This window comes from Cyanobium sp. NS01 (genome assembly GCF_014280235.1).
In the GTDB taxonomy this organism is placed as follows: domain Bacteria; phylum Cyanobacteriota; class Cyanobacteriia; order PCC-6307; family Cyanobiaceae; genus NIES-981.
This window is the reverse complement of the sequence record NZ_CP047940.1, coordinates 2,244,373-2,351,056: the sequence shown is the minus strand read 5'-3', so window position 1 is coordinate 2,351,056 and position 106,684 is coordinate 2,244,373. Positions and strand designations below refer to the sequence as shown.

The window sequence follows — 106,684 nt, the reverse complement described above, 5'->3', positions numbered from 1 at the left end:
AGTCGACGTCGTGATAGGAGCCATCCACCATGGTGACCCTCACGTCGATCATCGGGTAGCCCGCGATCACGCCGGATTCGCAGGTTTCCTTCATGCCGGATTCAGCCGGGCCGATGTACTCCTTGGGCACAATGCCGCCAACAATCTTGTTGACGAACTCGAACCCTGTGCCCGGCTCGCCCGGCTCCATCTCGATCACGACGTGACCATATTGGCCCTTGCCGCCCGTTTGCCGGGCGAATTTGCCTTCGCCCTTGGCCTTGGCACGGATCGTTTCCCGGTAAGACACCTGGGGAGCGCCGATGTTGGCCTCCACTTTGAACTCACGCAGCATCCGATCCACCAGAATCTCCAGGTGGAGTTCACCCATGCCGGCGATCACGGTCTGGTTGGTTTCCGGGTCAGTGGACACCCTGAAGGTGGGATCCTCTTCCGACAACGACTGCAGGGCCTTGGACAGTTTGTCCATGTCACCTTTGGTCTTGGGCTCCACGGCCACCGATATCACGGGCTCGGGGATGTAAAGCGATTCGAGAATGATCGGATCGCTTTCTACGCAGAGGGTATCTCCAGTGGTGGTGTCCTTGAGGCCGAGGACGGCGCCAAGATCGCCAGCGCGAAGTTCATCCACCTCTTCTCGATCATCGGCTTTGAGGATGATCAGGCGTGAGATGCGTTCCTTCTTGTCTTTCGTTGAGTTCAGCACATAGCTGCCCTTCTTAAGCGCACCGGAGTAAATCCGCACAAAAGTGAGCTTGCCGAAGGGATCGGCCATCACCTTGAAGGCCAGGGCGCTGAAGGGGGCACCATCCTCTGCAGGCCGGAGGGCCTCCGTGCCATCGGGCAGCAGGCCCTGGATCGGCGGCACGTCAATCGGGGCGGGGAGGTAGTCGACCACCGCATCCAGCAACAGCTGCACGCCTTTGTTCTTGAAGGCCGAGCCACACAGCATGGGCACCAGGCCGTGCTTGAGCACGCCGGTGCGGATGCCCTGGCGCAGCTGCTCATCACTGAGCTCGCCGGTTTCGAGGAACACCTCCACCAGGTCTTCGTCGGTTTCAGCGACCGACTCCATCAGCTTGTTGCGCCAGTGGGCGGCTTCCTCGGCCATGGAGGCGGGGATGTCGGTCTCCTCGATGTCCTTGCCGAGCTCATCCTTGTAGATGAAAGCCCGGTTCTTGACCAGATCCACGATGCCGCTCAGTTCGCCCTCGGCGCCGATCGGCAATTGGATCGGGGCTGCGCTGGCCTTGAGGCGATCCTTGATCTGCTCGTAGACCTTGAGGAAGTCGGCCCCGGTGCGGTCCATCTTGTTGACGAACACCATGCGGGGCACTTTGTAGCGATCCGCCTGGCGCCACACGGTTTCGGACTGGGGCTGCACGCCGCCCACGGCACAGAAGACGGCGATCACGCCGTCAAGCACCCGCATCGAACGCTCCACCTCAATGGTGAAGTCGACGTGACCAGGGGTGTCGATGATGTTGATGCGGTGGTCTTTCCAGCTGGTGGAAATGGCCGCTGCCGTGATCGTGATGCCCCGCTCGCGCTCCTGGGCCATCCAGTCGGTGACGGCGGCGCCGTCATGCACCTCGCCGATCTTGTGGACCACCCCGGAATAGAACAGGATCCGCTCGGTGGTGGTTGTCTTGCCCGCGTCGATATGGGCGGCAATGCCGATATTTCTGACGCGTTCCAGTGGAAAGGCGCGAGCCACGAGGAATGTCTCCGAAGGGTCTACAAAAAACGGTTGGTATCCTACTGATCAGCCTGCAGGCCCCGAGGCCACACCACGCTGTCGCGATCAGTAGCGGTAGTGGGCGAAGGCCTTGTTGGCCTCGGCCATCTTGTGGGTCTCTTCGCGCTTGCGCACGGCACTGCCGGCCTCGTTGGCGGCATCCATCAGCTCACCGGCGAGCTTCTGGGCCATGCTGCGGCCGTTGCGGGCCCGGGAGAAGTTGACCAGCCAGCGCAGGGCCATGGCGGTGCCCCGCTCCTGCCGCACTTCCATCGGCACCTGATAGGTGGCACCACCCACGCGGCGGGCCCGCACCTCCACCAGCGGGGTGGCGTTGCGAACGGCGGTTTCAAACAGCTCGAGGGGATCGGAGCCGGTGCGCTCGTTGATCATCGAGAACGCATCGGAGAGGATGCGCTGGGCCGTGGACTTCTTGCCGTGCTTCATCAGACGGGCCACGATCATCGAGGCCAGTCGGCTGTTGAACTGGGGATCGGGCAGGATCGGTCGCTTTTCGGCGGCGTTACGGCGGGACATCGGGATTGCGAGGTGCTGAGAGAATCAAGGGGAGCCTTCAGGAGGCAGCGGCCCTGGGCCGAGCCTGCCGCCTGCTGGGGTCAGGTCACGACTTCGGCGTCTTGGCGCCGTACTTGGAGCGAGACTGACGCCGGTCCTTGACACCGGCGGTGTCCAGCGTGCCGCGGATGATGTGGTAGCGGACACCGGGCAGGTCTTTCACCCGGCCGCCGCGGATCAGCACCACGGAGTGCTCCTGGAGGTTGTGGCCGATGCCGGGGATGTAGGCCGTCACCTCAAACCCGGAGGTGAGCCGCACGCGGGCCACCTTACGGAGCGCCGAGTTCGGCTTCTTGGGGGTGGACGTGTACACGCGGGTGCACACCCCACGGCGTTCCGGGCAGGAGCGCAGGGCGGGTGACTTCGTCTTGCGGGTCAGACGCTGCCGTTCAGTGCGGATCAGTTGCTGGATAGTGGGCATCGAGGGCCGGAGAACACAGGTCGGACGTCCGACCGATTGCGACAATCCGCCACCTTACTGGGTCGTCCGTCACCGCTCCGGTGAGCGGCTGAAGGCGGCTCCGCAGGCGCAGCTCGCCACCCCGTCGCCGGGGCGCACCAGGAAGCCGCCGCCGCTGAGGTCGCCGCGGTAATCGAGGGTGAGGCCGGTGAGCAGCTCCTGCTGCTCGGCCGGCGCGTAGAGGGTCACCCCGTCGGCCCGGGCAATCGGCACACCCGCCAGGTGGCCAGGGCGCACCCGGATCGTCCAGCGGGCGCAGCCGCCCTCCACCAGATCCAGATGGATCAGGCCGGGGGTGCCGGCCACGGCCGCCTGGCGCCCGAGCTCGGCGGCGGCCCTGGCCGAAAGGCGCAGGCTGTGGCCCTTGGGCATCGGAGCGGTTGAGGCGATCACAGCCACTCTGACAGGGGTGGATCCCGGTTTCAGCGCACCAGGCCCACGCCGTTGTGCACCGAACCGGCCACGCCGCGGCCCTTCACCTGGTGGCTGCCGCCCAGCACCAGGCCGGTGGAGCTGCCGCCGTCGAGGTTGAGGGCGTCGCGCAGGCCCAGGCCCAGCAGCAGCTGGGCGGCCTTGGCCAGGGTGGGGCCACTGTCATTCACCCCTTCCAGGGTGATCAGCCACACCTCGCGGCCATCGCTGCCCAGCACCGTGCGGGGTGCCCCCTGGCGCAGAAAGCTGGCACTGAAGGTCTCGGCCGCCCCATTCAGCACCACCCGCCCGCCCTGCAGCAGCAGCGGCCCCCCACCCACCACCTGGGGCTTGGCGCCCAGGGCCGCGCTGGGGCGGCTGCTGAGCGCCAGGCGGCTGCCGGGGGCCCAGGGCAGGGTCACGCCGCCGCGCCCCACCAGCAGGGTCTCGCCCGGCCGGATCGCCACGCCCCGGGCCAGTTCAGGGCTGTCGATCCGCCGCAGCACCTGGTTGTCAGCCCCGAGCAGCAGGGCGGTCTCCGAGCCGCTCAGCGCCCGGTAAACCGGGCCCCAGTCGGCCGTGTAGCGGCTGACGCCGCGCTGCACGAAGCCGCTGTTCACCACCACGATCGGCAGGCGCGGACCACCGGAGCCGCTCACCCACTCCTCCAGCCTCAGGCGGCCGAAGCTGGGCAGCTCCCGGCCGCTCCAGGCGGCGACGCCGCGGCCGAGGATCGGCCCGGAAAGCCAGCGGCCATCGCGCTTGAGGGCCCCCAGGGGCAGGCGCCGCACCCGGTTGAAATAGCCGCCATTGATGGCCACCACCGCCTGGGTCTGCCCGGCCAGCTGGGTCAGGGAACTCAGCCCCTCCATCGGGCCGGGGCGCACCAGCGGCCGCAGCTGCAGGGGGGCCGTGCGCGGATCGATCCGCACCGCATTGATGCGCACGCCATTCCGCACCAGCCGATCCCAGCGCAGGCTGCGCCCCACCATCGCCAGCACCTGCGGGTCGATTGGCGCGGGCGGCGCGGCGCCGCTGCCCGCCGTGCCGCTGGCGGGAATGTCGATCACCAGGCGGTTGGGTTCGCCAAGGCTGAAGGTTCGGTTCACGGAGCCGCTGCGGGGCCGCACGGCCACGCCACGGCCAGCACGCCGCACCACGACACCGAGGTTCTGGAGTTCGCGCAGCTGGCTCGGGCCCAGGTCCACATCCAGCAGCAGCTCGGCACCGCTGCTGCGCACCAGCGCCGGTCCGCCCAGATCCAGCACCAGCCGCCGCACACCGGGCTGGCTGCCGCCGCGCACGCGCAGCACCTGGGCCGCCGGCAAGGTGAGGGACAGCTGGCCCCGCTGCAGGGCCACCCCGACTCCGACGGCCCGCAGCAGGGGCATGGCATCCACGGCCACTTCGTCCTCGAGGCTGCGCTGCTGGGCGGGGGGCACCAGCAGCGGCTGGCCGAACCACTCCAGGTCCAGGCTGCCGTCCGGGCGGCTGCGGCTGCTCACCCCCAGCTGGTTCTCCAGCACCTCCAGGGGAATCCAGAGCTGCTGCGGCGGGCCGGCCTCGGCCCCGAGCCAGCGCCAGAGGGCCTGCTGGGGCCGGCCATTGATGCTGATGCTCCTGCCCTCACGCTCAGCACCCGTGGCTGGCGCGGGGCGGGCGGCCGGAGCCTTGGGCAGGGGCGGCGGGGGCTGGCGCGGGGCGGCCTGCGCGGCTGGGCTTCCCGCCGCGATGGGGGGCAGCAGCAGGGCGCCCGCAGCGATGGCGCCGCAGCAGGCTCCCGCCAGGCGGGAGACCTCGGCCCACGCCGCGGCCTGTTCCGCCCCCCGGGGGCGGCGCGCGGGTTGCTGGGGCGGCCGGCTCGCTCTGACGGAATCCATCCAGGCCGTGCATGCCAGCCGAAGCTAGCCCTGCCGCCCAACTGTGCTGCCTCAACCTTTCTGGAGGACAGGGATCCCTAAGATCAAAGACTCTGCTGTCAAGGCTCGGTTGCCGCACGTTCCCTCACGGGGGACGTTGGCCCACCGGTTGGCCGGCTGACACCCCATTCCAGAAGCCCTGGGCTATGCCACGACTGACCCGCCCTGTTTGGCCCCACTGCGACAGCCCCGCTCCGGCGGCCGTGGCCGGTGAAAAGGACGCCTGCGGGGTGGGTTTCCTGGCCGCGTTGAACGGCCAGACGTCCCATTGGGTGCTGCAGCAGGCCCTGCGGGGACTGGGCTGCATGGAGCACCGCGGCGGCTGCGGCGGGGACGGTGACTCGGGCGATGGCGCTGGCGTGCTCTGCGGCATCCCCTGGACCTATCTGGAGGCCGTCTGGCCTGCGGCGGCGGCAGCCGCAGGCCAGCCCCGCGGACTGGGCATGGTGTTCCTGCCCGCCGACCCTGCGCGCCGCGACCAGGCCCGCGCCTTCTGTGAGGCGGAGGCGGCCAGCCTGGGACTCCGCTCCCTTGGCTGGCGAGCCGTGCCCGTGGATCCCGCCGTGCTGGGCCCGATGGCCCGCTCCACGGCGCCGCTGATCGAGCAGTGGCTGCTGGCTGCCGATGTGGATGGTGACGGGCTGGAGGGGCTGCTGTTCCGCCTGCGGCGCCGCTGCGGCGACCGGGCCCGCGAGGCCTGGGGCCCCGGTCCGCACGACCTCTACTTCGCCTCCCTCAGCAACCGCACAGTTGTGTACAAGGGCATGGTGCGCTCGGAGGTGCTGGCCGCCTTCTACGCCGACCTGCGCGATCCCCGTTTTGCGGTGAGTTTTGCGGTGTATCACCGCCGCTTCAGCACCAACACCCTGCCCCGCTGGCCCCTGGCCCAGCCGATGCGCCTGCTGGGTCACAACGGCGAGATCAACACCCTGCTCGGCAACATCAACTGGGCCAAGGCCTCCGAGGTGAACCTCGAGGCGGTGTGGGGCCATGCCGCGGCCGACCTGCGCCCGGTGGTGAACCCCGCCTTCAGCGACTCGGCCAATCTCGACGCCACCCTGGAGCTGCTGGTGCGCAGCGGCAGGCCGATCACCGAGAGCCTGCTCACCCTGGTGCCCGAGGCCTTCCGCGATCAGCCCGAGCTGGCCGACCGGCCTGACATCCAGGCGTTTTATGAGTATTCCGCCTGCACCCAGGAGCCCTGGGACGGCCCGGCCCTGCTGGTGTTCGCCGATGGCCGCAGCGTGGGCGCCACCCTCGATCGCAACGGCCTGCGCCCGGCCCGCTACTGCATCACCAGCGACGGCTTTGTGGTGATGGGCTCCGAGACCGGCGTGGTGGATGTGCAGGAGAGCAGCATCGTGGAGAAGGGCCGGCTCGGGCCCGGCCAGATGCTCGCCGTGGATCTGGAGAACGGGCGGCTGCTGCGCAACTGGGATGTGAAGCAGGAGGTGGCCGAGCGCCATCCCTACGCCGTGTGGCTGGCGGAGCATCGTCGCAGCCTGCTGGGCCAGCCCTGGCAGGAGCAGCGCCAGCTGAGTGACCTCGACCTGCTCCAGCAGCAGACCGCCTTCGGCTTCACCGCCGAAGACTTCGATCTGGTGATCGAGGACATGGCCAGTGCGGCCAAGGAGCCCACCTACTGCATGGGAGATGACATCCCCCTGGCGGTGCTCTCCAGCAAGCCACACCTGCTCTACGACTACTTCAAGCAGCGCTTCGCCCAGGTCACCAACCCGCCGATCGACCCGCTGCGCGAAAAGCTGGTGATGAGCCTGGAGATGCACCTGGGCAAGCGCGGTTCCCCGCTGCGGCCGGATCCCGCCTCGGCGGCGGTGCTGCATCTGGGCAGTCCGGTGCTGAATGAGGCCGAACTCCAGGCCCTGGGCCAGCAGGGCCTGCCCACAAGCACCCTCAGTACCTTGCTGGCGATCGACGACGGTCCGGCCGGTTTCGAGAGTGCCATCCAGCATCTCTGCCGCGAAGCCGAGGCGGCCGTGCGCACCGGCAGCCAGATCCTGGTGCTCTCGGATCGCACCGACCGGGACGGACAGACCGGCGCCCCCACCGCCACCACCACCTACATCCCGCCCCTGCTGGCGGTGGGCGCGGTGCACCATCACCTGCTGCGCCAAGGGCTGCGGCTGCAGACCTCCCTGGTGGTGGAAACAGCCCAGTGCTGGAGCACCCACCACCTGGCCTGCCTGATCGGCTTTGGCGCCAGCGCCGTCTGCCCCTGGCTCACCTGGGAGACCTCCCGCCACTGGCTGGCCCACCCAAAGACCCAGAAGCTGATCGAGCGGGGCAAGCTGCCGGCCCTCACGCCATCCCAGGTGCAGGCCAACGTGCGCAAGGCCCTCGAAGACGGCCTGCGCAAGATTCTCTCCAAGATCGGCATCTCGCTGCTGGCCAGCTATCACGGCGCCCAGATCTTCGAGGCGATCGGCATCGGTGCCGATCTGATCGAGCTGGCCTTCACGGGCACCACCAGCCGGGTGGCTGGCCTGAGCCTGGCTGACCTGGCCAGCGAGACCCTCAGTTTCCACGCCAAGGCCTTCCCCGAGCTGAACCGCAGCAAGCTGGAGTTCATGGGCTTCGTGCAGTACCGCACCGGCGGCGAGTTCCACCTCAACAGCCCGGACATGGCCAAGGCCCTGCACGCCGCCGTGGCCGAGGGGCCCGGCTACGACCACTTCGCCACCTACAAGACCCTGCTTGAGAACCGGCCGGTCACCGCCCTGCGCGACCTGCTGGAGCTCAGGCCCGCCCCGGCCCCCCTGCCCCTGGATCAGGTGGAGAGCGTGGAGAGCATCTGCAGCCGCTTCTGCACCGGTGGCATGAGCCTGGGCGCCCTGTCCCGCGAGGCCCACGAGGTGCTGGCGGTGGCGATGAACCGCATCGGTGGCAAGAGCAACAGCGGTGAGGGAGGCGAGGATCCGGCCCGCTACCACCCGCTCCCGGATGTGGATGGTGAGGGCCGCTCGGCCACCCTGCCCGGAATCCGCGGGCTGCGCCCTGGCGACAGCGCCTGCTCCGCCATCAAACAGATCGCCTCAGGCCGCTTCGGGGTGACACCGGAATACCTGCGCAGCGGCCAGCAGATCGAGATCAAGGTGGCCCAGGGCGCCAAGCCCGGTGAAGGCGGCCAGCTGCCCGGCCCCAAGGTGGATCCCTACATCGCCTGGCTGCGCAACAGCAAGGCCGGAGTGGCCCTGATCTCGCCGCCACCCCACCACGACATCTATTCGATCGAGGATCTGGCCCAGCTGATCCATGATCTGCACCAGGTGCATCCCGCGGCGAAGGTGAGCGTGAAGCTGGTGGCCGAGATCGGCATCGGCACGATCGCCGCCGGGGTGGCCAAGGCCAATGCCGATGTGATCCAGATCTCCGGCCACGACGGCGGCACCGGCGCCTCGCCGCTGAGCTCGATCAAACACGCCGGCACCCCCTGGGAGCTGGGCCTGAGCGAGGTGCATCGCTCCCTGCTGGGCAACGGCCTGCGCGATCGCGTGCTGCTGCGAGCCGATGGCGGCCTCAAGACCGGCTGGGACGTGCTGATCGCGGCCCTGCTGGGGGCCGAGGAGTATGGCTTCGGCTCGGTTGCGATGATCGCCGAGGGCTGCATCATGGCCCGCGTCTGCCACACCAACAACTGCCCGGTGGGGGTGGCCACCCAGAAGGAAGCCCTGCGCCAGCGCTTCACCGGTCTGCCGGAGCACGTGGTGAACTTCTTCCTGTTCGTGGCCGAGGAGGTGCGCCAGCTGCTGAGCGTGCTCGGCGTGGCCCGCCTCGAAGACCTGATCGGCCGCACGGAACTGCTGCAGGCCCGCGAGGTGCCGCTCACCAAGACGAGCTGCCTGGATCTCTCCTGCCTGATCGACCCCCTGGCCGAGGCGGCGGAGCGCTCCTGGCTGCGCCATGACCCCCAGGCCCACGGCAACGGCCCGATCCTGGAAGACGCCTTGCTGCAGGATCCCGAGCTGATGGCTGCCATCGAGGGCCACGGTGCCATCAACCGCAGCCTGGCGATCGTCAACACCGACCGCAGCGTGGGCGCGCGCCTGGCCGGCGAAATCGCGGCCCGCCATGGCAACCGCGGCTTCCTGGGCCAGCTCAACCTCAGCTTCACCGGAGCCGCCGGCCAGAGCTTCGGGGCCTTCCTGCTGCAGGGCATGGCCGTGCACCTCGAAGGTGACGCCAACGACTATGTGGGCAAGGGCATGAACGGCGGGAGCATCACCGTGGTGCCCCATCCCGGCGGGATCGACCCCGGCAGCCAGGTGATCCTGGGCAACACCTGCCTCTATGGCGCCACCGGCGGCGAACTGTTCGCCCTCGGGCGTGCCGGCGAGCGCTTCGCCGTGCGCAACAGCGGCGCCGTGGCGGTGGTGGAGGGCGCTGGCGACCACTGCTGCGAGTACATGACCGGTGGCGTGGTGGTGGTGCTGGGCCCCACGGGCCGCAATGTGGCGGCGGGCATGACCGGTGGTGTGGCCTTCCTGCTCGATGAGGCCGGTGGCCTGGCTGATCGCCTCAACTACGAGACGGTGGCGCTGTGTGATCTCACCACGCCGGAGCAGGAGGGGCTGCTGCGGCCTCTGCTTGAGGCGCACCTGGAGACCACTGGCAGCAGCCAGGCGGCCCGAATCCTGGCGGACTGGAGCAACTGGAAGGGCCGGTTCAAGGTGCTGGTGCCCCCCAGCGAGAAGGAGGCGTTGGGGCTGTTGGAGCGGGAGGTGGTGACGGCGCTCTGATTGAGTGAGCAGTCCTGCAGCGGCCTGGGCTCAGCGGGGGTGACGCACCATCAGAGCCCTCACCTCCCCGGCGTGGTAGCTGCTTCGCGTCAGAGGTGTGCTCACCACCTGGAGAAAGCCCAGAGACGCTTCGCCGTGGAGCTGATACGTCTTGAATTGCTCAGGGGTCACGAAACGATCCACCGGTAGGTGCTTCGGTCCTGGGGAGAGGTACTGGCCAATCGTCACGATGTCGACGGCGTTGGCCCGCAGATCACCCAGCACCTCCAGCACTTCGGCATCGGTCTCGCCCAGCCCCACCATCAGCCCCGACTTGGAGTAAGTGCGGGGCCAACCTTGCCTCACCCGCTGCAGCAGCTCCAGGGACCTGCCGTACAGCCCTTGGGGTCGCACCGTCCTGTAAAGGCGAGGCACCGTTTCGATGTTGTGGTTCAGCACATCAGGTGCCGCGTCCATCACCGTCGCCAGGGCCTGCCAGTTGCCGCAGAAATCCGGGATCAGCAGTTCGATCGTGGTGCGGGGTGAGCGCTTGCGCACCTCGGCCATGCAGGCGACAAACTGGCTTGCCCCGCCGTCTGCCAGGTCGTCGCGGTTCACCGAGGTGATCACCACGTGGCTGAGGCCCAGCCGGTGCACCGCCTCGCCCAGTCGCTCCGGCTCGCTGGGGTCGAGGGCCCGCACGCTCTTGTCGAAGTCGATGTCGCAGTAGGGGCAGGCCCTGGTGCAGCCCGGGCCCATGATCAAGAAGGTGGCGGTTCCCCCGGCGAAGCATTCGCCGATGTTCGGGCAGCTGGCCTCCTGGCAGACCGTGTTGAGCTTCAGATCCAGCAGCAGTTCCGCCACCTCGCCAATGCGCTCCCGCTGGGGGGCCTTCACGCGCAGCCACTCGGGTTTCAGCAAGGGGGCAGACCGGCCCGGAGCAGACCGCAGCGGAGGGATCTCACTGTAGAAAGTCAGGCCGCCTTTCAGGTCAGCCTGCCGCTGTCGGCACCCCGCCGCCAACTGCTGCGCCGGCGGCGCTCCTCCATCGGCGGTCCTCTAAAGTCCAGACCATCGGGATGTAGCGCAGCTTGGTAGCGCACTTCGTTCGGGACGAAGGGGCCGCAGGTTCGAATCCTGTCATCCCGACTTTGGCTCAGCTCAGCTCGGCGCCCGGGTAGCCCCTGGGGGTCACCATGCGGCCATCACGGCAGTAGCTGGTGCTGTTCCCCACCAGCACCAGGGTCAGCATGTCCACAGTCTCGATCGGCAGCTCGCCGAGGCTGTGCAGGCTCACCTGCTCATCCACACGCCCCAGCTGCCGGGCGATCACCACCGGGGTGCTGGCGGGCCTGGCGGCCAGCAGGATCGCCCTGGCCTGCCCCAGCTGCCAGTCGCGGTCCCGGGAGCGGGGGTTGTAGAGCGCCACCACGAAATCCCCTGCGGCCGCGCTCCGCAGGCGCTGTTCAATCACCGGCCATGGGGTGAGCCGGTCGCTGAGGCTCACGGTGCAGAAATCGTGCATCAAGGGGGCTCCCGCCCGGGCCGCCGCCAGCTGGAGTGCCGAGATTCCAGGGTGCACCGTGAACGACGGGCGGGCGTCGTCCGGTTGGGCCAGCCACAGCTCCAGGGCCAGGCCGGCCATGGCATAGATGCCGCTGTCGCCCGAGGACACCAGGGCCACGCTCACCCCCTGGTTGGCCAGGTCCAGGGCCAGGCGGCAGCGCTGGCGCTCCTCCGTGAGGCGGCCATCGAGGCGCAGCTGATCGGGCCGGCGCAGCGGTTCAAGCAGATCGAGGTAGAGCCCGTAGCCCACCCACACGCTGGCCTCGGCCAGGGCACGGCGCCCATCCGGGGTGAGCAGATCCAGCCGCCCCGGACCGCTGCCCACCAGGTGCAGCTGGCCTCGCTGGGGAGCCCACTGCTCCTTGGCCAGGGCAATGGCCAGGGTGGCGGCACCCTGTTCCCCCGGGTTGGCCCGTTCGATCACTTTGGCCTGCAGCAGCTGGGCGCCGGGCCCCGCGGCCAGCAGGGCAGCGGCTTCGGCCACGCTGGCGGTGCCCATCTCAGCGGCCACCACTGCCGATGGGGTGGGCACCGCTACGGCGCTCAGGGCCGCGGCAGACAGCCAGCGCAGCGGCCAGTGGCGTTGGCGGGCCAGCTCCAGAAGGGCCGGTTCATCGGCCTTGCGGTCGATGCTGGCCAGCCCGGCGATGGCCTCCTCCGCCAGGTTGAGGCCCTGCAGCTGCTGGTTCACCAGTCGCTCCAGCAGGGCCAGGCTGGTGTGGCGTTCGCAGCCGATCCCGAGCCACAGCCCCGGTGGATGCCAGCGACAGCCTGGGCCGCGCTGCACGGTGATCAGCAGCTGGGTCGCCGGATCAGCGTCGCTGGGGGCCAAGGCTTGAACGGGCGGCAGCCTGCGGCTGGCCTCGAGCTCCAGCCAGCAGCGACTGCCCTGCTTCTGCTGCAGCACCAGCTGGCCAGAATCCCTGGCCGCTTGTTGCATCAGCGCGCTCCAATCCCCCCCCGGGCCGCGCCGCCAGCCCCATCGCGTCCCGAACTGGTCCAGGGCCAGGCTTCCCGTGCCGCTGCTGCTGCCCGTGCGCACCACCTGGCCTCCGAGCAGGGCGGCGACCCGCTCGGCCAGGGCTTCGGCTCCGGCTGCGTGGGCTCCCAGCAGGGGAATGGCGAACTGGCCCCGCGGATCGAGCACCACCACGGCGGGATCGTGCTGTTTGTCCACCAGCAGGGGCGCTACCAGCCGCAACACCAGGCCACAGGCCCCCACCACCACAAAGCCGCGGGCCTGCGGCCACTGCTGCTGCAGGCAGGCCCGCGGGCCGCCGGCGTCGCTGCTGCCCACGCGATGGGCAATCAGGCCCGCCGCCAGCAGCTGATCCAGCAGCCCATCCCCGTCCTGGCTGAAGCTCAGCCCCCAGACCCCTTCAGGGGCTGCAACGACCACCGGTGGAGCCGCGATCAACGGGTCCCTGCCTGGTGTGCTCACGGGGCCCACCGTTGGCGCAACCCGGCCAGGGGCCCCTGCCTCTCAGGTGTGGCCTGGCTGGCGTCGGCCTGGCTCGCCTGGCGGCTGGACGCACCGGTCGGCCTGCTGTCCATCGGAGCGCTGCCCAGCTCAGGCTCCACTGCTGCCGGCTGCGGCTCTTGCTGCGCCGCTGGCTGGGCATCCGGTTCGGGCTGCTCGCTCTGCTCTGGCTGCCTGCTCTGTTCTGAGTGGCTGGCTCGCTCAGGCTGGCCAGCGGTCTCAGTGTCATCCGGGAGGGCCGGTTCGGCGGGGTTCTGCTGAGCGGGCGTGGGCTCAGACCCAGGCATCGCCGTCAGGCCCGCGTCGTCGCCTTCGGGTTCGCCCCTCTGCTGGTCGCCGCTCTCCTCAGCGTTGCCGGAGGCTGGCTCAACGGGCTGCTCCCCCAGGAGCTGGGCCAGTTGCTGGGCGCTCAGGGATGGAGCTTCCCAGGCGGCGGCTGGAGCCAGCGGGTCGATCCACACCTCGCGCACGAGGCTGTTGAAGGGTGGATTCAGGGGCGCCCCCTGGCCATCCACCAGCTCCAGCAACACAGCGTTGGAGCCAGTGCGCCAGCCCCTGAGCCAGAGGGGGGTGCTGTCGTCCACCAGAAAGCTGTCACCATTCACTGTGATGCGCAGCCGCCAGCTGCCATCGCCCGGCCGCAGCCCCTGCAGCGGGGCATCCCGCAGCAGCCAGTCCACCAGCACCGGTTGGTGCCGGGCGCCCTCCAGGCTGGCCGAGGGAATCAGCTGGGGGCTGCCTGGGGCCGGCTGGCTCAGGGGGTTGGTGTTGACGCGGGCCAGCCGGATCTGGTCGAAGGCGCCGGGATCCTTCACGGCCTCGCCCCAGGGCCGGGCGGCATAGGCACTCACACGGTGGCTGCCGGCGCCCAGCTCCGGCAGCTCGAGCCGCAGGCTGGTGGCCCCTGGGGCTGGACCCTGGCTGAGCCGGATCGGAGCCTGGTCGTCGATCTGCACCACCAGATGGGCACCCAGCCCCAGCTCGCCCGCATCGGCCAGGGGCCAGTCGCGAACGGCCAGCTCAAGGGTCCAGGGCCCGGCCTTCAGCAGGCTGTTGTCGGCAGGGGCCTGAATCCTCACCCCGGGGTGGTGACTCGCCAGGGCCTTCTGCAACTGGGCCACGGCCCCCGGAGGCGGCACCTCCTGCAGCCGTCCCGCGGGGGCCACCGGGCTGATCGGCCCAGCGGGATCCGTCTGGTTCGGGCCGGCCCGCAGGGCACGGCTGCCACAGGCTGTGGTCAGCAGGACAACCAGCAGCAGAGCAGCCGTCAACGGACCCAACCGCTGCCTGATCCTGGCCAGACCCCTTGCGGCTGGTCTGGGCTGCGCCTCTGCGCTCAGCTGCGCCCTCACCCTGTCTGGTCCCCGCAAGCTTGCCTGCATTCTGCTGGCAGGCAGGCGATGGAGACCCGCCTGTGTCACCGACAGACTTCTTTCCAGGCTGACGATGTAACAAAGCAGATGGAAAGTATTGGAATGGCGTATCTCTAACTGCCCAGCAGACCCCAGTGCTGGCCTGGGAAGGCGCCGGATTGAACCTTTGTAACTGGGCGCCCAAGGGGCATGGATTTGACCCTTATAGTGCCGCCAGCGGTCCCCTACCTGGGGCCCAAAGCCCCAGCCATGGCAACGGATCTCGCCACTTCGCGAGGCCCCTGCCGGCTGGAGCCCATGACAGGCCCGGCTCCGGCAGGTCCGTTCATGGGGCCCATCAGTCATCCGTCTCCGCCTCGCGCGGATGCGATGGCTTCCAGGGGTGGATCACCACCTCGACCCCGTCCCTCGAGGAACGTCTCGATGACCATCAGCCCACCAGAGCGTGGGGAAAAGGCCAAGGCCATGGTCGACCGGAACCCCGTTCCGGCCACGTTCGAGCTTTTTGAAAAGCCCGGACACTTCGACAGAACCTTGGCCAAAGGTCCCAAAACCACCACCTGGGTTTGGAACCTCCACGCCAACGCTCACGATTTCGACAGCCACACGAGCGACCTCGAAGAGGTCTCTCGCAAGATCTTCTCTGCTCACTTCGGCCATCTGGCCGTCATTTTCATCTGGTTGAGCGGCGCCTTCTTCCACGGAGCCCGCTTCTCCAACTACACCGGCTGGCTGGCTGACCCTCTGCACGTCAAGCCTTCAGCCCAGGTGGTCTGGCCCATTTTTGGCCAGGAAATTCTCAATGGTGATGTGGGTGCCGGCTTCCACGGCATTCAGATCACCTCCGGACTCTTCCACGTGTGGAGGGCCTGGGGCTTCACCAATGAGTTCCAATTGCTCTGCACGGCAATCGGCGCTCTGGTGATGGCCGGCCTGATGCTCAACGCGGGCGTCTTCCACTACCACAAAGCAGCCCCCAAGCTCGAGTGGTTCCAGAACGTTGAGTCGATGCTCAACCACCATCTGGCTGGACTGCTTGGCCTGGGCTCCCTGTCCTGGACAGGGCACCTCCTGCACGTGTCCCTGCCCACCACGGCTCTGATGGATGCCATTGATGCCGGCCAGCCGCTGGCGATCAATGGCAAGACCATCGCCTCCTATGCCGACATCCCGCTGCCCCACGAGTTCATCAACCAGGATGTTATCTCGCAGCTCTACCCCGGATTCGGTGCTGGCATCTCCGCCTTCTTCACCGGTAACTGGGCGGCCTACAGCGATTTCCTCACCTTCAAGGGTGGTTTGAATCCTGTGACGGGCAGCCTCTGGATGACAGACATTGCGCATCACCATCTGGCGATCGCCGTGCTGTTCATTGTGGCGGGCCACATGTACCGCACCAACTGGGGCATCGGCCACAGCATCAAGGAAATCCTGGAAGGTCAGAAGGGCGACCCCCTGCTGTTCCCGGCTCCCAAGGGCCACGATGGTCTGTTCGAGTTCATGACCACCAGCTGGCATGCCCAGCTCGGCGTGAACCTGGCCTTGTTCGGCTCGCTGACCATCATCGTGGCGCATCACATGTATGCGATGCCTCCCTATCCCTACATCGGGATTGATTACGCCACTCAGCTTTCACTCTTCACCCACCACATGTGGATTGGAGGCTTCCTGATCGTTGGTGCCGGTGCCCACGCTGCCATTGCCATGGTGCGTGACTACGACCCCGCCAAGCACATCGATAACGTGCTGGATCGCGTCCTCAAGGCCCGCGATGCCCTGATCAGCCACCTGAACTGGGTGTGCATCTGGCTCGGCTTCCACAGCTTCGGCCTCTACATCCACAACGACACCATGCGTGCCCTGGGCCGTCCCCAGGACATGTTCAGCGACTCCGCCATTGCTCTGAAGCCCATCTTCGCGCAGTGGATCCAGGGTCTGCACGCCGCTGCAGCCGGCAGCACCGCTCCCAACGCCCTCGCCGGCGTGAGTGAAGTGTTCAATGGCGCCGTGGTGGCGGTGGGTGGCAAGGTCGCCGCTGCTCCGATCCCCCTGGGCACGGCGGACTTCATGGTCCACCACATCCACGCCTTCACGATCCACGTCACCGTGCTGATCCTGCTGAAGGGTGTGCTCTACAGCCGCAGCTCCCGCCTCGTTCCCGACAAGGCGAACCTCGGTTTCCGCTTCCCCTGCGACGGCCCCGGTCGTGGCGGTACCTGCCAGGTGTCGGCTTGGGACCACGTGTTCCTCGGCCTGTTCTGGATGTACAACTCCCTGTCAATCGTGATCTTCCACTTCTCCTGGAAGATGCAGAGCGACGTGTGGGGCACCGTCAATGCTGACGGCAGCGTCCAGCACATCACCAACGGCAATTTTGCCCAGAGCGCCATCACCATCAATGGTTGGCTGCGTGACTTCCTGTGGGCCCAGGCCGCACAGGTGATCAACAGCTATGGCTCGAGCTCCAGTGCCTACGGCCTGATGTTCCTGGGTGCCCACTTCATCTGGGCCTTCAGCCTCATGTTCCTGTTCAGTGGCCGCGGCTACTGGCAAGAGCTGATTGAGTCCATCGTCTGGGCTCATAACAAGCTGAAGGTGGCGCCGGCCATTCAGCCCCGCGCCCTTTCCATCACCCAGGGCCGTGCCGTGGGTGTCGCCCATTACCTGCTGGGCGGCATCGCGACCACTTGGTCCTTCTTCCTGGCCCGCATGATTGCGGTCGGCTGACCTTTCCTGACCTTTCCCAATGGCAACGAAATTTCCTTCGTTCAGCCAGGGTCTGGCACAGGACCCGACAACCCGCCGTATTTGGTACGGCATTGCCACGGCTCACGACTTCGAGAGCCACGACGGCATGACCGAGGAGCGGCTTTACCAAAAGCTGTTCTCCACCCACTTCGGTCACCTGGCCATCATCGGCCTCTGGGTTTCGGGCAACCTGTTCCATATCGCCTGGCAGGGCAACTTTGAGCAGTGGGTCACCGATCCTCTGCATGTCCGTCCCATCGCTCACGCGATCTGGGATCCCCACTTCGGTGAAGGCGCCATCGCTGCCTTCACCCAGGCGGGCGCTTCTTCTCCGGTGAACATCGCCTATTCCGGTCTGTACCACTGGTGGTACACGATCGGGATGCGCTCCAACGCCGAGCTCTATCAAGGGGCCATCTTCATGATGATCCTCTCGGCCTGGGCTCTGTTCGCCGGCTGGCTTCACCTTCAACCCAAGTTCAGGCCTTCCCTGGCCTGGTTCAAGAACGCTGAATCCCGGCTCAACCACCACCTGGCTGTGCTGTTCGGCTTCAGTTCGATCGCCTGGACCGGACACCTGGTTCACGTGGCCATTCCTGAATCCCGTGGTCAGCACGTCGGTTGGGACAACTTCCTCTCCGTGTCGCCTCACCCGGCAGGTCTGGGTCCCTTCTTCACTGGTAACTGGGGCGTTTACGCCCAGAACCCCGACACCGCTTACCAGGTGTTCGGCACCGCTGAAGGCGCGGGCACCGCGATCCTCACCTTCCTGGGTGGTTTCCACCCCCAGAGCGAGGCTCTCTGGCTTACGGATATTGCCCATCACCACCTGGCGATTGGCTGTATTTTTGTGATCGCTGGCCACATGTACCGGACGAACTTCGGTATCGGTCACTCGATCAGGGAGATCCTTGAGGCTCACAACCCACCCAAGGGCACCCCTGGTGACCTCGGCGCTGGCCACAAGGGTCTGTACGACACCATCAACAACTCGCTCCACTTCCAGCTGGGTCTGGCCCTGGCCAGCCTCGGTGTGGTGACGAGCCTGGTGGCTCAGCACATGTATGCCCTGCCGTCCTACGCGTTCATCGCCAAGGACTACACAACGCAGGCTGCTCTTTACACCCACCACCAGTACATCGCCATCTTCCTGATGTGCGGTGCCTTCGCTCACGGTGCGATCTTCTTCATCCGTGACTACGACCCCGAGGCCAACAGGAACAACGTTCTTGCTCGGATGTTGGAGCACAAGGAAGCGATCATCAGCCACCTGAGCTGGGTCTCTCTGTTCCTCGGTTTCCACACCCTGGGTCTCTACGTCCACAACGACGTGGTCGTGGCCTTCGGCACTCCCGAGAAGCAGATCCTGATTGAGCCGGTGTTCGCCCAGTTCGTGCAGGCTTCCTCCGGTAAGGCCCTCTACGGCATGGACATTCTGCTCTCCAATTCCGAGAGCATTGCGTCCACCGCCTGGCCCAACTACGGCGCCGTCTGGCTGCCTGGTTGGCTGGACAGCCTCAACTCCGGCACCAACTCCCTGTTCCTCCAGATCGGTCCTGGTGACTTCCTGGTGCACCATGCCATCGCGCTTGGTCTCCACACCACCACCTTGATCCTGGTGAAGGGCGCCCTGGATGCCCGGGGTTCCAAGCTGATGCCCGACAAGAAGGACTTCGGTTATTCCTTCCCCTGCGACGGCCCCGGCCGTGGCGGCACCTGCGACATCAGCGCCTGGGACGCCTTCTATCTGGCTGTCTTCTGGGCCCTGAACACTGTGGGTTGGGTCACCTTCTACTGGCACTGGAAGCACCTCGCCATCTGGCAGGGCAACGTGGCCCAGTTCAACGAATCCAGCACCTATCTGATGGGCTGGTTCCGCGATTACCTGTGGCTCAACAGCTCCCAGCTGATCAACGGCTACAACCCCGCTGGTTCCAATAACCTGGCGGTCTGGGCCTGGATGTTCCTGTTCGGCCACCTTGTGTGGGCAACGGGCTTCATGTTCCTGATCTCCTGGCGTGGTTACTGGCAGGAGCTGATCGAGACCATCGTCTGGGCCCACCAGCGCACCCCGCTCGCCAACCTGGTGGGCTGGCGTGACAAGCCCGTGGCCCTGTCCATCGTTCAGGCCCGTGTGGTTGGTCTGGCCCACTTCACCGTGGGTTACTTCCTCACCTACGCGGCGTTCCTGATCGCCTCCACCTCTGGCAAGTTCGGCTGACGCAGCCTGACGCTTGCCTCGCTCGAGGGACCACCAATCCAACCCCGGCTCAGGCCGGGGTTTTTTTCATGTCATTGCTCCATCTGTTGGCACTCGCGCCGTGATGAGTTCTCTGTCCACGGCCACCTCGTCGGTGTTGGTGGCCCTTGGCGTGGTGCCAGGAGCCTGGCTGCGCTACAGGGTGGTCAACCACCTGGAGCCGGCGCTGCCCCGCAAGCACTGGGGCACCTTTGTGGTGAATGTGGTGGCCTGTTTTGCCCTCGGTCTGCTGGCTGCCTTGCAGCAGGGTGGCGGCCCGGGAGCCCGCAGCACGATGCTGTTGCTGGGCACCGGCTTCTTCGGAGGTTTCAGCACCTTTTCCTCCTTCGTGGCTGAGCTGCACCAGGTGTTGCAGCGCCGCCATTGGGGCGAGGCCTGTGCCCTGGCCGGCGGCTCGCTGCTGGCGGGTCTGCTGGCCATGCAGGCCGGTCTGCTGATCGGTGCCCTGAGATGAGAGAACCCCTGAAGCGGGAGTCCAAGGAGTTGCTGCTGTTGACGCTCGGTGCCGTGCCGGGTGGGCTGCTCCGCTGGCAGCTCGACCTGGCGGCGGCAGCTCAGGCCGGCCCTGGGGCAGCCCTGTTGCAGGCTTCGCTGTTGGCGAATCTGAGCGGTTGCCTGTTGATCGGCCTGCTGATCGTTCAGCCCGCCAGCCGGGCCCGCCTCTACCTCTGGGCTGGTGTGGGTTTCTGTGGCAGTCTCACCACGTTTTCTTCCTGGATGCTCTCCATCGCCCAGCAGCTCACCCTGGGGCACTGGCTCGGGGTGACAGCCATCGTGGCCGGGAATCTGTTGGGCGGCCTGCTGCTGGTGGCCTGCGGCGCCTGGCTGGGCTCAGCACTCCTGGACCGCAACCAGCCCTGAGGTCGCCGCGTCGGCATTCCTCAGCGGGCGCTGGCGTAGTTCTGGCGCACGTACGCCCAGTCTTCGCAGCGGAGTTCATTGCCATCGGTCTGGGCACGCTCGCCCCTCAGGCAGGCCACCGTGGCGGCGTGGCCCTGCACCAGGCCACTGCTTCTGCCCTTTTCCTGCAGGTCCGCGGCCGCCGAGCCTGTGGGCGCTTCGGTGCTGTTGGGAGTGGCGCTGCTGCTTTGGCTGCCGCTGCCGCTGGTCGGTGGCAGCGCCGGGGCAGCGGGTGGCTCCGGCTCGGGCGCGTTCTGCGGCTGACAGCCGCCAAGCAGCAGCAGGGCGCTGGCTGCCAGGGCCAGGCCTGCAGGCCAGACGCCCTGCTGAGCCAACCCGCGGCGTGGGCAGGCCAGCGTGCGCTTTGGGCGGGAAACCTGCGTGCCCATGGAGCTCTCCAGCGACTGCTTCTCCATCCTCACCCGCCAAACAAAAACCCCGCCAACGGCGGGGCTTGGATGGACCTTGCTGCAGCAGCGATGGTCGGCAAGGCTGCCAGCAGAGCTGCTGGAGGTCAGCCCATGCTCCAGACGCCACCGGCAATGCTCCCCAGAGGGGAAACCATGGCGGTGGTCGCCAGGAACCAGGCGAAGGCCGCACCACCGCAACCGCCCAGCCAGAAGCCGCTGGCGAACTCAGCCCAGCCGGACTTGGTGAACAGGTCTGCAGGCGGATTGTCCACAGTGGCGTCCGCAGGCTGCACGTTGGGGCCTGTGCCCGCTGTGCCGTAGATCGACAGGCAGACCGTGAGGATCGACACCAGACCGATCGCAGCCAGCAGACCACTGGTGCTGGCGTACTCGGTGAGCCGCAGGGGGCCCGTGAACGCGAAGGGTCCGTACAGCAGGAAGCCATGGGCCATGCCCACTTCCAGGCCGCGCCGGTTGGGCGACAGGGAGGGGCGATAGGCCGGCAGGGCATTCAGGAACGCCTTGCTGAAATAGCTGCTGTTGACGGGAGTGGCCAGATTGCCGACACAGGGGTCGGCCACGGGGGTCACGGTCATGGGGATGGATGTGAGGGTGTTGAAAGGGGCGTCGGCACTCCGAGGCCCGGAGCGCTCAGTCGCGGGCTTCAATCACGTTGAACAACAGCGCCATCGCCACGGCTGGGCCGAGGATCCCGACGAGGGGCACGAACACCGAGGGCATCCAGGCGGCAGCAAATTCTCCAGTCATGGCGCAGGCCAGTAGCAACCGCCGGTACTGTAAGGATCGTTTCCAGCACAGCCTTCTTGGGCCCTGCTGGGCGACATAAAAGTTCAATCCATGCCTCCCTCCAGCCTCGCTGCCCTGGCCGGTCTGCTGGCCCTGGCGCTCTGGTGGCTCGGTCGCCGTCCCCCCGCCCGCCTGCTGCGCTCCACCGATGCCAGTGCGGTGGCGGCCCTGAACCGCAGCCAGCTGCACCAGCCCACGGCCCTGCAGCCCCCCGGCCACTCCGTCTCCCCTGCCGGGCAGCCCTCCCGCTCAGGGCCGCCCAGCGCCGACGAGGCTGCCGCCGCCTTCGCTGCCGCCTCGCCCCTCGCTCGCCAGCCGGCCGGTGTGGCGCTCCGTGCTCGCGATCAGCAGCTGCTGCTCACGGCGCTGCAGCGCCATTTCGAGGCGGATCACACCAACCGTCTGGTCGCCGTGCAGGTGGCCCGCCGCTGGGGTCACCGCTGCACCCTGCCGCTGCTGCACAGGGCCCGCCGCGACCCCGACCCCCGCGTGGTGCTGGAGGCAGCTCTGGCGCTGGAACGCTTCCGGGGCCGGCAGTCCCGGCCTCAGGCGGGGGAACCGGTCGTGGCGCTGCCCCGCAACGTCTCGCGCACCCGGTAGATGGGCCGCCCCTGACTCTCGTGGTAGGTGCGCATCTGCAGTTCAGCCAGCAGCCCGAAGCAGAACAGCTGCACGCCCGCCACAACGCTGATCAGGGCCACCAGCAACAGCGGCCGATCGCCGATCTCGGCCCCCAGCAGCAGCTTTTCCACCACCAGGGCCACAGTCAGCAGCAGACCCACCGCCATGGCCGCCAGGCCGGCTGAACCGAACACGTGCATCGGCCGGGTCAGGAATCGCTTCATGAACCACACCGTGAGCAGGTCCATCAGCACCCGGAAGGTGCGATCGATGCCGTAGTTGCTCTGGCCATAGCGGCGGGCGTGGTGGCCGACCTGCACCTCGCTGATGCGGGCGCCCTCGATGAAGGCCAGGGCTGGCAGAAACCGGTGCAGCTCGCCGTAGAGGTTGAGGTCGTCCACCACCTCGCGGCGGTAGGCCTTGAGAGAACAGCCGTAGTCGTGCAGGCGTACGCCGGTGACCCGGGCGATCAGACGATTGGCGATGCGGCTGGGCAGCAGCCGCGACACGGCATGGTCCTGCCGCTGGTGGCGCCAGCCGCTCACCAGATCGAAGCCCTGCTCCAGCCGCTCCAGCAGCATGGGAATGTCGGCCGGATCGTTCTGCAGGTCGCCATCAAGAGTGACGATCACCTGCCCGCAGCTGGCATCGAAGCCCGCGGCCATGGCGGCGCTCTGGCCGTAGTTGCGCCGCAGCAGCACCACCACCAGCTCCGGCTGGCTGCTGCTCAGCCCGCGCAGCACCTCGGCGGTGCCGTCGCTGGAGCCGTCATCCACCACCACCAGCTCGTGCTCCAGCCCCAGGGGGCGGATCGATCGCAGCACCTGCTCCACCAGCAGCGGCACGTTCTGCTCCTCGTTGTAGAGGGGCACCACCACTGAGAGATCCATCGCGGCCCGATCGCAGGCAAGGAACCTAGGCGGGCAGGGGACTGCCGTCGTGACAGCGCATCACCCGTCCGGCGCCGCGCAGTTCGGCGCGGTAGTGGCCCGCCACGGGGTGAGCATTGTTGGGGTTGAGATCGTCGATGCCGATGCCGTTGCGGCCGTGCTCGCGCCCGGAGCTGTGCAGATAGCGTCCGCTGCCCAGGTGCAGGGCCACGTGGGTGCAGCGCTGCGGGCTGCCGAAGAAGATCAGGTCGGCGGGCTCGAGCTGGTGGAACACGCCGGGGCGCACCGCCAGGGGCTGGCAGAAGCGCTCCTGCAGGTAGGCATCGCGCGGCAGCCAGATGCCGGTGCTGGCGTAGGCCGCCTGCACCAGCCCGGAACAGTCGAAGTCGGGCCCGAGGCTGCCGCCCCACAGATAGGTGTTGGGCCTTTGGTTGGCGGCCATGGCAAAGGCCAGCACCGCCGCCAGCCGTTCCTCGATGGCGGCGCGAGCCAGCAGCAACGGCCTGGGAGCGCGGCTGGCCATCGCCTGCCCCAGCAGCGCATCGGCCACGATCCAGCCCGGGTAGCCGTCCTCCAGCAGGCGCACCCGCAGGCGGCCCTGCTTCAAGCCGCTGCAGATCTCCAGGCAGCGCCCGCCAGCCGCCTGGGTGGCGAGCCCGCTTCCCTGCGGACGGCTGAACAGGTCGAGGGGGGCCTCCAGCCGCCAGATGCTGCCGGGCAGGAGCAGTTCCGGCGCAGCCGCCGTGCCCTCCGCAAGGGGAGGCGACTGGGGGGTTCCTAGGGTCGTCACAGCTTGTGCCGGCACTGATGGCGTTCTACAGCCAGGACCAGGGCATGGCGCAGACCCTGGCTGAGCTGATCGAGGCGCTGGAGCTGGAGGGCCGCCCGGGTCTGGGCCAGCAGCTCTCGATCACCTGGGTTCGCTTTGCTCCATCCCTGCGGGAGCGAGCCATGGAGGCGGGGCCCAGCGCCTTCTGGGGCCTCCCCGGACGGGGGGCCAGCTGGGGGGGGGATCGCCAGCGCTACCCCGCCAGTGTGGTGAAGCTGGTGTATCTGATCGCCGTTGAGGCCTGGCTGCAGGAGGAATGGCTCGAGGACGGGCCTGAGCTGAGGCGGGCTCTGGCCGACATGATCCGCGACTCCAGCAATGACGCCACCGGCCTGGTGGTGGATCTGCTCAGCGGCACCACCAGCGGTCCGGCCCTGCCCCCGGAGCGCATGGAGGCCTGGGTGCGGCAGCGCCAGCTGGTGAACGACTGGCTGGCAGGGTTGGGGTGGCCTGAGTTGCAGGGCTGCAACGCCTGCCAGAAAACCTGGGGCGATGGTCCCTACGGCCGCGAGCGGGCCTTCTACGGCCCGGAGCTGGACAACCGCAACAGCCTCAGCAGCGAGGCGGTGGCCAGGCTGTTGCTGGCGGTGATGGCCGCCGCTGTGGTCTCGCCGCCGGCCTGTGCACGCATGCGACAACTGCTGGAGCGCAGTCTGGAGCCGGACTGCCGCGCGGCCGACCCGGAAAACCAGGTGGACGGTTTCCTCGGCGCCGGCCTGCCCGATCAGGCCAGGCTGTGGAGCAAGGCCGGCTGGATGAGTCAGGCGCGCCATGACGCCGCCTATGTGGAGGCTGAGGGCCACGACCCCTTCCTTCTGGTGGTGTTCAGCGAGGGTCGGGAGCGGGCCCTCGATGAACGGCTGCTGCCGGCGCTCGCCAGCCACCTCTGCAGGGCTTGCAGGCACTGAGGGCCCAAGGCAGGAGCGACCAGCTCAGGGCAGGGGGCTTGGGCAGTTCAACGGAGAGGGAGGGATTCGAACCCTCGACAGAAGTTGCCTCCTGTAACTCCTTAGCAGGGAGCCGCTTTCAACCGCTCAGCCACCTCTCCAGGGGCCCGATGAGCTTATCAGCGTGGCCATCGGCTCAGGCTCTGGCGGGTTGGGCCTCCAGCCTCGGCAGGCGCAGCTTGAAACCGCAGAGGATTTCCCACGGGATGGTGCCGCAGCGCTCGCTCCAGTCGGTGGGCTGAATCTGCTGGTCGCCATCGCTGCCCAGCAGGGTCACCACCGAGCCCGTCTCCAGATCGGCGCAATCGGTGGCATCCACCACGAGCTGGTCCATGGTGATCGCCCCCACTTGAGCCAGGCGCTGACCCTCGAACAGCACCTCCATCTGGTTGGAGAGTTGCCGGGGCACCCCGTCGGCATAGCCGATGCCCACCACCGCCAGGCGGCTGGGGCGCGCGGTGTGGAAGCGGTGGCCGTAGCTCACCCCAACGCCCTCAGGCACCTCGCGCACCAGGGTGACCCGGGCGTGCAGGTGCAGGGCCGGCTGCAGGTCGAGCACTCGGCGCAGATGGGGGGCGGGGCTGTGGCCATACAGGGCCAGGCCCACCCGCACCATGTCGTAGTGGAGCGCAGGGCTGCGCAGGGTGGCGGCCGAATTGGCCAGGTGGCGGATCCCCGGCTCGAGCCCCTGCTGCTTCAGGCTCGCCAGCACGTTGTCGAAGCGGCGTTTCTGCTCCGCCGTGGTGGGGTCCAGATCCCCGGCCGCGGCGGCTTCCGGCTCGGCGTCAGCGTTGGCGAGGTGGGAGTAAACCCCTGCCAGGTGCACGGCATCCAGCTCCTGGATGGCTCTCACCAGCCTCGGCCCCTCCTGCCAGGCCGCTCCCAGCCTGGTCATGCCCGTGTCGAGCTTCAGTTGCACGGCCATCGGGGCGCCGCCGCCGCTGGCCAGGTTCTGACAGAGCAGGGCCTCCCGCATGCCGCTGATCGTGGGCATCAGCTGCCAGCGCTGGCAGCTGCGCAGTTCCTCGGGATGGCCGAGCCCGCCCAGCACCAGCACCGGCGCCTCGATGCCGGCCTGGCGCAGCTGGATCCCCTCGCCGAGGGTGGCGACCCCGAAGCAGCTGGCTCCCCCCTCCAGGGCGGCCCGGGCCACCACCACAGCACCATGGCCATAGCCATCGGCCTTGACCACGGCCATCAGGGAGCAGGCGGGGCCGATGGCGCGCTTCAGCGCCCGGGCGTTGGCGGTGATCGCCCAGGCCTCCACGTCCACCCAGGCTCGCCGCCGCTCCAGGCCGGCCTCCACCAGGGGCAGGCTCGGCAGCCAGCCTTGGTTCGTGGCCTGCGTCACGGATTCCTCAATCCAGCGCAATTAGCATGCCGGGTAATCCCGGCTCTGGCATGGGCCACGTCCTCGTCCTCAACGCCTCCTACGAACCCCTCAACATCACCACCTGGCGCCGCGCCATGGTGATGCTTCTCAAGGGCAAAGCCGAAGGCCTGGAACACGACCCGACACATCTGATCCGCGAGGATACTCTGCTCCCCACGGTGATCCGCCTGCGGCAGTTCGTACGCGTGCCCTACCGGCAACTGCCGCTCACCAGGCGCAATCTCTTCCACCGGGACGGCCACTGCTGCCAGTACTGCGGCTATGGCGGAGATCAGCTCTCGGTGGATCACGTCGTTCCCCGCAGCCGCGGTGGGCTGGACAGCTGGGAGAACGTGACCACCGCCTGCCTGAGCTGCAACGTGCGCAAGGGCAACCGCACGCCGCGGGAGGCCGGCATGGCCCTGCGCCGCCAACCCCATCGTCCCGCCAGCGGCCTCGGCTATGAGGCGACGCGCCACCTGCGGGCCGGTCGCCACCACGAGTGGGCCAAATACCTGATCGGCGTGGAGTCCGGCGCCGAGCTGCTCGTCTGAGCGCGGCTGCCCGCTCAGGCGCTCACCTGGGCGGCGAGGGCATCGAGGCGGCGGTTCTGGTCGGCGGTGATGCAGGCCCCGATCAGGTCGTGGAGCTGGCCATTGAGAATGGGCTCGAGCGAGAAGTTGCGCCCCAGGCGGTGGTCGGTGGTGCGGTTGTCCTTGTAGTTGTAGGTGCGGATCTTTTCACTGCGGTCGCCGCTGCCCACCTGCGCCAGCCGGTCGGAGCGCTCTCTGGCGTTGGCCTCAGCGAGCTGGCGCTCGTAGAGCTTGGCCCTCAGGATCTCCATGGCCCGCTCCCGGTTCTGCAGCTGCGAGCGCTCCTGGGTGCAGAACACGCGAATGCCGGTGGGTCGGTGGATCAGGTCCACCGCCGTTTCCACCTTGTTGACGTTCTGGCCGCCGGCCCCGCCGGAGCGGGCGGTGCTGATCTCCACGTCGCCGGGCTCGATCTGCACCTCCACCGGATCGGCCTCCGGCATCACGGCCACCGTGGCCGTGGAGGTGTGCACCCTCCCCTGGGACTCCGTGGCCGGCACCCGCTGCACCCGGTGCACGCCGGCCTCGAATTTCAGCTGGCTGAACACGCCCTCGCCCCGGATCGCCAGGATCAGCTCCTTGTAGCCCCCCAGCTCCGCCTCCGAAGCCGACACCGGATCCACCCGCCAGCCCAGGCTCTGGGCGTAGCGCTCGTACATGCGGGCCAGGTCTCCGGCCCAGATGGCGGCCTCGTCGCCGCCGGCCCCGGCCCGCACCTCGAGCATCACGCTGCGCTCATCGCGGGGATCTTGCGGCAGCAGAGCCACGGTGAGCGTCTGTTCCAGGGCTGCGATGGCCTTGCCGAGCTGCTGCAGTTCCTCGCTGGCCAGTTGCTCCATGCCAGCGTCACCCCGGTGCTCCCGCAGCAGTTGCCGGGCTTCGTCCTCTTCCTGCTTCAGCTTCTGGAAGCGCTCATGGTTCCGCACCAGCGGTTCCAGGCGTGAGCGCTCGCGGGCGATCGCCTGCAACTGCTCGGGGTTTGAGGCCACGGCAGGATCCGCCAGTTGGCGCTCCAGGGTCTCAAAGGTGCTCCTGGCGGCCGTGAGCCGATCATGAAGGAGAGAGGGATCCATGGGCCAGCGATTCCGGAGCTGTCAGGAGGGGCGCACCGGGCAGAAGTGGCTCTCCCGGCCGCGCGGCTCCGTTGGCTCAGGCCTCGGTGGTGCTGGCTTCGGTGGTGCCGGCTTCGGGCTTCGCTTCTGGTTCGGTCTTGACGCCAGCACTGCTGTCGAGGCTGGCCATGCCGTACTTGCGCATGAAGCGGTCCACCCGGCCCTCGGTGTCGAGGATCTTCTGGGTTCCGGTGTAGAAGGGGTGGTTGCCGCTCCACACGTCCACATGGAGCTCAGGTGAGGTGGAGCCGGTGGTCATCACCACCTCTCCGTTGCAGATCACCTTGGCATCGGGGTACCAGGTGGGATGAATGTCGGCCTTGGGCATGGCTGGAAAAGTCTGAAGGAGATCGACGATCGGCGCTTCGAGTTGAAGATCAGCGCTTCGAGAACTGGGGCGCCTTACGGGCTTTCTTGAGGCCGTACTTGCGGCGTTCCTTGGCCCGGGGGTCGCGGCTGAGGTGGCCCTCCGTCTTGAGCGGTTTGCGGTTGTCAGGGGACAGCTCGCACAGGGCCCGGGCAGCGCCCTGCTTGATGGCATCGGCCTGGCCGGTGAGGCCACCGCCGCGCACGTTCACCAGCAGGTCGTAGTCGGTGGCGAGCCCCAGGGTGTTGAGGGGGGCTTTGACCGCCGCCAGGTAGACGGGGTTGTAGTTCAGGTAGTTATCGCCGGGACGGCCGTTGATCGTGACGCTGCCGCTGCCGGGCACGACACGGACACGGGCCACGGCGGTCTTGCGGCGACCGGTGCCCCAGTAGACGACGTTGGAGGTGCTCATTGGGCGGCGGCGGCAGGATCGAGGGCGAGGGGCTGGGGCTTCTGGGCGGTGTGGGGATGCTCGGTGCCCTTGTACACCTTCAGCTTGCGGAACAGCTGACGGCCGAGGGCGTTGTGGGGAAGCATGCCCTTGATCGCCTTCTCCACGATCCGCTCGGGAAGGCGGGCCTGGAGGTGGGCGAAGGTTTCGGTCTTCATGCCACCGGGGCGCCCGGAGTGGCGGCGATAGAGCTTCTGGCTGGCCTTGTTGCCGCTCACGCGCACCTTGTCGGCGTTGATGACGATGACGAAGTCACCGGCATCGAGGTGAGGGGTGTAGCAGGGCTTGTTCTTGCCGCGCAGCACCGAGGCCACTTCGCTGGCCAGGCGACCGAGGGTCTGATTCTCAGCGTCGACCACAAACCACTGGCGGTCGAGGGAATCAACGGAGGGCAGGGGAGTCTTGTTCATATCGCCTGGTCAGGCACCGGCAGGCCGTAGAGGGCTGGGCAGGTGGTCGGGATGGCAGGTGGAAACCAAGCCGTTCAAACGACCATACCGCTTGGCCGCGGCGGGCCCTGCGGATCGACGGATAGGCCAGCTGTAACCTCCGGTGAATCGGTGGTGTCGAGCTGATACCGCGGCTGGCAATCATACCAGGCGGCTGTTGGGAAGATGGGTTTGGGGTAGCCCACTCGCAGCAGGCACAGCCCGTGGGGTGGGGCGGCCTCTTTCACCGCCTGGCGCTGTTGCTGCCGCCAGCGCTGCTCAAAGGCCGCCGGGCTCAGCCGCCTTTCCCCCACCGCCACCAGCTGCCCCAGCACGAGCCGCACCATGCCGTAGAGGAAGCCGCTGGCCTGCAGTTCCACCCGCAGCAGATCCCCCTGGCGATCCAGGGCCACTTCCTGCACGGTGGTGCGGGCGTGCAGGCGCCGGCTGCCGGCCTTCTGGAAGGCCGTGAAGTCGTGGTTGCCGAGCAGGCCCTGGAGTGCCTCGTCCATGCGCTGCTCGTCCAGTCGGCACTGGTAGCGATGCCAGCTCCAGGGAGCCAGAAAGAGGTTCGGGGCCCGGCCGTTGAACAGGGTGTAGCGGTAGCGCCGGTAGGTGGCCGAGAAGCAGGCATGCCAGTCGGCGGGAACTCTGGAGGCGGCCCTGACGCGGATCGAGGCGGGCAGCCGTCCGTTCAGGGCCCGGGCCCAGCGCTCAGCCGGGATCGGCCCGTGGCTGTCGAAATGCACCACCTGGGCGGCGGCGTGCACGCCGGCATCGGTGCGGCCTGCGGCCCAGCTGCGGGGCCGCGAGGAAGGATTGGCGGCTGCTGCCGGGAGTGGATCCAGGCCCGCGATGGCCCTGTCCAGCGTCTCCTGCACGCTCACTGCATTGTGCTGGCGCTGCCAGCCGTGGAACGCCCCGCCGTCGTACTGCAGGCAGAGGGCGATGCGCTGCCCGGCTGCAGGGTTCAGGGCCGGGCCGCTCTGGGGGGTGGGAAGGCGCTCCATGCCAACAGCCGCCGTGGGATCAGCACCGCGGCGGGCAGAGGGGGCGCCGACAGCGTCGCCTGGACTGCTGGGTGCTCAGACCAGCTCGATGATCGCCATCTCGGCATTGTCGCCGCGGCGAGGCACGGTGCGGAAGATCCGGGTGTAGCCGCCATTGCGGTCGCCATAGCGCTCCTGGGCCTTCTCGAACAGGGCGTGGACGAGCTGCTTGTCGTAGATGTAGCCCATGGCCCGACGACGGGCCGCCAGGGTTCCGGCCTTGGCCAGGGTGATCATGCGCTCGGTTTCATCGCGCAGCGCCTTGGCGCGGGCCTTGGTGGTGGTGACCCGCCCTTCGCGGATCAGCTGGGTGGCGAGTCCGCGCAGCATCGCTTTGCGTTGGTCGGCGGGGCGTCCCAACATGGGGACTCGGCATTGGTGGCGCATCGTTCGTGGGCTCGTGGAAAGGGTCGGGCGCTGCCGTTCAGGCGCTGGTTCGGCTCTGGGGCAGGGTGATGCCGATGCGCTCCAGCGCTTCGATCACCTCATCGGCAGACTTGGAGCCGAAGTTCTTGATCTCCAGCAGGTCTTCATAGCTGAAGCCCATCAGGTCAGACACGGAGTTGACCTGGGCACGCTTGAGGCAGTTGTAGGCCCGCACGGAGAGGTTGAGCTCTTCGAGCGGAATCTGGGCTTCGGGGGAAGGTTCGGGTTCATGGCCGGGCTCCTCCACCACACTCAGGGTGGCCAGCGGCTGGAACAGGGCGATCAGCTGATTGGCCGCCTGGGCCATGGCGTCGTCTGGAGTGACGCTGCCGTCGGTCTCGATTTCGAGCCGCAGCCGCTCGCGGGCTGAGCCTCCCTCACCCACCGCCGTCTCATCGACGCTGTAGTTGACGCGGTTGACCGGCTTGAACACCGCATCGATCTGCAGCAGATCGATGGCGCTGGTGTCCTCGTTATGGCGGTCGACGGGGCGGTAGCCCACACCCCGTTCCACGTGCACCTCCATCTCGAGGCTGAAGCCGTCGGCCACGGTGGCGATCAGGCGGTCGGGATCGATCACCTGCACCTGAGAGGAGAACTGCAGGTCGGCTGCTGTCACGGTGCTGGGACCGTTCACCACCAGCCGGCCGATCTCCAGGTCGCGGCTGCGGCTGTTCACCGCCACCTGCTTGCAGTTGAGCAGGATGTCCAGCACGTCTTCACGCACGCCGGGCACGGTGGCGTACTCGTGATTGACGCCGGAGATGCGCACCGCCGTGATGGCGCTGCCCTCCAGGCCGGCAATCAGCACCCGCCGCAGGGCGTTGCCCAGGGTGGTGGCCTGGCCGCGGTCCAGGGGGCCGATCAGGAAGACGCCGGTCTGAGCCCGGTCGTCGGAGACCTGATGCTCGATCCGGTCGATTTGGTAGTGCAGCACGGTCTGAACAGTCGGAAGGTTGGGCGGAGGGGCCCCTGGGAAGGGACGGGGCGACGAATCAGACGCGGCGGCGCTTGGCACGCCGGCAGCCGTTGTGGGGAAGGGGGGTCACGTCGCGGATCAGGGTGATCTCCAGGCCAGCCACCTGCAGGGCGCGGATGGCGGTCTCGCGGCCGGAGCCCGGGCCGCGCACCAGCACCTCGATCTGGCGCATGCCCTGCTCCAGGGCGCGGCGAGCGGCGGCTTCGGCAGCGGTCTGGGCGGCAAAGGGGGTGCCTTTGCGGGCGCCCTTGAAGCCGCTGGCACCGGCGGAGCTCCAGGAGATCACCTCACCGGCCGTGTCGGAGATCGACACGATGGTGTTGTTGAAGGTGCTCTGGATGTGGGCAACGCCGTTGGGCACGTTGCGCTTGGCCTTCTTGGGGCCCGTTTTCTTGGCTGGCTTTGCCATGGTGGAGAGGCCTGCTGCAGCAGGAGGTGATCGGGGAACGGGGGCAGACCCTGGTGACGCCTGAGCGGTGAAGCCGGCCCGGCTGGATGCTGGGAAGGCCATGAGCCTCTCGGAAGCAGGCTCGCGACGATGCTCGGCGGCAGGGTCTGGGTGCTCAGCTCAGGCGGCAGGGCCTCGAACCGGGCGGATGGGCTTACTTCTTCTTGCCGGCCACGGTCTTGCGGGCACCCCGGCGGGTGCGGGCATTGGTGCGGGTGCGCTGTCCACGCACCGGCAGACCCATGCGGTGACGGCGGCCCCGCAGGCAGCCGATGTCCTGCAGGCGCTTGAGGGCCATGCCCTCCTGCCGGCGCAGGTCGCCTTCGAGGGTGAAGGTCTCGGCGGCACCGCGCAGTTTCTGCACATCGGCGTCGCTGAGGTCCTTGACCCGGATATCCGGGCTCACGCCGGTCTTGGCGAGGATTTTCTGGGCACGGGTGAGCCCGATGCCATACACATAGGTGAGAGCGATCTCAACCCGCTTGTCGCGAGGGATATCGACGCCGGCAATCCGAGCCACGTGGGAAACGATTCAAGGGTCAGAGGAACCCGCCAGAGGCAGGTGGCCCCGGGAAGGCCCAGGGTTGCCCGCCGTTGGGCGGGCGTGGTGCAGTGGCCCCGGCTGAGGCCCTGCCAGGGCTTGATCAGCCCTGGCGCTGCTTGTGCTTGGGGTTGGTGCAGATCACCATCACCCGGCCGTGGCGGCGGATCACCCGGCACTTGTCGCACATCTTCTTGACTGAGGCACGCACCTTCATGGGCGTTGTGCTCTCCGAATTTGCAAACCGCCAACCTATCACATGGGTCAACCTCTCCATCCCATGGCCCGGCGGAGGGCTCAGTCCAGCAGGGCGGTGATGCGGGCGGCGATGGCCTCGACCGGGCCGCTGGCATCGACGCCCTGCAGCAGCCCTTTTTCTTGGTAGTAACGGATCAGGGGCGCCGTCTGCTCCCGGTAGACCTCAAGGCGATGGCGGATCACCGCCTCGTTGTCATCGGCACGCCCGCGGCTGAGCAGCCGCTGCAGCAGCACGCTGTCGTCCAGCTCCAGCAACACCACGATCTCGATCTGCTGGCCGAGCTCGGCCAGCAGGCGCTCCAGCGCTTCGGCCTGGGCCAGGTTGCGGGGAAAGCCGTCCAGCAGCCAACCGGAGCCCCCCTCTTCGGCCTGGCGCTCCAGGCGGCTGCGCACGATTGCCAGCACCAGGGCATCGCTGACCAGTTCACCCCGGGCCATCACTGCCTCGGCCTGCTGGCCGAGGGCGCTGCCGGCTTTCACCTCGGCCCGCAAGAGGTCTCCTGTGGAGAGGTGGAGCAGCTGCCGGCCTTTGGCCAGCTGCTCGGCCTGGGTGCCCTTGCCGGCACCGGGGGGGCCCAGGAACAGGAGTCGTTGCTTCATGGCAGAACAAGTGGGGAGGAAGGTCTGGATGTGGGGAGCTGGGGCCGGTCCTACTGACGCACCATCCCTTCGTAGCGCTGGGAGATCACGTAGGTCTGCACCTGCTTGGCGGTGTCGATGGCCACGCCCACCAGGATCAACAGCGAGGTGGCGCCCAGCCCCTGGAAGGTGCGCACCTGGGTGGCGCCCTCCACGGCCGAGGGAATGATGGCCACGGCCCCGAGGAACAGGGCCCCGAGCAGAGTGAGGCGATTCTGCACGCCGCCGAGGTAGGTGGCGGTGGCTGAGCCTGGTCGCACCCCCGGCACGGCGACGCCGCCGCGCTTCAGGTTGCTGGCGATGTCCACCGGGTTGACCGTGAGCGAGGCATAGAAGAAGGAGAAGCCCACGATCAGCCCGAAGAACACCAGGGCGTAGAGCCACGGTGTGCTGCTGTTGGGATTGAGCGAGCTGGCCAGCTGGATCAGCCAGGGGCTGCGGGTGAGGTTGGCAATGGTGAGAGGAAGGAACACCACGGCGGAGGCGAAGATGATCGGCATCACGCCGCCGGCATTCAGCTTCAGGGGCAGGTAGCTCTGGCGCGCCGCCAGCAGGTTGGTGCCCCCCACCTGACGCTTGGCGCTCACGATCGGGATGCGCCTGTTGCCCTCCTGCACGAAGATGATGCCCACGATCGTGAGCAGGAACACCACCACCAGCACCACAATGCCGCCCACGGTGCTGCGGTCGCCGCTCTGGGCCAGCTCGATGGTGGAGCCCAGGGCCCGCGGCAGGGTGGCCACGATGTTCACGAAGATCACCAGGGAGGCCCCCTGGCCGATGCCCCGCTCGGTGATCACCTCGCTGATCCACATCACGATCATCGAACCGGTCACCAGGGCCAGGGCTGTCTGGATCACGAACACCGGTTCCGACAGTCCTTCGGTGGCGTACTGGCGCAGGATCAGGGCAAACACCGTGCTCTGGAGAATGCCCCAGCCCAGGGCCACGTAACGGGTGATCTGGGCAATCTTGCGGCGCCCGGCCTCCCCCTCGTTCTTCTGCAGGTCTTCAAGCTGGGGCAAGGCTGCCGTGAGCAGCTGAATGATGATCGAGGCGTTGATGAAGGGCAGGATGCCCAGGGCGAAGATGCCCAGGGTGGAGAGTCCCCCGCCGGTGAAGATGTCGAGGAAGCCGATCAGCTGGCCGCCCTGGGCCAGAAACTCCTGAAAGGCCACCCGGTCGATGCCGGGCACGGGGATGTAGATCCCCAGCCGCACCAGCAGCAGCAGACCCAGGGTGGTGAGCACCCTGTCGCGCAGGCCTTTGGACTGGATCAGCTGGGTGAGGATCTCACCGGCGCTGGGGTTGCGTCCCCGACTGAGAAGCATGGTGGTTGGCTGGAAAAGGGGGCTGGGCGGCCTGGGCAAGCCAGGGGTCAGAGGGTCATCATCAAAAAGCCGTCCACCGCATTCCGGTGGACGGCTCAGACCCTAGGGCGGAGGCTTGTGCGACCCGTGGGGCCGCCGCCGGGCAGGGCGCTCAGATGATCTCGCAACTGCCACCGGCGGCCTCGATCTTGGCCCGGGCGCTGGCGGTGAAGGCGGAGGCCTGCACCGTGAGCTTCACGCCAAGATCACCATGGCCGAGCACCTTCAGCGGGTGCTTGGGGCTGGTGACGATGCCGGCCTTGACCAGGGTGTCGAGGTTCACCGTGCTGCCGGCGGCGCAGTCGGCCAGCCGGGCCACGTTGAGCACCGTGAATTCCTTGCGGTTGATCAGCTCGAAGTGCTTGAGCTTGGGCACCCGCCGGTAGAGAGGCATCTGGCCGCCCTCGAAGCCGGGACGGGTGGGCCGGCCCGAGCGGGATTTCTGGCCCCTCATGCCGAAGCCGCAGCTGGCGCCCTGACCGGCGGCGATGCCCCGACCCTTGCGGAGCTTGCGGCGCCGGGCGCCGGGGTTGGCTTTGAGGGATTGGAGAGTGATGCTCATCGGAAGGGCCTCAGGAGTAGATCTGCTCAAGGGAGATGCCCCGCTCCTTGGCGGTCTCCTTGTGGGTGCGGAGGCCCGAGAGGGCTTCCATGGCGGCGCGGGCGTTGTTGAGCGGCGTCTTGGAGCCGAGGCGCTTGGCCAGCACGTTCTTGATGCCAGCCAACTCCAGCACGGTGCGAATCGAGCCGCCTGCGATCACCCCGGTGCCTGGAGCGGCGGGCCGGATCAGCACGCTGGCAGCGCCATCGCGGCCGTTGCTGAGGGTGGGAATCGAGTTGGCGCGGGTGAGAGGCACCTTCACCAGGTGCTTCTTGCCATCGGCCACGCCCTTGCGGACGGCGCCGATCACGTCGCCGGCCTTGCCGACGCCGACGCCCACCTGGCCCTTTTCGTTGCCCACCACGACGATGGCCCGGAAGCTCATCTTCTTGCCGCCCTTCACGGTCTTGGAGACACGGCGGATCTGCACCACCCGCTCCTGCCATTCCGAGTCGCGCTCCTGGCCGCGACGGTTGTCGCGCCCCCGGCCACCGCCGCGGCGGTCACCGCGGCCGCCGCCGCCTCCACGGCGCTCCTGCTGGCCCTCGGCAGCCGCCGGAACCCCGGCTGCTGCGGGCACGGCACCGCTGGATTGAACTTGTTCGTTGGTTTGGGTCATGGTGAAAGTCGGGATCAGAACTGAAGGCCCGCTTCCCGGGCGGCGTCAGCCAGGGCCTTGACCCGGCCGTGGTACAGGTTGCCGCCGCGATCGAAGACCACCTGGGAGATGCCCTTGGCGAGGGCGCGCTTGGCCACCAGCTGGCCCACGGCAACGGAGGCCTCGCAGGTGGCGGCGGTGGTCACGCTGGGGCGCAGCTCCTTGTCCACGGTCGAGGCCGAACAGAGGGTGCTCTGGGCACCGTCGTCGATGACCTGGGCGTAGATGTGGTTGTTGGAGCGGAACACGGCCAGGCGCGGACGCTCGGCGGTGCCGTTGAGTAGGCGACGCAGACGGCGGTGACGCTTCTGGGTCTGCTGTTTGCGGGAGAGGGATGACATGGCAATACAGAGTAACGATGCTCAGGCAGACCTCATTTCTTACCGGTCTTACCGGCCTTGCGCAGGATGCGCTCGCCCGCGTACTTGATCCCCTTGCCCTTGTAAGGCTCAGGAGGACGGATGGCGCGGACCTTGGCGGCCTCGTTGCCCACCAGCTCCTTGTTGGCGCCAGACACCACCACGGTGGTGGTGCCCTCGACCGCGAAGGAGATCCCGTCGGGGGGAACCATCTCGATCTGGTGGCTATAGCCGGCGGAGACCACCAGCTTTTTGCCCTGGAGGGCGGCGCGGTAACCCACGCCGACGATCTCGAGCTTGCGGCTGAAGCCCTGGCTCACCCCTTCCACCATGTTGGCCACCAGGGTGCGGCAGAGGCCGTGGCGCTCGCGGCAGCGGCGGTTCTCGCCGCTGGGGCTCACCACGATCAGGCCGCTGTCCTGGCTGATCGACACCCCCTCGGGCAGGGTGCGGTTGAGTTCCCCCTTGGGGCCCTTCACGGTCACCTCGAGCCCCTGGAGGGTGACGGTGACCTTGTCGGGCACGGGGATGGGCGCTTTACCAATACGTGACATGAGTGGATCTCCCTGATCAGTAGACGTAGCAGAGCACTTCGCCACCCACGCCCTGCTTGCGGGCGTCACGGTCGCTCATCACTCCCTTGGAGGTGGAGATGATGGCCACACCGAGGCCGCCCAGCACCTTGGGCAGCTGACGATTGTTCTTGTAGATGCGCAGGCCCGGCTTGCTCACCCGCTGGACGGAGCGGATGGTGGGCTGGCGGTGCTTACCGCTGTACTTGAGTTCCACCACGATGTGGCGCAGCACCCCTTCGCCTTCTTCGCTGATGGCAGCGATGAAGCCTTCCTGCTGCAGCACGTTGGCAATGCTGCGGATCAGGCGGGAAGCCGGGATCTTGGTGGTCTCGTGACGTTTCTCACTCGCATTGCGGATGCGGGTGAGCATGTCGGAAATGGGGTCGTGATTGGCCATGGGTCAGGTCCGAAGAGGGCTCAGTTGCTGCGGAACGGCATTCCCATCTCGCGGAGAAGGGCCCGGCCCTCTTCGTCGTTACGGGCGCTCGTCACGATCGTCACGTCCATGCCACGGATCGCATCGATCTTCTCGAACGAGATTTCAGGGAAGATGATCTGCTCTCGAATTCCCAGGGTGTAGTTGCCGCGGCCGTCAAAACTCTTCGGGCTCACGCCACGGAAGTCGCGGATGCGGGGCAAGGCCAGGTTGATCAGCCGTTCCAGGAAGGCATACATCCGTTCGCCCCTGAGGGTGACGGCGACGCCGATCGGCATGCCCTGGCGGATCTTGAAGCCGGCGATCGCCTTCTTGGCCCGGGTCACCACCACTTTCTGGCCGGTGATGGTGGCCAGTTCCGCGATCGAGGCCTCGAGGGCCTTGGCATTCTGGGCGGCTTCACCCAGGCCCCGATTGAGGGTGACTTTCACCACCTTCGGGACTTCGTGGACATTGGAGAGACTCAGATCCTTGAGGAGCTTGGGTTGAATCGTCTCCCGGTAGCGCTGTTTGAGGGACATGGCGGGGGAAGAGGTTGCGCTTCTGGGCTGGGTCAGAAGGCAGGGGGAACTCGGCAGCAGGGTGGATTGAAGGGGGTCAGTCGAGAAGTTCGCCTGTTTTCTTGAGGCGACGTTTCTTGGTGCCGTCTTTCTCGACCACGATTTCGACGCGGCTGGCCACGTTCTTGGTGGTGGAATACAGCATCACGTTGGAGGCATGCAGTGAGGCTTCCTCCGTGACGATGCGACCGGTCTCGCCCTCCTGGGTGGGCTTGACATGACGGGTGCGCAGGTTGATTCCCTGAACCACCACGCGATTGTCGTAGGGCAGGGTGCGCAGAACCTCTCCGGTTTTGCCCTTGTCCTTGCCGCTGATCACCTGCACGGTGTCGCCCTTCTTGAGACGCATCTTGATGCGCTCAGCGGGCTTGGATTTTGGCGTTGCGGTGGCCATGGTCAGATCACCTCCGGAGCGAGGGACACAATCTTGGTGAAGTTGCGCTCACGCAACTCCCGGGCCACCGGACCGAACACCCGTGTGCCCTTCGGGTTGTTCTCGTTGCCGAGGATCACGGCAGCGTTGTCATCAAAGCGGATGGCGTTGCCCGTGTCGCGACGCAGGGTGGCCCTGGTGCGCACCACCACGGCCTTGACCACATCCGATTTCTTGACGCCCATGTTGGGCATGGCATCTTTGACGGCGGCCACAATCACGTCGCCGACGTGGGCGTAGCGACGGTTGGTGCCGAGCACCCGAATGCACTGAATGCGCTTGGCGCCGCTGTTGTCAGCGACATTGAGAAACGTCTCTTGTTGAATCATGGGTCGTTTCTCCTCAGGAGTGGGCAGAGGCGTTGAACACCTCGGCCACGGTCCAGCGCTTGGTGCGGCTGAGCGGGCGGGTCTCGGTGATCCGCACCCTGTCGCCAACCTTGCAGCTGTTGTCTTCGTCGTGGACTTTGTAGCGTTTGGTGCGGCTCACCGTCTTCTGATAGATGGGGTGAGGGAAGCGGTTTTCCACCGCCACCACCACCGTCTTGTCCATCTTGTCGCTGACGACGGTGCCGACCCTTTCCTTGAGTGCCATGGGGATCACGGGGGGTATCAGGAGGCTGAATCAGCTGGGGCAGTGGAGCCCTTGCGCTCGTTCTGCACCGTGAGCAGGTGAGCCAGCTTGATGCGGGCTGCCTTGAAGCGGTGCGGATGTTCCAGGCGGCGGGTGGCCTGCTGGAAGCGCAGATCGAACAGCTCGCGCCGGGTGGCGTTGACCTGCTCGATGAGGTCGCCGTCGCTGAGCTTGCGCACGTCGGCGATAACGGGAAGGGCCATGGTCAGGACTCCACGGAATGGGCGGGTTCGGCCACCGCCGCAGCGGCTGCTGCGGGCTCATCGGCCGCGGCCTCTTGGTCGGCCAGGGTGAGGAACTTGGTCTTGAGGGGCAGCTTGTACTGCGCCAGGCGCATCGCCTCCCGGGCAATTTCCGGGGTGATCTCAGCGCCGCCCATCTCAAAGAGAATGCGGCCCGGCTTGATCACGGCCACCCAGAATTCCGGGTTGCCCTTACCGGATCCCATGCGGGTTTCCGCAGGGCGCATGGTCACGGGCTTGTCCGGGAAGATGCGGATCCAGATCTGGCCGCCCCGCTTGACGTAGCGGGTCATGGCCCGACGGCTGGCTTCGATCTGGCGGGATGTGATCCAGCCGCACTCCTGGGCCTGCAGGGCGAAATCCCCGAAGGCGATGGTGTTGCCGCGCGTGGCGACGCCGCGCATGCGACCTCGCTGTTGCTTACGGAATTTGACGCGTTTTGGACTCAGCATGGTTCAGGCCTCCTGATCACTCCTGGTTCGAGCGGTCTTCGAACTGTTGCGGCTGCCGACTGGTGCGGCGGCGGGGAGCGGCGCCAACGGGCAGTTGCTCCTTCTGCCCAGGCAACACTTCACCTTTGAAGACCCACACCTTGATGCCCAGCACCCCATAGGTGGTGCTGGCCAGCTTGGTGGCGTAGTCGATGTCGGCCCGCAGGGTGTGCAGGGGCACCCTGCCTTCCCGGGTCCATTCGGTGCGCGCGATCTCAGCGCCGTTGAGGCGGCCGCTCACCTGGATCTTGAGGCCGAGCACGCCGGCCCGTTGGGCCCGCTGCACAGCCATCCGGATGACGCGGCGGAAGGCCACGCGCTTCTCGAGCTGCTGGGCGATGTACTCAGCCAGCAGGAAGGCATCGGCGTCGACACGCTCCACTTCCACCACGTTGATGCGCACCTTGCGGCTCGCATCACCCACGGTTTTCTGGATGCCCGTGCGCAGATCCTCAATGCCGCTGCCCTGGCGGCCCACCAGCACGCCGGGGCGGGCCGTCTTCAGTTCCACTTCCAGCTGGTCGGCCTTGCGGGCGATCAGGACATCGGAGATGCCGGCGGAGCCGTACTTCTTGTGGATGAATTTGCGGATCCGGTCGTCCTCCTGGAGGAGGGTCGGGTAGGTCTTGCTTGGGGCGTACCAGCGGGAGCGGTGATCCTGGGTGATCCCCAGGCGCAGGCCGGTTGGATGGATTTTGTGTCCCATCGGTTCGGTGTCCTCGGGGGTCAGGCGGAAGGGGCCACAGCGATGCTGATGTGGCAGGTCTGTTTCTTGATCGCGTAGGCGCGACCCTGGGCACGGGGGCGATACCGCTTCAGGGAAGGTCCCATGTCAGCGGTGGCCCCGGTGACCACCAGCGTGGCTGGATCGAGACCGAGGTTGTGCTCGGCATTGGCCACGGCGCTGCGGAGCACCTTGGTGATCGGGCCCGTGGAGCGAAAGGGCATGAACTCGAGCATGATCAGGGCCTCGCGGTAGCTCTGGCCACGGATCTGATCGAGCACCCGCCGCACCTTGCTCACGGAGCCACGGATGTAGCGGCCGTGAGCGAGGGCCTGGTTGGGCGCTGCCTGGTTGGGAGCAGTGTTAGCCATGGATCAACGGCCTCCTTTTTTGTCCTTGATGTGGCCGCGGAAGGTGCGGGTGGGGGCGAATTCCCCGAGTTTGTGCCCCACCATCTGCTCGGTCACGTAAACAGGCACATGGGATTTGCCGTTGTGCACGGCAATCGTGTGTCCGATCATCATCGGCAGAATCGTGGAGGCGCGTGACCAGGTTTTGATCACGGTTTTGTCGTTGGCAGCGTTCTGCTTCTCAACCTTGCTGAGCAGGCTGTCGGCAACAAACGGACCTTTTTTGAGTGAACGTCCCATAGCGGATCAGGAGGCGGGCAATGCGGTGTGGGTCATCAGGAATCGCGTCCGCCACGGCTCCGCTTGGAGGTGCGGCGACGTTTCCGCAGCACAAACCGATTGCTGGGCTTGTTCCGCTTGCGGGTCTTGAGGCCGAGGGCCGGTTTGCCCCAGGGGGTGACAGGGCCTGAGCGGCCGATCGGCGCCCGGCCCTCACCACCACCGTGGGGGTGGTCGCAGGGGTTCATCACCGAACCCCGCACTTCCGGGCGGCGGCCCAGCCAGCGCTTGCGGCCGGCCTTGCCCAGGCTGGTGTTGCGCACTTCGGAGTTGCCCACGTCACCGAGGGTGGCGTAGCACTCACGCCGCACCAGCCGCACCTCAGTGGAGGGCAGCTTGAGGGCGACGTACTCACCTTCCTTGGCCATCACCTGGGCGCTGGCGCCGGCGGTGCGCACCATCTGGCCGCCGCGACCGGCATACAGCTCCACGTTGTGAACGCTGGAGCCGAGGGGGATGGACGAGAGCGGCAGGGCATTGCCGGTTTCGATCGGGGCATCGGGGCCCGACACCACCTGCTGGCCGATCTCGATCCCGGCCGGGGCCAGGATGTAGCGCTTCTCGCCATCGGCGTAGAAGAGCAGGGCCAGCCGCGCGTTGCGGTGTGGGTCGTAGTGGATGGCCGCCACCTTGGCGGTCACACCGTGCTTGTCACGGCGGAAGTCCACCAGCCGGTAGAGGCGCTTGTGGCCACCGCCGCGGTGGCGGCAGGTGATCACACCGCGGTTGTTGCGGCCCTTGCGGCGGTGCTTGGCCACCACCAGGCCCCGTTCCCGTCCGCGGCCGGTGACTTCGGTGAAGTCGCTGGCCACGCGGGTGCGGGTGCCGGGGGTGATGGGGCGGTAGTTACGGATTGCCATGTGGTTTCAGACCCCTCAGGACTCAGGGAACAGCTGGATGGCGTTGCCCTCGGCCAGGCGCACCACCGCTTTCTTGACCTGGGCACGCTTGCCAGCGAAGCGGCCAACGCGGCGCGAGCGGCGTGGCGGATTCATGGTGCTGACGCCCAGCACCTTCACATCGAACAGGGCTTCCACCGCTGCTTTGATGTCGGGCTTGGCGGCCCGGTGGTCCACCTCGAAGGTGTACTGATTGAACTCGAGGGCGCGGGTGGCCTTCTCGGTGATCAGGGGCCGACGGATCACATCCGCGAGCCGACCTGCAAAACGTTCAGTCATCGCCGTAGACCTCCTGAATCTTCGCGAGTGCCTCCTCGCTCAGCACCAGCGTGCTGGCGTGGAGCAGGTCGAACACGTTGAGCTGATCCGCGGCGATCAGCTTCACCGTCTCGAGGTTGCGCACGGATTTGCGCACGACTTCAGACGGGTTGTCGAGGATCACGAGCACCTTGGTGCCCGCCTCGATGCCGAATCGCCCCAGCGCCGCGGTGATCTCCTTGGTGCGGGGGGTGTCAAGGTCAGAGCCGAAGCCCTTGACCACCGTGATGTCGGCCACGCGGCTCATTAGGGCCGTGCGCAGGGCCAGGCGCCGCTCCTTGCGGTTCATCGCCAGGTTGTAGCTGCGGGGCTTGGGTCCGAAGATCACGCCGCCGCCGGGCCGCAGTGGGGTGCGGATCGAGCCCTGACGGGCCCGGCCCGTGCCCTTCTGTTTGTAGGGCTTGCGGCCACCACCGGCCACCTCGGCCCGGGTCAGGGTGCTGGCCGTGCCCTGGCGGGCGTGGGCCAGTTGGCGCACCACGGCGCGGTGCACCAGGTCGGTGGCGGAACTCTTCTTGGCGACTTTGAGGTCGAGGGCAGCCTTGCCGGCTTCCTTGCCCTGCCAGTCGCGAATCACACAATCAGCCATGTTCTCGGTTCTCCTCAGTTCCCGGCCTTGGCGCCCACCCGGTTCGCCGGGCAGATGTTCAGCAGGGCTCCGGGCTTGCCGGGCACGGATCCCTTCACCACCAGCAGGTTGCGCTCAGTGTCCACCTTGAGGATCACGAGGCCGCGGGTGGTGATCTGTTTGCCGCCATAGCGGCCGGCCATCCGCTTGCCGGGGTAGACGCGGCCGGGCGTGGTGCCGGCACCGGTGGAGCCGGGCTCGCGGTGGTTCTTGGAGCCGTGGGTCATCGGGCCGCGGCTGAAGCCGTGGCGCTTCTGGTAGCCGGAGAAGCCCCGGCCCATGGTGTCGCCACTCACATCGACCTTCTGGCCAGCCTCAAAGGCCGAAACAGAGACGACGGCGCCGAGCTCCAGCCCATCGAGACTGTCGACTCGGTACTCCTTGAGATGGCGGAGCACCTCCTCGCCGGATTTGGCCAGGTGGCCCTTGGCGGGCTTGTTGACCAGCTTCTCGCGAATGTCGCCGAAGCCGAGCTGCACGGCGGTGTAGCCGTCCGTGCTGCTGGATTTGAGTTGGGTGATGCGGCAGGGGCCAGCCTCGATCACGGTGACCGGGATGGACTTGCCTGCCTCGTCGAAGAACTGGGACATGCCCAGTTTCTTCCCAAGAATGCCGATGGACATAGGTAGGGAGTCAACGCCAGCTGGACCACCGGACGCATCCGGTGAAGCTGAGGCAGAGGAAGCGTTGGTCTGGCAGGGCCTTGAACGTTCTGGTCAGGAAGCGGCACTGATCCGTCTGCCTGGAGCAGACGGGTGGCTGTCGCTGGATCACCCGCAGGCGACCACCGACGAGCGATGGGATTCCTGGATCACGAAGCTCAGGGCGCTAGCGAGACAGAGCGGACTCTGTTCAGCGCGGCTGGGACTGGCCTGGACCGGACTGGCCGCACTCCGTAGAGGGGCTGGTGCGTTCAGGAAGTTTCCCGGCGGTGGATCGGCGATCGCGCTTCAGGCCGGAGCCTGACATCGAGATCTGGACCCTCCGCTTGGGCCGGATCGATCACCACCACTGGTGATCGGGTGCAGGGATCCGGAGGCCCGGCTAGCGGACGGGCGCGGATTCGAAGCACACCGATCAAATGTAACGCATGACCTGACCCCCTCCTGGCTCACGGCCTGGAGGGTGATCGGATCCCGGCGGTGTGTCCGCGACTGCGCGGCGGTGTTCGTGAGGTGCTGCGGCTGCGGTTCCGGGCCTGCCGGGCGGTGGCGTCTGGAGCGAAACGGGGCCGGGGCTGTCAAACTTGCCGGCAGACCGAGCCGACCTCACCATGCCACTGCTGCTCTCCGGTCGTGGATTCCGGCAGGACCTTGAGAAAGCAGGGGCCCTTGCCCTGTTCGCCCCCCTCGAAGGCGGTGCCGAAACCCGGCTGATGCGCCGGCTGCGCGCCGCGGGCTATCGCGCCCAGATCACGTCGGCCCGGGGCCTCGGCGATCCCGAGGCCTTTCTGATGCAGCTGCATGGCGTGCGCCCACCCCATCTCGGCCACCAGTGCGTGGGCCGCACGGCTGCTGTGGGTGAGGTGCATCGGGTGATGCCCCAGCTGGGCAGCCTGCTCGAGGGCGGCGGGCCCATCCTCCTGTGGCTGCTGGAGGGCAAGGTGCTTTCCACAGGGGAGCTGAGTTCCCTGATCGATCTCACCCGCCGGGAGTCGCGGCTGCGCATCGTGGTGGAGATGGGTGGTGCCCGGCAGCTGCAGTGGCAGCCCCTGGAGCAGTTGCTGGTGGCGGCCTGAGCTCCCCTCCAGGTCTGGCCCTGACCCCGGACGCGGCCCTGCGCCAGGGGCGCTGGGTGAAGTGGATCGGCGGCGCCAGCAATCACGATCTGGCTGCCATCGAAGACCTGGCCGGGCTCTACGCCCTGGCCGGGGTCCACTGCGTCGACGTGGCCGCGGACCCGGCCGTCGTGGCGGCGGCCCGTCGGGGGCTTGACTGGGCCGACCGCCACGGCGCCCGGCGTCCCTGGCTGATGCTGAGCCTCAGCGACGGCGCCGACCCCCACTTCCGCAAGGCCTGGTTCGATCCCGGCGCCTGCCCGGCTGACTGTCCCCGTCCCTGCGAGCGGATCTGCCCGGCCCTGGCCATCGGCGAGGCGGCCACCGGTGCCGCCGGGGTGCTGGACGCCCGCTGCTACGGCTGCGGCCGCTGCCTGCCCGCCTGCCCCCATGGGCTGATCGAAGAACGCAGCCAGGTGCTGGAGGCCGCTGCGGTGGCGCCCCTGCTGCGCCAGCTGGCGCCCGATGCCGTGGAACTCCACACCCAGCCGGGGCGCCTGCAGGGCTTTCAGGAGAGGCTGGAGCAGCTGAGGGCCAGCGGTGTGCCGCTGCGGCGGCTGGCGGTGAGTGCCGCCGGCGACCTCACCGCCCGGGAGCTGTGGCAGCGCTATGGGGCCCTGCGCTCCTGCGGCTTTGCGCCCCTCTGGCAACTGGATGGCCGCCCGATGAGCGGTGATCTGGGCCAGGGCACGGCCCATGCCGCCGTGGCCTTGCTGCGGCGCAGGCAGGGGCATCTGCCCCCGGGCCCCCTGCAGCTGGCCGGCGGCACCAACGCTGCCACCCTGCCCCTGCTGGAGCGGCAGCCGGCCCTGGCCCGCGGCTGTGCCGGCGTGGCCTTCGGCGGGGTGGCGCGGCGACGGCTGCAGCCCCTGCTGCAGGAGGCCCAGCGGCGCGGCCATTCGCTGCTGACCCTGCCGGAACTCCTGCCCGAAGCGCTGCACCTGGCCCGCTCGCTGGTGGGGCCCTGGCTAGAACGAGCGGGTCCAGAGCCTTGCCCCCAGCCATTGCGGTGCCTTTCTCCGAGCCCCTGACCCCCGCCGCCGATGCAGGGCCGCCCCCGCCCGCCCCACCGTTCAGCCAGCGGGTCACCGATGATCTGGACCGCATGCTCGCGGTGCTGCCCGGGCCGGTGCAGCGGGCCCTGGCCAGCGAGGAGCGCCGCCAGCAGCTGCTCGAGGTGGTGCTCGACCTGGGACGGGTGCCGGAAGCCCGTTACCCGGGGCGGGCCATTGAGCTGGGAGCGCAACCGGTGCAGAGCGCCGACCTGGAGGCGGTGGTGCGTCAGCTGGGGGCGTTCGGCAGCGACAACCGGGCCGGTATCGCCTCCACGCTGCACCGCATCAGCGCCATCCGCAACCGCACCGGCACCGTCGTGGGCCTCACCTGCCGGGTGGGTCGCGCCGTGTTCGGCACGGTGGTGATGGTGCGCGACCTGCTCGATTCAGGCCAGTCGCTGCTGCTGATGGGGCGCCCTGGGGTCGGCAAGACCACCGCCCTGCGGGAGATCGCCCGGGTGCTGGCCGACGACCTCTGCAAGCGCGTGGTGGTGATCGACACCAGCAACGAGATCGCCGGCGACGGCGACATCCCCCATCCGGCCATCGGGCGGGCCCGGCGCATGCAGGTGGCCCGCCCCGAGCTGCAGCACGAAGTGATGATCGAGGCGGTGGAAAACCACATGCCCGAAGTGATCGTGATCGATGAGATCGGCACGGAGCGGGAGGCCCAGGCGGCACGCACCATCGCCGAGCGGGGCGTGATGCTGGTGGCCACGGCCCATGGCAATGAGCTCTCCAACCTGATCAAGAACCCCACCCTCAGCGACCTGGTGGGCGGCATCCAGTCGGTGACCCTGGGAGACGAGGAGGCGCGACGGCGCCGCACCCAGAAGACCGTGCTGGAGCGGGCCGCCGAGCCCACCTTCCCCCTGGCGGTGGAGATGCACAGCCGCCATCGCTGGCTGATCCACAACGAGGTGGCCGGCACGGTGGACCTGCTGCTGCGGGGCCAGGTGGCCCGCCCCCAGGTGCGCGAACTGGGACCCGATGGGCGACTGCAGCTGCGGGATCCGCCCCTGGCGACGCGTGGCCCGATCCCACCGGCGGCGCCCCGGCTGAGCCAGCGCCCCCTGCCGCCCCTGGATCTGGATCCCCTGCCAGCCGCCGCCGGCCCCGATCCGCTGTCGCCGCAGCCCGAGGTCGGTCCGGCCGGCAGGGCGCCGCTGCGCGTCTACGGCGCCGGGGTCAGCCGCAGCCTGCTGGAGCAGGTGGTGCGGGCCCGCCAGTTGCCCGTGGAGGTGGTGGGCAGCGTGGAGCTGGCCGATGTGGTGCTCAGCGCCCGCCAGCAGCTCGGCCGCGATCCCCATGTGCGCCGCCAGGCCCAGGACCTGGGCCTGCCGATCCTGGTGATCAAGAGCGCCGCCCTGCCCCAGCTGCAGCGAGCTCTCGAGCGCCTCCTGGCCCGCCGCCGCCCCGCCGGGGAGCCCGCCCTGGACGCCGCCGCCGCGGACGATGCCCATGCGGCCCTGGAGGAGTGCCGACTGGCGCTGGAGCAGGTGGTGCTGGCCCGGGGCCAGCCGGTGGAGCTGCTGCCCCGCAGTGGGCGCGTGCGCCAGCTGCAGAGCGAGCTGGCGGGCCGCTACCGGGTGCGCTCCGCGGTGTTCGGCCCCGCCGGCGATCAGCGGCTGCGGCTGTTCCCGGCCTGATGCTGCGGAGCGATCGGCGCCCAGGCGTTGACGAAGGACCGGCCGTTGTGGGTAACTAGCTAGGCCCAGATCACTCTGGGGTGACAGCCGCCCGGATCTCCCTCCAGCGTGGCTTAGCGTTCCTGGGATGCTTCCGCGCAGAGCTCCCTGTCCCTGCGGGATGTTCCCTCAGCGGCCAGTCGGTTCAGCGGCAAGCCAGTCAAGGGACCAGTATTGGGCCGTCGCCAAGTGGTAAGGCAGCGGGTTTTGGTCCCGCCATTCCTAGGTTCGAATCCTAGCGGCCCAGTTTCAACACTCCCCCGGCTCAGCCCGCCCTGGCCCAGGACCCAGCCCACCCCTGCGGCAGCCCTCCATGGCCGGCTCCCCCTTTCTGGTGTTCGACTTCGACGGCGTCCTGGTCGATGGGATGGCTGAGTACTGGTGGGCGGCCAGCGCCGCCGCCGAGCGCCTGGTTCCTGGCCTGGCCTGGCCAGAGCCCCCCCACCCAGCCTTTGCCCGCCTGCGCCCCCTGATTCACAAGGGCTGGGAGATGGTGCTGATGGCCGCGGAGCTGTCGCGCCCAGACCTCGACCTCGAGGGTCTCGTGGCCGGCTACAGGGAGGCCGTGCCCCAGGCCCTGGCCCGGTGGGGCTGGAGCGAAGCGCAGCTTCAGGGAGTGCTGGAGCAGGTGCGGACCGAGGCGATCGCCACCGACCCCGCAGCCTGGCTGGCGCTGCATCGCTTCTACCCCAACGTGGTGGAGCGTGTGCGGCAGCTGGAAGCTGAAGGCAGCTCCTGGGCCGTGCTCACCACCAAGGGCGCCGCCTTCGCCCGCGAGATCCTCCGCGGCGCGGGGCTGGAGCCCCAGGCGCTCTATGGCCATGACCAGGGCAGCAAGCCTGAGGTGCTGCGCCGCCTGCAGGCCGATCACCCCCGGCTCTGGTTCGTCGAAGACCGACGCCCCACCCTCGAGCGGGTGGCCGCTGACCCTGAACTCAACGCGGTGCGCTGCTTCCTGGTGAGCTGGGGTTATCTCGGCCCCCGGGACGCCCTGGGGCTCCCGGCCAGGATTCACTGGCTCACGCCGGAGCGGTTCGCGGCCCCCCTGGCAACCTGGCCCTGACCCGGTAGAGTACGTCCGTACTAGGCGCGATTGAGACGCCGGCCTTTGCGGGTGGTACTGACAATCCAGTGGTCGCAGGATGGCTCCGCGGCCCGTTCCATCGTTGATCCGATTCCATGCCTGCTGATTCCAAGGCCGCTTCCTACGTCTCTGCCGCTGCCTCCTCCGGTGGTGCGGCGTCCCCTGCCGATGCCCGGGCCGCCGCGGAGCGAGACAAGGCCCTCGGCCTGGTGCTCAACCAGATCGAGCGCAATTTCGGCAAGGGCTCGATCATGCGGCTGGGGGACGCCTCCCGCATGCGGGTGGAGACCATCTCCACCGGGGCCTTGACCCTGGACCTGGCCCTCGGCGGCGGCTACCCCAAGGGCCGGGTGGTGGAGGTGTATGGGCCCGAGAGCTCCGGCAAGACCACCCTGACCCTCCATGCCATTGCCGAGGTTCAGAAGCGCGGAGGGGTGGCTGCCTTCGTGGATGCGGAACACGCCCTCGATCCGGTCTACGCGGCTTCGCTTGGCGTCGATATCGAGAATCTGCTGGTGTCGCAGCCGGACACCGGCGAGATGGCCCTGGAGATCGTCGACCAGCTGGTGCGCTCCGCCGCCGTGGACATCGTGGTGGTCGATTCCGTGGCGGCCCTCACCCCCAGGGCTGAGATTGAGGGTGAGATGGGTGATCTGGCCGTGGGCAGCCAGGCCAGGCTGATGAGCCAGGCGATGCGCAAGATCACCGGCAACATCGGCAAGTCCGGCTGCACGGTGATCTTCCTGAACCAGCTGCGCCAGAAGATCGGCGTCACCTATGGCAGCCCGGAAACCACCACCGGTGGCAATGCGCTCAAGTTCTATGCCTCGGTGCGTCTCGACATCCGCCGCATCCAGACCCTCAAGCGCGGCACCGAGGAGTACGGCATCCGGGCCAAGGTGAAGGTGGCCAAAAACAAGGTGGCCCCGCCGTTCCGGATCGCCGAGTTCGACATCCTCTTCGGCCGCGGCATCAGCACCCTCGGTTGCCTGCTGGACCTGGCCGAGGAAACCGCCGTGGTGATCCGCAAGGGCGCCTGGTACAGCTACGAGGGCGACAACATCGGCCAGGGGCGCGACAACACGATCACCTGGCTGGAGCAGAACCCCGACCAGGCCGTGGAGATCGAACAACGCACCCGTCAGAAGCTCAAGGAAGGCTCGGAGGTGACGGCCAACTCGCTCAAGCCCCTGGCTGCCGCCGCCAAAGCAGCTGTTGTGGCTCAGCCCGTGGGTGCTGAGGACGGCTCTGGAACCCCAGCAGCAGGGAAGCTGCCGGTGGCCGGATGACCGGCCGGATGACGGACCAGATGACGCAGGGGACGCTTCAGATCAGGGCCGGCGGCTCGGCCTGCTGAGCGCCGGCCAGCAGGGCGGCTTCGGTGGCGGGGCCGTTCTGCAGCATCTGGGCGACCCGCTGCAGTTCCTGGATGGCCTCGGCGCCTTCCAGCTTGACCAGCTCGTGGCCGTTGCGGGATTCAATCCAGCTGATGCCGAAATCGGACACCAGGAATCGCACCATGTGATTGGTGCCGAGGTTGGCGACGAAAGAGGCGCCATGGCCATCGCGGCCGTCTCCGCAGCTGTAGCAGGTAGCGGCCATGCCGCGGCTCTGCAGGCTTGAGGCCAGGGCCTGCAGGCTCATCACCAGATCTTGAACAACGGAGCGGTACTGCTCCGCGAGCCGGGGAAACATGGCGCCATCACAGTGTGGGCCAACCCTAAGCTTTTCTTCCAATTCGCGTGGGTATGAATGCTCACCTCCTGACGAGCATCCCGGCACACGCCGTCTCAGCCGTCGGCCAGGGCCCACCAACCCAGGCCAGGGCCGATGAAGCGCACCGTGAGCCAGAACAGCACCAGGGCGCCGATCCCCACCCAGGCCCCCCGGGTGGTGAGGGAGACAAAGCGATTGGCCTGGTTGCGGGTGAGGGGCAGCCAGGGGGCCAGGCGGGGCGACGTATCGGGCGCGGCCGTGCGCTTCGGGGCCCTCGGGGGCAGTCCCTGACTCTCGCGGCGGCGGGCCTCGCCCATGGGTGCAGCTCCTGGTGGTTGACGCGCCCGATCAGGCTACGGCCAGAACTAGTGGGGCAGGAGGCGGCTCAGGTTCACCCAGGGCTCCAGGGCACGCAGCACCTGACGCCCCCAGCTTCGCCCCCTGAGGCGGCCGTCCAGCACGGCCAGCCGGCCCCCCTGGCGACGCAACCCCACCACGCCCAGCTGCAGGCGGGTGAGGCCATCGGGCAGCAGGCGTTCGCGGAACCAGTCGCGTCCCTCCCGGCGCAGGGCCAGCACCTGGGCGGCGGTGAGGGGATCGTCGAGGCTGGCGATCGGTAGCAGGGCCACCACGATCTGGGACGGATCGGGCATCCGGCCCTGGTGCGTCAGCCACCAGCTCCAGCGGGCACACACCACACCGTGGCTCTCGGGCGCCGTGTGCTCGTGCACCACCCGGCTGCCGAATTCGGCCGCCAGGCCACTGGCCAGGGAGAGGCGCAGCCCCTCGTCATCGAGCAGCACCAGGGTGAGGCCCCCCTGGCCAAGCACCAGGCGGCGACACTGCTCCAGCAGGTGTTCGCCGTAGCGGGGACTGTTGGGCAGGGGCTGGCGCAGCGGCGCATACAGAGGCAGCGGATCGGCCAGGGGCTCCGCTCCCAGATCCACCACGACGTCGGGCTCGAGGCCGAGGGCCGGGCCACCCGGGAGCCCCAGTTGCCCCATCGTGCTGGCGAGCTCGGCCACCACCACGGCCCCCTGGCCGTCCATCAGGCCCTCGAGCACCCGCAGGGGCTCAAGCGGTTGCCGGTGCAGGCTCCACTGCAGCAGCCGCTCGGCCGGCGGCAGCCCCTCGACTGAGGGGGCCTGCTGCGCTCTGGTGGGCTCCCGCTCCGTCCAGCTCACCCAGGCGTCGCCGCCACTGGAGCGCCAGGTCGCCCAGGGCTCCGGCAGGGGATGGAGCAGCCCCAGCAGCTGGCGCAGGGGGGCTTCGTCTTCCGGGGACAGCAGCAGCGGTCGCCTCGATCCACCCGGATGGGCCATCACCTGCCTGCTCAGGCGGCTGTACAGCTCACCGAGGCCGGTCCGCAGGGCGGGATGGGCCCGGGCCAGTCGTTCCCAGTCCGCGGCGTCAAGACGCAGCGCCAGGCTGGCCCTCAGCCGGGCGTCGAGCTGCTCGGCCTCCGGGATCACCAGCTGACGCCCCTTCAGCCTGTCGCCTCGCCAGGCGCTCACCAGCTCAGGCACACTCAGCAGCCACACCTTGGCGTTGCCGGGATCCTCGCCCTCGTAGCAGGGCAGGCTGAGGCCGGCCCTGCCGAGGCGGGCCAGCTCCACCTGCAGCAGACGCTGCTTCAGGCCCTGGCTCAGCACCAGCACCACCGGGGTCTCGCCCAGGGCCAGGGGCACCAGCAGCCCCAGCAACCAACCGGGGTCGCTGCCCGGAGTCAGGCGCACCAGGGTGCGGTCGCCCCGCCGCAGGCTGCGGGCCACCAGCCGGCAGAGGCTGAGCTGGTGCGGCCAGCCATCGTGAGCGCCACGCCCCTCCCGCCGCAGCAGCGCCTTCAGCTCGTGGTGGGCCTGGGCCTCAAGCATCCGCCGTCAGCCGGGGGCCTGAATCGTAGGAAGCTGGGCGCAGGGCACTGCAACCATGACAACAGCACCGCCATCTACGCCCCCGAGGGAGCCCCCACGCAGCCTGCGGGGTCCTGTCGGCATCGTGGGGCTCGGCCTGATCGGCGGCTCCATCGGCCTGGATCTGCAGGCCCTGGGGGTGGAGGTACGGGCCCTGGTGCGGCGCCCAGCCACGGCGGAGCGTGCCCGGCAGCGGCAGCTGGCCACAGCGGTGAGCGATGACCCGGCGCTGCTGCAGGACTGTTCCCTGGTGGTGCTGGCCTTGCCCCTCGATGGCCTGCTGGATCCTCCGCCCCAGCTGGTGCAGGCCCTGCCAGCAGCGGCGGTGGTCACCGATGTGGGCTCGGTCAAGGCTCCGGTGCTGGAGCGCTGGTCGGCGCTGCATCCGCGCTTCGTGGCCAGCCACCCCATGGCCGGCACGGAGGCCGCCGGCGTGGAGGCCGGCGTACCGGGGCTGTTTCGCGGTCGGCCCTGGGTGCTGACGCCAGGGGCGGCGACCGACCCGGAGGCGTTGGCCCTGGTGTGGACCCTGGCCGAGCTGGTGGGAGCCCGGCCGATCAGCTGCCCGGCCGAGGCCCACGACCGCGCCGCCGCCCTCATCTCCCATCTGCCGGTGCTGGTGAGTGCGGCCCTGCTGCAGAGCGTCGACGCCGCCGCCGCTGCCCAGGGGGGAGAGCTGCCGGATCTGGTGCGTGCCCTGGCCTCCAGCGGCTTCGCCGACACGAGCCGGGTGGGAGGGGGCAATCCACAGTTGGGCACCCTGATGGCCCGCGGCAACCAGATGGCTCTCCAGGAGGCCCTGGCGGCTTACCGGCTCAGCCTGGAGGCCCTGGAGCACCGCCTGGCCTCGTCCGAGTGGGACGCCCTCGAGGCCGACCTCAGTGCCTGTCAGCGGCTGCGCCCGGAGTTTCTGTGAGTTCAGCTGCTGCGCTCCGCAGCTCCAGCCGGTGGCCCCGCGCCGCCAGCAGCTGGCGGCTGGCCATCAGTGCCGAGAGGCTCACGCCCGCGGTGCCCTCGCCGGGGTAGATCGCATCCCCACACAGCCAGAGGCCCTCGATCGGCGTGCGGCTGGCCAGCCCGAACGGTCCGAAAGTCCCCGGCCGCTGACCCAGTCCGCCCACGAAGCCGAAGGGACGGCCGGTCCAGCGGGCAAACCCCCGCGGTGTGGCGAGCTCGCGATGCCGCCAGGCGGAGGGGTCCAGGCCGAGCAGCTGCTCCAACCCCCGCTGGATGGCGGCCATGGCCCGGGTCTTGGCCGCCCCGTAGGCCTGCCGCTCAAGGCTGAACCAGGGGCGGGCGGGGGTGAACACGCTGGCGATCACGGTGGCCTGCCCCTCTGGGGCTCGGCCGTCGCCGGGCTGACTCACCGACACGAACAGAGCGCCGGGGTCGTCCCACGCCAACTGCAGGTGGCAGGGACAGTCGGCGGGCAGGGCCTGGCGATCCACCGCCCCGTAGAGCACCAGGGCCCCAGAGGGATCAGCCAGCTGGTCGAGGCGGCGTTGGTAGGACGCCCCCAGGCTGGGGGTGTCCAGGAGCTGGGGCAGGCCCTGGGGCGGGATCGCCAGCACCAGATCGCGGGCCCTGCGTTCAAAGCTCTGCCCTTCGCGCTGCTGCCCGCAGCGCTGTCCCTGGAGCTGCCAGCAGCCATCCTGCCGCCGCAGCCGCTCCACCCGGTGCCCCAGGCGCAGGCGCCCACCCGCTTGGCCCAGGGCCTGCTCCAGGGCCGTGCTGAGGCTCTGCATCGAGCCCTCCAGATGCCAGAGCCCCAGGGGCTCCTGGGCCATGGCCAGCACCGTGGCCCCGTAGAGGGCGGCGGTGCGATCGGCGGGCTCCTGGGAGTAGAGCCGCAGCTGCAGATCCAGAAAGCGGCGCAGCCGCTGGTCGTTCCCGCAGCCGCACAGGGCCAGCAGATCGGCCACAGTGGCCGCGGCGAACAGACCGCTGGCCAGGTTGGCGGGCCGCAGGGCGCCCAGCAGCTGGCCCAGATCCCAGCCATTGCGGGGCGGCAGCACGGGGTCCCGGGCCGCAAAGCCCCAGTTGGCGCGGTGCAGGGCCGCGCAGAGGCGCCAGAAGGGTTCACTGCCCGCAAACTGGCTCAGCCGCTCCTGCCGCCAGCGCTCGGGGTCGCGCCACAGCCGCACCGGGGCGCTGCCGTCACCCAGGTGCACCACACAGGCTGGATCGAGGGGCCTGGCGGCCGGCAGGTCGATGCCCAGGTGCTGGCAGAGGCGGGCATGGCTGCCGCCGGGCTCCAGGCCCGCCACCTGGGTGGCCCCCACGTCAAACACGTACGGCCCGCGCTTGAAGGTGCCGGCGCAGCCACCGCACTGGTCGTGGGCCTCGAGCAGCTCCACCGTCAGGCCCGCATCGGCCAGCAGCGCCGCGGCCGTGAGTCCGGCGATGCCGGCCCCCACCACCGCCACGTCGAGCACCTCTGCCATGGCGGCATGCTGGCAGGCAGGTCTGCGGCGTCGTGGTGAGTGTCCCCTCCGAGCCCCTGGCGGCCTGGTGCGAAGCCCGGCTGGGCCTGCGCCCCATCGCCCAGAACCCTGTAGGGGGCGGCTGCATCCATCGGGCCTGGCGGCTGGTGGATGCGGAGGGCACCAGCGTCTTCGCCAAGACCGGCGGCAGCGGCGCCATGGCGCTGCTGGAAGCCGAAGCCGCGGGGCTGGCCGCCCTGGGGGCCTGGCCGCCGGACGGCCTGCGGGTGCCCCAGCCCCTGGCCCTGGAGCTGGTGGGCGACCAGGCCGTGCTGGTGCTGCCCTGGCTGGACCTGGCCCCCGGGGGCACGGGGGGCTGGTCGCAGCTGGGTCAGGGCCTCGCGCAGCTGCATCGGGCCAGCAGGGGAGGGCAGGGCGGCAGGGGCTATGGCTTCGAGACCGACAACTTCATTGGCTCAGCTCCCCAGGCCAATGGCTGGCTCCCCCGTTGGGCCAGCTTCTTTGTGCAGCGTCGGCTGAAGCCCCAGCTGGCCATGGCGGCGGCGCGGGGTGAGGCCTTTGCCAGCGCGGACGCCGTTCTGGAGCGGGCTCAGGAGCGGCTTGCCTCCCATGGGCCGGAAGCGGTACTCGTGCACGGCGACCTCTGGAGCGGCAATGCCGGGCTGCTCCGCGGCGGCGGTGCGGCCCTGTTCGACCCTGCGGCCTACTGGGGCGACCGGGAAGTGGATCTGGCCATGGCGCAGTTGTTCGGAGGCTTCCCCGCCAGCTTTTTTGCGGCCTATCAAGCCACCTGGCCCCTGCCCAGCGGGGCGCCTGGCCGTGTGGAGCTCTACAACCTCTATCACCTGCTCAACCACGCCAACCTGTTCGGCGGTGGCTACCGCAGCCAGGCCGAAGCGTCGATGCTCAGCCTGCTGGACACCCCCTGAGGGCAGAGGGCTGGCCAGGAGTCCGTCAGGTCAGATACTCGTTGCGGAGTGTCTGCAGCTTGTTGACCACGGCGCTGCGCTTTTCGCTGGTGGTGAGGTTCTTCCAGCCCCAATGACCCACCACCACCAGGCCGAGCAGCTCCAGCAGGCCGGGCACGAGGGGCAGCAGGTTGACGGTGTCGAGCACGCCCTTGATCAGGATCTGGGCGATGATCACCACGAGCAGAATGCCGCCGGCCTTGCCGATCCGGCCCATCTGGCTCCAGTCGATCTGGCCCAGGGTCTGGTTGATGCTGCCGAGAACCTCCTTGTAGCGCTCCTTGAACGCGGCGGTGTCGATGCCTTCGCCAGCAGAGGCTTCAGGGGTCGGCGTGGGATCAGCATCGGCCATGGGCTCGGTTTCAACCGTGGGGGTAGGGGTGTCGCTCATGGCCTGGGCCGGGCTCCGGATCACAGTGATCCATAAGGTATCGGGGTGACCTCCAACGCGCCAACCGGCCTGGGCGTTGATCCCGGCTTGCTCACCGCCCTGGGCGCCATCCTGCGCTCCGCCGCGCCGGAAGAGGGCTGCTGCCTGTTGCTGGGCTCACGCCGGGGCCTCGGCCTTGACCAGCTCTGGCAGCTGCAGCGGCTCTGGCCCTGCCTGAATGTGTGGTCGCCGCCTGGGGAGCGCCAACGCCGTTTCGCCATTGATCCGAGGGAGCAACTGGTGGCCCAGCGCTGGGCGCGGCAGCGGGGCCTGCAGGTGCTGGGCGCTGCCCACAGTCACCCGGAAGCTGCCGCAGAGCCATCCCCCACCGACCTGGCCCTCACCTGCGCGCCAGCCCTGATGGTGATTCTGGGACGCCAGGGCGAGGCGCTGGCCTGGTGGCTGGAGGAGGGGAACACCCTGCCCAGGCCGCTGCCGTGGAGAATGGAGCATTGACCTGGTCCGTGGCTGTGTGGCCCGGGCCCCTCGCCGCCGATGCTCCCCCCCGACACCACTGGAGTCCAGCTCAGCCCCGATGAGGTGGTGCGCTTTTCGCGCCACCTGATCCTGCCGGAGGTGGGCATGGAGGGCCAGAAGCGCCTCAAGGCCTCCGCCGTGCTCTGCGTGGGCACCGGTGGCCTGGGCTCGCCCCTGCTGCTCTACCTGGCTGCGGCCGGGGTGGGCCGGATCGGCATCGTCGATTTCGATGTGGTGGACCACTCCAACCTGCAGCGCCAGGTGATCCACGGCACCAGCTGGGTGGGCAAGCCCAAGATCGAGTCGGCCAGGGCCCGCATCCTCGAGATCAACCCGCACTGCCAGGTGGATCTCTACGAGACGGCCCTCAGCAGCGAGAACGCCCTGGCGATCATCGAGCCCTACGACCTGGTCTGCGACGGCACCGACAACTTCCCCACCCGCTACCTGGTGAACGACGCCTGCGTGCTCCTGGGCAAGCCCAATGTCTACGGCTCGATCTTCCGCTTCGAGGGCCAGGCCACGGTGTTCAACCTGGATGCCGAAAGCCCCAACTACCGCGACCTCTTCCCCGAGCCGCCGCCGCCGGGGATGGTGCCCTCCTGCGCCGAAGGCGGGGTGGTGGGTGTGCTGCCCGGCATCATCGGCGTGATCCAGGCCACCGAGGCGGTGAAGATCATCACCGGCCTGGGCACCACCCTCAGCGGCCGCCTGCTGCTGTTCGATGCCCTGGGCATGAAGTTCAGGGAGCTGAAGCTGCGTCCCAACCCCGAGCGCCCGATGATCGACAAGCTGATCGACTACCAGGAGTTCTGCGGCGTGGGCGGCACGGCTCCGGGCCAGGAGGAGGCCGGCAGTGTGCCCAGCATCACGGTGGCGGAGCTCAAGACCGTGATCGATGGTGAGCTCGAAGACATCCTGCTGCTGGATGTGCGCAATCCCCAGGAGGCGGACATCGCCGTAATTCCCGGGGCCGTGCTGGTGCCCCTTGATCACATTGAGAGTGGCGCGGCGATTGAGCAGGTGCGCCAGCTGGCTGAAGGCAGGAAGCTCTACGTGCACTGCAAGCTGGGTGGCCGCAGTGCCAAGGCCCTGATCGCCCTCGGCCGCCACGGCATCGAGGGGGTGAATGTGAATGGCGGCATCGACGCCTGGAGCCGGGAGGTGGATCCCTCGGTGCAGCGCTACTGAGCCGAGGCGCCGCTGAGCCTTCGGGCTCAGTAATCCACCCCCCGTTTGAGATCCACGCCGCGCTCGGCGTAGTGCTTGTGGCACACCATCTCGGAGTGCACGGTGGCGAGGTCGAAGTAGGCGGGTCGGTTGCGGCAGCGGCCGGTGAGAATCACCTCTGTTTCGGCTGGCTTGCGCAGCAGGGTCTGCACGATCGGCTCCTGGGGCAACAGCTCCAGATCCACGGTGGGGTTGATCTCATCGAGGATCACCGTCTTGTAGAGGCCGCTGGAGATGGCGGCCCTGGCGATCTCCCAGGCCCTCTCGGCCTCCACGTAGTCGATGGGCTGCTGCTGGCCGCGCCACACGATCGCATCGCGGCCCGAGCGCAGGTGATCCACCAGATGGGGATAGCTCTCGCGCAGGGCGGCGATCGCCGCGTCTTCCGTGTATCCTCTGCCGCCCTTGAGCCACTGCAGGATCAGCACCCGGTGGCTCTTGTCCTGGCTGATGCCCCGCCCGATCGCCTGCAGGGCCTTGCCCAGCGCGCTGGTGCTCTTGCCCTTGCCCTCGCCGGTGTAGATCTCGATGCCGTCGAGGCCGGCGGCGGCGGTGGCGGCGTCACCATGGCGGCGATGGGCCCGCATCTCGGAATGCAGATCAGCCAGCTGCACCAGCTGGGGCGGGGCGCCGCGGCCAGTGCAGATCACCTCCATGCCATCGGGCTTGGCCGCCAGGCTGCGGCAGATCTCCTCCCGATCCAGCAGGCCCAGGTCGAGCACGGGGTTGAGCTCGTCGAGCACCACCACGGAGTAGAGGTTGCTGGCGATGGCGCCCTTGGCGATGTCCCAGCCCCGCTGAGCTTCCTGCCGGTCGAAGCGGGTGGCCTGCTCGGCGCTGAAGAAGTCGCCCCGGCCGGTGCGCACCTGGTCGATCAGATGGGGAAAGCCCTGTTGCAGGGCCTCGATGGCGGCATCCTCGTCGTAGGCCCGGCCCGGGCCCTTGAGGAAGCGCAGCAGCAGCACCCGGGTGCGCTTCTGCTCGCAGATGCCCAGGCCGATGGTGCGCAGCACCACCCCCAGGGCGGCCTGGCTCTTGCCTTTGCCATCGCCGTCATAGACGTGCAGCTGGCCATGGGTGCGTTCATCGCGGCCCGAGGCGGTGCGGATGCCGATCCCCGAGGCACTGGCTCGGCCTGATCCACCGCCAGGGCTGCCCTGGCCCAGGCGTGACGGCTCGGTGGTGCTCGGACTCATCGCTGCCGTGCTGCGCGCCCGATGCTACCCACCACAACCGGGCTGTTTGGCGGCCAGCCGTCGGCCGCAGCTGCCAGGATCGAACCCCGGCCGCCGGCCCCTGCTCTTGCTGCCTTGACGTTCACCCTCCTGGAGCGCCTGCCCCCCAGCCTCGAGGAAGGTCTGGAGGCGTTGCGGCAGGCCATGGCGGCCCTGCCCCAGGTGGTGGTGGCCTACTCCGGCGGGGTGGACAGCGCCCTGGTGGCCTGCCTCGCGGTGGAGCAATGCGGCAGCGCGGCGCTGGCGATCACCGGCGTGTCGCCGGCCCTCGCTCCCCACCTGCGCCAGGAGGCCGCCGCCCAGGCCCGCTGGCTGGGCATCGCCCACCGGGAGATTGCCACCGCCGAACTGGCCGACCCGGCCTACAGCTCGAACCCGGTTGAGCGCTGCTACGCCTGCAAGCGCGAATTGCACCGGCTGCTGGCGCCGGTGGCCGCGGCGGCCGGCGATGCGGTGGTGCTCGACGGCGTCAACCACGACGATCTCGGCGACCACCGCCCCGGCATCCGCGCTGCGCGGGAGCACGGGGTGCGCTCACCCCTGGCCGAAGTCGGCATCGACAAGGCCGGGGTGCGTCAGATCTCCAGGGCCCTGGGTCTGCCCTGGTGGGACAAGCCTGCCCAGCCCTGCCTGGCCTCCCGCTTCCCCTATGGCGAGGCGATCACGGCGGCCCGGCTGCACCAGGTGGCGGCCGCCGAGGCCTGGTTGCTGGAACGGGGTTGGCCCCGGCTGCGGGTGCGCTGCCAGGGGGAGACGGCCCGCATCGAATTGCCGGAGTCGGAACTCACGGCTGCCCTGGAGCAGTGGCGGGATGGTTCCCGCCGCCGGCAGCTGGTGGAGGCGTTTCTGGCCCTCGGCTTCACCGCTGTGGCGGTGGATCTGGAGGGCCTGGTGAGCGGCAAGCTCAATCGCGGCCTCGCACCGCTCAGGCCACCTCAGCCGGCAGACGGCTGCTGACCTGGATGGCGCCGGGGGTTTCTCGCCGGAAGCTGGTGAGCTTGTGCTCGGCGGCGGCGAGTTCCTCGGCGAGCACGGCGCAGGCCCGCTCGGGCATGGTGTGGTCGCCGCAGGTGAACACATCCACGGCGGCGTAGCCGGATTCCGGCCAGGTGTGGATGGAGATGTGCGATTCGGCCAGAAGGGCCAGTCCGGTGACGCCCTGGGGCTCGAAGCGGTGGGTGATCAGGTTCAGAAGGGTGGCACCAGCCCGTTTCGCTGCGGCGGTGATGGTGTCCCTGAGAAAGGCTTCGTCGTCGAGCCGGGCGTGATCGCACCCATAGAGCTCGAGAATGCAGTGTTTTCCGACGGTGTCGGTGATCGGAGCAGGCTGGCTGGAGGCTTGGGCGGCGGCGTGTGCTGCGGCTTGGGCTGCGTTCCATCCGGGGTGGGGATGGAGGCAAGGCAGGGTCTGGATCATCGAATCTGATCAAGGTGGAAGGCAACCTTACGTGACGCCGACTGTCCAGCGAGAGCAAGGCTTCTCGGACCCGGGCTCAGCTCGCCTCGACCACGGCGCCGCCCTGCAGCTGCACGATCTGGCTCTGCCGCTGCCAGCCAGCACCAAAGGCCCCCAGGTGGGTGGCGCTCACCAGACACTGGTGCCCCTCGCCCACGGCCTCGAGCAGCCACTGCTGGCGGTTGGGATCCAGTTCGGCCAGCACGTCGTCGAGCAGGAGCAGGGGTGGTTCGCCGACCACGCTGTGGACCAGCTCCAGCTCGGCCAGCTTGAGGGCCAGCACCAGCGTGCGCTGCTGCCCCGCCGATCCATAGCGCCGCGCTGGCTGGCCAGCCAGCCCAAAGGCGACTTCATCGCGGTGGGGGCCAACCCCGCACTGGCCCAGCCGCAACTCCTCGCTGCGCTGGGCGACCAGCTGGGCCGCCAGGGCGGCGCGCCAGGGCTCCTCCGCCTCCTCGCCTTCCAGCTTGGTGCCGCTGCGGTAGCTGATCGTGAGGGCATCGCGACCGCCGCTGAGGCGCTGTTGCCAACGGCTGGCCAGGGGTTCCAGCCGGCGCAGGGCCCGGTGCCGTCGGCGGTGCAGGCGCGTTCCCACCAGGGCCATCTGCTGGTCGAAGGCGTCCAGCAGCGCCGCCTGTTCGTGGCCGCCCAGGCCCCGCCGCAGCAGCTGGCTGCGTTGCCGCATCAGGCGGCCATAGCGGCTGAGCAGCTCGGCATAGAGGGGCTCCAGCTGCAGCACCACCCGGTCGAGCCATTGGCGCCTTCCGGCAGGCTCTCCCCGCACGAGCTCCAGGTCGAGGGCGCTGAAGCTGACGCAGCGCAGTGAGCCGAGCAGGTCGTGCTGCCGCTCCAGAGCCTTGCCGTTGCGGCGTGCCTGCCGCCCGCCGCTGCGGCGCAGGTCGAGCTGCAGCAGATCGCCGCTGGTGGTGAGGCCCTGGATACGGGCCCTGCTGCATCCCTGCTGGATCAGGTCCCGGTCGGAGCCGGTGCGGTGGGAGCGCAGCGAGCCGAGTAGCTCCACCGCCTCCAGCAGGTTCGACTTGCCCTCGCCATTGGGACCGAGCACCAGCAGGCGAGGGGCCTCCAGGCCCAGGTCCAGCCGAGCGATGTTGCGGAACTGCAGCAGCTCGAGGCGATCCAGCCTGATGGGTCTGGTGGCGGCCAGCGGCTAAGCTAAGGCCGCTGCGGAGACGGCCATCACCATGGCCAGCCAAGCGGCCAGCCACCCTCTCACGGGCGCAGCTTGGGCATGTAGCTCAGTTGGATAGAGCGTCAGATTCCGGTTCTGAATGTCGGGGGTTCGAGTCCCTCCATGCTCGTTGCGCTCAGCCGCTGTCTGTTCCCCTTCGGCCCTGGTCGGAGGGTTTTTTCTGCTCTGCGGGCCTCAGAGCTGCAGGCCCATGGCGCGGATGCCGCCTGGATCCACGATGAAGCCCAGGCCTTGCAACGCCTTGATGGCCTCAGGTGGCGCCGACAGCGACACGCTGCAGCCTGAGAGCTCCCGCCGCAGCCGGCCCAGGGAGGCCTGCACCAGCGCCCGCAGCACCCTGTCGCGCTCGGGATCGGCAGGGGCGCAGCACAGGTCCCAGAGGTTGGCATTGAGGGCCAGGTCACTGGTGACCCGCACGAAGCCCACCAGGCTGCCACTCGGGTCGGTGACACCCAGGTGCCACAGGCTCCGTTCCAGCACCCGCTGCCAGCGCTCGGCCGACCGCGCCGCCTCACCCGAGGCCACCAGCAGACTGTTGAGCAGCTCAGCGGCTGGCCACGGATTGGCCACCAGGGCATAGCCCTCCCCCAACCGGGGGGGAGGGGTCTGGGGACGGAAGGGGATCAACAGGGAGCCCAGGGGGAACGCGTGCAGGGGGGTCAGCCGGTGTTGCGCATGCCGGCGGCGATGCCATTGATGGTGAGCAGGGCGCCGCGCAGCAGTTCACTGCGGCTGTAGGTGCGGCCGTCGGAACCGCTGCCGGTAGCTTCGCGCATCGGAGGTTGCCGGTTCTGGTCGCGCAGCCGCCTCAGCAGGGCCACCTGCAGGAAACCGAGGGGCACGATCGTGCGGTTGCGCAGGTCCACCGAGAGCTGCAGGGCGGGATCGCCATCGAGGAGGCGCTGGTGACCGGTGATGGCCAGCACCAGGTCGCGGGTGAGGTCGAACTCGGCGGCGATGGTCTGGAAGATCTGCTCGAAGGCCTCCCGCCGCTCGGGTCGTCCCAGGGCCTGCACGTAGTGATGGGCCAGGTCGATGTCGACCTTCGAGAGGGTCATCTCCACCTTGGAGATCAACATCCGAAAGAAGGGCCAGCGCTGGTAGAGCAGGCGCAGCAGCTCGATCTGCTCCGGGTCCTGATCGAGCTCCTCGCGCAGGGCAGCCCCCACCCCGAACCAACTGGGGAGCAGGAAGCGGCTCTGGGTCCAGCCGAACACCCAGGGAATGGCCCGCAGGCTCGAGAGGTCTTTGGCGCCGCTCTTGCGCCGCGCCGGCCGGCTCGAAATCTGCAGCTTGCTGATCTCCTCGATGGGGGTGCACTGCTGGAAGAACGCCACCAGATCGGGGTTGTCATGGACCAGGGCCCGGTAGAAGTCGCGGGAGCGGGCGGCCAGGCGGCCCATCAGCTCATTCCAGCTAGGCGTGTTGTCCACCGGCGTGCTCACCAGGCTGTTCTGCAGCACCGCAGTGGTGAGGGTTTCGAGGTTGTAGAGGGCCAGCTCCGGCAGGGAGTATTTGGAGGCGAGCACCTCGCCCTGCTCGGTGATCTTGATGCGGCCGCTGAGGGTGCCACTGGGCTGGGCCAGCACCGCCTGGTAGGCCGGCCCGCCGCCCCGGCTCACGGAGCCGCCACGGCCGTGGAAGATGCGCAGCGCCACATCGTGCTGGGTGGCGAGCTGCTGCAGGGCGATCTGGGCCTTGTGGATCTCCCAGTTGCTGGAGAGGAAGCCGGAATCCTTGTTGCTGTCGGAGTAGCCGAGCATCACCTCCTGCAGGGGTTGGCTCCCCTCGCTGGAGCTGAGCAGCCGGCGGTAGAAGGGCTGGCTGAACAGCTGGCCCATCACGGCCGGGGCGCGCTGCAGGTCTTCCACCGTCTCGAACAGGGGCACCACCAGCAGGCTGGTGGTCTGGGCCACCGGGTCCACCAGCCCGGCCTCCTTGGCGAGCACCAGCACCTCCAGCAGGTCGGACACCGTGTGACTCATGGAGATCACGTAGGTGCCGCAGATGCGGCAGCCGAACTCCTGTTGCAGCCGCTGCAGCATCCGCAGCACGGCGAAGGTCTCGGTGGTGGCGGCGCTCCAGCTGGCCGCGGGGGGGAACAGGGGGCGGCGGGTCTGCAGCTCAGCCAGCAGCCAGGCCACCCGCTGCTCCTCCTCCATCTCGCCGTAGGGCGTGGGCAGCTGCAGGTAGCGGCTGAGCTCGTCGAGGGCGTCGCTGTGGCGCGTGCTCTCCTGGCGCACGTCCAGGCTGGCCAGGCAAAAGGCGAAAATCTGCACCTGGCTGATCAGGTGCTGCAGCGATTCGCAGCTCAGGCCGGTGCCCTCCAGGCTCTGCAGCACCAGCTCCAGATCGGTGCGGAAGTCGTCCACCGAGGCGTAGTGGAGGTCCTGCAGGCCCGGCCCCACGGCCAGGTTGCCGCCGATGCCGGGCACGGAGGGCAGGCCGTCGCAGGGTGATTCCCAGCCGGTGTCCGCCAGCAGCTGGTTGCGCTCCTGGGTGAGGTGCAGCCGCTCCAGCACATAGCTGAGCTTGAGGCGGTAGGGCTCGAGCCGGTAGCGGGCGGCGCGCTCCTCATAGATGTCGGGAAAGCGCAGCCGGTCCATCTCCAGCGACTCCAGCAGCGCCGGGCTCACCTGGCTCCACTGCATCGAGATGCTGAGCTGATCGCGCAGTTCCCCCACCGCTTTCACGTAGCGCTCCAGCATCAGCTGGCGCTGAAAACAGGCGGTGCGCCAGGTGATGTCGGGGGTCACCGAGGGGTTGCCGTCGCGGTCGGATCCCACCCAGGAGCCGAAGGTGCAGAAGGAGTCCCGAGGGGGCTCCACATCGGGGTAGCTGTCGGTCAGAGCGCCCGCGATCCGCACCCGCAGCAACGGCATCGCCTCGAACAGCACCTCCTGGAAGAAATGGAGGGCATAGTCGACTTCATCCAGCACCGTGGGCTTGAACTGGTGCAGCTCATCGGTGCGCCACCACAGGCGGATTTCCTCCTCCAGCTGCAAGCGCAGGCTCTGGCGCTCAACCCGGTTGAGGTCGCTCTCCTGCTGGAGCTTCTGGATCAGGGTGGCCACCCGCCGTTGCTTGTGCCGCACCGTGTGGCGCACGATCTCGGTGGGGTGGGCCGTGAACACCAGCCGCAGATCCAGGTTGCGCAGCAGGTTTTCGATCTGGGCCGGCGGCACGTTGAGGTTGCGCAGGCGCTCGAACAGCTGGCGGAAGGTGGCGGGCTCGGTCTGGCTGGCCAGGGGCGGCAGGAAGGGATCGCTGGAGAGCGTTTCCGGCAGGGATTTGAGGCTGTCGAGGTAGGTGTCTTCCTCGATGTGCTGCTCGAGGATATTGACGAGCTGGAAATAGAGGGAGAAGGCCCGGGCGGCGGCAATGGCCTCGGCCAGATCCATCTCCCGGATCAGTCGCACGATGGCCGTGCTGGTGTCCATGCCGGCGGCGTCGCCTTCGGCCGTGGTGGAGCCGTCGTCCTCCAGGGGATCACTCAGCCGCTTCAGTCGCAGCAGGCGTTCGGCGTGGTGGGGCGGACACTCGCTGCGCAGCACGGTCTGCCAGAGGTCTTCGACGAGCTCAAGCCGCTCACCCAGCAGGCGGGTCGCCCGGGGCGAGGGTTCGGCGACAGGGGGCACCAACTGCCGCATGAAGGCTGGAGTGTCGTGACGTGTGCTCGTGATCATCCCAAACGACCCAGGACAGGGTCTGTGCCCATCGTGGCGGCCAGGTGCTGCTCCTGCACCGCCATGGCGCTGATCTCTCCGCTCAGAATCGCACGGATCGACGTGCCGCTCTGCTGACGCTGCAGCCAGTCCATGGCCTGATTGCCGTGGCGCAGCAGCCCGGCGAGCGGGGTGAGCCGAGCGTCCAGCCCCAGCTCCCGGGCCAGGGGCGCCAGCTCTTCCAGGATCTGCCGGATCCAGGCCCGGGCTTCAATCGGGCTGCCGTCGCGCCAGTGGCGCAGGGGGGCGTCAAGGCTGGAGCGGGCTGCGGCCTGGTCGTTGGCATCGGCGAGCAGCGCCAGCTCCTCGGGATCGAGGCTGCTGGCACGGAATGGGTCGCAGGTCTGGGGATCCCGTTGCACCTGCCATAGCCGCAGCTCCGCCAGGGCCGTGATCGCCAGCAGCACCTCTGGGTCGCTCACCAGATCGCAGATGCGGATCTCGAGGCGATTGAGGTCGTAGGGGCGATCGTCGCCATTGGGCCGCACGGAGGTCCACAGATGCCGCACGTTCTGCATCGTGCCGGCCTGGAGCTGCTGCTCCATCCAGGCGATGTAGTGCTCGTGGTCGCGGAACAGGGGCACCCGCTCCGGCGTGAGGGGGAACTGCAGCCAGCGCTGGGAATGGGCGCCGGTGGCGGCACCGTCGAGGAAGGGGGAGCTGGCGCTGAGGGCGAGCAGCAGGGCGGCCTCACAGCGCAGCAGCCTCAGGCCGGCAAACAGCGGCTGCATGGCCGTGAGGCCCAGGTTGATGTGCACACTGGCGGTCACCACCCGGGTGCCGTAGGTGCGCTCGATGTAGTGGTGGTAGGGGTTGTCGGGGTCGGAGCGCTCGAAGCGCCGGCTGTTCCCCAGGCTCAGGGTGCTGCCTGGCAGGAGCGTCAGCCCGCGCAGCTGCAGCCAGCGGCGCAGGCGCAGCCGCGGTTCCAGCAGCAGGGCCAGCTGCCGGTCGTAGTCGGCCTCCGGGGCGGTGACGTATTCGAGATTGCGTCGGTCGGGCTCGGTGACAAACCCCTCCAGGGCCGCGGCCACCTCAGACGAACAGCCCACCACCGTGCCGTCTGGCCTGCCGGTGTAGAGCTCCACCTCGAAGCCCTTGAGCATCAGCGCTGGCGTCATGGCTGGGGCGGCGGGGTGGCTCACGCCAGGCAGGCCAGGGCCTTGAGCATGCCCCGGGCCTTGTTGAGGGTTTCCTGGAATTCCGCCTCGGGCCTGGAGTCGGCCACCAGGCCGGCGCCGGCCTGCACCTGCACCCGCCAGCTGCCGTTCGGGCCCGGCTGCACCACCATCGTGCGGATGGTGATGGCGGTGTTGAGGGCTCCCCCGAGGTCCACGGCGCCGTACACCCCTGAGTAGGGACCCCTGGCATCGGGTTCGAGGGCATGGATCAGCTGCATGGCCCGGATCTTGGGAGCGCCGCTGACCGTACCTGCCGGGAAGGCCGCCATCAGCAGATCCCAGACGCTGTGCCCGTCGCCCAGCCATCCTTCCACCTGGCTGACGATGTGCATCACATGGGAGTAGCGCTCGATCACCATCAGATCAGTCACGGAAACGCTGCCGGGGCGGCAGACGCGGCCGAGGTCATTGCGGCCCAGATCCACCAGCATCACGTGCTCGGCCCGCTCCTTGGGATCGGCCAGCAGCTCGGCCTCCAGGGCCTGGTCGCCCGCTTCATCGGTGCCCCGGGGCCGGGTACCGGCGATCGGGCGCAGGGAGGCCCGGATCCCTCCGCCCTCCACCGGATCGGCCTTCACCATCACCTCGGGGCTGGAGCCGATCAGATACCAGCCACCGAAGTTGAAGAAGGCCATGTAGGGCGATGGATTCACCATCCGCAGGCTGCGGTAGAGCTCAAAGGGATCCCGCTCGATCGTGGTTTCGAGCCGCTGGCTCAACACCAGCTGAAACACATCCCCTGCGGCGATGTGCTCCCGGGAGCGCACCACGGCCGCCTCGAAATCGGCCTGGCTGCGGTTGCTGCGGGTGGGCAGATCGGTGCCGCTGCGTTCATGCCACTGCAGTGGCACCACCCCGGCGGGCAGGGGCTCCTGCATCTGCTGCTCCAGAGCCGTGATCCGCGCTGTGGCGGCGGCGTGGGCCTCAACCGGATCGCCGCCCCGGCTCAGGTCGGCGTAGGCCACCGCCGTGATCTGGCGCTTCACCTGGTCGAACACGAGCAGGCTGTCGGCGAGCATCCAGCAACCATCCGGAGGCCCCTCGGGATCGGCGGGGTGCACGGGCACGCTGGGTTCGATCCACTGGATCAGCTCGTAACCCCAGAAGCCGAACAGATGGCCCGCCGGCGGCAGGCCTGGCACCGGGGCGCTGCTCAGGGGACGCAGACAGTCCTGCAACAGCTCAAACGGGTTGCCGCTCAGCTGCTCGGTGCGGCCGTCCCGCCATTGGCGCTGACTGCTGGCTCCGCGGCTGGTGAGGGTCCAGAGCGGCTCACTCACCACGAAGCTCCAGCGGCCGATCCGCTCTCCCCCCTCGACCGACTCCAGCAGCACCCCGTGGCTGCTGCCGGCACCCACCTTGAGCCAGGTGGTCAGAGGCGTCTCCAGGTCTGCCGGCCAGCGCTTCCAGATGGGGATGAAGCTGAGCCCGGCAGCCACCTGGGCCAGAAAGGTGGGGTCCAGGCGATCGGAGGGGGTCATCGAGGAACCGGCAGGCAAAAAAAACGGGGCGCCGGGCCCCGCCTTTCTAAGTGTTCAAGACCAACGGCCAGACCCTGGCCGAGACGCTCAGCTCAGGCGTCGAAGGTGTTCTTGCCGGTGAACTTGAGGTTGGCGGGATTGGTGTTGGCGCCGATGGAGCGGGGGTTGTGACCCACCATCTGACGGCCCTCGTTCACCTTCTCGGGGAACACGCCATCCTTGGGATGCAGATACTCGGTGTCTCCGCCGGGGAAGATCCGGTAGATCTTGTAGTCCTCGATGCGGGGCTTGAACTTGGTGCGCAGCTGGGTGCCCAGGGCCAGGCACTGCTCCTTGCGGGCGAAATACATGACGTTTTCGCCCTCATTCATCTCGGCAGCGCCGCCGGTGGGCAGCTCAAAGACCTGGGCCTTGGAACTGGTCCAGGTGATGGCGTACTTCTCTTCAGTTTCGGCGGAGTTGAGCAGCCCGCCGGTGCTGCCGATGTACTTGGGGAGTTGACCGCTCAGTGCCGTTGCTGTCATGACGCGTTCAGGTGTCGGCAGACTGTTTCAGGCGGAAACTAGCACCGTGGTTTTGGCCCTCCGGCCGGCGCTGCGCCAGTCTTCACACCCGTCAACAAAACCCTGCCCGACCGGTGGTGCCATCCGCTCAGGCGGCCGGCACGTACACCGGAAAGAACACGGTGAGCCCACTGCCGCTGCGCTCGGTGAGCCGCCCCCCCAGCCGCTCGAACAGTTGCTGGGTGGCCTGGCGACTGAGCTGCAGGCTGCCGGTGCTCGGATCCCAGCTCAGCACCGGCCCCACCAGCTCCCGTCCCCGGGGGGACGGTTCGCCGGGAACCGGCACTGGCCCGGCGCTGCTCAGCTGCAGTTTCAGCCGTGCCCCGGCCGGCTGCAGGACCAGGCGTACCCGGGTGCCGGCCGGCAGGCTGCGGCTGAAACGGTCAATCAGGCCGCCCAGCATGGTTTCCAGCCGCGCCGGATCGCTGAGCACCTGGGGCAGGTCAGGGGTGATCTGGAGGTCCAGCGTCAGCTGACGCCGCGCCAGCTGGCGCTGCCAGAGCCCTTCGAGCTGGCCCAGCAGCTCGCTGAGGTCGGTGCGGGCCAGGGGCAGATCGGCTTGGGCCTGTCCCTGGCCGAGGGGGCGCTGCAGCTCAGCCGCCAGAAAGATCAGGCCGAAGCGGTCGATCTGCTCACTGCACTCGCCATCGATGTGCTCCAGGCGCTGGCGCACCACGGCTGGCAGGTCGCTGCGGCGCAGCAGGGAGCGGATCAGGGTGCGAATGGTGGCCAGGGGGGTGCGCACCTCGTGGGTGAGGGCTTCGAGCAGGGCCAGCTCGCTGATCTGGGCGGCAGAGCTGGCTGTGGCCTCGGCCTGGGAGGGCTTGCCGCCGGCGGCCGCGGCCAGGGGCTGCAGGGTCAGGCTGGGGGCGATCCTGGCCAGACGGTTGGCCAGCAGGGGCCAGAAACGGAGCCCCAGGGAGGGTTCGCTGTGCAGTGGGCCCAGTTGCTGCACGGCTGTACGCAGCTCCAGGGCGGCGGCAGGATCGCTCAGCTCCAGCCGCTGATGCATCAGCGAGAGGGCCTCCGAGAGCACCTCAGGGTCGAAACGCACCACCAGCCGGCGGCCCTCGGCCGGCCCATCCAGACACAGGGCCACCTGGAGTTGCGGTGTCACGATCACCAGCAGAGGGTCGTCGCCGTCGCCTTCCTCCAGCAGCAGCCGGTGGTAGCCGCTGCCCGGCACGGCACCGCGGCTCTGGCCCGTGGCGGACTGCAGCAACCGGGGCGGAGCGGGGGGCAGCAGGGTGCCGATCGCTGCCGGACTCCACACCCACCCCTGGAGCCGTTGCAGCAGGGCGGGCTCATAGAGGGCCGGGAGGGGTGCGGCCAGCCACAGCCCGGACACCTCCCCCAGGGGCAGCAGAAAATCCTCCTGCAGGGTGGCCAGGGCCGCCCACCACTGGCGCCGGGCGGCGTCGTCCGTGCTGGTGCCGGGAGGGACCCCCGCGGTGAGGCAGTGCCGCAGCTTGAGCAGGCTCACCAAGGTTGGGTTCTCCTTAGCGGCGGCTCGGCGAGCTTCGGCCCCGCCGCGCCACCGACGCGCACAGCCCGAGGGCCATGAAGTTCATCAGCATGGCCGAACGGCCATAGCTGAGGAAGGGCAGGGGAATGCCCGTGATGGGCCCGAGGCCGATCGTCATGTTGATGTTCACCACCACCTGGAACATCAGCATGGCGCCAATGCCCACCACCACCAGCGATTCGACATCGCTGCGGGCCCGGCCGGCGATCTGCAGCAGGCGCCACATCAGCAGCACAAAGCCGAGCACCACCAGCACCGACCCCAGGAAACCGGTTTCCTCGCCCAGGGCGCTGAAGATGAAATCGGTGTGCTGCTCGGGGATGAAGCGCAGCTTGGTGAGGGCCCCCTGCATCAGACCGGTGCCCCAGAGCTGGCCGCTGCCGATGCCCACCGTGCTCTGCAGCAGGTGGTAGCCGCCGCCGAGGGGATCCTGGCCGGGGTCGAGGAAGAGGGTGAGGCGATCCCGCTGGTGCGGCCGCAGCCCGTGGGCCCACAGCCAGGGGGTGAGCACGGCGAAAGCGCTCTGCACCGCCACGGCCACGGTCAGCATCACCCGCTTCCAGGGCAGGCTGGTCCAGGCGAGCCAGCCCATCAGCGGAATCCAGCCCAGCAACAGCCAGGGCAGGGTGCCGGCGGCAATCGCGCTCACCAGGGGCGAGAGCAGCAGCACCAGCCAGGCGGCGGGCATGCCGGCCCAGAACAGCATCACCAGCAGCACGGCGCCGAACACCAGGGAGGTGCCCAGGTCGGGCTGCACGAACACCAGCAGCCAGGGCAGCCCGATCAGGCCCACCGGGCGCAGCAGGTCCACGGGCCGCTCCACCGGGTGGCGGGCCAGCACCTCGGCCAGCAGCAGGATCGCCCCGAGCTTGGCGAACTCTGAGGGCTGCACGTAAAAGCCGCCGATGTTGATCCAGCTCTGGGCTCCCAGGGCGCTCACTCCCACCAGCCGCACGGCCACCAGGCTGGCCACCATCGCCCCGTAGATCGGCCACTTCAACGCCACCAGCCGCTCCACGGGAATGCGAGCCAGCAGCAGCGCCACCCCCAGCCCCACCACGCCGGTGACCCAGTGCTGATACCAGTCGGCGTAGTTCGCCTGGCGCTGGGTGCTGGCGATCAGCACGCCGGCCAGCAGCACCATCGCCATCGGAATGCCCCAGAGCAGCCAGTCCAGATCGGCCAGGGGCCGCCTTCTGGCTGAATCGCCTCCTGAAAACAGGCCGCGACTGCGGCGGTTGAGGCTGAGCATCCCCAGCGATCAGAGGGGAACGGCCGCCAGGGCCGTCACCCGCTCGGCCAGGGCTGTGAAGCCGCGAGCCGTGGCGGAGTGGGGTGCCGTGAGCACCACGGGACGACCGCCATCGCCCGCTTCCCGTACCGGCATCTCCAGCGGCAGTTCTGCCAGCAGGGGAACTCCGGTTTCCTTGGCCAGCCTGGCGCCGCCACCACTGCCGAAGATCGGATAAAGCTTCTCGGGTGCATCGGGGGGGATGAAGCCACTCATGTTCTCCACCACGCCCAGCACGGGAATGCCCATCTGCTGGAACATCGCCAGGCCGCGGCGGGCATCGGCCAGCGACACCTCCTGGGGCGTGGTGACCACGATCACACCGGCCATCGGCACCGCCTGGGCGAGGGTGAGCTGGGCGTCGCCGGTGCCTGGCGGCAGATCCACCACCACCACATCCCGTTCACCCCAATCCACTTGATAGAGGAACTGGCGGATGATGCCGTTGAGCATCGGACCCCGCCAGATCACCGGCTGGTTGGCATCGATCAGCAGACCCATCGACACCATGGCGATGCCACAGCTCTGCATCGGCCGCAGCACCTGAGCCGCCCCCTCACCACTCACTTCCGGGGTGCGGCCGGCCACTCCCAGCATGGTGGGCGCGTTGGGGCCGTAGATGTCGGCATCGAGCAAGCCCACCCGCAGGCCCTGCTGGGCCAGGGCGCAGGCGAGGTTCACCGCCACGGTGCTCTTGCCCACGCCGCCCTTGCCGCTGCTCACGGCGATCACCTGTCCGACCCCCGGGATCTCCTGGCGCTGGGGAGGCTGGCCGGGGGCGCTGCTGGGGCCGTGGCCAGCGGCGCCGATCGGTGCACCGGAGGGGGCCGCGGCAGCGCCTGCCGCCTCGGGCTGGGCGAGTTCGATCTGAACGTCGCGCACGCCCTCGAGGTTGAGCAGGGCCTCGCGGGCCTCGCTGGCAATGCGGTCGCGCTGGCTCTGGGCAAAGCTGGGCAACGCCAGACGGATCACCGCCCGTTCACCCTGCAGGCGTGGGTCCTGAACCCAGCCCAGCTCAAGCATGGGCCGGCCACTGCCGGCATCGGTGAGGCGGCTGAGGGCGGCACGAGCCTGCTCGACAGTGGCCATCCGATCCGCATGCACAGGGCGTTGATCCTAGAAGGCACCTGTCGAGGCCAAGGGTCTTGCGCCGTGACAGTGCCTCTCGAAGGCTTGATGGGCGGCCCTGCGGCCTGAAAGGGTGAAGGGGTTTCAGGCCCCTGGGGCACGGTGTGATGGAGAAGGCCAAGGTGATGCCCAGCCCCGACGGCGGTGACGCCGCCACCCTGGTGCTGGAGTCGCCTCCCGCTGACTCCCGCCAGCGAGCCCGCACCCTCCTCCGGGGTCTGCAGGACTCGATCTGCGCCGGTCTGGAGCAGCTCGATGGCGAGGGTCGCTTCGCTGAGGAGAGCTGGGAGCGGCCCGAGGGCGGCGGGGGGCGCTCCCGCGTGATGAAGGAGGGCCGCGTCTTCGAGCAGGGCGGCGTGAATTTCTCCGAGGTGCAGGGCTCTGAACTGCCACCCTCGATCCTGAGTCAACGCCCCGAGGCGAAGGGCCACCCCTGGTTTGCCACGGGCACCTCGATGGTGCTGCACCCCCGCAACCCCTACATCCCCACGGTTCACCTCAACTACCGCTACTTCGAGGCGGGCCCGGTGTGGTGGTTCGGCGGTGGCGCCGACCTAACGCCCTACTACCCCTTCCTTGAGGATGCCCGCCATTTCCACCGCACTCTCAAGGAGGCCTGCGACGGCGTCAACCCTGCCTATTACCAGGTGTTCAAGCCCTGGTGCGACGAGTACTTCCACCTGAAGCACCGCCAGGAAAGCCGCGGCATCGGCGGCATCTTCTATGACTACCAGGACCCCGGCGGCGTGCTCTACAAGGGCCAGAATCCCGATGGGGCCGCCGCCGCGGCCAGCCTGCGCCAGGGGGCGATCAGCCAGAGCTGGGAGCAGCTCTTCGCCCTGGCCACGGCCTGCGGCCAGGCCTTCCTGCCCAGTTACGTGCCGATCGTGGAGCGCAGGCAGGCCACTGACTACGGCGATCGGGAACGGCAGTTCCAGCTCTATCGCCGCGGCCGTTACGTGGAGTTCAACCTCGTCTTCGACCGGGGCACGATCTTCGGTCTGCAGACCAATGGCCGCACCGAGTCGATCCTGATGTCCCTGCCCCCCCTGGTGCGCTGGGAGTACGGCTACAGCGCCGAGCCCGGCAGCCGCGAGGCCCTGCTCACCGAGGTGTTCACCCGCCCCCAGAACTGGTTGGACGACTCCTCCCTGGAGCAGCGCTGCGCCCCGCATCAGGCGCTGGGCTGAGGACAGCGGCCCCCTGCCCTAGGCGCGAGCTGGCCTCAGGTGCGTGCGTTTCAGGGACGTGCTCGCCGCTCCGGCGCCACGCCCACGGGCAGCTCACCGATGGGGCTCGGGGTCTGGAGGTTCAGCCCACGTTCAAGCGCCTCCACCACCCGTAGCGCAATGGCCGTGAGGGTGGCGTCGCGGCGGCCGGGGTCGCGCAGGGCCGCCTCCAGCACCCCCTCCAGTTTGCCGATCTCCAGGATGGCGATGCCACGGCGGGGGGCGCCCAGGCCGTTGCGGTAGAGCAGCGGGTAGGAGCCGAAGGCCAGGGCCAGGCTCTCGTCGAGGCGGCTCGGGTGGCGGTGCAGCGGTGGAATCAGGCCCGAGCCCACCCCGTCGGGGCCGTAGGCGTCGTAGTGGATTTCCAGGGCGTAGCCGCCGGCTGCGGCATGCGCTTTGCCCACACTCCAGTTGGTGCGTGGGTCGTCGGCGTCGGCAATCGTGCGCGCTGGCGGGTCGTAGAAGCGCAGGTTCAGGCCCCGCTGCCGGCCCAGGGCCACCACGGCCCGCGCCGTGAGCAGGTTCCAGTGCAGCTCATCTCTGAGGCCCGGCTGCATCGGCCTGGCGCCGCGGAGCGCCACCGCCTCGCCGGGCGTGCCGGCGCCGGCGATGCCCTGGGAGTCGGCATGGCCGGCCAGCACCAGGATCTCGGTCTCAGCGCCCAGGGGGCGCAGGCCCACCCAGTCGCGGTCGGGGCCGAGCCGGCTACGCGGGCCGGTGAGGGGGTCGGGGGCGTAGGCCTGGGGGGCCCGCGCCGTGGCGCCGGGGGCCAGCAGGATCGCGGTGAGCCCCAGCAGCAGCAGCGGGCGGGCGGTGGCGGAGAAGGCCATGGCGATCAAGGCGACAGGCGCACAGCAGGGCGGTTCAGATCGGCGAGCTCAGCAGGTTGCCATCACTGAACAGGCCCAGCTTGGGGCCCAGCTCCAGTTCCAGGGCGATCAGCTCATCGCGATGGGCCCGCAGGCGCAGGGCACTGCCGGTGGCCTGGTCATGGCTGATCAGCCGCAGTTCCACGGTTTCAGGCCGCTCGGCGCGGCGCCGATACACCACCCCGGCCAAGGGGCCGACCAGAACGAGCAGCAGCGGCCACCACAGCAGGCCCGGCTGCACCTGGCGGATCACCAGGCCCAGGGCTCCTGCCCCCACGCCGCCCAGCAGCGACAGCAGCAGCGCCAGCGGAACGCTGGAGCGCACCTGGCCGCGAAAGCGCAGGGAGCGCTGTTCGGGGTCGCTGGCCTCCGCCATCCAGCCCCGTTGCAGCAGCCAGGCGCTGAGGCTGTCGAGCACCTCCAGCGGCGGCTTGGAGGAGCGCACCTCCACGGTGGTGGTGCGGTCTTTGCTGGCGGCGCGCAGGAAGAACACCAGCCCCACCGCCATCAACAGGGTGAGCACCAGGGTGGAGCCAGAGGAGAGCATGGTCTGCCGAAATCCCGACCCATTCTGCTGGCGCGGGCCCGGGGCCGGGAAGTCCCGCTGTGCCCGTCCAACATGGGGCCTGATCCCCAGCCGCTTGCCTGCCCCTCCATGACCGCAGCTCCCACCAGCAACCTCCCCGCCCCGGCGCGCTTCGCCGTCTTCGACGGTGATCTCGATGCCACCTGGGCGGAGCTCTACGCCGGCGCCCGTGCCCTGGCGGTGGACACCGAGGCCATGGGCCTGATCCACGGCCGCGACAGGCTCTGCCTGGTGCAGATCTGCGACGACGACGACAATGTGTGCTGCATCCGGCTGGCCCGGGGTCAGAGCTCGGCGCCACGGCTGCAGGCTCTGATGGAGAGCAGCGCCACCGAGAAGGTGTTCCACTTCGCCCGCTTCGATGTGGCGGCCCTGGCGGAGAACCTCGGCATCGCCGTGGCGCCGATCTTCTGCACCAAGATCGCCAGCCGCCTGGCCCGCACCTACAGCCCCCGGCATGGGCTCAAGGATGTGGTGCAGGAGCTGGTGGGGGTGGAGCTCGACAAGCGGGCCCAGAGCTCCGACTGGGGCCAGGTGGAGGACCTCAGCGAGGCCCAGCTGGCCTACGCCGCCGGCGATGTGCGCTACCTGCTGGCCGCCCGCGACCGGCTGGAGCTGATGCTGCGGCGCGAGGAGCGCTGGGCCCTGGCTGAGCGCTGCTTCCAGTGTCTGCCGGTGTTCTCCGACCTGGATCGTCAGCGGTTCCACCTGCTGTTCGAGCATTCCAGCGGAGGCCAGCGCTGAGCGACTGGGCCCCGGGGGCGTTCAGTCTTCGAGCATGAAGTGTTCGTCGCGGCCTACCGCCTCCAGCAGGGAGGAGAGCCGGGCGTGGTTGTCGGCGCTGCTGGCGGTGGCCTCGCTGAGCAGCTCTTCGGCCAGGGCCTGCTTGCCGGCGGTGTCGCGGATGGCCCCGGCGGCGGCCTTCATCTCCACCCGGCGCCGGGCGGCCCCCAGGCTCACGCCCATGGCGCTGGCCAGCCTGGCGCAGGCCGCGTTGTAGGCCCGATCAGGGATGCCTGCCATGGAGTTGCCCGCCGTGGGTGGGTGATCCCCCAGTATCCCAGTCCCTCCTCCGCTGCCCCTGGGCGGATTCCCTCTGCCTCAGCAGCGGGGCGTCAGGATCAGGCCAGGAGTCGCTGCTCCAGCAGCACGGCCAGCCGCTGGCTCCCCCCGGCCGTTCCCATGCGCCGTCGCCCGATCCGGCCCAGGGTCTGCCGCAGGGCCGGGCTGGCCAGGAGCGTTCTGAGCCGCTCCGCCAGCTCCCGGGGGGTGTGGCAAGGCTGAACGGCGCCACCCAGCAGCCGGCTCTGGCGCCGTGCGAAGCCCGCCTTGAACTGGGGACCCGGGCCCGGCAGGGACAACACCGGCACCCCAAGCCCGGCGAGCTGCTCGGTGGCGGTGCCGGCCGTGGCCAGGCCCACCTCGGCCCAGCCGGCCCACTGCTGAAAGCGCTCTGGACCCAGCAGCACCTGCAGCTCACCCCTGTGCCAGGTGGCAATGGCGCCACAGGCCTCCAGCTCCGGTGTCAGCACGCCCTCCTGCAGGCCATGACGGCGCAGCAGCTGATCCCATTCATGCGGATCGGGCCTGGCCGCACTCGCCAGCAGCAGCGTCGTGGGGCAGGCGGGCTCCCAGGCCTCCAGCACCCCCAGCAGCCTGGCGGCATTGCGCCGTGATTCCGGCTCCCGGCTGCCCGGCAGCAGCAGCAGACGCTGGCGCCGGCTCAACCAGGCCGGCGGCGATGGCTGCGGCTCCAGTCCATCCAGCATCGGGTTGCCCGGTGCCAGGGCGGCAATCCCATGCCGCCGCAGGCCCCGGGCCGTGAAGCGGTCGCGCACGGCCACGATCCGGCAGCGCCGATGGCCCATCAGGGCCCATTCCCAGGGATCCCATTCGCTTCCCTTGCAGGCGTGGTAGCGGTCGGCCAGGGGGCTGGCGCCCCAGCCGGTGGGGGGCGCCGAGGCCCAGGTGAAATCACTCTTCGGGGTGCCGATGAAGCCGTAGGCAGCGCCACTGGCCCAGGCCAGCAGCAGGGGCAGCAGATCCCCCACCGCCAGCAGCGGCGCACCGCTGCGGCCCCAGGCCCGCACCCAGCGCCACTGGTGCCAGCTGAGCTGGGCCAGCCCGGCGAGCAGGTCCTGGCCCAGGCCCCCCAGGCTCTGGTTGGAGAAGCCGCCGCTGGGCAGGGGGCTGCGGGGCCCCACCAGCTGCAGCTGGCCCGCTGCGGCCGCCGCGGCGAAGGCCCGCCCCTCGCCCACCAGGGGCAGCACCAGCACGGCACGCTCGGGCCGACGCTGCCGCAGGGCCTGCACCACCCGCAGGGCGATCAGATCCTCTCCGTGGCCGTTGCTCAGAACCAGCAGCGGGAGGGGCATGCCATGGCTGATACGATCCGCTCACGGGAGTTTGCTCCCCGGTCGGCGGCATGGCCAAGTGGTAAGGCAGAGGATTGCAAATCCTTTACCCCCAGTTCGAATCTGGGTGCCGCCTCTTCTTGAATTGCCGGGCGGCAGGCCCTAGGGGGCTGCCTCGGCGATCCACGAACCTCCCTCCCGGCTGCTGGCATCACAGAGCACCCGGTCGCGCTCCAGCACGCAACTGCCCTGCACCAGATGGGTCTGGGGCAGCCCCATGATCAATCCCCTGTCGTCGTAGCGGCTGTCCGCCACCGTGCTCACCAGCAGCCGCGTGGGCCATTGCGGCTCGCACTGGCCATCCACGGAGCAGCGCATCGCGGGCTGCCCGGCCTGGAGCTGGCCCACGAACAGCAGCTCCTCGGCCATGGTCCGGGACCCATCAGCCTCCACCAGAAACCGCACCGTGAGCAGTCCGGCCAGGTTCTGATCCAGGCGCAGTGCCTGGCAATTCTGCTCGCGTCGGTTGATCTGCAGATCGCACTGGCGCGTGGGGCTGGCCCAGCGTCCGAAGCCCTCGGCCCGGGCCGTCAGGCGCCCAGCCAGGAGTCCCGCCAGAGCGGCTGTCGCCAGCAGCAGGCCCGTCGCCCCGCCCAGCCAGGGCGCCCTGGCTGCCCCACCAGGGCTCAGTGGCCGCACAGACCTCAGTAGCCGGAATCCGCCACGCAGAACCCCTGGCAGCTGATGCCATTGCTGGCGGTGCGGCCACAGTGGTTGCAGAGCACCGGCTCGGCGCCGGCCGCTGGCGGAGAGGAACTGGAACACGGCAGTTCGGCAGGCTGGCTGGAGGACTCGGGCGTTGGCAGCGCGCTCATCTTCGACTCTTTCACCCCGGGCTCATCTCCACACCATGGCGCATTCCTCCCCGTCCCTGCCCGTCGCCCCCGGCATCGGCGTGGGCACCTGGGCCTGGGGCAATCAGCTGCTCTGGGGCTATGACCCCAGCCAGGACGCCACCCTGCAGGCCACGTTCCAGCGGGCGGTTGAGCTGGGTCTGCACTGGTTCGACACGGCTGACTCCTATGGCACGGGGCGCCTGAACGGCCGCAGTGAGCAGTTGCTGGGTCGTTTCTGCGCGGCGCTGCCGCCGCAGCAGAGCGAACGCCTCCTGGTGGCCACCAAGCTGGCCCCCTTCCCGTGGCGGTTGGGCCGCGGCGGCTTCCGGCGGGCGTTTGCCGCCTCCCGTCGACGCCTGCAGGGGAAGCTCGACCGGGTCCAGCTGCACTGGAGCACGGCCCGCTATGCCGCCTGGCAGGAGGGGCCGCTGCTGGAGGGCCTGGCCGATCTGGTGACCCAGGCTGAGGTGGCGGAGCTGGGGGTGTCCAACGTGGGCCCGCGGCGGTTGCGCCAGATGCATCGGCGCCTGGCGGCCCGTGGCGTGCGGCTCGCAAGCGTTCAGGTGCAGCTCTCACTGCTCTCGCCTGCCCCGATCGAACCTGGCGGCGTGGCCGAGGTGTGCCGGGAGCTGGGCATCGAGCTGATCGCCTACAGCCCGCTGGCCCTCGGGTTGCTGGCGGCCAGCCACGAGGCACCGGCCCCAGCAGGAGCCAGGGGGGCACTGTTTCGCCGCTTGGCGCCCCAGCTGGCTCCGTTGCGCGAGGCGATGGCGGTGATGGCTCAGCGCCGCGCCGCGCCGGCGGCGGCCGTGGCGCTCAACTGGTGCCGTTCCCACGGTGCCATGCCGATTCCCGGACTGCGCAGCCCCGCCCAGGCCGAGGCCGCCGCCGCCGCCGGCCGCTGGCTCCTGGAGCCAGCTGAGCGTGAGCTGCTTGACCAGCTGGCCGGTGGGCTGATGCGCAGAATGCCCGCCAACCCCCTGGCCAGCGACTGATCCTGCCGCTCAAACTGATCCTGCCGCTCAAAAGGAGGAGGGCGCCGGAGTGAGCACCACGGGCAGCACCTCCGGCGTGGGCCTCTCCCCATCGGCAGGGGCTGGCACACTGGCGCGGCTGTCGGTCGCCCTGCTGGGGGCTGCCTGAGTGACCAGCTCAGGGCCGCAGGCCTCCAGGGCCTCCTGGAGGAGGGAGTCGAAGGTGGCTCCCGGCAGACGGTGGCGGGCCAGTTCCATGAAGGCCCGGGCCAGGGATTCCCCAGCTGCGGCCCGCAGGGCTGGATTGTTGCGGCGCAGCTCCTGTTCCTCGGCGATGGCGCGGATGAACCGCTCGGTCACATCCCGTTTGGTGCTGGCCCGGATGCGGGTGTCGAGTTCGGTCTGGGTGAGGCTGAGCTGGCCCTCCAGTTCAGCCAGCCGCCGCAGCAGGCTCTCCAGCACCTCGCGGGCCTCCTTGTCGATATGGGCCAGCTGGCCGTCGGAGAGCCGCGGCAGATCCGCCACGTAGACCTTGCCGTGGTCGCGCAGGGTGAGGAAGGTGGGCCGCAGGCCAGTGCGGATCGTGCCGGCATGGCCCTCCCGCGGCCGGATTGGCCGAATCGGTGGCACCGGCCCGGCCGAGCTGCGGCGTCGGGTGATGCGGGAACCGGAAGCGAAGGGAGGTTGCGACTTATTCATGCATTCATGCCTTGGACAGGGGGAGTCGGATGGTCTGCAGGCGGAGCGGACCGGCTCAATCTGCCAGCGCAGCGGCGGCGACGGCTGGTGTCACTCAGAGTGGCAACCCTGCCACGCCTGGAGCGCCGTTCGGATCGTCTGCGGCCCGCACCTCTCCCACGGGCCAGGCCGCGTATCCCGTGGCGGCACAACAGGCCAGGGCTGGCTCCTGCGCCTCAGGCGGCACCACCAGGCAGAACCCCACCCCCAGGTTGAAGGTGTTCCAGAGGTCGGCCTCCGGCACATCGCCGGCCTCCTGCAGCCAGCGGAACACGGCCGGTCGCTGCCAGCTGTCGGGATCGATGGCCGCCTGGAGCCCCGCGGGCAGGCAGCGGGGCAGGTTTTCCGGCAGTCCTCCGCCGGTGATGTGGGCCATGCCGCGCACGGGGATGGCGCTGGCCAGCAGGGCCTTCACCAGGGCGCCGTAGAGGCGGGTCGGGGTGAGCAGGGTGTCGATCAGGGGGCGGTCCGCGCCTGGCAGGGCGGTGTCGACCCCGGCTCCGCTGGCCTCCAGGATGCGCCGCACCAGGCTGAACCCGTTGCTGTGGACGCCACTGCTGGCGATCGCCACGATGCGGTCGCCGGCCTTGATCCGGGTGCCGTCGATCAGGGCGTCGGCCTCCACCACGGCCACGCAGAAGCCGGCCAGGTCGTAGCGCCCTGGGCCGTAGAAGCCGGGCATCTCCGCCGTTTCCCCCCCAAGCAGGGCACAGCCGCTCTGGCTGCAGCCAGCGGCGATGCCCTCCACCACCGCCGCCATCGCCTCAGGGCTGAGCTTGCCGGTGGCGATGTAGTCGAGAAAAAACAGCGGCTCGGCGCCGGTGGTGATCACGTCGTTGACGCACATCGCCACCAGGTCAAGGCCTACCCCATGGTGGCTCTGGTGGGCCTGGGCCAGCTCCAGTTTGGTGCCGACGCCGTCTGTGCCTGACACCAGCAGGGGGTCCTTGAGGCCGGCCGGCAGCCGGCAGAGGCCGCCGAAGCCCCCGAGCCCGCCCATCACTTCGGGGCGTCGGGTGGCCTCCACCGAGCTGCGGATGCGATCGACAAAGGCGCGACCGGCCACCACGTCCACCCCGGCAGTGCGGTAATCCATCGCTTTCAGCCCGCGTTCACGCCACTGATCCTCCGATGCCGCCGGCCAGGGCGCCGCAGGCAGGCCCAGCCGAGGCATGGGCCGGCTGAGGGGTTGGCCGGTTGCGCGATCGGCACAAGCTTGAATCAGCTGGGCTTATCGCCTTGATCGGATTGGCTGATGATTGTCTGGCTCAGAACAGCTCCCAATCCCAGTCTGCGGCTTGCGAGTGCGCTCTGATCATGAATTCTGATCAGATTCCTTGTAGCCAAAAGTGCCAAAACCCGGCTTGGGTTGCCCTTAATTTAGCGAAGTTGTTGTTCCGGTCCAGGAATTCCGCAGGCTTACGTGCTCCCGCTGAAAGCTTTAGCTGGGAGATACCAATGCTTGCGAACCTCATTCAGGTTGCTGTTCTGCAGCGGATTTCGCCTGTTATGCGTCGCACTCTTTCCTTCGGGGCCCTGGCCCTCACCCTGGCTGCAGGCGCTGTTGCTCCCGCCCTGGCGGTCGATCCCAGCAGCCTCAACGCTGCCGAGCCGGCCCAGGGTCTGGCCATCTTTGACAGCGAGTACTCCCCGGCTCCCTTCGAGGGGCTCAACGAGATTGCCCCGTCCGTTCGGATCGCCACCAGCAACCCCGGTGTGGTCAAGGTGATCCGGGGCCAGGCCAGCTGGTATGGCCCTGGCTTCTTTGGCAACCGCACCGCCAATGGTGAGCGCTTCCGCCCCGGCACCCTCACGGCCGCCCACCGCACCCTGCCCTTCGGCACCAAGGTGCGCGTCACGAACCTGCGCAACGGCCGCACCACGGTGGTGCGCATCAACGACCGCGGCCCCTTCGTCGGCAACCGGGTGATCGACCTCGCCCACGGCGCCGCCCATGAGGTGGGCCTGGTGTCCTCCGGCCTGGCTCCGGTGAAGCTCGAAGTGCTGCGCTGAGATCTGGGTCCTGCGCTGAGATCCGGCCTTGGGCCCGTCCCCCGGCTCAACGGCCTGGGTCATGTCCAGGATGATGCTTCCCCCCGGGCCCATTCAGGGCCTGGGGGGTTTGTTCTGTCGACTCCCTCCTCCGTGGCCCTGCTCAGAACCCGCCAAGAGCTCGAGGCCTGGCGCCGGCAGCAGCGGGGGCCTCTCCACTTTGTGCCCACGATGGGGGCGCTGCACCGGGGCCACGAGGCGCTGATCGCCCAGGCGGCCCAGCCCCGGGCAGAAGGCCTGCCGGTGGTTCTGGTGAGCGTGTTCGTGAATCCGCTGCAGTTCGGAGCCGGCGAAGACTTCAGCCGCTACCCCAGGCACCTGGCCCGTGACGGCGCCGTTGCCGCAGCCGCTGGGGCGGCTGCTGTGTTCGCTCCGGAGCCTGCCGAGCTGTTCCCAGGCGGAGAGGCCGAACTCACGCGCATCCAGCCGCCGCAGAGCCTGCTGCAGAGCCTGTGCGCGCCCGGGCGCCCCGGCCACTTCGCCGGCGTGGCCACGGTGGTGGTGCGGCTGCTTGCCCTGGTGCGTCCCCAGCGGCTGCTGCTAGGGGAAAAAGACTGGCAGCAGCTGGTGATCCTGCGGCGGGTGGTGCGGGATCTCGGCCTGCCGGTGACCGTGCAGGGCTGTGCCACGGTGCGGCAGCCCGATGGCCTGGCCTTCAGTTCGCGTCACGCCTACCTCTCGGCCCAGGAGCAGCGCCGGGCGACCGCCCTGCCCACCCTGCTCACGGCCATCGCTCGAGATGGGCTGAGGGGCGGCAGCGAGCCGACCCCAGAAGCCGCTGCAGAGTTGCGCCGGCGACTGGAGCAGAGTGGCCTCGATGTGGAGTACACCGCCTTGGTGGAGGCCCACAGCCTGAAGCCCGTTCACCGGGTGGCAGGGTTGACCCTGTTAGCGGCGGCAGTCCGCTGTGGATCTGCCCGCCTGATCGATCACACCTTCTTGATGAGTCGCGCCCCGATCGTCGCCATCGATGGCCCCGCTGGAGCTGGCAAGAGCACCGTGACCCGTGCCTTTGCCAGCCGTCTTGGCCTGATCTACCTCGACACCGGCGCGATGTACCGGGCCGTCACCTGGTTGGTGCGGCAGCAGGGGGCCGATCCGGCCGATGCCGCCGCCGTGGCCCCCCTGCTGCTCGATCTCGACCTGCAGTTGCTTGGTGGTGCCGAGCAGCGGGTGCTGCTGGGGGGGCAGGACATCACCGCAGTGATCCGCAGCCCGGAGGTGACGGCCCAGGTGTCCGTGGTGGCGGCCCACGCCTGCGTCCGGGAGGCCCTCACCGGCCAGCAACAGGCGATGGGCGCCAGTGGCGGCCTGGTGGCCGAGGGCCGGGACATCGGTACAGCCGTGTACCCCGACGCCGACCTCAAGGTGTTCCTCACCGCCACGGTGGCCGAGCGGGCCCGGCGCCGGGCCCAGGATCTGACCCAGCGAGGCTTTGTGGTGCCGCCCCAGGCGGAGCTGGAGGCCCAGATCGCCGATCGCGACCACCAGGACTCGAGCCGCAGCATCGCTCCCCTCTGCCGGGCCGGCGATGCCGTGGAGCTGATCACCGATGGCATGACGATCGAGGCGGTGATCGAGGCCCTGGTGGACTTGTTTCGCCAGCGCATTCCCCACGACGCCTGGCCGGATCCGGCGCCCTGAGAGGTCCGCCCGCCGGGTTCAGCGGGGCCGCAGCGCCTCCAGCAGCCCCGCGCAGGCGTCCTCCAGCAGGTCGAGCACCTGCTCAAATCCCTCGGGGCCGCCGTAGTAGGGGTCGGGCACCGCTGCGGCCTTGCGCTGCCGGCAGAACCGGGTGAGGGGAGTGATGCGGGCCCGCTGCGAGCCGGATTGGACCCGCTGGCTGAGGGCCCTCACCTGGGCGAGGTTGTCCTCGTCCATGGTGAGGATGTGATCGAAGCTGCTGATGTCGGCGAGCTGGATCTGGCGGGCCCGACTGGTGAGCTGAATGCCCCGTCTGGCGGCGGCCGCCTGCATGCGCTCGTCCGGCGGGTGGCCCCGATGCCAGCCGCCGGTGCCGGCGGAGTCGACCAGGAAGTGATCCTGGAGCTGCTCGAGGGCCAGCTGATGCAGGAACACCCCCTCGGCGGCGGGGGAGCGGCAGATGTTGCCCAGGCAGACGAACAGCACCCGGGTGGGTTGAGGGGGGGTCACGGTGTGCTCAGCCGTTGCAGGGCCAATGCGGCCCGTTGGCGCACCACCGGAGGATTGCCGGCCTCGTCCAGCGTCAGCCTGCCCAGGCCGTCCAGGCATTGCTGCAGGGGCTCAGATGCCGCTGGCAGGCCTGCCGCCAGGGTTTCCAGCCCCACCGCCACCGCGTAGCGCACCACCCACTCGCCATCCACGCTGGCGGCCAGCAGCGCCTGAAGGCATTGCTGCTGCACGGCCAGGGCCCGCTCCGGTGGCAACGCCGCCAGCTCCAGCTGGCCCAGGCCCCGGGCGGCAGCGCGCCGCACACTGGCGGCCACGTCGGTGCCCAGCGCTTCGATCAGCAGCTCCAGGCCGCGGATGTCGCCGATCCCCGCCAGGGCCCGCACCGCCCAGGCCCGGGCGCCGTAGTTCTCGGCATCGAGCTGGAGCAGGGCTTCCACGGCCCCCTCGCCGATGCTCACCAGCCCTTCCACGGCGGCCACGGCTGCGCCGGGGTTGTTGAAGCCGAGCACCTTCACCAGGGTGGCCGCGGCCTGGGGATCGCTGTGGCTGGCCAGGGCCCGGGTGGCCTGCGCCAGGGCCAGGCTGCTGTCGGCCCGCTCCACCGCCTCGATCAGCTGGTCCAGCTCAGGGCTGGTCTGGGGCTGGATGGCGCCGTTCATGCCGCTCACAGCAGGGCGTCCATGCTGGCGAACAGGGCCAGCTCACCCGGCTCGCCCTGGCCCCGTTCCACCAGACCCCGCAGGGCGATCAGTTTGAGGCTGTTTTCGGCCAGGGTGGCACTGATCGCGGCCAGGGCCGGCCGCCAGCCGGCGGCGCCCAGGTCCATCAGGGCAGCCCGCCGCACCTGCAACTGGGGATGGCCCAGCAGCTCCACCAGCAGCTCACCCCAGCAGGGGTCGCCGCTCAGCTGCAGCAGGCTGCGGGCGGCGGCGCTGCGCACGAGGGGGCGGGGGTGATCGATGAAGGGCCGCATCACGGCGATCACCTCAGGCCGGGCCACGCCGATCTCGCCCAGGGCCTCCAGCAGGGCTTCGCAGGGCTCCTGCAGCCGGGGGCTGCCAGGCTCCTGGGCTCCTGCGCTCTCCGGGCCGCTGGCCAGACGCTGGCAGAGGGCCTCCACGGCCTCCACGGCGCCGATCTCGCCGAGGGCGCGGGCGGCGGCTTCCCGCAGCCCGTGGTCGGCATCCTCCAGGGTGTCGAGCAGGTCGGGGATGGCGATAGCTGAGGCGGGAGCAAGCTTCCCGAGGGAGCGGGCCGCATTGCGGGCCACGGCGTTCTCCTCCACCCCTGCCCCTGGGTCCCGTGGCCGTCGCTGGCGCAGGGCCTGCTGCAGCAGGGGGATGGTGTCGGGGTGGCCGCAGCGCATGCGGCCCACCCACCAGGCGGCGTAGTACTGCTGTGAGGGGTCAGCGCCTTGGCGCAGGCGCGCCAGGGCCTCGGCTTCGCTGATCGGCTCCCCGGCTGGGGCTGCCCTGGGGGGTGCGGCCATGGAACGCGTCCCCGCGGAAGGGGGGGAGAGCTGGATCTGATGATGGCAGTACGGGTGACGGCTGTCCGCCAGGCGTCCTCGCGCCCGGGAACAGGGAAGCCGCCCCGTAGCGGAGTTCAAGCAAAAGCCCCCAGATGGGGGCGAGGAAGCCGATCCCCCCTTTGGGGGGGAAGGGATGTTTGGGTTGCGGTTGCGGCTGAGTCCTGAGCAGGAATCAGACGAGGGCGCTGATGGCGTAGTCGATGTAGTTGTTGGCGATGACGCCGGGGTCGCCGGAGATGCCGTGGTTGGCCTTGATGTAGGAGAGGGCCTCGACGTACCAGGAGGGGGAGAGCTCGAAGGCGCGGTTGATCTCATCGAGACCGGCGACGAGGTACTCATCCATGGGGCCGGTGCCACCAGCGACGAGGCAGTAGGTGACCATGCGGAGGTAGTAGCCGATGTCGCGTGCGCACTTGGCCTTGCCGCGTGAATCGGAGGCGTAGTTGCTGCCCTGCATCTGGGTGGTGTAGGGGAACTTGCTGTAGACGGCCTGGGCGGCACCGTTCACCAGCTCATCGGCTTTGGCGGTGAGGGTTTTGGCGGCGCTGAGGGCGTTGGCAGCGCGCTCAAAGCGACCGAAGGCGGCGTTGAGCTCGGTGTTGGAGAGGAAGCGGCCCTGGGAATCAGCGGCGGCGACGGCCTCGGTGAGGGGAGTCTTCATGGTGAGAGAGAAGGAGAAGGTGAACCCGCGTGGAGGCGGGTGAGTTCAAGAGAAGAGAGGGCCGAGGCGATCAGCCGACGGCGGCAGCAGCGCGATCGAAGTAGGTGCCGACTTCGCTCATGAGGGCGGCGCAGTCGCCTGGGGTGATGCCGTTGCGGTCGTTGGCGATGCCGATGGCGGCGTCCTTCATCTTGCGGATGCCTTCTGCGACGGAAGCGCCGGGGACGCCGAGGGCGAGGTAGGTCTCGCGGAGGCCATTGAGGCAACGATCTTCCAGGACGGAAGCATCGCCGGTGAAGATGGCGTAGGTGACGTAGCGGAGAACGATCTCCATGTCGCGCAGGCAGGCAGCCATGCGGCGATGGGTGTAGGCGTTACCGCCGGGGGCGATCAGAGCGGGCTGCGAATCGAAGAGATCGCGAGCAGCGTTGGTGACGATTTTGGAAGCGTTGGAGGTGATGCGGTTCACCGTGTCCATGCGCTTGTTGCTCTCGGCCACCATGGCAGCGAGGGCATCAATCTGGCCGGCGTTGATGAATTCGCCCCGGGCATCAGCCTGGGCTACAACCTTGGTGAAGGCGTCGAACATGGGTAAAACTCCTGATTGGCGACGAAGTGTCGGACAGTGGTGGTATGGGTCAGGCCTGACCAGATCAGCCTGGAGAGCTCCGCTCTGCCCGCGCTCTCCATGGCCCGAAGCTTCTGGGTGACTTCGGGCGGTGGGGAAGTTGGGGCACCAGGCGTTGCGGCTGCAAAGGAAGCCAACCGGCATGCGGTGAGGGGTGGGTCACTGCCGCGGTTGAGGTGGCGTTGCAGGCACGGAGGCCAAAACACCTGTCCATTGTTGGGGAGAGGGGCCGGGAGCGGGAGCCAGCTTTACGAATGGTCACCGCGGTGATCACCCTCAGCCCTTTTCCCAGTCCCCAACCCCTGGAGCCCCTGGCCTGGCCCCGCCCTTGCAGTCGGCTCAGTTGACCGGTGTCACGCTGGCCACGCGGCCGCCCTGGCGGTGAATCATCTGCTGGGTTTCCAGCATCTTGTCGAAGGTCACGAAGCGGGCGGTGCTGGCGCGCTTGTGCAGGCGGTAGTTGGTGAGCCCGGTGACCTCAATGCGGTACACCCGAGCCTTCTGGCCGATGCCGCGGGCCATGCTGGTGATCGATTCGTTCGGCACCTGGGTGGGCTGGTAGCCGGCTCCCTTGGCGTTAGGGCTCACCACCGGCACGGCCCGATCCTGGTGAAGCGCTTTGCCCAGGCGGAAGTTGGTGCCCGAGGTGTCGCCCTTCACCGAGGCGGCCACGCCACGGGCGAGCTGCATCAGCCAGGAGAACTGCCGGCCCTGCTGACCGCTGGAGTAGTCCCAGCCATGCACGAAGGGAACAACCTCTTCGCCGAAGCGTTGCTGGTACTCAGGGCTGTCGATGTAGGAATCGATTTCCGCATCAACACCTTCGTTCTGGAGAATTGTGAAGTGGTGCAGCATTTCTGCTTTGTCGTTGGGAGCCCGCCCCAGCAGATGCTTGTGGTTCAGCTCAATGAAATGATAGGGATTACAGTTCTCAAAGAACTTGCTGCGGTAGAGGCCGCTCTTGGCCACTTGCCGCACAAACTCGCGCACGGTCAATAAGTTGTGCCTGAACAGCGATTCCGGCTGTGTGAGCCTTTCGCTGTCCATGATGTATTGATTGCCCAGTACCTGCCTGTAGACAGCCCGCACCAGGCTGGCCTTGTCCTGTTGGGAGCTGACGCTCCAGTTCTCTTTGTTGCGATCACCGCTGAAGCGTTCGATTCCGAGGTGAGAGGCGTTGACGAGGGTCATGGCGGCTGGCTGAGGGAGGCTGCGCCGAAACGCCGGCGCATGTCGAGAAAGCCTATGGGTGGTTCAGGCTTATCACTCAAGCCCTAAGGCAATCTTCACAGCCCCCGCCCTGCGGGCGGATTGCTCCCCCGGCGTCCCCGCCCTCGTGGCCCGGCTGACCGCCTCTCTGCCTGGAAGCCCGTTTGGAGTGTGGCCAAGCAAAAGCCCCCAGATGGGGGCGAGGAAGCCGATCCCCCCTTTGGGGGGGAAGGGATGTTTGGGTTGCGGTTGCGGCTGAGTCCTGAGCAGGAATCAGACGAGGGCGCTGATGGCGTAGTCGATGTAGTTGTTGGCGATGACGCCGGGGTCGCCGGAGATGCCGTGGTTGGCCTTGATGTAGGAGAGGGCCTCGACGTACCAGGAGGGGGAGAGCTCGAAGGCGCGGTTGATCTCATCGAGACCGGCGACGAGGTACTCATCCATGGGGCCGGTGCCACCAGCGACGAGGCAGTAGGTGACCATGCGGAGGTAGTAGCCGATGTCGCGTGCGCACTTGGCCTTGCCGCGTGAATCGGAGGCGTAGTTGCTGCCCTGCATCTGGGTGGTGTAGGGGAACTTGCTGTAGACGGCCTGGGCGGCACCGTTCACCAGCTCATCGGCTTTGGCGGTGAGGGTTTTGGCGGCGCTGAGGGCGTTGGCAGCGCGCTCAAAGCGACCGAAGGCGGCGTTGAGCTCGGTGTTGGAGAGGAAGCGGCCCTGGGAATCAGCGGCGGCGACGGCCTCGGTGAGGGGAGTCTTCATGGTGAGAGAGAAGGAGAAGGTGAACCCGCGTGGAGGCGGGTGAGTTCAAGAGAAGAGAGGGCCGAGGCGATCAGCCGACGGCGGCAGCAGCGCGATCGAAGTAGGTGCCGACTTCGCTCATGAGGGCGGCGCAGTCGCCTGGGGTGATGCCGTTGCGGTCGTTGGCGATGCCGATGGCGGCGTCCTTCATCTTGCGGATGCCTTCTGCGACGGAAGCGCCGGGGACGCCGAGGGCGAGGTAGGTCTCGCGGAGGCCATTGAGGCAACGATCTTCCAGGACGGAAGCATCGCCGGTGAAGATGGCGTAGGTGACGTAGCGGAGAACGATCTCCATGTCGCGCAGGCAGGCAGCCATGCGGCGATGGGTGTAGGCGTTACCGCCGGGGGCGATCAGAGCGGGCTGCGAATCGAAGAGATCGCGAGCAGCGTTGGTGACGATTTTGGAAGCGTTGGAGGTGATGCGGTTCACCGTGTCCATGCGCTTGTTGCTCTCGGCCACCATGGCAGCGAGGGCATCAATCTGGCCGGCGTTGATGAATTCGCCCCGGGCATCAGCCTGGGCTACAACCTTGGTGAAGGCGTCGAACATGGGGAGAGCTCCTGGTCGCGACGAAATGTCGGGGAGGGTTGATAGAGATGGCCAGGTTGTCCGTCGCCCGGCAACGCCGGGCACCTGTCAACTTGACTTGACCATTGTTGGTTGGCCCTGCGGCAGGCGTCTCGCCAATTAACAAACGGTCATCGTCTCCTGGTCTGCCGAGCCATGATCTGGCCATGAAAAAGCCCCCGGTTGGGGGCGGAACATTCCAATGAACCGAATCCGTGGCTCACCCCATGGTGGGAACCACTGGTGGGACCTGCTTGGTGTTGAAGCTGGGTTCAGCCTTCGGCCTTTGACTTCGCCTTCTTGCGGGCTGGTGCCACCTTGCCCGTGCCGACGAGGTCGCCGCCATTGACGCTGACGCCGGTGATCTTGCCACCCAGCCGCTGAACGAGTCGCATGGTTTCGTTCATTCTGGTGTAGGGCACATTCATGGTCATGTCTGCCGTACGCGAGTAATCGTTGTTGGCAAGACCGGTGACGGTGAACGTGACCTGACGGCTGCTGGTGAAGCTGGTGCCGCGGCTACCTGCAGAAACCTTCATGGTGTTTCGGGCGAAGGAGTGAAAGGGAAAACGAACGAGGCTCGCGTCAAAGCGCGTTTCAGTTCACCGGCGTGATGCTGGCGACCCGACCACCCTCACGGTGGATCTGTTGCTGGTATTCCAGCAGTTTGTTGAAGGGAATGAAGCGCACCCGGTTGCTGCGCTTGTGCAGTCTGTAGTTGTTGAATCCGGTGATTTCCACCCTGAACGTGCGGCCTTCCTCTCCGGAACCCACGCCCTGGCGGGTGACCCCATCACTGGTGACCTTGCGGAACACAGCGCCCTTGGCGTTGGGGCTGACCACCGGCATCGGCTGCTCGGTATGGACGGCAGGATTGAGCCGGGACTGGGTCTTGAGCAGGTCGCCGCGGACGGAGGCACCTACGCCGCGGGTGAGCTGCAGCATGTAGGAAAACTGCAGCCCCTGCTGGCCGGAGTTGTAGTTGAAGCCATGCAGGTAGGGAACAGCCTCTTCGCCGAAGCGTTCCTGATATTCAGCGCTGTCGATGTAGGAGTCGATCTCGGCGTCGAATCCCTGCTCCTGCAGGATGGTGAAGTGATGGAGCATTTCGGCCTTGTTCTGAGGAGCTCGGCCGAGCAGATGCTTGAAGTTGAGTTCGATGAAGCGGTAAGGGTTGCAGTTCTCGAAGAACTTTTGCTTGTACAGGCCGCTCTTGGCCACCTGGCGCACGAATTCCCGGATGCTGAGGTAGCCACGCTTGAACAGGGATTCAGGCCCTGTGAGCCGCTCGCTCTTCATCACGTACTGGTTGCCCAGCACCTGGCGGTAGACCGCGCGGATCAGGAGCGCCTTGTCGTTCTCGGAGGCGTTGGTCCAGTTCTCTTTGGCGCTGTCGTTGGCGAAACGCTCAATGCCCAGGTAGGCAGCGTTGGCGAGGGTCATGGGCTTCGGGCCGGGGGGGAGGAAACGCGACGTGGCCGTTGGACCGCCTGGGCAGACCAGGCGGCCTGGCAGGGCGGGCCACCTTAAGGCGACGCTGCCAACGGCTGCATGGGCAGATCCTATGGGCCACCGGCAGGCCCACCGCCAGCCTTTCACAATCGTTACAAAGTTTGCCCCTGGCGCCCGCGCCTGATCCAGATACCATCCGGCCAGGCGACGCCTGGGCTCCAGGGCTGTGGCGCACCGCCATACCAACCCGCAACCAACCCGCACGGAGGGGCGATGGGCGATCCAGCTGGCCATCCTGATCCTTCACTCCGAGCCTGCCCCGAGCCGACCGCCAGGGTTGCTCCGGCGATCGATCGACTGGCCCATCAGCTCAACACCCTCTCGGAGCTGGTGGAAGCCATCACCTTCCGGCTTCTGGAGCTGGAGGAGAAGGTGTCCGTTCAGCAGCAGCGGCTGGAGCCCCTGGTGGAGGCTTCCGATCGGGAAGACGAGCACCAAGACGCCCTGCGCAAGCTGCGCTTCGATCAGACCGAACAGCGCCTGAGCCACCTGGAACAGCTGCTGCAGCTGGCCCACAGCCCCGGCCCGCATGCCTCGTTCCCTGAGTCTGCCCCCCCCCTTGATGGCCATCGACGGCCCTTTCCCCGAAGAGCTGGAGCAGCCCTTCATGGATGACGTGCCGGCCTGATCGGCGTCAGATCCGGAAGGCCTCGTACCAGGCAGTGGGAATCTCGTGGCTGTAGTCAGCCGTGCGGCTGAACTGGAACGGGCCGGCGAGCGAGCCCCAGACCTGGGCATGGGAGCCGGGGTCGTGGCCCGTATCGATCGTGCGCATTCCTGTGGCATCGAGCTCCAAGCGGCTGACAAGGTACGTGGTCTGCCCCTTGCGCTCCACCAGACAGCGGCAGCCAGGCTCCACTTCGCCGACGAATCCCGCGGCTTCCTGGCGCACCATGTAGGCACACCCCTCCAGCGGCACCAGGTCGGAGGAGCTGATGCGGTTGCGCCGTGCCTCGTCGTCCACCGCGCCCCAGAAGCGTTGGTCGTCGGCGAGGGCCTGGTTGTGGATCACCAGAGCGTCGCCCTGGCGTTCGGCCCGCAGCACCCGGATTCTGTAGGGCACGCCTGGATTGATGGCGTAGCTCTGCTCCAGCAGCAGCGAGCCCGGAGCGAGCTGGGGCAGGGGCCGCAGCGTCACCAGGATGTGGGCATAGAGGGGGGGGTTGTCGAAGGCCTGCTGCTGGTTGCTGAAGCCGGCACTGAGCAGCTGCACCAACCGAGTCAGGGCGCCGGCGGCGTCGGTGCCCCTGGCACCCGTGCCGTGCTCGCCCATGCCGCTGTCGTCCGTGGTGCGCTCGCTCAACTCCCGTGGCTCAACTCGTTGGCCGTCAAGTTAAGACCCGAACGTGCCCTGGCCAGAGCCATGCAAAGCGGCCTCAGAGGCCGAGCAGTCTGAGCCGGAACTGCGCCACCTGCTCGGCCAGCTCAGGTGATGAGCGGCGGAACGGATGGTCGGCGACGGCCTCGAGCACAGCGGCGAGGCGGGCTTCGCGGGGTTGATCCAGGCTTGATGTCTGGTTGGCCAGCTTGAACCAGGCTTCATCGAAGGCCTGAGCAAAACTATCGGCGTTGTCGAACACCTGGGGGAAGCTGCCTGGGGGCTCGCGCATGGTGGGGGAGGGTGGGCGCCCAAGAAACGCGCCACGCAGAGGAGAAGGCAAGACCGGGGTTTTCAGCAAGCTCCCTGTTCAGATGCTGCTGCTGCGAGGCCAGGGATGCGCTGACAGGTTTGCACTTCCAGGATTGAAATGCCAGGACCCAGATTTGAACTGGGGACACGGCGATTTTCAGTCGCCTGCTCTACCAACTGAGCTATCCCGGCCCGTCGCCTTCGCGACCCAGGGATCTTAGATCACGACCCCCGACGCTCTGGGGTGCGAGCCAGGCAGGCCAGGCCCAGGACGCGCCAGCCGGCGGTTTCGAGGGCTGCCGCGGCGTGACACGCCGTGGCTCCGGTGGTGAGGATGTCATCGAGCAGCATCAGCGGGCGCCGGCCACGGCGATCCCCCCGGGCTTGAATCGCGCAATGGAAGGCACCTTCCTGGTTGGCCCAGCGCAGCTCCCTGTTGAGGCGGTGCTGACCAAGCACAGGCCGGCTTCGGGCGAGCAGGGGCGCCTCGGGCCAGCGGAGTTGGCTCGAGAGCTGCTTCGCCAGCAAGGGCGGCAGGGGATTGGGCCGACTCTTCCAGCTGGGGATGGGAACGAGCAGGGGATGCTCCCTGCCCGGCGCCGGGCCTGAATCGCTCCGGAGTGCCTCCGCCAGTGTTCTCACCAGGGGCAGCAATCCCTGAGGCTGCAACTCACGGCGCAGCCCCAGCAGGTGGCGGCGCAGGGCACCGTCGTAGAGCCCGGCAGACCACCAGGCCAGGGGCTCGCTGCCGTGAAGGGGAGCTGCCTCCAGCGTCCAGGCCCCGGCGGCGCCCCCTGCTGGGCGGCTGGGGTCGCGCACCAGCCACTCCAGGGGCAGCAGTTCCCCCAGGTCAGCCCAGAACCCTGCAACCATCGCCCTACGGCTCGACACGGTTTCAGCTTTGCCCCATTGGCGTCAGCCTGGCGCCTGCTGGGGCATGGCCCGCAGCATCGCCACCAGGGTGCGGTGGGCGTCTTCGCTGTCGGTGAGGGTGTGGTCGAAGGCCACCTCAATGCTGCGGCCGTCCACGTCGAGCTGCATCGCTTCGGGCTGAACCGCGAGCATGCGGGCCTCGCTGGCGTCGGCCACCCCGCCGTAGTGGCGGGCATAGCTGAGCACCGCTTCAGCATGGTCGTCGTTCATGTGCTTGCAGATCCGATCGCTCACGGCGGCGGTGAGAGGGTCGGCGGCCATGGGGGTCAGGGCGGGTGATCTGATTCTGGGGCTTCTAGCCGGCGGCGAAGCGCTGCCACAGGAGCAGGCCCAGCCGGATGGCGCTGAAGCTCACGTAGCCCGCCAGCAGCACGAACAGGCCCATGGAGATCCAGGTGCGCAGACGGTCGTTCATCGGAGTTCGGGAGTTGGCTTGAGGGTGGATGCAGCCAGTCTTGCCATGCCCAGGGCGGCTGACAGGCCAGGCCGGTTGAGCACGGGCACCCCAAGGCGCTGCTGGCGCAGGCGCCGCCACTGGGGATTGCGGGCGCCGCCGCCGAGGCTGATCACCCGCTGGAGCGGGGGTGCCCCCAGGCTGGACAGCCTCTGCCAGCCGGCCTGCTCGATCGCCGCCAATCCCTCCAGCAACGCCTGGAGGAAGTGCACGTCACTCACGGGCCTGGGCCCCAGGATCGGCTCCAGGTCGGGGTCGTCCACGGGGAAGCGCTCACCGCGCCCGGGCAGGGGCCGCAGCTCCAGGCCTGTGGGCCGTGAGGGGTCGATCTGGCGGCTCAGCTCGGCCAGTTGAGCCGGGCTGAAGAACTGGCCCAGCACGCCGGCGCCGCTGTTGGAGGCGCCTCCCACCAGCCAGCGGCCGGCCACCCGGTGGCAACTGAGGCCAGGGCCCTGCAGGGGCTGGCTGCAGAACTGCTTCAGCACCAGGGTGGTGCCCAGCACGGCCACTCCATCGCCGGGGCCTGGAGCGGCCGCGAGCACGGCGGCATTGGCGTCTGTGCTGCCGGCCACCACCTGGCAGCTGGCCGGCAGGCCCAGGCTGTGGGCAGTGGCGGCGGCGAGGCGGCCGAGCACGCTGCCGCTGGCGCAGATCCTCGGCAGGGCTGGGCTCCAGGGCTGGAAGGCGATGGTGCCCTGCCAGCGCCAGTGCAGGGGATCCCAGCCCAGGCGAAGGTTGTTGGTGGCTTCGCCCCAGCGCCAGTCCGCCAGCAGCCAGCCCATCAGCCAGTCGGCCTGATGGCGCAGCAGCAGTTCAGCCCCGGGGGCCGGGGCGGCCTCCAGCAGCCGCAGGGCCCGGGCCAGGCTGCCGCTGGCACTGGCGGCAGGGGAGGCGGCCGCCCCATCGCTGGAGGCGTCTGCCCTGTCGTCGCCCTCACTCAGCTGCCGGGCTCTGCGGACCTGCTCGGGGCAGGCCGTGGCGTAGGAGAGGGCCTGGCCGAGGGCACCCTCCAGCAGGCTGCCGTCCCGGTGGCAGAGCAGCAGGGTGCCGGAGGTGCCGTCGATGGCGATGGCGCCCACGCTGGCGCGCAGCTCGGGCGACAGACGGGCGCAGAGGTCCACCAGACCCTCGCGCCAGCTGGTGGGATCGCTGAAGGCAACGGGATAGGCGGCGGCTTGCTCAGCCAGCAGATCGCCGCTGGCGTTGCAAGCGGCCAGCCGCAGGCCGCTGCTGCCCAGGTCCAGGCCAAGGGCGCAGGGGCTGGGCACGCCAGCCATCCCGATTCGGCCGGCCAGGCTCAGGCCGCTGCGGCGACGGCGCTGCGCTCGCCGCTAGGTGAACTGGCGCCCTGGCTGGCCTCCTTCAGGGTGGCGGCGATGCCGTCGACGTTCTCCCAGGGAAGGTTCAGATCGGTGCGCCCGAAGTGGCCGTAGGCCGCCACGTCCTGGTAGAAGCGGCCGCCGCGCTGCTGGGGAAGATCGCGCAACGCGAAGGTTTCGATGATGGCGCCTGGACGCAGGTCGAAATGTTCCTGCACCAGGGCGGTGAGGTCGGCATTGCTGAGGCTGCCGGTGCCGAAACTCTCCACCAGGATGCTCACCGGCCTGGCAACGCCGATGGCGTAGCTCAGCTGCACTTCGACCTTGCGGGCCAGCCCAGCTGCCACCAGGGCCTTGGCCACATAGCGGGCGGCATAGGCAGCGGAGCGATCGACCTTGGTGGGGTCCTTGCCGGAGAAGGCGCCGCCGCCGTGGCGGGCATAGCCGCCATAGGTGTCAACAATGATCTTGCGCCCGGTGAGGCCCGCATCCCCCTGGGGGCCTCCCACCACGAACTTGCCGGTGGGGTTCACCAGGAAGCGGGTGGCTTCCCGGCTCGGCTTCAGGTCCAGATCGGCGGTGGCTGGCAGCACCACCTCGGTCCAGAGATCGGCGGCGATGCGCTCACGCAGCCCCTTCTCGTCGCTGATGCCATCGATTTCGGGGATGTGCTGGGTGGAGATCAGGATCGTGTCGATGGCCACGGGAACGTCGTTCTCGTACACCACGCTCACCTGGGTTTTTCCATCCGGCAGCAGGTAAGGAAGGCTGCCGTCATGACGCACTGCCGCCAGCCGGCGGGCCAGACGGTGCGCCAGGCTGATCGGCAGCGGCATCAGTTCGGGCGTCTCGTTGCAGGCGTAGCCGAACATGATGCCCTGGTCGCCGGCCCCGATCTTGTCGAGGGGATCGCCGGCGTGGTCGTCGGCCTCATCGACGCCCTGGGCGATGTCGGGCGACTGCTGATCCAGGGCCACCAGCACGGCACAGCTGTGGGAATCGAAGCCGCCCGCTCTGGCACCGCTGTAGCCGATCCGGCTGATCACGTCCCGCACCAGGCTGTTGAAGTCCACCCGGGCCGTCGTGGTCACCTCGCCGGTGATCAGGCAGAGGCCGGTGTTGACCACTGTTTCGCAAGCGACCCGGGAGGCTGGATCCTGGTGCAACAGGGCGTCAAGCACGGCGTCGCTCACCTGGTCACAGATCTTGTCGGGATGACCTTCGGTCACCGACTCCGAGGTGAACACATACCGGCTCATGGCATGGGGCCTTTGGGGGCACCAGCTTATGGCGTGATTGCGTCACCCTGGCGCGCGCCCAGCTCAGCCCAGTGGCTGAGCTGGGGGAAGGAGGGATCCAGGGGAGGTGGGCTGCTCCAGCCCGCCAGGTAGCCCAGCACCACGCCGACGCCGGCGCTGCGGGCCATGCGCAGGTCGCTGTTGGCATCGCCGATCAGCGCGCAGCGATCCGGTTCCACCCCCAGGGCTTCGCAGAGGCCCAGCACGGCGGCGGGGTCGGGTTTGCGAGGGGTGTGCTCGGCGCTCCAGCTGGCCTGAAAGTGCGGTCGCATCCCCTGGCTCAGCAGAAAGGCCTCGATGCCGGCCTGGTCGTCGTTGCTGATCACGGCGCAGCGCAGCCCGGCTCCGGCCAGCCGCTGCACCAACCCGTGCAGCCCTGGGCTGGCTCCTGGAGGGCTGGCGCTGCCCTGGCCGTGCAGGTGGTCGGTGACGGTGAAGACCTCCTGGCTGAGCTCAAGCGCCTCCGGCCAACCGAGACCCACCTGGGTCAGGGCCGTGGCCGTGGAGATGAGGTTGTGCTCGCGGCAGGCCACGGCCGTGGTGCCGGCTGGATCGATGCCCTGGCCCCGCAATCCGTAGGCCTGCTCCAGCAGTTCTCTGGCGCGGGATCCTTGCCTGGCATGCAGCGGGCCATGGCGCTCTCCCAGAAGCTTCAGTCCATGTGTCACCCGGGCCGTGGCCAGGGCATGGAGCATGGGCTCGCTGATCGAGAGGGTGCCGTCCTTGTCGAACAGCACGGCGTCCACCTCCCCGATCGGTTCACCCCTCAGCAGCAGCAGGGCCACGGTGGCTGGGCTCAGTCGACGGTGACACCCATGGGCTCGTTGTCTTCAGCCTGCTCGAGCAGCATCTGCTTGTAGCGGGCGGCCATCTCCTCCGCCTTGTCGAACACCTTCTGGGGGTCGGTGAGCATGTCGCCGGGTTCCGGCTCCAGGGCCTTGGTGGAGAGGGAGATGCGACCGCGTTCGGCATCGAGGTCGATGATCATCACCTTCATCTGGTCGTTCACATTCAGCACCGTGTGGGGCGTTTCGATGTGCTCGTGGCTGATCTCGGAGATGTGCAGCAGGCCACTCACGCCGCCGATGTCGATGAAGGCGCCGTAGGGCTTGATGCCGCGCACGGTGCCCAGCACCACTTCGCCCACCTCGAGGCGATTCATCTTGCGCTCCACCAGGGCGCGGCGATGGCTGAGCACCAGGCGGTTGCGCTCCTCGTCCACCTCCAGGAACTTGAGGGGCAGGAAATCGGCCACTAGCTCTTCCTTGGCCTTGCGGGTGCTGATGTGGCTGCCGGGGATGAAGCCCCGCAGGCCCTCCACCCGCACCAGGGCACCACCGCGGTTGGTGGCGAACACCTCGGAGTAGATGGTGGCGTCTTCCTTCTGCAGCTGGCGCACCCGCTCCCAGGCACGCTGGTACTCGATGCGGCGGATCGAGAGGGTGAGCTGGCCGTCTTCGTTCTCCTCGCTGAGGATGAAGAACTCGCGGATCTCGCCGGGCTCCAGCACATCGCTGAGACCCTCCACCCGGTTGATCGACACCTCCTGCAGGGGCATGAAGGCGGCCGTCTTGGCCCCGATGTCGATCATCGCGCCCTTGGATTCCAGGGCGAACACGGTGCCGTTGACGACGTCGCCAGGCTTGAAGTTGTAGTCGTACTTGCTGAGCAGGGCCGCGAACTCATCCAGCGTGAAGCCCACGCCGTCGAGGTCACGGGTGGCGGCGCGGCTGCTCGGGTCGTCCGCTGTCGGGACCTCTTCCGGAATGGCGAGGTCGAGATCGTCGGCCGCTTCAGCGGCAACGGCGAGATCGGCGGCCTCAGTGCTGCTGATGTCGGAAGGGGTCACGGTCATGGAGAAGTGGCGGTCTGCCCGAGGCAGGGTGAAGGGATCGACGCGCCCGCCCGCCAGCGGTACGTCGCGATCCATCACTGTATCAACGGGGCCGGGAGGCCTAGCCGATCGCCGCCAGCTGCGTGGCCTTGCTGGCGCGGCGATTGAGCCGCTCGAGAGCGGCCACAAAATCGCTGATGCCCTGGAACTGCCGGTACACCGAGGCAAAGCGCACGTAGGCCACTTCGCTCATCTCGGCCAGTTGCTGCAACACCAGCTCGCCGATGTCGGCGCTGGTCACTTCCCGGCAGGAGCGCTGCTGCAGCTGCAGCTCGATCTCGTCCACCACCAGCTCCAGCCGTGCTGGCTCGAGTCCGGTTTTTTCACAGGCTCTCAGCAAGCCGTGCAGCAGCTTGGCGCGGTTGAAGGTTTCACGGCTGCCGTTGCGCTTCACCACGGTGATGGGCACCGTTTCCACCCGTTCATAGGTGGTGAAACGGAACTCACAGTTCAGACATTCGCGGCGTCGCCGCACGCTCCTGCCGCTGTCTGCGGCCCGTGATTCGAGCACCCGGCTGTCGGTGTGTTGGCAGGAGGGGCATTGCATCCCCGAAATTCCGCGCTGGGTTTGAGAAGTTTAAGCAGCCGATCCGCCCTTGAGAAGGGCTGAGCAGCAAAAAGCCCCTGACGGAGTCAGGGGCGAGGCCAGCTCGAAGGCTGATGAGATCAATGAAACCAGGGTCTATTTGCCAATCTTCGGCGGATCGCGGAAGGCGATCGCAAAGAAGAGGGTGGCCAGGGCCAGGGCCAGGATCAGGATGTAGGCGAAGCTCTCCATGGGGTGACTCCCGGGTCAGCTGAGGGTGGAGCCGGCCGGGGGCACGTAGCCCTCCGGCAGGCGGCGGGTCGACTTGTCGCCCAGCTTCTGGAACAGGCCGAACTCCACCTGGTCGCCCAGATCGGGATCGATCCCGGCGAACACGTCGCGGTAGAGGGTGCGGGCACCGTGCCAGATGTGGCCGAAGAAGAACAGCAGGGCGAAGGTGGCATGGCCGAAGGTGAACCAGCCGCGGGGTGAGCTGCGGAAGGTGCCGTCGGAGTTGTAGGTCTCGCGGTCGAACTCGAACGCCTCACCAAGCTGGGCCTTGCGGGCCAGCCGTTTCACAGCGGCCGGATCGGTGAAGGTCTGGCCGTTCAGGGCACCGCCATAGACCGTGGCGGTGATGCCGGTCTGCTCGAAGGAGTACTTGGCTTCAGCCCGGCGGAAGGGGATGTCGCCCCGGACGATGCCGTCCTGGTCTTCGAGCACCACGGGGAAGTTCTCGAAGAAGTTGGGCAGGCGGCGCACCTGCAGGTCGCGGCCCTCCTTGTCGGTGAAGGAGATGTGGCCGAGCCAGCCGGTGGGCAGGCCGTCGCCGTTCACCATCGGGCCCACACGGAACAGGCCGCCCTTGGCGGGACTGTTGCCGACGTAGTCGTAGAAGGCGAGTTTCTCGGGGATGGAACCGTAGGCCTCCTCCATGGAGGCACCGTTGTCGAGGGCGGTCTGCACCCGACGGCTGATCTCAGCCTTGAAGTAGCTCTGGTCCCACTGGAAGCGGGTGGGGCCGAACAACTCCACCGGGGTGGCGGCAGCGCCGTACCACATGGTGCCGGCCACCACGAAGGCGGCAAAGAACACGGCAGCAATGGCCGAGGCCAGCACCGTTTCGATGTTGCCCATCCGCAGGGCCTTGTAGAGGCGTTCCGGCGGTCGGGTGGTGATGTGGAAGATGCCGGCGATGATGCCCACGATGCCGGCGGCGATGTGGTGGGCCACGATGCCGCCGGGGTTGAAGGGGTTGAAGCCCTCAGGTCCCCAGGAGGGTTGTACGGGCTCCAGATGCCCGGCAATGCCGTAGGCATCGCTCACCCACATCCCCGGGCCGAAGACGCCCGTGAGGTGGAAGGCGCCGAAGCCGAAGCAGCCGAGGCCAGCCAGCAGCAGGTGGATGCCGAAGATCTTCGGCAGGTCGAGGGCGGGTTCGCCGGTGCGGGGGTCCTGCCAGATCTCGAGATCCCAGAAGGTCCAGTGCCAGATGGCGGCCAGGAAGAGCAGGCCGCTGAAGATGATGTGGGCGGCGGCTACGCCCTCGAAGCTCCAGAAGCCAGGGTCCACCCCGGTTTCACCGGTGATGCTCCAGCCACCCCAGCTGCCGGTGACCCCAAGGCGGGCCATGAAGGGCATGACGAACATCCCCTGGCGCCACATGGGGTTGAGCACCGGGTCGGATGGATCGAAGATCGCAAGCTCATAGAGCGCCATGGAGCCGGCCCAGCCGGCCACCAGCGCGGTGTGCATGAGGTGCACGGCCAACAGTCGGCCCGGGTCGTTGATCACGACCGTGTGCACCCGATACCAGGGCAGTCCCATGGGGAGTCGTTCTGGGTGGGTTGGGCGATCGTAAGGGTGGGCACGCCTCCGGCGCGGCGCTGGTTACGGACCGCAACGGCGCGGCCCAGAATGGGGCCTGCTGCGCCAGCTCTGATGCCCGTGATCCGGTTCCTGCGAGAGGAGCGTGATGTGGAGTGCTACCCGGGCGAGAACCTCCGGGAGGTGGCTTTGCGCGAAGGGGTTCAGCTCTACGGGCTCAAGGGTGCCCTGGGCAACTGTGGTGGCTGCGGCCAGTGCATCACCTGCTTCGTGGAAGTCCCCGAGGGCCAGGCAACTCAGGCCCTCACGGGGCGCACCCCGGTGGAAGACCAGAAGCTCAAGCGCCGCCCGGGCAACTGGCGGCTGGCCTGCCAGACCCTGGTGCAGCAGTCGTTGGTGGTGATCACCCGGCCCCAGGTGGGTCTGGCCGACAAGGACCGCCGCCAGGCGGCCGCCATGGCCTCACCGCTGCCGCCTGGACCCACGACCTGGCCCGAGCCCCCTGCCGCCAGCCAGAAGGAGGCCGGCCCCGATCCGAAGCCCGATGCAGTGGACGTCGCCGCCGCAGACGCCGCCGACCTGGGCGCGGATCGCGGTGCAACGGCCGGTGAAGGCCCCTGAGAGGGGCCCGATCGCCGGTGATACCCTCCGGTGAAACCTCAGCTCATCCATGGAAACCAACGATCTCGGCTTTGTTGCCAGCCTGATGTTCGTGTTGGTTCCCACCGTGTTCCTGCTGGTGCTCTACATCCAGACCAGCAGCCGTCAGCGCGGCTGAACCTCCCGACTGCTGTCCTCAGGCCCCGCATGCCAACGGGGCCCTCAGCACTTATCCCTGTTCCGGCTCCCGCACCAGCAGCACCGGTGCCGGTGCATGCACCCGGATGTAATCGCTCACGGAGCTGCCCAGCAGACGGTCGAGATCCACCAGAGCCTTGGCCACCACGGGGCGTCGATCCTGGGAGGCGATCACCACCAGATCGGCCTTGATGTCCTCGGCGGCGCTGCACACGGTGCGCCCCACGTCGCCGGTGCGATGCAGCGGTTGAAGCGTCACCCCCAGGCCCCGGGCCCGTTGTACGGCCCTATCCAGCACCTCATCGGCAGGTGAGCGCCCCCCCCGCGACGGGGTCAGATCCTGGCGGGTGACATGCACTCCGGTGAGGCTGCCGCCGGGAATCTCCCGCACCAGTTCGCAGGCCAGCTTGAGGGCGTCGTCGCCCACGCCGGTGCCATCGATGGCCACCAGAAGCTTGTTCACATGGCGCACGTAGAGGTCGTCGCGCACCAGCAGCATCGGCCTGGTCGAGAGCTGGAACACGTACTGGCTGGCGCTGTTGCTGAGGATCGACTGCAGCCGGCTCAGGCCCCTCGACCCCATCACGATCAGATCGGCGTTGAGCTCCTCGGCCACCAGCAGCACGGTCTGTTTGGTGTCCCCCTGGCGAATGATCGTGTTCACTTCGCTGGGGTCAAGCTGCAGCCGGCCCACGGCGGCGGCCACGATGCCGGCGGCCTCCTGCCAGTGCTCCTGGAAATTGGCTCCCGCCTGCTCCGGCACCACGTGCAGGAGGTTGAGGCGTGCCTGGCGTACCACGGGGATGTCGCGGAGCATCCGCACCATTTCCTCGACGTGGCCTTTGCCGGAATCGGCGATCAGAACGTTGCGAAACACGGGTGCTGCGGTGGGCTTTCAGGCAGCCTATGGCGGTTTGCCGAGCACGAGGCTGCCGCCATGCAGACCTTGATAGAGCCCAACGCCTGGGTGCTCCAGCGCCGGGTTCTGCCCCAGCACACCGACCATGCCGGCGTGATGTGGCATGGCGCCTACGTGGCCTGGCTGGAGGAGGCGCGGGTGGAGGCCCTGGTGGCGGCTGGCCTGGCCTACAGCGCCCTCGCGGCCCGTGGCCTGGAACTGCCGGTGGTGGCCCTCTCGATCGATTACCGCCAGGCCCTGCGGCACGGCGACAGCGTCCAGCTGGCCAGTGTGGTGGAGGCGCGCCGAGGCGTGCGGATCCCCTGGCGCAGCTGGTTCCTGGCCCCTGATGGGAGGGTGGCGGCCACAGCCGCAGTGGAGCTGGTGTTGGTGGATGGGGCCGCGGGTCTGGCGCGGCGTGTGTGCCGCGGCCTGCCAGCCGATCTGGAGGTGGCGCTGGCGGCCCTGCGGCGAGGGCCGCCAGCGACCTGAGGGCCTAGCATTGGTACAGATGTACTGATCGTCATGGGAACGCTGGCCCGGTTGCCGCTTGGGCGCTCCGGCGAGGGTTCGCCATCGCGGCTGGGATCGCCCTCGCGGCAAGGATCGCCCTCGCAGCAAGGTCTTAGGGAGTGCCTGCGAGGGGCTCGGGCCCTGGAGTCTTGCCGGGCAGAGCCGGCCTGGGGGCAGGCGCGACGGCGCTGGTGGTTGCTGTGGGCCTCATGCCCTGGCGTCGGCTGGGTGCGGCTGCGGGCGATCGAGGCGAGATTCGGCACCCTGGCCAGGGCCTGGGAGGCTCCAGCCGCCGCCTTTGCCGCGATGCCGGGGATGGGGGAGGCCTGGCTGGCCGGCCTGGAGGCGTTCCGGCGGCGCTGGGGGGCTGATCCGCTGGAGAGCGGGCGTCTGCCAGCAGACCACAGGCTGCTGGTGCCGGGTGACCCCAGCTATCCGGAGGCGATGACGCAGCTGGAGCGCCCCCCGCTGGCGCTCCACTGGCGCGGGCGGGGCTCGCTCTGGCCTTGGCTCGCCAGGCGCCAGGGGGTGGCGGTGCTCGGCACGCGGCGGCCATCGCGCCATGGCCTGGCGATGGCCGAAGCCCTGGGGGCTGCGTTGGCGCGGGCGGGCTGGCCCGTGGTGAGCGGGCTGGCGGAGGGCATCGATGCGGCGGCCCACCGGGGATGTCTGGCCGCAGGAGGCCTGCCGGTGGGGGTGCTGGGCACGCCGCTGGAGCGGGTCTACCCCCGCCACCACGGCGCCCTGCAGGGCCAGGTGGCGGCCCAGGGCCTGCTGCTGAGCGAGCAGCCTCCAGGAGCCGCTGTGCAGCGTGGTCACTTCGCCGCCCGCAATCGCCTCCAGGTGGCTCTCGCCAGGGCCGTGGTGCTGGTGGAGTGCCCCGAGCCCAGCGGGGCGCTGCACTCGGCGCGGTTGGCCTGGCAGGAGCAGCTGCCGCTGTGGGTGGTGCCCGCCGATGCCGCACGGCTCTCGGCCCGGGGCAGCAACCGCCTGCTCAGCCAGGGAGCCTCGGCCCTGCTCGAACCCGCCGACCTGATCCGCCAGCTGGGCCCTGGCCCGGCAGGGGGGTCGGCTGGGCCCCGCGGGGTCGCCTCCCAGGCCCACCCCGAGGCGGCGCTGCTGCAAGCCCTGGAGGGAGGGGCCTCCCTGGAGCAGCTCTGCCTCACGTTTGACCAGAGCGCCGCCCAGCTCGCCGCTCGGCTGCTCAGCCTCGAGCTGGCCGGTGTGGTGCGCGCCGAGCCAGGCCTCCACTGGCGCCGCCTTTAGGCTGGGGCCATGCTGCGCGGCCTTGCCACTCAGAGCCCCTCCCGCCAGCAGCCCATGGGTGCGCGCTCCTGGTCGGCCCACGACCTGCTCTCCTGGCGCCGCCGCTGTCTGGCCCAGGGAGGCCGCAGGGCCGATTTCGACTGGCTGCTGGATCTGGCTGGCGGTCTGCCCTGGCGCGAACTGCAGCGCCTGCATCTGGATCCGGCCCGTCCCGTGCAGCTGGTCTGCCCGGTGGCCAGCCTCGAAGCGCTGTGGCAGCGCCATCTGGCTGGCGGTGAGCCTCTGCAATACCTCCTGGGCCTCTGCCCCTGGCGCGACCTGGAGCTGAAGGTGGGGCCAGGTGTGCTCATCCCCCGCCAGGAGACGGAGCTCCTGGTGGAGCTGGCTGGGGGGCTGGCCGCCGCTCCGCCGGCCCTCTGGGCTGATCTCGGCACGGGCTCCGGTTGCCTGGCTGCGGCGCTGGCGGGCCTCTGGCCTGGCTCCAGCGGTCTGGCCGTGGACCTCAGCCCAGAGGCGCTGCAGCAGGCCGAAGCCAACCTCAAAACCGTGGGGGCGCAGCCCAGGGTGAGGTTGCTGCAGGGCCATTGGTGGGATCCCCTGCAGCCGTGGTGGGGCGCCCTGGGCCTGGTGCTGGCCAACCCGCCCTACATCCCCAGCGCCGTGTGGGCCGGCCTCGAACCTGGGGTGCGCGATCACGAGCCCCGCCTGGCCCTCGACGGCGGCCCTGATGGTCTCGGGTCCCTCCGCACCATCGCCCGGGGGGGCGCTCAGGCCCTCGCCCCCGGCGGCGTCCTGGTGCTGGAGCACCACCATGACCAGAGCGGGGCGGTGCTGGGGCTGCTCCGCCAGGCGGGTCTGCAGCAGGTGCAGGCCCACCGGGATCTGGAGGGGGTGCTGCGCTTTGCCTCCGCCCGGAGGCCACTCCCATGACCTCAGCGCCCCTGCAGCACCAGGTCTGTCCCCCCCACGAACTGGCCGCCCGGTTGCTGGCCGGCGAGGCAGGGCTGATGCCAACCGACACCCTGCCGGCGCTGGCGGCCCTGCCCCGCCATGCCGCTCAGATCTGGGAGCTGAAGCGACGTCCCCAGGAGAAGCCCCTGATTCTGATGGGGGCCGGCATCGAGCAGCTTCAGCCGCTGCTGGGGCTGCCCTGGAAGCCGGAGTGGCTGGCCCTGGCCGGCCGCGGCTGGCCCGGTGCCCTCACCCTGGTGCTGCCGGCTCAGGGGCCGCTGGCCGAGGCCCTCAACCCCGGCCGCGGCAGCCTGGGTCTGCGCATCCCGGCCTGTGCTGCGGCCCGGGAGCTGTTGCAGCTCACCGGCCCGCTGGCCACCACGAGTGCCAACCCCTCCGGTGAGCCTGCCGCCACCACGGCGGTCGAAGCTGCCGCCTTCTTTCCGCAGCTGGCCCTGCTGGGCCCGCTGCCCTGGCCGCCGGCCAGCGGGCAGGCCAGCACCGTTCTGGCCTGGGAGGGTGCCGGAGGATGGCAGCTGCTGCGCTCCGGCGCGGTGCCGTTCCCGCTGCCCACGCCCTCCTCTCTGCCCTCCGCCTGAACGACTCCCCATGGCCGCCCTTCTCGTGCTCGTGGCGCTCACCATGGGGCTCTACAACTGGCTGAGCACCCCGCTCAACGGCCTGCTCAGCGGCCTCTTTCAGGCTGGTTGGCTGCCATTACTGCCAGCTCTGGTGCTGATCTGGCTCCTGGCTGGGAAGCGCTGAACGGGTTTAGGTTCTGGCCTGCTGCCCAGGCCCATTGCGTCGTCCCGTCCGGTTCCTGGCCGTGCTTCTGGCCCTGCTCACCTGGGGGCTGACTCTGCTGGGCCATGGCAGCGCTCTGGCGGTGCGCGCCCAGAACACCGGCACCGGAACTGAGCTGCGGGGCGTGTGGCTCACCGCCAACGACATGCCGGTGCTGCGCGATCGCCAGCGGATGACGGAGGCCGTTTCCCAGCTGGCGACCCTCCAGTTCAACACCCTCTATCCAGTGGTCTGGAACGGTGCCATCGCCTACTACCCCAGCCAGGTGGTGCAGGAGCGCCAGCTGC

At 68.6% G+C, this 106,684-nt stretch carries 122 protein-coding genes and 6 tRNA genes (2 of these 128 running past the window's edge); 36 read left to right on the top strand and 92 right to left on the bottom strand.

What is annotated here, in order from left to right:
- The 5 genes from fusA to CyaNS01_RS12355 all read right to left on the bottom strand — a co-directional run.
- Positions 1-1,717 carry the 5' portion of an elongation factor G gene (fusA, locus tag CyaNS01_RS12375; protein WP_186697325.1) on the bottom strand. The gene continues 359 nt to the left of window position 1, outside the view, so only the first 1,717 of its 2,076 coding nucleotides appear in the window; its start codon is at positions 1,715-1,717; its stop codon lies off the left edge, out of view.
- A gap of 87 nt (positions 1,718-1,804) precedes the next feature.
- The gene (gene rpsG / locus CyaNS01_RS12370) at positions 1,805-2,275 is read right to left on the bottom strand and encodes a 30S ribosomal protein S7 (RefSeq protein WP_186697324.1); all 471 of its coding nucleotides are present in this window, start codon (positions 2,273-2,275) and stop codon (positions 1,805-1,807) included.
- Positions 2,276-2,360: 85 nt separating this feature from the next.
- Positions 2,361-2,735, bottom strand: a complete 375-nt coding sequence (gene rpsL, locus CyaNS01_RS12365) for a 30S ribosomal protein S12 (protein ID WP_186697323.1) — start codon at positions 2,733-2,735, stop codon at positions 2,361-2,363.
- A 69-nt stretch (positions 2,736-2,804) separates the two neighbouring features.
- Positions 2,805-3,146, bottom strand: coding sequence for an AIR synthase (locus tag CyaNS01_RS12360; protein ID WP_186700782.1), 342 nt, complete (start codon positions 3,144-3,146; stop codon positions 2,805-2,807).
- A gap of 50 nt (positions 3,147-3,196) precedes the next feature.
- Positions 3,197-5,065 carry a phosphodiester glycosidase family protein gene (locus CyaNS01_RS12355; protein WP_186697322.1) on the bottom strand — a complete coding sequence of 623 codons (1,869 nt, stop codon included), beginning with the start codon at positions 5,063-5,065 and terminating at the stop codon, positions 3,197-3,199.
- Positions 5,066-5,250: 185 nt separating this feature from the next.
- Here CyaNS01_RS12355 and gltB point away from each other — a divergent pair, with 185 nt between their 5' ends.
- Positions 5,251-9,861: a glutamate synthase large subunit gene (gene gltB / locus CyaNS01_RS12350; RefSeq protein ID WP_186697321.1), complete on the top strand. Its 4,611-nt coding sequence runs from the start codon at positions 5,251-5,253 to the stop codon at positions 9,859-9,861.
- 30 nt (positions 9,862-9,891) lie between these two features.
- Here the strand turns inward: gltB and lipA are convergent, their stop codons facing one another.
- Positions 9,892-10,791: a lipoyl synthase gene (gene lipA, locus CyaNS01_RS12345; protein WP_186700780.1), complete on the bottom strand. Its 900-nt coding sequence runs from the start codon at positions 10,789-10,791 to the stop codon at positions 9,892-9,894.
- A 124-nt stretch (positions 10,792-10,915) separates the two neighbouring features.
- Here lipA and CyaNS01_RS12340 point away from each other — a divergent pair.
- Positions 10,916-10,989 (top strand) — tRNA-Pro (locus tag CyaNS01_RS12340).
- Between the two features lie 7 nt (positions 10,990-10,996).
- Here CyaNS01_RS12340 and cobJ read toward each other — a convergent pair.
- Together cobJ and CyaNS01_RS12330 are read right to left on the bottom strand one after the other, a co-directional pair.
- Positions 10,997-12,805 (bottom strand): precorrin-3B C(17)-methyltransferase, encoded by a 1,809-nt coding sequence (gene cobJ, locus CyaNS01_RS12335; protein WP_186697320.1) that lies wholly within the window; start codon positions 12,803-12,805, stop codon positions 10,997-10,999.
- Between the two features lie 38 nt (positions 12,806-12,843).
- Entirely contained in the window at positions 12,844-14,157 is a 1,314-nt protein-coding gene (locus tag CyaNS01_RS12330; protein WP_186697319.1) for a hypothetical protein, read from the bottom strand.
- Positions 14,158-14,682: 525 nt separating this feature from the next.
- On the opposite strand from CyaNS01_RS12330, the gene psaA reads away from it, so the two are divergent.
- The 4 genes from psaA (at position 14,683) to CyaNS01_RS12310 (ending at position 20,128) form a co-directional block, all read left to right on the top strand.
- Entirely contained in the window at positions 14,683-16,986 is a 2,304-nt protein-coding gene (gene psaA, locus CyaNS01_RS12325; protein ID WP_186697318.1) for a photosystem I core protein PsaA, read from the top strand.
- A gap of 19 nt (positions 16,987-17,005) precedes the next feature.
- Positions 17,006-19,228: a photosystem I core protein PsaB gene (gene psaB / locus CyaNS01_RS12320; protein WP_186697317.1), complete on the top strand. Its 2,223-nt coding sequence runs from the start codon at positions 17,006-17,008 to the stop codon at positions 19,226-19,228.
- Between the two features lie 103 nt (positions 19,229-19,331).
- The gene (locus CyaNS01_RS12315) at positions 19,332-19,721 is read left to right on the top strand and encodes a CrcB family protein (protein ID WP_186697316.1); all 390 of its coding nucleotides are present in this window, start codon (positions 19,332-19,334) and stop codon (positions 19,719-19,721) included.
- Positions 19,718-20,128: a CrcB family protein gene (locus tag CyaNS01_RS12310; RefSeq protein WP_186697315.1), complete on the top strand. Its 411-nt coding sequence runs from the start codon at positions 19,718-19,720 to the stop codon at positions 20,126-20,128. The genes CyaNS01_RS12315 and CyaNS01_RS12310 overlap by 4 nt, the downstream gene beginning before the upstream one ends.
- A gap of 20 nt (positions 20,129-20,148) precedes the next feature.
- Here CyaNS01_RS12310 and CyaNS01_RS12305 read toward each other — a convergent pair whose 3' ends face one another.
- From CyaNS01_RS12305 to CyaNS01_RS12295, 3 genes are all read right to left on the bottom strand, one after another.
- Positions 20,149-20,556 (bottom strand): hypothetical protein, encoded by a 408-nt coding sequence (locus tag CyaNS01_RS12305; RefSeq protein WP_186697314.1) that lies wholly within the window; start codon positions 20,554-20,556, stop codon positions 20,149-20,151.
- 125 nt (positions 20,557-20,681) lie between these two features.
- The gene (locus tag CyaNS01_RS12300) at positions 20,682-21,173 is read right to left on the bottom strand and encodes a photosystem I reaction center subunit XI (RefSeq protein WP_186697313.1); all 492 of its coding nucleotides are present in this window, start codon (positions 21,171-21,173) and stop codon (positions 20,682-20,684) included.
- A gap of 55 nt (positions 21,174-21,228) precedes the next feature.
- Positions 21,229-21,345 carry a photosystem I reaction center subunit VIII gene (locus CyaNS01_RS12295; RefSeq protein WP_006910603.1) on the bottom strand — a complete coding sequence of 39 codons (117 nt, stop codon included), beginning with the start codon at positions 21,343-21,345 and terminating at the stop codon, positions 21,229-21,231.
- Positions 21,346-21,435: 90 nt separating this feature from the next.
- Between CyaNS01_RS12295 and CyaNS01_RS12290 the strand changes: the two genes are divergently transcribed.
- Positions 21,436-21,984: a HEAT repeat domain-containing protein gene (locus CyaNS01_RS12290; RefSeq protein WP_186697312.1), complete on the top strand. Its 549-nt coding sequence runs from the start codon at positions 21,436-21,438 to the stop codon at positions 21,982-21,984.
- Here the strand turns inward: CyaNS01_RS12290 and CyaNS01_RS12285 are convergent.
- Complete coding sequence (locus CyaNS01_RS12285; RefSeq protein ID WP_186697311.1) at positions 21,930-22,895, bottom strand: glycosyltransferase family 2 protein; 966 nt, start codon at positions 22,893-22,895, stop codon at positions 21,930-21,932. The two genes, CyaNS01_RS12290 and CyaNS01_RS12285, sit on opposite strands and share 55 nt — an antisense overlap.
- Positions 22,896-22,920: 25 nt before the next feature.
- The gene (locus CyaNS01_RS12280; protein ID WP_186697310.1) at positions 22,921-23,685 is read right to left on the bottom strand and encodes a C40 family peptidase; all 765 of its coding nucleotides are present in this window, start codon (positions 23,683-23,685) and stop codon (positions 22,921-22,923) included.
- Positions 23,686-23,702: 17 nt separating this feature from the next.
- On the opposite strand from CyaNS01_RS12280, the gene CyaNS01_RS12275 reads away from it, so the two are divergent.
- Entirely contained in the window at positions 23,703-24,632 is a 930-nt protein-coding gene (locus CyaNS01_RS12275) for a serine hydrolase (protein ID WP_186697309.1), read from the top strand.
- Positions 24,633-24,683: 51 nt separating this feature from the next.
- On the opposite strand, the gene CyaNS01_RS12270 is transcribed toward CyaNS01_RS12275, so the two are convergent.
- Positions 24,684-24,772: transfer RNA gene (locus CyaNS01_RS12270), tRNA-Ser, on the bottom strand.
- Between the two features lie 35 nt (positions 24,773-24,807).
- Positions 24,808-25,995, bottom strand: coding sequence for an alanine racemase (gene alr / locus CyaNS01_RS12265; RefSeq protein ID WP_225875956.1), 1,188 nt, complete (start codon positions 25,993-25,995; stop codon positions 24,808-24,810).
- Positions 25,996-26,072: 77 nt separating this feature from the next.
- On the opposite strand from alr, the gene CyaNS01_RS12260 reads away from it, so the two are divergent.
- The gene (locus CyaNS01_RS12260; protein WP_186697307.1) at positions 26,073-26,597 is read left to right on the top strand and encodes an HNH endonuclease; all 525 of its coding nucleotides are present in this window, start codon (positions 26,073-26,075) and stop codon (positions 26,595-26,597) included.
- Between the two features lie 14 nt (positions 26,598-26,611).
- Here the strand turns inward: CyaNS01_RS12260 and prfA are convergent, their stop codons facing one another.
- The 30 genes from prfA to rplC all read right to left on the bottom strand — a co-directional run bounded on the left by prfA (position 26,612) and on the right by rplC (position 43,573).
- Positions 26,612-27,709: a peptide chain release factor 1 gene (gene prfA, locus CyaNS01_RS12255; RefSeq protein ID WP_186697306.1), complete on the bottom strand. Its 1,098-nt coding sequence runs from the start codon at positions 27,707-27,709 to the stop codon at positions 26,612-26,614.
- A gap of 76 nt (positions 27,710-27,785) precedes the next feature.
- Positions 27,786-28,076 (bottom strand): 50S ribosomal protein L31, encoded by a 291-nt coding sequence (rpmE, locus tag CyaNS01_RS12250; RefSeq protein WP_186697305.1) that lies wholly within the window; start codon positions 28,074-28,076, stop codon positions 27,786-27,788.
- 49 nt (positions 28,077-28,125) lie between these two features.
- A complete protein-coding gene (rpsI, locus tag CyaNS01_RS12245) occupies positions 28,126-28,527 on the bottom strand; it encodes a 30S ribosomal protein S9 (protein ID WP_186697304.1) in 402 nt (133 codons plus the stop codon).
- A complete protein-coding gene (rplM, locus tag CyaNS01_RS12240) occupies positions 28,524-28,976 on the bottom strand; it encodes a 50S ribosomal protein L13 (RefSeq protein WP_186697303.1) in 453 nt (150 codons plus the stop codon). The genes rpsI and rplM overlap by 4 nt, the downstream gene beginning before the upstream one ends.
- Before the next feature lie 74 nt (positions 28,977-29,050).
- Positions 29,051-30,004, bottom strand: a complete 954-nt coding sequence (gene truA, locus CyaNS01_RS12235; RefSeq protein ID WP_186697302.1) for a tRNA pseudouridine(38-40) synthase TruA — start codon at positions 30,002-30,004, stop codon at positions 29,051-29,053.
- 75 nt (positions 30,005-30,079) lie between these two features.
- A complete protein-coding gene (gene rplQ / locus CyaNS01_RS12230; protein ID WP_186697301.1) occupies positions 30,080-30,430 on the bottom strand; it encodes a 50S ribosomal protein L17 in 351 nt (116 codons plus the stop codon).
- Between the two features lie 37 nt (positions 30,431-30,467).
- Entirely contained in the window at positions 30,468-31,406 is a 939-nt protein-coding gene (locus CyaNS01_RS12225; RefSeq protein ID WP_186697300.1) for a DNA-directed RNA polymerase subunit alpha, read from the bottom strand.
- A gap of 58 nt (positions 31,407-31,464) precedes the next feature.
- Positions 31,465-31,857: a 30S ribosomal protein S11 gene (gene rpsK, locus CyaNS01_RS12220; protein WP_186697299.1), complete on the bottom strand. Its 393-nt coding sequence runs from the start codon at positions 31,855-31,857 to the stop codon at positions 31,465-31,467.
- Between the two features lie 193 nt (positions 31,858-32,050).
- Positions 32,051-32,416: a 30S ribosomal protein S13 gene (rpsM, locus tag CyaNS01_RS12215; protein WP_186697298.1), complete on the bottom strand. Its 366-nt coding sequence runs from the start codon at positions 32,414-32,416 to the stop codon at positions 32,051-32,053.
- Between the two features lie 124 nt (positions 32,417-32,540).
- Positions 32,541-32,654 (bottom strand): 50S ribosomal protein L36, encoded by a 114-nt coding sequence (rpmJ, locus tag CyaNS01_RS12210; protein WP_006173336.1) that lies wholly within the window; start codon positions 32,652-32,654, stop codon positions 32,541-32,543.
- A gap of 80 nt (positions 32,655-32,734) precedes the next feature.
- The gene (locus CyaNS01_RS12205) at positions 32,735-33,295 is read right to left on the bottom strand and encodes an adenylate kinase (RefSeq protein ID WP_186697297.1); all 561 of its coding nucleotides are present in this window, start codon (positions 33,293-33,295) and stop codon (positions 32,735-32,737) included.
- A 50-nt stretch (positions 33,296-33,345) separates the two neighbouring features.
- Positions 33,346-34,665 (bottom strand): preprotein translocase subunit SecY, encoded by a 1,320-nt coding sequence (gene secY, locus CyaNS01_RS12200; protein WP_186697296.1) that lies wholly within the window; start codon positions 34,663-34,665, stop codon positions 33,346-33,348.
- Positions 34,666-34,816: 151 nt separating this feature from the next.
- On the bottom strand, positions 34,817-35,266 hold the full coding sequence (gene rplO, locus CyaNS01_RS12195) for a 50S ribosomal protein L15 (protein ID WP_186697295.1): 450 nt from the start codon (positions 35,264-35,266) through the stop codon (positions 34,817-34,819).
- Between the two features lie 10 nt (positions 35,267-35,276).
- Positions 35,277-35,924 (bottom strand): 30S ribosomal protein S5, encoded by a 648-nt coding sequence (rpsE, locus tag CyaNS01_RS12190; RefSeq protein ID WP_186697294.1) that lies wholly within the window; start codon positions 35,922-35,924, stop codon positions 35,277-35,279.
- 14 nt (positions 35,925-35,938) lie between these two features.
- Positions 35,939-36,304, bottom strand: a complete 366-nt coding sequence (gene rplR / locus CyaNS01_RS12185) for a 50S ribosomal protein L18 (RefSeq protein WP_186697293.1) — start codon at positions 36,302-36,304, stop codon at positions 35,939-35,941.
- A 32-nt stretch (positions 36,305-36,336) separates the two neighbouring features.
- The gene (gene rplF / locus CyaNS01_RS12180; protein WP_186697292.1) at positions 36,337-36,876 is read right to left on the bottom strand and encodes a 50S ribosomal protein L6; all 540 of its coding nucleotides are present in this window, start codon (positions 36,874-36,876) and stop codon (positions 36,337-36,339) included.
- Between the two features lie 16 nt (positions 36,877-36,892).
- On the bottom strand, positions 36,893-37,294 hold the full coding sequence (gene rpsH, locus CyaNS01_RS12175) for a 30S ribosomal protein S8 (RefSeq protein WP_186697291.1): 402 nt from the start codon (positions 37,292-37,294) through the stop codon (positions 36,893-36,895).
- Positions 37,295-37,314: 20 nt separating this feature from the next.
- Positions 37,315-37,854, bottom strand: a complete 540-nt coding sequence (gene rplE / locus CyaNS01_RS12170; protein ID WP_186697290.1) for a 50S ribosomal protein L5 — start codon at positions 37,852-37,854, stop codon at positions 37,315-37,317.
- 76 nt (positions 37,855-37,930) lie between these two features.
- On the bottom strand, positions 37,931-38,287 hold the full coding sequence (rplX, locus tag CyaNS01_RS12165; RefSeq protein ID WP_186697289.1) for a 50S ribosomal protein L24: 357 nt from the start codon (positions 38,285-38,287) through the stop codon (positions 37,931-37,933).
- A gap of 2 nt (positions 38,288-38,289) precedes the next feature.
- Positions 38,290-38,655, bottom strand: a complete 366-nt coding sequence (gene rplN, locus CyaNS01_RS12160; protein ID WP_087068059.1) for a 50S ribosomal protein L14 — start codon at positions 38,653-38,655, stop codon at positions 38,290-38,292.
- 13 nt (positions 38,656-38,668) lie between these two features.
- Positions 38,669-38,920 (bottom strand): 30S ribosomal protein S17, encoded by a 252-nt coding sequence (gene rpsQ, locus CyaNS01_RS12155; protein WP_186697288.1) that lies wholly within the window; start codon positions 38,918-38,920, stop codon positions 38,669-38,671.
- A 17-nt stretch (positions 38,921-38,937) separates the two neighbouring features.
- A complete protein-coding gene (rpmC, locus tag CyaNS01_RS12150) occupies positions 38,938-39,162 on the bottom strand; it encodes a 50S ribosomal protein L29 (RefSeq protein ID WP_186697287.1) in 225 nt (74 codons plus the stop codon).
- A 2-nt stretch (positions 39,163-39,164) separates the two neighbouring features.
- The gene (rplP, locus tag CyaNS01_RS12145; protein WP_186697286.1) at positions 39,165-39,653 is read right to left on the bottom strand and encodes a 50S ribosomal protein L16; all 489 of its coding nucleotides are present in this window, start codon (positions 39,651-39,653) and stop codon (positions 39,165-39,167) included.
- A 16-nt stretch (positions 39,654-39,669) separates the two neighbouring features.
- The gene (rpsC, locus tag CyaNS01_RS12140; RefSeq protein ID WP_186697285.1) at positions 39,670-40,398 is read right to left on the bottom strand and encodes a 30S ribosomal protein S3; all 729 of its coding nucleotides are present in this window, start codon (positions 40,396-40,398) and stop codon (positions 39,670-39,672) included.
- 20 nt (positions 40,399-40,418) lie between these two features.
- Positions 40,419-40,787, bottom strand: a complete 369-nt coding sequence (gene rplV, locus CyaNS01_RS12135) for a 50S ribosomal protein L22 (RefSeq protein ID WP_186697284.1) — start codon at positions 40,785-40,787, stop codon at positions 40,419-40,421.
- A gap of 3 nt (positions 40,788-40,790) precedes the next feature.
- On the bottom strand, positions 40,791-41,066 hold the full coding sequence (gene rpsS / locus CyaNS01_RS12130) for a 30S ribosomal protein S19 (RefSeq protein ID WP_186697283.1): 276 nt from the start codon (positions 41,064-41,066) through the stop codon (positions 40,791-40,793).
- 35 nt (positions 41,067-41,101) lie between these two features.
- Positions 41,102-41,965 (bottom strand): 50S ribosomal protein L2, encoded by an 864-nt coding sequence (gene rplB / locus CyaNS01_RS12125; protein ID WP_186697282.1) that lies wholly within the window; start codon positions 41,963-41,965, stop codon positions 41,102-41,104.
- Positions 41,966-41,980: 15 nt separating this feature from the next.
- Positions 41,981-42,283 carry a 50S ribosomal protein L23 gene (locus tag CyaNS01_RS12120; RefSeq protein ID WP_186697281.1) on the bottom strand — a complete coding sequence of 101 codons (303 nt, stop codon included), beginning with the start codon at positions 42,281-42,283 and terminating at the stop codon, positions 41,981-41,983.
- Complete coding sequence (rplD, locus tag CyaNS01_RS12115; RefSeq protein WP_186697280.1) at positions 42,276-42,911, bottom strand: 50S ribosomal protein L4; 636 nt, start codon at positions 42,909-42,911, stop codon at positions 42,276-42,278. The genes CyaNS01_RS12120 and rplD overlap by 8 nt, the downstream gene beginning before the upstream one ends.
- A gap of 14 nt (positions 42,912-42,925) precedes the next feature.
- A complete protein-coding gene (gene rplC, locus CyaNS01_RS12110) occupies positions 42,926-43,573 on the bottom strand; it encodes a 50S ribosomal protein L3 (RefSeq protein ID WP_186697279.1) in 648 nt (215 codons plus the stop codon).
- A 650-nt stretch (positions 43,574-44,223) separates the two neighbouring features.
- Between rplC and CyaNS01_RS12105 the strand changes: the two genes are divergently transcribed.
- The 6 genes from CyaNS01_RS12105 to recA all read left to right on the top strand — a co-directional run bounded on the left by CyaNS01_RS12105 (position 44,224) and on the right by recA (position 49,843).
- On the top strand, positions 44,224-44,688 hold the full coding sequence (locus CyaNS01_RS12105) for an NAD(P)H-quinone oxidoreductase subunit N (protein WP_186697278.1): 465 nt from the start codon (positions 44,224-44,226) through the stop codon (positions 44,686-44,688).
- 20 nt (positions 44,689-44,708) lie between these two features.
- On the top strand, positions 44,709-45,758 hold the full coding sequence (locus tag CyaNS01_RS12100) for an LdpA C-terminal domain-containing domain (protein WP_186700774.1): 1,050 nt from the start codon (positions 44,709-44,711) through the stop codon (positions 45,756-45,758).
- 74 nt (positions 45,759-45,832) lie between these two features.
- Positions 45,833-47,431: an AAA family ATPase gene (locus CyaNS01_RS12095; protein WP_186700772.1), complete on the top strand. Its 1,599-nt coding sequence runs from the start codon at positions 45,833-45,835 to the stop codon at positions 47,429-47,431.
- Positions 47,432-47,645: 214 nt separating this feature from the next.
- Positions 47,646-47,717: transfer RNA gene (locus CyaNS01_RS12090), tRNA-Gln, on the top strand.
- 66 nt (positions 47,718-47,783) lie between these two features.
- Positions 47,784-48,533, top strand: coding sequence for an HAD family hydrolase (locus CyaNS01_RS12085; protein WP_186697277.1), 750 nt, complete (start codon positions 47,784-47,786; stop codon positions 48,531-48,533).
- Between the two features lie 116 nt (positions 48,534-48,649).
- Positions 48,650-49,843, top strand: a complete 1,194-nt coding sequence (gene recA / locus CyaNS01_RS12080) for a recombinase RecA (protein ID WP_186697276.1) — start codon at positions 48,650-48,652, stop codon at positions 49,841-49,843.
- Positions 49,844-49,880: 37 nt separating this feature from the next.
- Here recA and CyaNS01_RS12075 read toward each other — a convergent pair whose 3' ends face one another.
- The 3 genes from CyaNS01_RS12075 to CyaNS01_RS12065 form a co-directional block, all read right to left on the bottom strand.
- Positions 49,881-50,249 carry a DUF1815 family protein gene (locus CyaNS01_RS12075; RefSeq protein WP_186697275.1) on the bottom strand — a complete coding sequence of 123 codons (369 nt, stop codon included), beginning with the start codon at positions 50,247-50,249 and terminating at the stop codon, positions 49,881-49,883.
- A 95-nt stretch (positions 50,250-50,344) separates the two neighbouring features.
- Positions 50,345-50,587 (bottom strand): DUF2839 domain-containing protein, encoded by a 243-nt coding sequence (locus tag CyaNS01_RS12070; protein ID WP_186697274.1) that lies wholly within the window; start codon positions 50,585-50,587, stop codon positions 50,345-50,347.
- Positions 50,588-50,635: 48 nt separating this feature from the next.
- A complete protein-coding gene (locus tag CyaNS01_RS12065; RefSeq protein WP_186697273.1) occupies positions 50,636-52,144 on the bottom strand; it encodes a helicase in 1,509 nt (502 codons plus the stop codon).
- A 55-nt stretch (positions 52,145-52,199) separates the two neighbouring features.
- Between CyaNS01_RS12065 and CyaNS01_RS12060 the strand changes: the two genes are divergently transcribed.
- Positions 52,200-53,099 carry a prephenate/arogenate dehydrogenase gene (locus tag CyaNS01_RS12060; RefSeq protein WP_186697272.1) on the top strand — a complete coding sequence of 300 codons (900 nt, stop codon included), beginning with the start codon at positions 52,200-52,202 and terminating at the stop codon, positions 53,097-53,099.
- Here the strand turns inward: CyaNS01_RS12060 and crtD are convergent.
- Entirely contained in the window at positions 53,062-54,627 is a 1,566-nt protein-coding gene (gene crtD, locus CyaNS01_RS12055; RefSeq protein WP_186697271.1) for a C-3',4' desaturase CrtD, read from the bottom strand. The two genes, CyaNS01_RS12060 and crtD, sit on opposite strands and share 38 nt — an antisense overlap.
- 35 nt (positions 54,628-54,662) lie before the next feature.
- Between crtD and CyaNS01_RS12050 the strand changes: the two genes are divergently transcribed.
- Entirely contained in the window at positions 54,663-55,556 is an 894-nt protein-coding gene (locus CyaNS01_RS12050) for a fructosamine kinase family protein (RefSeq protein WP_186697270.1), read from the top strand.
- A 25-nt stretch (positions 55,557-55,581) separates the two neighbouring features.
- On the opposite strand, the gene CyaNS01_RS12045 is transcribed toward CyaNS01_RS12050, so the two are convergent.
- A complete protein-coding gene (locus CyaNS01_RS12045) occupies positions 55,582-55,986 on the bottom strand; it encodes a CAAD domain-containing protein (protein WP_186697269.1) in 405 nt (134 codons plus the stop codon).
- Positions 55,987-56,031: 45 nt separating this feature from the next.
- On the opposite strand from CyaNS01_RS12045, the gene CyaNS01_RS12040 reads away from it, so the two are divergent.
- Complete coding sequence (locus tag CyaNS01_RS12040) at positions 56,032-56,481, top strand: M67 family metallopeptidase (protein WP_186697268.1); 450 nt, start codon at positions 56,032-56,034, stop codon at positions 56,479-56,481.
- 39 nt (positions 56,482-56,520) lie between these two features.
- Positions 56,521-57,693: a molybdopterin-synthase adenylyltransferase MoeB gene (gene moeB / locus CyaNS01_RS12035; protein WP_186697267.1), complete on the top strand. Its 1,173-nt coding sequence runs from the start codon at positions 56,521-56,523 to the stop codon at positions 57,691-57,693.
- Between the two features lie 26 nt (positions 57,694-57,719).
- On the opposite strand, the gene CyaNS01_RS12030 is transcribed toward moeB, so the two are convergent.
- Positions 57,720-58,928 carry a cob(I)yrinic acid a,c-diamide adenosyltransferase gene (locus CyaNS01_RS12030; RefSeq protein WP_225875670.1) on the bottom strand — a complete coding sequence of 403 codons (1,209 nt, stop codon included), beginning with the start codon at positions 58,926-58,928 and terminating at the stop codon, positions 57,720-57,722.
- Between the two features lie 114 nt (positions 58,929-59,042).
- Here CyaNS01_RS12030 and larE point away from each other — a divergent pair, with 114 nt between their 5' ends.
- Positions 59,043-59,924, top strand: a complete 882-nt coding sequence (gene larE / locus CyaNS01_RS12025; RefSeq protein WP_225875669.1) for an ATP-dependent sacrificial sulfur transferase LarE — start codon at positions 59,043-59,045, stop codon at positions 59,922-59,924.
- Here the strand turns inward: larE and speD are convergent.
- The gene (gene speD, locus CyaNS01_RS12020) at positions 59,893-60,384 is read right to left on the bottom strand and encodes an adenosylmethionine decarboxylase (RefSeq protein ID WP_186697265.1); all 492 of its coding nucleotides are present in this window, start codon (positions 60,382-60,384) and stop codon (positions 59,893-59,895) included. The two genes, larE and speD, sit on opposite strands and share 32 nt — an antisense overlap.
- A 76-nt stretch (positions 60,385-60,460) precedes the next feature.
- Positions 60,461-61,570, bottom strand: coding sequence for a DNA replication/repair protein RecF (gene recF, locus CyaNS01_RS12015; protein ID WP_186700768.1), 1,110 nt, complete (start codon positions 61,568-61,570; stop codon positions 60,461-60,463).
- Between the two features lie 98 nt (positions 61,571-61,668).
- Between recF and CyaNS01_RS12010 the strand changes: the two genes are divergently transcribed.
- Positions 61,669-61,742 (top strand) — tRNA-Arg (locus CyaNS01_RS12010).
- A gap of 65 nt (positions 61,743-61,807) precedes the next feature.
- Here the strand turns inward: CyaNS01_RS12010 and CyaNS01_RS12005 are convergent.
- The 8 genes from CyaNS01_RS12005 to CyaNS01_RS11970 form a co-directional block, all read right to left on the bottom strand.
- Positions 61,808-62,260: an N-acetyltransferase gene (locus tag CyaNS01_RS12005; RefSeq protein WP_186697264.1), complete on the bottom strand. Its 453-nt coding sequence runs from the start codon at positions 62,258-62,260 to the stop codon at positions 61,808-61,810.
- Positions 62,261-62,292: 32 nt separating this feature from the next.
- Positions 62,293-65,283, bottom strand: coding sequence for a phosphoenolpyruvate carboxylase (gene ppc, locus CyaNS01_RS12000; RefSeq protein ID WP_225875953.1), 2,991 nt, complete (start codon positions 65,281-65,283; stop codon positions 62,293-62,295).
- Between the two features lie 32 nt (positions 65,284-65,315).
- On the bottom strand, positions 65,316-66,476 hold the full coding sequence (gene gshA, locus CyaNS01_RS11995; protein WP_186700766.1) for a glutamate--cysteine ligase: 1,161 nt from the start codon (positions 66,474-66,476) through the stop codon (positions 65,316-65,318).
- A gap of 20 nt (positions 66,477-66,496) precedes the next feature.
- Positions 66,497-68,017 carry an anthranilate synthase component I family protein gene (locus tag CyaNS01_RS11990; RefSeq protein ID WP_186697262.1) on the bottom strand — a complete coding sequence of 507 codons (1,521 nt, stop codon included), beginning with the start codon at positions 68,015-68,017 and terminating at the stop codon, positions 66,497-66,499.
- A 92-nt stretch (positions 68,018-68,109) separates the two neighbouring features.
- Positions 68,110-68,541 carry a photosystem I reaction center subunit II PsaD gene (locus CyaNS01_RS11985; protein ID WP_186697261.1) on the bottom strand — a complete coding sequence of 144 codons (432 nt, stop codon included), beginning with the start codon at positions 68,539-68,541 and terminating at the stop codon, positions 68,110-68,112.
- 127 nt (positions 68,542-68,668) lie between these two features.
- The gene (locus CyaNS01_RS11980) at positions 68,669-70,066 is read right to left on the bottom strand and encodes a sensor histidine kinase KdpD (protein ID WP_186697260.1); all 1,398 of its coding nucleotides are present in this window, start codon (positions 70,064-70,066) and stop codon (positions 68,669-68,671) included.
- Between the two features lie 13 nt (positions 70,067-70,079).
- Positions 70,080-71,357 (bottom strand): rod shape-determining protein RodA, encoded by a 1,278-nt coding sequence (gene rodA, locus CyaNS01_RS11975; protein WP_186697259.1) that lies wholly within the window; start codon positions 71,355-71,357, stop codon positions 70,080-70,082.
- 9 nt (positions 71,358-71,366) lie between these two features.
- Entirely contained in the window at positions 71,367-72,485 is a 1,119-nt protein-coding gene (locus CyaNS01_RS11970) for an Mrp/NBP35 family ATP-binding protein (protein ID WP_186697258.1), read from the bottom strand.
- Positions 72,486-72,631: 146 nt separating this feature from the next.
- Between CyaNS01_RS11970 and hemF the strand changes: the two genes are divergently transcribed.
- Positions 72,632-73,714 (top strand): oxygen-dependent coproporphyrinogen oxidase, encoded by a 1,083-nt coding sequence (gene hemF / locus CyaNS01_RS11965; protein WP_186697257.1) that lies wholly within the window; start codon positions 72,632-72,634, stop codon positions 73,712-73,714.
- Between the two features lie 50 nt (positions 73,715-73,764).
- On the opposite strand, the gene CyaNS01_RS11960 is transcribed toward hemF, so the two are convergent.
- Both CyaNS01_RS11960 and CyaNS01_RS11955 read right to left on the bottom strand, forming a co-directional pair.
- Entirely contained in the window at positions 73,765-74,583 is an 819-nt protein-coding gene (locus tag CyaNS01_RS11960) for a dehydrogenase (protein WP_186697256.1), read from the bottom strand.
- 34 nt (positions 74,584-74,617) lie between these two features.
- On the bottom strand, positions 74,618-75,169 hold the full coding sequence (locus CyaNS01_RS11955; RefSeq protein WP_186697255.1) for a cofactor assembly of complex C subunit B: 552 nt from the start codon (positions 75,167-75,169) through the stop codon (positions 74,618-74,620).
- Positions 75,170-75,277: 108 nt separating this feature from the next.
- Here CyaNS01_RS11955 and CyaNS01_RS11950 point away from each other — a divergent pair, with 108 nt between their 5' ends.
- Positions 75,278-75,952, top strand: a complete 675-nt coding sequence (locus CyaNS01_RS11950) for a ribonuclease D (RefSeq protein ID WP_186697254.1) — start codon at positions 75,278-75,280, stop codon at positions 75,950-75,952.
- Positions 75,953-75,973: 21 nt separating this feature from the next.
- Here the strand turns inward: CyaNS01_RS11950 and CyaNS01_RS11945 are convergent, their stop codons facing one another.
- Together CyaNS01_RS11945 and CyaNS01_RS11940 are read right to left on the bottom strand one after the other, a co-directional pair.
- The gene (locus CyaNS01_RS11945; protein ID WP_186697253.1) at positions 75,974-76,231 is read right to left on the bottom strand and encodes a hypothetical protein; all 258 of its coding nucleotides are present in this window, start codon (positions 76,229-76,231) and stop codon (positions 75,974-75,976) included.
- A 98-nt stretch (positions 76,232-76,329) separates the two neighbouring features.
- Positions 76,330-77,583, bottom strand: a complete 1,254-nt coding sequence (locus CyaNS01_RS11940; RefSeq protein ID WP_186697252.1) for a lipid-A-disaccharide synthase-related protein — start codon at positions 77,581-77,583, stop codon at positions 76,330-76,332.
- Positions 77,584-77,627: 44 nt separating this feature from the next.
- On the opposite strand from CyaNS01_RS11940, the gene CyaNS01_RS11935 reads away from it, so the two are divergent.
- A tRNA-Cys gene (locus CyaNS01_RS11935) sits at positions 77,628-77,698 on the top strand.
- A gap of 26 nt (positions 77,699-77,724) precedes the next feature.
- Here the strand turns inward: CyaNS01_RS11935 and CyaNS01_RS11930 are convergent.
- Positions 77,725-78,261 (bottom strand): hypothetical protein, encoded by a 537-nt coding sequence (locus tag CyaNS01_RS11930; RefSeq protein WP_186697251.1) that lies wholly within the window; start codon positions 78,259-78,261, stop codon positions 77,725-77,727.
- 5 nt (positions 78,262-78,266) lie between these two features.
- Complete coding sequence (locus CyaNS01_RS11925) at positions 78,267-78,437, bottom strand: hypothetical protein (RefSeq protein ID WP_186697250.1); 171 nt, start codon at positions 78,435-78,437, stop codon at positions 78,267-78,269.
- Between the two features lie 35 nt (positions 78,438-78,472).
- Here CyaNS01_RS11925 and CyaNS01_RS11920 point away from each other — a divergent pair, with 35 nt between their 5' ends.
- Positions 78,473-79,453 carry an aldo/keto reductase gene (locus tag CyaNS01_RS11920; protein ID WP_186697249.1) on the top strand — a complete coding sequence of 327 codons (981 nt, stop codon included), beginning with the start codon at positions 78,473-78,475 and terminating at the stop codon, positions 79,451-79,453.
- A gap of 27 nt (positions 79,454-79,480) precedes the next feature.
- Here CyaNS01_RS11920 and CyaNS01_RS11915 read toward each other — a convergent pair whose 3' ends face one another.
- Together CyaNS01_RS11915 and purM are read right to left on the bottom strand one after the other, a co-directional pair.
- Positions 79,481-80,131, bottom strand: a complete 651-nt coding sequence (locus CyaNS01_RS11915; RefSeq protein ID WP_186697248.1) for a hypothetical protein — start codon at positions 80,129-80,131, stop codon at positions 79,481-79,483.
- Between the two features lie 94 nt (positions 80,132-80,225).
- Complete coding sequence (gene purM, locus CyaNS01_RS11910) at positions 80,226-81,266, bottom strand: phosphoribosylformylglycinamidine cyclo-ligase (RefSeq protein ID WP_186697247.1); 1,041 nt, start codon at positions 81,264-81,266, stop codon at positions 80,226-80,228.
- Between the two features lie 413 nt (positions 81,267-81,679).
- On the opposite strand from purM, the gene CyaNS01_RS11905 reads away from it, so the two are divergent.
- Together CyaNS01_RS11905 and CyaNS01_RS11900 are read left to right on the top strand one after the other, a co-directional pair.
- Positions 81,680-82,183 (top strand): septal ring lytic transglycosylase RlpA family protein, encoded by a 504-nt coding sequence (locus tag CyaNS01_RS11905; protein WP_186697246.1) that lies wholly within the window; start codon positions 81,680-81,682, stop codon positions 82,181-82,183.
- A gap of 132 nt (positions 82,184-82,315) precedes the next feature.
- Positions 82,316-83,866 (top strand): bifunctional pantoate--beta-alanine ligase/(d)CMP kinase, encoded by a 1,551-nt coding sequence (locus tag CyaNS01_RS11900; RefSeq protein ID WP_186697245.1) that lies wholly within the window; start codon positions 82,316-82,318, stop codon positions 83,864-83,866.
- Between the two features lie 18 nt (positions 83,867-83,884).
- On the opposite strand, the gene CyaNS01_RS11895 is transcribed toward CyaNS01_RS11900, so the two are convergent.
- The 10 genes from CyaNS01_RS11895 to CyaNS01_RS11850 all read right to left on the bottom strand — a co-directional run bounded on the left by CyaNS01_RS11895 (position 83,885) and on the right by CyaNS01_RS11850 (position 91,217).
- The gene (locus tag CyaNS01_RS11895) at positions 83,885-84,376 is read right to left on the bottom strand and encodes a low molecular weight protein-tyrosine-phosphatase (protein ID WP_225875668.1); all 492 of its coding nucleotides are present in this window, start codon (positions 84,374-84,376) and stop codon (positions 83,885-83,887) included.
- The gene (locus CyaNS01_RS11890) at positions 84,373-85,035 is read right to left on the bottom strand and encodes a HEAT repeat domain-containing protein (RefSeq protein WP_186697243.1); all 663 of its coding nucleotides are present in this window, start codon (positions 85,033-85,035) and stop codon (positions 84,373-84,375) included. Before CyaNS01_RS11890 ends, CyaNS01_RS11895 begins: the two co-directional genes overlap by 4 nt.
- A gap of 5 nt (positions 85,036-85,040) precedes the next feature.
- The gene (locus tag CyaNS01_RS11885) at positions 85,041-85,865 is read right to left on the bottom strand and encodes a HEAT repeat domain-containing protein (RefSeq protein ID WP_186697242.1); all 825 of its coding nucleotides are present in this window, start codon (positions 85,863-85,865) and stop codon (positions 85,041-85,043) included.
- 214 nt (positions 85,866-86,079) lie between these two features.
- Positions 86,080-86,568, bottom strand: coding sequence for a phycocyanin subunit alpha (gene cpcA / locus CyaNS01_RS11880; protein WP_186697240.1), 489 nt, complete (start codon positions 86,566-86,568; stop codon positions 86,080-86,082).
- Positions 86,569-86,638: 70 nt separating this feature from the next.
- Positions 86,639-87,157, bottom strand: coding sequence for a phycocyanin subunit beta (locus tag CyaNS01_RS11875; protein ID WP_186697239.1), 519 nt, complete (start codon positions 87,155-87,157; stop codon positions 86,639-86,641).
- A 378-nt stretch (positions 87,158-87,535) separates the two neighbouring features.
- Positions 87,536-88,387, bottom strand: coding sequence for a phycobilisome rod-core linker polypeptide (locus CyaNS01_RS11870; RefSeq protein WP_186697241.1), 852 nt, complete (start codon positions 88,385-88,387; stop codon positions 87,536-87,538).
- Positions 88,388-88,678: 291 nt separating this feature from the next.
- Complete coding sequence (gene cpcA / locus CyaNS01_RS11865; protein ID WP_186697240.1) at positions 88,679-89,167, bottom strand: phycocyanin subunit alpha; 489 nt, start codon at positions 89,165-89,167, stop codon at positions 88,679-88,681.
- Between the two features lie 70 nt (positions 89,168-89,237).
- Positions 89,238-89,756 (bottom strand): phycocyanin subunit beta, encoded by a 519-nt coding sequence (locus CyaNS01_RS11860; protein ID WP_186697239.1) that lies wholly within the window; start codon positions 89,754-89,756, stop codon positions 89,238-89,240.
- A gap of 290 nt (positions 89,757-90,046) precedes the next feature.
- Positions 90,047-90,313: a phycobilisome linker polypeptide gene (locus tag CyaNS01_RS11855; protein WP_186697238.1), complete on the bottom strand. Its 267-nt coding sequence runs from the start codon at positions 90,311-90,313 to the stop codon at positions 90,047-90,049.
- 58 nt (positions 90,314-90,371) lie between these two features.
- The gene (locus tag CyaNS01_RS11850; RefSeq protein ID WP_186697237.1) at positions 90,372-91,217 is read right to left on the bottom strand and encodes a phycobilisome rod-core linker polypeptide; all 846 of its coding nucleotides are present in this window, start codon (positions 91,215-91,217) and stop codon (positions 90,372-90,374) included.
- Positions 91,218-91,499: 282 nt separating this feature from the next.
- Between CyaNS01_RS11850 and CyaNS01_RS11845 the strand changes: the two genes are divergently transcribed.
- Positions 91,500-91,901 (top strand): hypothetical protein, encoded by a 402-nt coding sequence (locus tag CyaNS01_RS11845; RefSeq protein WP_186697236.1) that lies wholly within the window; start codon positions 91,500-91,502, stop codon positions 91,899-91,901.
- Between the two features lie 19 nt (positions 91,902-91,920).
- On the opposite strand, the gene CyaNS01_RS11840 is transcribed toward CyaNS01_RS11845, so the two are convergent.
- The 12 genes from CyaNS01_RS11840 to psbB form a co-directional block, all read right to left on the bottom strand.
- Positions 91,921-92,559 carry a chromophore lyase CpcT/CpeT gene (locus tag CyaNS01_RS11840; protein ID WP_186700762.1) on the bottom strand — a complete coding sequence of 213 codons (639 nt, stop codon included), beginning with the start codon at positions 92,557-92,559 and terminating at the stop codon, positions 91,921-91,923.
- Between the two features lie 103 nt (positions 92,560-92,662).
- The gene (locus tag CyaNS01_RS11835) at positions 92,663-92,896 is read right to left on the bottom strand and encodes a hypothetical protein (protein WP_186697235.1); all 234 of its coding nucleotides are present in this window, start codon (positions 92,894-92,896) and stop codon (positions 92,663-92,665) included.
- 139 nt (positions 92,897-93,035) lie between these two features.
- Positions 93,036-93,108, bottom strand: a tRNA-Phe gene (locus tag CyaNS01_RS11830).
- A gap of 30 nt (positions 93,109-93,138) precedes the next feature.
- Positions 93,139-93,807, bottom strand: coding sequence for a ComF family protein (locus CyaNS01_RS11825; RefSeq protein ID WP_186697234.1), 669 nt, complete (start codon positions 93,805-93,807; stop codon positions 93,139-93,141).
- 24 nt (positions 93,808-93,831) lie between these two features.
- The gene (locus CyaNS01_RS11820; RefSeq protein WP_186697233.1) at positions 93,832-94,110 is read right to left on the bottom strand and encodes a DUF2470 domain-containing protein; all 279 of its coding nucleotides are present in this window, start codon (positions 94,108-94,110) and stop codon (positions 93,832-93,834) included.
- A gap of 150 nt (positions 94,111-94,260) precedes the next feature.
- The gene (locus CyaNS01_RS11815; RefSeq protein WP_186697232.1) at positions 94,261-95,580 is read right to left on the bottom strand and encodes an FGGY-family carbohydrate kinase; all 1,320 of its coding nucleotides are present in this window, start codon (positions 95,578-95,580) and stop codon (positions 94,261-94,263) included.
- A gap of 20 nt (positions 95,581-95,600) precedes the next feature.
- Positions 95,601-96,881, bottom strand: coding sequence for a methionine adenosyltransferase (metK, locus tag CyaNS01_RS11810; protein ID WP_186697231.1), 1,281 nt, complete (start codon positions 96,879-96,881; stop codon positions 95,601-95,603).
- A gap of 26 nt (positions 96,882-96,907) precedes the next feature.
- Entirely contained in the window at positions 96,908-97,705 is a 798-nt protein-coding gene (locus tag CyaNS01_RS11805) for an HAD family hydrolase (RefSeq protein ID WP_186697230.1), read from the bottom strand.
- 11 nt (positions 97,706-97,716) lie between these two features.
- A complete protein-coding gene (locus tag CyaNS01_RS11800; RefSeq protein WP_186700760.1) occupies positions 97,717-98,775 on the bottom strand; it encodes a 30S ribosomal protein S1 in 1,059 nt (352 codons plus the stop codon).
- Between the two features lie 100 nt (positions 98,776-98,875).
- Positions 98,876-99,361 (bottom strand): transcriptional regulator NrdR, encoded by a 486-nt coding sequence (gene nrdR / locus CyaNS01_RS11795; protein WP_186697229.1) that lies wholly within the window; start codon positions 99,359-99,361, stop codon positions 98,876-98,878.
- Positions 99,362-99,496: 135 nt separating this feature from the next.
- Positions 99,497-99,592, bottom strand: a complete 96-nt coding sequence (locus CyaNS01_RS11790) for a photosystem II reaction center protein T (RefSeq protein WP_186697228.1) — start codon at positions 99,590-99,592, stop codon at positions 99,497-99,499.
- Positions 99,593-99,607: 15 nt separating this feature from the next.
- Entirely contained in the window at positions 99,608-101,167 is a 1,560-nt protein-coding gene (gene psbB / locus CyaNS01_RS11785) for a photosystem II chlorophyll-binding protein CP47 (RefSeq protein WP_186697227.1), read from the bottom strand.
- Between the two features lie 114 nt (positions 101,168-101,281).
- Here psbB and CyaNS01_RS11780 point away from each other — a divergent pair, with 114 nt between their 5' ends.
- The gene (locus tag CyaNS01_RS11780) at positions 101,282-101,788 is read left to right on the top strand and encodes a 2Fe-2S iron-sulfur cluster-binding protein (protein ID WP_186697226.1); all 507 of its coding nucleotides are present in this window, start codon (positions 101,282-101,284) and stop codon (positions 101,786-101,788) included.
- A 49-nt stretch (positions 101,789-101,837) separates the two neighbouring features.
- The gene (gene psbM, locus CyaNS01_RS11775; RefSeq protein ID WP_043368765.1) at positions 101,838-101,945 is read left to right on the top strand and encodes a photosystem II reaction center protein PsbM; all 108 of its coding nucleotides are present in this window, start codon (positions 101,838-101,840) and stop codon (positions 101,943-101,945) included.
- A 51-nt stretch (positions 101,946-101,996) separates the two neighbouring features.
- Here the strand turns inward: psbM and CyaNS01_RS11770 are convergent, their stop codons facing one another.
- On the bottom strand, positions 101,997-102,842 hold the full coding sequence (locus tag CyaNS01_RS11770) for a universal stress protein (RefSeq protein ID WP_186697225.1): 846 nt from the start codon (positions 102,840-102,842) through the stop codon (positions 101,997-101,999).
- A 60-nt stretch (positions 102,843-102,902) separates the two neighbouring features.
- Between CyaNS01_RS11770 and CyaNS01_RS11765 the strand changes: the two genes are divergently transcribed.
- From CyaNS01_RS11765 to CyaNS01_RS11740, 6 genes are all read left to right on the top strand, one after another.
- Complete coding sequence (locus CyaNS01_RS11765) at positions 102,903-103,355, top strand: acyl-CoA thioesterase (protein WP_186697224.1); 453 nt, start codon at positions 102,903-102,905, stop codon at positions 103,353-103,355.
- Between the two features lie 216 nt (positions 103,356-103,571).
- Entirely contained in the window at positions 103,572-104,642 is a 1,071-nt protein-coding gene (locus CyaNS01_RS11760) for a DNA-processing protein DprA (protein ID WP_225875667.1), read from the top strand.
- A 9-nt stretch (positions 104,643-104,651) separates the two neighbouring features.
- Positions 104,652-105,572 (top strand): peptide chain release factor N(5)-glutamine methyltransferase, encoded by a 921-nt coding sequence (gene prmC / locus CyaNS01_RS11755; RefSeq protein WP_370561528.1) that lies wholly within the window; start codon positions 104,652-104,654, stop codon positions 105,570-105,572.
- Positions 105,569-106,192, top strand: coding sequence for an L-threonylcarbamoyladenylate synthase (locus CyaNS01_RS11750; protein ID WP_186697222.1), 624 nt, complete (start codon positions 105,569-105,571; stop codon positions 106,190-106,192). The genes prmC and CyaNS01_RS11750 overlap by 4 nt, the downstream gene beginning before the upstream one ends.
- 10 nt (positions 106,193-106,202) lie before the next feature.
- Positions 106,203-106,358 carry a hypothetical protein gene (locus CyaNS01_RS11745; protein ID WP_186697221.1) on the top strand — a complete coding sequence of 52 codons (156 nt, stop codon included), beginning with the start codon at positions 106,203-106,205 and terminating at the stop codon, positions 106,356-106,358.
- A 34-nt stretch (positions 106,359-106,392) separates the two neighbouring features.
- On the top strand, positions 106,393-106,684 hold the beginning of the coding sequence (locus CyaNS01_RS11740) for a family 10 glycosylhydrolase (protein WP_225875666.1). The gene runs 974 nt beyond the window's last position; 292 of the gene's 1,266 nt are visible here — the first part of the coding sequence; its start codon is at positions 106,393-106,395; the stop codon falls past the right edge of the window.

Bases quoted from the DNA above. Each gene is read 5' to 3' on its own strand.
- rpsG (WP_186697324.1), bottom strand. From the start codon at position 2,275: ATGTCCCGCCGTAACGCCGCCGAAAAGCGACCGATCCTGCCCGATCCC.
- rpsL (WP_186697323.1), bottom strand. From the start codon at position 2,735: ATGCCCACTATCCAGCAACTGATCCGCACTGAACGGCAGCGTCTGACC.
- CyaNS01_RS12360 (WP_186700782.1), bottom strand. From the start codon at position 3,146: ATGCCCAAGGGCCACAGCCTGCGCCTTTCGGCCAGGGCCGCCGCCGAG.
- CyaNS01_RS12355 (WP_186697322.1), bottom strand. From the start codon at position 5,065: ATGGATTCCGTCAGAGCGAGCCGGCCGCCCCAGCAACCCGCGCGCCGC.
- gltB (WP_186697321.1), top strand. From the start codon at position 5,251: ATGCCACGACTGACCCGCCCTGTTTGGCCCCACTGCGACAGCCCCGCT.
- psaA (WP_186697318.1), top strand. From the start codon at position 14,683: ATGACCATCAGCCCACCAGAGCGTGGGGAAAAGGCCAAGGCCATGGTC.
- psaB (WP_186697317.1), top strand. From the start codon at position 17,006: ATGGCAACGAAATTTCCTTCGTTCAGCCAGGGTCTGGCACAGGACCCG.
- CyaNS01_RS12315 (WP_186697316.1), top strand. From the start codon at position 19,332: ATGAGTTCTCTGTCCACGGCCACCTCGTCGGTGTTGGTGGCCCTTGGC.
- CyaNS01_RS12310 (WP_186697315.1), top strand. From the start codon at position 19,718: ATGAGAGAACCCCTGAAGCGGGAGTCCAAGGAGTTGCTGCTGTTGACG.
- CyaNS01_RS12305 (WP_186697314.1), bottom strand. From the start codon at position 20,556: ATGGGCACGCAGGTTTCCCGCCCAAAGCGCACGCTGGCCTGCCCACGC.
- CyaNS01_RS12300 (WP_186697313.1), bottom strand. From the start codon at position 21,173: ATGACCGTGACCCCCGTGGCCGACCCCTGTGTCGGCAATCTGGCCACT.
- CyaNS01_RS12295 (WP_006910603.1), bottom strand. From the start codon at position 21,345: ATGACTGGAGAATTTGCTGCCGCCTGGATGCCCTCGGTGTTCGTGCCC.
- CyaNS01_RS12290 (WP_186697312.1), top strand. From the start codon at position 21,436: ATGCCTCCCTCCAGCCTCGCTGCCCTGGCCGGTCTGCTGGCCCTGGCG.
- CyaNS01_RS12285 (WP_186697311.1), bottom strand. From the start codon at position 22,895: ATGGATCTCTCAGTGGTGGTGCCCCTCTACAACGAGGAGCAGAACGTG.
- CyaNS01_RS12275 (WP_186697309.1), top strand. From the start codon at position 23,703: ATGGCGTTCTACAGCCAGGACCAGGGCATGGCGCAGACCCTGGCTGAG.
- CyaNS01_RS12260 (WP_186697307.1), top strand. From the start codon at position 26,073: ATGGGCCACGTCCTCGTCCTCAACGCCTCCTACGAACCCCTCAACATC.
- prfA (WP_186697306.1), bottom strand. From the start codon at position 27,709: ATGGATCCCTCTCTCCTTCATGATCGGCTCACGGCCGCCAGGAGCACC.
- rpmE (WP_186697305.1), bottom strand. From the start codon at position 28,076: ATGCCCAAGGCCGACATTCATCCCACCTGGTACCCCGATGCCAAGGTG.
- rpsI (WP_186697304.1), bottom strand. From the start codon at position 28,527: ATGAGCACCTCCAACGTCGTCTACTGGGGCACCGGTCGCCGCAAGACC.
- rplM (WP_186697303.1), bottom strand. From the start codon at position 28,976: ATGAACAAGACTCCCCTGCCCTCCGTTGATTCCCTCGACCGCCAGTGG.
- truA (WP_186697302.1), bottom strand. From the start codon at position 30,004: ATGGAGCGCCTTCCCACCCCCCAGAGCGGCCCGGCCCTGAACCCTGCA.
- rplQ (WP_186697301.1), bottom strand. From the start codon at position 30,430: ATGCGCCACCAATGCCGAGTCCCCATGTTGGGACGCCCCGCCGACCAA.
- rpsK (WP_186697299.1), bottom strand. From the start codon at position 31,857: ATGGCAAAGCCAGCCAAGAAAACGGGCCCCAAGAAGGCCAAGCGCAAC.
- rpmJ (WP_006173336.1), bottom strand. From the start codon at position 32,654: ATGAAGGTGCGTGCCTCAGTCAAGAAGATGTGCGACAAGTGCCGGGTG.
- CyaNS01_RS12205 (WP_186697297.1), bottom strand. From the start codon at position 33,295: ATGAAGCAACGACTCCTGTTCCTGGGCCCCCCCGGTGCCGGCAAGGGC.
- secY (WP_186697296.1), bottom strand. From the start codon at position 34,665: ATGCTTCTCAGTCGGGGACGCAACCCCAGCGCCGGTGAGATCCTCACC.
- rplO (WP_186697295.1), bottom strand. From the start codon at position 35,266: ATGAGCATCACTCTCCAATCCCTCAAAGCCAACCCCGGCGCCCGGCGC.
- rpsE (WP_186697294.1), bottom strand. From the start codon at position 35,924: ATGACCCAAACCAACGAACAAGTTCAATCCAGCGGTGCCGTGCCCGCA.
- rplR (WP_186697293.1), bottom strand. From the start codon at position 36,304: ATGTCATCCCTCTCCCGCAAACAGCAGACCCAGAAGCGTCACCGCCGT.
- rplF (WP_186697292.1), bottom strand. From the start codon at position 36,876: ATGTCACGTATTGGTAAAGCGCCCATCCCCGTGCCCGACAAGGTCACC.
- rpsH (WP_186697291.1), bottom strand. From the start codon at position 37,294: ATGGCCAATCACGACCCCATTTCCGACATGCTCACCCGCATCCGCAAT.
- rplE (WP_186697290.1), bottom strand. From the start codon at position 37,854: ATGTCCCTCAAACAGCGCTACCGGGAGACGATTCAACCCAAGCTCCTC.
- rplX (WP_186697289.1), bottom strand. From the start codon at position 38,287: ATGGCCACCGCAACGCCAAAATCCAAGCCCGCTGAGCGCATCAAGATG.
- rplN (WP_087068059.1), bottom strand. From the start codon at position 38,655: ATGATTCAACAAGAGACGTTTCTCAATGTCGCTGACAACAGCGGCGCC.
- rpsQ (WP_186697288.1), bottom strand. From the start codon at position 38,920: ATGGCACTCAAGGAAAGGGTCGGCACCGTCGTCAGCGACAAGATGGAC.
- rpmC (WP_186697287.1), bottom strand. From the start codon at position 39,162: ATGGCCCTTCCCGTTATCGCCGACGTGCGCAAGCTCAGCGACGGCGAC.
- rplP (WP_186697286.1), bottom strand. From the start codon at position 39,653: ATGCTGAGTCCAAAACGCGTCAAATTCCGTAAGCAACAGCGAGGTCGC.
- rpsC (WP_186697285.1), bottom strand. From the start codon at position 40,398: ATGGGACACAAAATCCATCCAACCGGCCTGCGCCTGGGGATCACCCAG.
- rplV (WP_186697284.1), bottom strand. From the start codon at position 40,787: ATGGCTAACACTGCTCCCAACCAGGCAGCGCCCAACCAGGCCCTCGCT.
- rpsS (WP_186697283.1), bottom strand. From the start codon at position 41,066: ATGGGACGTTCACTCAAAAAAGGTCCGTTTGTTGCCGACAGCCTGCTC.
- rplB (WP_186697282.1), bottom strand. From the start codon at position 41,965: ATGGCAATCCGTAACTACCGCCCCATCACCCCCGGCACCCGCACCCGC.
- CyaNS01_RS12120 (WP_186697281.1), bottom strand. From the start codon at position 42,283: ATGACTGAACGTTTTGCAGGTCGGCTCGCGGATGTGATCCGTCGGCCC.
- rplD (WP_186697280.1), bottom strand. From the start codon at position 42,911: ATGGCTGATTGTGTGATTCGCGACTGGCAGGGCAAGGAAGCCGGCAAG.
- rplC (WP_186697279.1), bottom strand. From the start codon at position 43,573: ATGTCCATCGGCATTCTTGGGAAGAAACTGGGCATGTCCCAGTTCTTC.
- CyaNS01_RS12105 (WP_186697278.1), top strand. From the start codon at position 44,224: ATGCCACTGCTGCTCTCCGGTCGTGGATTCCGGCAGGACCTTGAGAAA.
- CyaNS01_RS12095 (WP_186700772.1), top strand. From the start codon at position 45,833: ATGCTCGCGGTGCTGCCCGGGCCGGTGCAGCGGGCCCTGGCCAGCGAG.
- CyaNS01_RS12085 (WP_186697277.1), top strand. From the start codon at position 47,784: ATGGCCGGCTCCCCCTTTCTGGTGTTCGACTTCGACGGCGTCCTGGTC.
- recA (WP_186697276.1), top strand. From the start codon at position 48,650: ATGCCTGCTGATTCCAAGGCCGCTTCCTACGTCTCTGCCGCTGCCTCC.
- CyaNS01_RS12075 (WP_186697275.1), bottom strand. From the start codon at position 50,249: ATGTTTCCCCGGCTCGCGGAGCAGTACCGCTCCGTTGTTCAAGATCTG.
- CyaNS01_RS12070 (WP_186697274.1), bottom strand. From the start codon at position 50,587: ATGGGCGAGGCCCGCCGCCGCGAGAGTCAGGGACTGCCCCCGAGGGCC.
- CyaNS01_RS12065 (WP_186697273.1), bottom strand. From the start codon at position 52,144: ATGCTTGAGGCCCAGGCCCACCACGAGCTGAAGGCGCTGCTGCGGCGG.
- CyaNS01_RS12060 (WP_186697272.1), top strand. From the start codon at position 52,200: ATGACAACAGCACCGCCATCTACGCCCCCGAGGGAGCCCCCACGCAGC.
- crtD (WP_186697271.1), bottom strand. From the start codon at position 54,627: ATGGCAGAGGTGCTCGACGTGGCGGTGGTGGGGGCCGGCATCGCCGGA.
- CyaNS01_RS12045 (WP_186697269.1), bottom strand. From the start codon at position 55,986: ATGAGCGACACCCCTACCCCCACGGTTGAAACCGAGCCCATGGCCGAT.
- moeB (WP_186697267.1), top strand. From the start codon at position 56,521: ATGCTCCCCCCCGACACCACTGGAGTCCAGCTCAGCCCCGATGAGGTG.
- CyaNS01_RS12030 (WP_225875670.1), bottom strand. From the start codon at position 58,928: ATGAGTCCGAGCACCACCGAGCCGTCACGCCTGGGCCAGGGCAGCCCT.
- speD (WP_186697265.1), bottom strand. From the start codon at position 60,384: ATGATCCAGACCCTGCCTTGCCTCCATCCCCACCCCGGATGGAACGCA.
- ppc (WP_225875953.1), bottom strand. From the start codon at position 65,283: ATGCGGCAGTTGGTGCCCCCTGTCGCCGAACCCTCGCCCCGGGCGACC.
- gshA (WP_186700766.1), bottom strand. From the start codon at position 66,476: ATGACGCCAGCGCTGATGCTCAAGGGCTTCGAGGTGGAGCTCTACACC.
- CyaNS01_RS11990 (WP_186697262.1), bottom strand. From the start codon at position 68,017: ATGACCCCCTCCGATCGCCTGGACCCCACCTTTCTGGCCCAGGTGGCT.
- CyaNS01_RS11985 (WP_186697261.1), bottom strand. From the start codon at position 68,541: ATGACAGCAACGGCACTGAGCGGTCAACTCCCCAAGTACATCGGCAGC.
- rodA (WP_186697259.1), bottom strand. From the start codon at position 71,357: ATGCTCAGCCTCAACCGCCGCAGTCGCGGCCTGTTTTCAGGAGGCGAT.
- CyaNS01_RS11970 (WP_186697258.1), bottom strand. From the start codon at position 72,485: ATGGCCACTGTCGAGCAGGCTCGTGCCGCCCTCAGCCGCCTCACCGAT.
- hemF (WP_186697257.1), top strand. From the start codon at position 72,632: ATGGAGAAGGCCAAGGTGATGCCCAGCCCCGACGGCGGTGACGCCGCC.
- CyaNS01_RS11960 (WP_186697256.1), bottom strand. From the start codon at position 74,583: ATGGCCTTCTCCGCCACCGCCCGCCCGCTGCTGCTGCTGGGGCTCACC.
- CyaNS01_RS11955 (WP_186697255.1), bottom strand. From the start codon at position 75,169: ATGCTCTCCTCTGGCTCCACCCTGGTGCTCACCCTGTTGATGGCGGTG.
- CyaNS01_RS11950 (WP_186697254.1), top strand. From the start codon at position 75,278: ATGACCGCAGCTCCCACCAGCAACCTCCCCGCCCCGGCGCGCTTCGCC.
- CyaNS01_RS11945 (WP_186697253.1), bottom strand. From the start codon at position 76,231: ATGGCAGGCATCCCTGATCGGGCCTACAACGCGGCCTGCGCCAGGCTG.
- CyaNS01_RS11940 (WP_186697252.1), bottom strand. From the start codon at position 77,583: ATGCCCCTCCCGCTGCTGGTTCTGAGCAACGGCCACGGAGAGGATCTG.
- CyaNS01_RS11925 (WP_186697250.1), bottom strand. From the start codon at position 78,437: ATGAGCGCGCTGCCAACGCCCGAGTCCTCCAGCCAGCCTGCCGAACTG.
- CyaNS01_RS11920 (WP_186697249.1), top strand. From the start codon at position 78,473: ATGGCGCATTCCTCCCCGTCCCTGCCCGTCGCCCCCGGCATCGGCGTG.
- CyaNS01_RS11915 (WP_186697248.1), bottom strand. From the start codon at position 80,131: ATGAATAAGTCGCAACCTCCCTTCGCTTCCGGTTCCCGCATCACCCGA.
- purM (WP_186697247.1), bottom strand. From the start codon at position 81,266: ATGGATTACCGCACTGCCGGGGTGGACGTGGTGGCCGGTCGCGCCTTT.
- CyaNS01_RS11905 (WP_186697246.1), top strand. From the start codon at position 81,680: ATGCGTCGCACTCTTTCCTTCGGGGCCCTGGCCCTCACCCTGGCTGCA.
- CyaNS01_RS11890 (WP_186697243.1), bottom strand. From the start codon at position 85,035: ATGAACGGCGCCATCCAGCCCCAGACCAGCCCTGAGCTGGACCAGCTG.
- CyaNS01_RS11885 (WP_186697242.1), bottom strand. From the start codon at position 85,865: ATGGCCGCACCCCCCAGGGCAGCCCCAGCCGGGGAGCCGATCAGCGAA.
- cpcA (WP_186697240.1), bottom strand. From the start codon at position 86,568: ATGAAGACTCCCCTCACCGAGGCCGTCGCCGCCGCTGATTCCCAGGGC.
- CyaNS01_RS11875 (WP_186697239.1), bottom strand. From the start codon at position 87,157: ATGTTCGACGCCTTCACCAAGGTTGTAGCCCAGGCTGATGCCCGGGGC.
- CyaNS01_RS11870 (WP_186697241.1), bottom strand. From the start codon at position 88,387: ATGACCCTCGTCAACGCCTCTCACCTCGGAATCGAACGCTTCAGCGGT.
- cpcA (WP_186697240.1), bottom strand. From the start codon at position 89,167: ATGAAGACTCCCCTCACCGAGGCCGTCGCCGCCGCTGATTCCCAGGGC.
- CyaNS01_RS11860 (WP_186697239.1), bottom strand. From the start codon at position 89,756: ATGTTCGACGCCTTCACCAAGGTTGTAGCCCAGGCTGATGCCCGGGGC.
- CyaNS01_RS11855 (WP_186697238.1), bottom strand. From the start codon at position 90,313: ATGAAGGTTTCTGCAGGTAGCCGCGGCACCAGCTTCACCAGCAGCCGT.
- CyaNS01_RS11850 (WP_186697237.1), bottom strand. From the start codon at position 91,217: ATGACCCTCGCCAACGCTGCCTACCTGGGCATTGAGCGTTTCGCCAAC.
- CyaNS01_RS11845 (WP_186697236.1), top strand. From the start codon at position 91,500: ATGGGCGATCCAGCTGGCCATCCTGATCCTTCACTCCGAGCCTGCCCC.
- CyaNS01_RS11840 (WP_186700762.1), bottom strand. From the start codon at position 92,559: ATGGGCGAGCACGGCACGGGTGCCAGGGGCACCGACGCCGCCGGCGCC.
- CyaNS01_RS11835 (WP_186697235.1), bottom strand. From the start codon at position 92,896: ATGCGCGAGCCCCCAGGCAGCTTCCCCCAGGTGTTCGACAACGCCGAT.
- CyaNS01_RS11820 (WP_186697233.1), bottom strand. From the start codon at position 94,110: ATGGCCGCCGACCCTCTCACCGCCGCCGTGAGCGATCGGATCTGCAAG.
- CyaNS01_RS11815 (WP_186697232.1), bottom strand. From the start codon at position 95,580: ATGGCTGGCGTGCCCAGCCCCTGCGCCCTTGGCCTGGACCTGGGCAGC.
- metK (WP_186697231.1), bottom strand. From the start codon at position 96,881: ATGAGCCGGTATGTGTTCACCTCGGAGTCGGTGACCGAAGGTCATCCC.
- CyaNS01_RS11800 (WP_186700760.1), bottom strand. From the start codon at position 98,775: ATGACCGTGACCCCTTCCGACATCAGCAGCACTGAGGCCGCCGATCTC.
- nrdR (WP_186697229.1), bottom strand. From the start codon at position 99,361: ATGCAATGCCCCTCCTGCCAACACACCGACAGCCGGGTGCTCGAATCA.
- CyaNS01_RS11790 (WP_186697228.1), bottom strand. From the start codon at position 99,592: ATGGAGAGCTTCGCCTACATCCTGATCCTGGCCCTGGCCCTGGCCACC.
- psbB (WP_186697227.1), bottom strand. From the start codon at position 101,167: ATGGGACTGCCCTGGTATCGGGTGCACACGGTCGTGATCAACGACCCG.
- CyaNS01_RS11780 (WP_186697226.1), top strand. From the start codon at position 101,282: ATGCCCGTGATCCGGTTCCTGCGAGAGGAGCGTGATGTGGAGTGCTAC.
- psbM (WP_043368765.1), top strand. From the start codon at position 101,838: ATGGAAACCAACGATCTCGGCTTTGTTGCCAGCCTGATGTTCGTGTTG.
- CyaNS01_RS11765 (WP_186697224.1), top strand. From the start codon at position 102,903: ATGCAGACCTTGATAGAGCCCAACGCCTGGGTGCTCCAGCGCCGGGTT.
- prmC (WP_370561528.1), top strand. From the start codon at position 104,652: ATGCTGCGCGGCCTTGCCACTCAGAGCCCCTCCCGCCAGCAGCCCATG.
- CyaNS01_RS11750 (WP_186697222.1), top strand. From the start codon at position 105,569: ATGACCTCAGCGCCCCTGCAGCACCAGGTCTGTCCCCCCCACGAACTG.
- CyaNS01_RS11745 (WP_186697221.1), top strand. From the start codon at position 106,203: ATGGCCGCCCTTCTCGTGCTCGTGGCGCTCACCATGGGGCTCTACAAC.